The organism is Nonomuraea sp. LPB2021202275-12-8, from assembly GCF_037044575.1.
Lineage (GTDB): Bacteria > Actinomycetota > Actinomycetes > Streptosporangiales > Streptosporangiaceae > Nonomuraea.
The window spans coordinates 1-93,404 of the sequence record NZ_JBAHWD010000035.1 but is presented as its reverse complement, the minus strand read 5'-3'; the positions used below and the strand labels follow the sequence as shown (position 1 = coordinate 93,404).

Annotated in this window: 81 protein-coding genes and 1 pseudogene; 44 read left to right on the top strand and 38 right to left on the bottom strand. The window is 70.2% G+C overall.

Annotated elements, in window-relative coordinates:
• The first annotated feature begins 1 nt into the window (after position 1).
• The 14 genes from V5E28_RS40135 to V5E28_RS40070 all read left to right on the top strand — a co-directional run bounded on the left by V5E28_RS40135 (position 2) and on the right by V5E28_RS40070 (position 22,924).
• Entirely contained in the window at positions 2 to 11,110 is an 11,109-nt protein-coding gene (locus tag V5E28_RS40135) for an amino acid adenylation domain-containing protein (protein ID WP_336214998.1), read from the top strand.
• An 83-nt stretch (positions 11,111 to 11,193) separates the two neighbouring features.
• A complete protein-coding gene (locus tag V5E28_RS40130) occupies positions 11,194 to 12,162 on the top strand; it encodes a TauD/TfdA family dioxygenase (protein WP_336214997.1) in 969 nt (322 codons plus the stop codon).
• The gene (vioD, locus tag V5E28_RS40125) at positions 12,143 to 13,285 is read left to right on the top strand and encodes a capreomycidine synthase (RefSeq protein WP_336214995.1); all 1,143 of its coding nucleotides are present in this window, start codon (positions 12,143 to 12,145) and stop codon (positions 13,283 to 13,285) included. The genes V5E28_RS40130 and vioD overlap by 20 nt, the downstream gene beginning before the upstream one ends.
• A gap of 9 nt (positions 13,286 to 13,294) precedes the next feature.
• Entirely contained in the window at positions 13,295 to 14,185 is an 891-nt protein-coding gene (locus V5E28_RS40120; RefSeq protein WP_336214993.1) for a tryptophan 2,3-dioxygenase, read from the top strand.
• Positions 14,186 to 14,274: 89 nt separating this feature from the next.
• Entirely contained in the window at positions 14,275 to 14,493 is a 219-nt protein-coding gene (locus tag V5E28_RS40115) for an MbtH family protein (RefSeq protein ID WP_336214991.1), read from the top strand.
• 1 nt (position 14,494) lies between these two features.
• On the top strand, positions 14,495 to 15,247 hold the full coding sequence (locus V5E28_RS40110; protein ID WP_336214990.1) for a thioesterase II family protein: 753 nt from the start codon (positions 14,495 to 14,497) through the stop codon (positions 15,245 to 15,247).
• Positions 15,248 to 15,254: 7 nt separating this feature from the next.
• Entirely contained in the window at positions 15,255 to 16,268 is a 1,014-nt protein-coding gene (locus V5E28_RS40105) for a TauD/TfdA family dioxygenase (RefSeq protein ID WP_336214989.1), read from the top strand.
• 1 nt (position 16,269) lies between these two features.
• The gene (locus V5E28_RS40100) at positions 16,270 to 18,012 is read left to right on the top strand and encodes a non-ribosomal peptide synthetase (protein WP_336214988.1); all 1,743 of its coding nucleotides are present in this window, start codon (positions 16,270 to 16,272) and stop codon (positions 18,010 to 18,012) included.
• Positions 18,009 to 18,932: an LLM class flavin-dependent oxidoreductase gene (locus tag V5E28_RS40095; protein WP_336214986.1), complete on the top strand. Its 924-nt coding sequence runs from the start codon at positions 18,009 to 18,011 to the stop codon at positions 18,930 to 18,932. The genes V5E28_RS40100 and V5E28_RS40095 overlap by 4 nt, the downstream gene beginning before the upstream one ends.
• A gap of 1 nt (position 18,933) precedes the next feature.
• Positions 18,934 to 19,917 carry a 3-oxoacyl-ACP synthase III family protein gene (locus V5E28_RS40090; protein WP_336214984.1) on the top strand — a complete coding sequence of 328 codons (984 nt, stop codon included), beginning with the start codon at positions 18,934 to 18,936 and terminating at the stop codon, positions 19,915 to 19,917.
• 12 nt (positions 19,918 to 19,929) lie between these two features.
• Positions 19,930 to 21,267: a crotonyl-CoA carboxylase/reductase gene (gene ccrA, locus V5E28_RS40085; protein WP_336214982.1), complete on the top strand. Its 1,338-nt coding sequence runs from the start codon at positions 19,930 to 19,932 to the stop codon at positions 21,265 to 21,267.
• A 3-nt stretch (positions 21,268 to 21,270) separates the two neighbouring features.
• Positions 21,271 to 21,726: a MaoC family dehydratase N-terminal domain-containing protein gene (locus V5E28_RS40080; protein ID WP_336214980.1), complete on the top strand. Its 456-nt coding sequence runs from the start codon at positions 21,271 to 21,273 to the stop codon at positions 21,724 to 21,726.
• A complete protein-coding gene (locus V5E28_RS40075) occupies positions 21,723 to 22,130 on the top strand; it encodes a MaoC/PaaZ C-terminal domain-containing protein (RefSeq protein ID WP_336214978.1) in 408 nt (135 codons plus the stop codon). Before V5E28_RS40080 ends, V5E28_RS40075 begins: the two co-directional genes overlap by 4 nt.
• Positions 22,118 to 22,924, top strand: a complete 807-nt coding sequence (locus V5E28_RS40070; protein ID WP_336214977.1) for an SDR family NAD(P)-dependent oxidoreductase — start codon at positions 22,118 to 22,120, stop codon at positions 22,922 to 22,924. The genes V5E28_RS40075 and V5E28_RS40070 overlap by 13 nt, the downstream gene beginning before the upstream one ends.
• A gap of 12 nt (positions 22,925 to 22,936) precedes the next feature.
• Here V5E28_RS40070 and V5E28_RS40065 read toward each other — a convergent pair whose 3' ends face one another.
• Both V5E28_RS40065 and V5E28_RS40060 read right to left on the bottom strand, forming a co-directional pair.
• On the bottom strand, positions 22,937 to 24,154 hold the full coding sequence (locus V5E28_RS40065; protein ID WP_336214975.1) for a helix-turn-helix domain-containing protein: 1,218 nt from the start codon (positions 24,152 to 24,154) through the stop codon (positions 22,937 to 22,939).
• A 157-nt stretch (positions 24,155 to 24,311) separates the two neighbouring features.
• The gene (locus V5E28_RS40060) at positions 24,312 to 24,476 is read right to left on the bottom strand and encodes a hypothetical protein (RefSeq protein ID WP_336214974.1); all 165 of its coding nucleotides are present in this window, start codon (positions 24,474 to 24,476) and stop codon (positions 24,312 to 24,314) included.
• A gap of 481 nt (positions 24,477 to 24,957) precedes the next feature.
• Between V5E28_RS40060 and V5E28_RS40055 the strand changes: the two genes are divergently transcribed.
• Complete coding sequence (locus V5E28_RS40055; RefSeq protein ID WP_336214972.1) at positions 24,958 to 26,004, top strand: helix-turn-helix transcriptional regulator; 1,047 nt, start codon at positions 24,958 to 24,960, stop codon at positions 26,002 to 26,004.
• Between the two features lie 148 nt (positions 26,005 to 26,152).
• Positions 26,153 to 26,974: an alpha/beta hydrolase gene (locus V5E28_RS40050; RefSeq protein WP_336214970.1), complete on the top strand. Its 822-nt coding sequence runs from the start codon at positions 26,153 to 26,155 to the stop codon at positions 26,972 to 26,974.
• Between the two features lie 50 nt (positions 26,975 to 27,024).
• On the opposite strand, the gene V5E28_RS40045 is transcribed toward V5E28_RS40050, so the two are convergent.
• Positions 27,025 to 27,243 carry a DUF6300 family protein gene (locus V5E28_RS40045; RefSeq protein ID WP_336214969.1) on the bottom strand — a complete coding sequence of 73 codons (219 nt, stop codon included), beginning with the start codon at positions 27,241 to 27,243 and terminating at the stop codon, positions 27,025 to 27,027.
• Positions 27,244 to 27,296: 53 nt separating this feature from the next.
• On the opposite strand from V5E28_RS40045, the gene V5E28_RS40040 reads away from it, so the two are divergent.
• Positions 27,297 to 28,232 (top strand): LysR family transcriptional regulator, encoded by a 936-nt coding sequence (locus tag V5E28_RS40040; protein ID WP_336214967.1) that lies wholly within the window; start codon positions 27,297 to 27,299, stop codon positions 28,230 to 28,232.
• A gap of 31 nt (positions 28,233 to 28,263) precedes the next feature.
• Here V5E28_RS40040 and V5E28_RS40035 read toward each other — a convergent pair whose 3' ends face one another.
• From V5E28_RS40035 to V5E28_RS40020, 4 genes are read right to left on the bottom strand one after another with little or no spacing between them, the layout of a single operon-like run.
• The gene (locus V5E28_RS40035; RefSeq protein ID WP_336214966.1) at positions 28,264 to 29,289 is read right to left on the bottom strand and encodes a FecCD family ABC transporter permease; all 1,026 of its coding nucleotides are present in this window, start codon (positions 29,287 to 29,289) and stop codon (positions 28,264 to 28,266) included.
• A complete protein-coding gene (locus V5E28_RS40030; protein WP_336214964.1) occupies positions 29,286 to 30,287 on the bottom strand; it encodes a FecCD family ABC transporter permease in 1,002 nt (333 codons plus the stop codon). Before V5E28_RS40030 ends, V5E28_RS40035 begins: the two co-directional genes overlap by 4 nt.
• Complete coding sequence (locus V5E28_RS40025) at positions 30,277 to 31,092, bottom strand: siderophore-interacting protein (RefSeq protein ID WP_336214962.1); 816 nt, start codon at positions 31,090 to 31,092, stop codon at positions 30,277 to 30,279. The genes V5E28_RS40030 and V5E28_RS40025 overlap by 11 nt, the downstream gene beginning before the upstream one ends.
• Positions 31,089 to 32,087 carry an ABC transporter substrate-binding protein gene (locus V5E28_RS40020; RefSeq protein WP_336214960.1) on the bottom strand — a complete coding sequence of 333 codons (999 nt, stop codon included), beginning with the start codon at positions 32,085 to 32,087 and terminating at the stop codon, positions 31,089 to 31,091. Before V5E28_RS40020 ends, V5E28_RS40025 begins: the two co-directional genes overlap by 4 nt.
• Before the next feature lie 83 nt (positions 32,088 to 32,170).
• Here V5E28_RS40020 and V5E28_RS40015 point away from each other — a divergent pair, with 83 nt between their 5' ends.
• Both V5E28_RS40015 and V5E28_RS40010 read left to right on the top strand, forming a co-directional pair.
• A complete protein-coding gene (locus V5E28_RS40015) occupies positions 32,171 to 32,983 on the top strand; it encodes a helix-turn-helix transcriptional regulator (protein ID WP_336214959.1) in 813 nt (270 codons plus the stop codon).
• A 136-nt stretch (positions 32,984 to 33,119) separates the two neighbouring features.
• On the top strand, positions 33,120 to 36,092 hold the full coding sequence (locus V5E28_RS40010) for a hypothetical protein (RefSeq protein WP_336214957.1): 2,973 nt from the start codon (positions 33,120 to 33,122) through the stop codon (positions 36,090 to 36,092).
• A 168-nt stretch (positions 36,093 to 36,260) separates the two neighbouring features.
• On the opposite strand, the gene V5E28_RS40005 is transcribed toward V5E28_RS40010, so the two are convergent.
• The 5 genes from V5E28_RS40005 to V5E28_RS39985 are packed head-to-tail and all read right to left on the bottom strand — an operon-like array spanning position 36,261 to position 40,784.
• On the bottom strand, positions 36,261 to 37,052 hold the full coding sequence (locus V5E28_RS40005; protein WP_336214956.1) for an acyl-CoA thioesterase: 792 nt from the start codon (positions 37,050 to 37,052) through the stop codon (positions 36,261 to 36,263).
• Positions 37,053 to 37,070: 18 nt separating this feature from the next.
• On the bottom strand, positions 37,071 to 38,618 hold the full coding sequence (locus V5E28_RS40000; RefSeq protein WP_336214955.1) for an AMP-binding protein: 1,548 nt from the start codon (positions 38,616 to 38,618) through the stop codon (positions 37,071 to 37,073).
• Between the two features lie 45 nt (positions 38,619 to 38,663).
• On the bottom strand, positions 38,664 to 39,938 hold the full coding sequence (locus V5E28_RS39995) for a cytochrome P450 (RefSeq protein ID WP_336214953.1): 1,275 nt from the start codon (positions 39,936 to 39,938) through the stop codon (positions 38,664 to 38,666).
• Positions 39,935 to 40,138 (bottom strand): ferredoxin, encoded by a 204-nt coding sequence (locus tag V5E28_RS39990; RefSeq protein WP_336214951.1) that lies wholly within the window; start codon positions 40,136 to 40,138, stop codon positions 39,935 to 39,937. The genes V5E28_RS39995 and V5E28_RS39990 overlap by 4 nt, the downstream gene beginning before the upstream one ends.
• Before the next feature lie 49 nt (positions 40,139 to 40,187).
• Positions 40,188 to 40,784, bottom strand: coding sequence for a TetR/AcrR family transcriptional regulator (locus tag V5E28_RS39985; protein WP_336214950.1), 597 nt, complete (start codon positions 40,782 to 40,784; stop codon positions 40,188 to 40,190).
• A gap of 163 nt (positions 40,785 to 40,947) precedes the next feature.
• Here V5E28_RS39985 and V5E28_RS39980 point away from each other — a divergent pair, with 163 nt between their 5' ends.
• From V5E28_RS39980 to V5E28_RS39965, 4 genes are all read left to right on the top strand, one after another.
• Positions 40,948 to 41,766, top strand: a complete 819-nt coding sequence (locus V5E28_RS39980) for a class I SAM-dependent methyltransferase (protein ID WP_336214949.1) — start codon at positions 40,948 to 40,950, stop codon at positions 41,764 to 41,766.
• Between the two features lie 186 nt (positions 41,767 to 41,952).
• Positions 41,953 to 42,279 (top strand): PadR family transcriptional regulator, encoded by a 327-nt coding sequence (locus V5E28_RS39975; RefSeq protein ID WP_336214947.1) that lies wholly within the window; start codon positions 41,953 to 41,955, stop codon positions 42,277 to 42,279.
• Positions 42,276 to 42,632: a DUF1048 domain-containing protein gene (locus V5E28_RS39970; RefSeq protein WP_336214946.1), complete on the top strand. Its 357-nt coding sequence runs from the start codon at positions 42,276 to 42,278 to the stop codon at positions 42,630 to 42,632. The genes V5E28_RS39975 and V5E28_RS39970 overlap by 4 nt, the downstream gene beginning before the upstream one ends.
• Position 42,633: 1 nt before the next feature.
• Entirely contained in the window at positions 42,634 to 42,960 is a 327-nt protein-coding gene (locus V5E28_RS39965; RefSeq protein WP_336214944.1) for a DUF1048 domain-containing protein, read from the top strand.
• A gap of 715 nt (positions 42,961 to 43,675) precedes the next feature.
• On the opposite strand, the gene V5E28_RS39960 is transcribed toward V5E28_RS39965, so the two are convergent.
• Positions 43,676 to 44,362, bottom strand: a complete 687-nt coding sequence (locus V5E28_RS39960) for a TetR/AcrR family transcriptional regulator (RefSeq protein WP_336214943.1) — start codon at positions 44,360 to 44,362, stop codon at positions 43,676 to 43,678.
• Positions 44,363 to 44,446: 84 nt separating this feature from the next.
• On the opposite strand from V5E28_RS39960, the gene V5E28_RS39955 reads away from it, so the two are divergent.
• Together V5E28_RS39955 and V5E28_RS39950 are read left to right on the top strand one after the other, a co-directional pair.
• Positions 44,447 to 45,724 carry a cytochrome P450 gene (locus V5E28_RS39955; protein ID WP_336214942.1) on the top strand — a complete coding sequence of 426 codons (1,278 nt, stop codon included), beginning with the start codon at positions 44,447 to 44,449 and terminating at the stop codon, positions 45,722 to 45,724.
• Positions 45,725 to 46,003: 279 nt separating this feature from the next.
• Positions 46,004 to 49,081, top strand: coding sequence for an AfsR/SARP family transcriptional regulator (locus V5E28_RS39950; protein ID WP_336214941.1), 3,078 nt, complete (start codon positions 46,004 to 46,006; stop codon positions 49,079 to 49,081).
• Between the two features lie 127 nt (positions 49,082 to 49,208).
• On the opposite strand, the gene V5E28_RS39945 is transcribed toward V5E28_RS39950, so the two are convergent.
• A complete protein-coding gene (locus tag V5E28_RS39945) occupies positions 49,209 to 49,682 on the bottom strand; it encodes a hypothetical protein (RefSeq protein WP_336214939.1) in 474 nt (157 codons plus the stop codon).
• A 168-nt stretch (positions 49,683 to 49,850) separates the two neighbouring features.
• The gene (locus V5E28_RS39940) at positions 49,851 to 50,567 is read right to left on the bottom strand and encodes a cytochrome P450 (protein ID WP_336214938.1); all 717 of its coding nucleotides are present in this window, start codon (positions 50,565 to 50,567) and stop codon (positions 49,851 to 49,853) included.
• Between the two features lie 28 nt (positions 50,568 to 50,595).
• Between V5E28_RS39940 and V5E28_RS49775 the strand changes: the two genes are divergently transcribed.
• A complete protein-coding gene (locus V5E28_RS49775; RefSeq protein WP_442945938.1) occupies positions 50,596 to 50,745 on the top strand; it encodes a hypothetical protein in 150 nt (49 codons plus the stop codon).
• 20 nt (positions 50,746 to 50,765) lie between these two features.
• Here V5E28_RS49775 and V5E28_RS39935 read toward each other — a convergent pair whose 3' ends face one another.
• The 8 genes from V5E28_RS39935 to V5E28_RS39900 form a co-directional block, all read right to left on the bottom strand.
• Positions 50,766 to 52,520, bottom strand: coding sequence for an ABC transporter ATP-binding protein (locus V5E28_RS39935; protein WP_336214937.1), 1,755 nt, complete (start codon positions 52,518 to 52,520; stop codon positions 50,766 to 50,768).
• Positions 52,517 to 54,037 (bottom strand): ABC transporter ATP-binding protein, encoded by a 1,521-nt coding sequence (locus tag V5E28_RS39930; RefSeq protein ID WP_336214936.1) that lies wholly within the window; start codon positions 54,035 to 54,037, stop codon positions 52,517 to 52,519. The genes V5E28_RS39935 and V5E28_RS39930 overlap by 4 nt, the downstream gene beginning before the upstream one ends.
• Before the next feature lie 10 nt (positions 54,038 to 54,047).
• Positions 54,048 to 54,221 carry a hypothetical protein gene (locus tag V5E28_RS39925; protein WP_336214935.1) on the bottom strand — a complete coding sequence of 58 codons (174 nt, stop codon included), beginning with the start codon at positions 54,219 to 54,221 and terminating at the stop codon, positions 54,048 to 54,050.
• On the bottom strand, positions 54,218 to 54,835 hold the full coding sequence (locus V5E28_RS39920) for a TIGR03086 family metal-binding protein (protein ID WP_336214934.1): 618 nt from the start codon (positions 54,833 to 54,835) through the stop codon (positions 54,218 to 54,220). The genes V5E28_RS39925 and V5E28_RS39920 overlap by 4 nt, the downstream gene beginning before the upstream one ends.
• A complete protein-coding gene (locus V5E28_RS39915; RefSeq protein ID WP_336214933.1) occupies positions 54,832 to 55,293 on the bottom strand; it encodes a sigma factor in 462 nt (153 codons plus the stop codon). Before V5E28_RS39915 ends, V5E28_RS39920 begins: the two co-directional genes overlap by 4 nt.
• Before the next feature lie 324 nt (positions 55,294 to 55,617).
• Positions 55,618 to 56,514 (bottom strand): GNAT family N-acetyltransferase, encoded by an 897-nt coding sequence (locus V5E28_RS39910; RefSeq protein ID WP_336214932.1) that lies wholly within the window; start codon positions 56,512 to 56,514, stop codon positions 55,618 to 55,620.
• Positions 56,515 to 56,878: 364 nt separating this feature from the next.
• Positions 56,879 to 57,871, bottom strand: a complete 993-nt coding sequence (locus V5E28_RS39905) for an aldo/keto reductase (protein WP_336214931.1) — start codon at positions 57,869 to 57,871, stop codon at positions 56,879 to 56,881.
• A gap of 170 nt (positions 57,872 to 58,041) precedes the next feature.
• On the bottom strand, positions 58,042 to 59,004 hold the full coding sequence (locus V5E28_RS39900) for a GlxA family transcriptional regulator (protein WP_336214930.1): 963 nt from the start codon (positions 59,002 to 59,004) through the stop codon (positions 58,042 to 58,044).
• A 104-nt stretch (positions 59,005 to 59,108) separates the two neighbouring features.
• Between V5E28_RS39900 and V5E28_RS39895 the strand changes: the two genes are divergently transcribed.
• The 3 genes from V5E28_RS39895 to V5E28_RS39885 all read left to right on the top strand — a co-directional run bounded on the left by V5E28_RS39895 (position 59,109) and on the right by V5E28_RS39885 (position 62,209).
• On the top strand, positions 59,109 to 59,681 hold the full coding sequence (locus V5E28_RS39895; RefSeq protein ID WP_336214929.1) for an MBL fold metallo-hydrolase: 573 nt from the start codon (positions 59,109 to 59,111) through the stop codon (positions 59,679 to 59,681).
• 105 nt (positions 59,682 to 59,786) lie between these two features.
• Positions 59,787 to 61,193, top strand: a complete 1,407-nt coding sequence (locus V5E28_RS39890; protein WP_336214928.1) for a hypothetical protein — start codon at positions 59,787 to 59,789, stop codon at positions 61,191 to 61,193.
• Complete coding sequence (locus tag V5E28_RS39885) at positions 61,190 to 62,209, top strand: endonuclease/exonuclease/phosphatase family protein (protein ID WP_336214927.1); 1,020 nt, start codon at positions 61,190 to 61,192, stop codon at positions 62,207 to 62,209. Before V5E28_RS39890 ends, V5E28_RS39885 begins: the two co-directional genes overlap by 4 nt.
• Positions 62,210 to 62,671: 462 nt before the next feature.
• Here the strand turns inward: V5E28_RS39885 and V5E28_RS39880 are convergent, their stop codons facing one another.
• Positions 62,672 to 63,253: a hypothetical protein gene (locus V5E28_RS39880; protein WP_336214926.1), complete on the bottom strand. Its 582-nt coding sequence runs from the start codon at positions 63,251 to 63,253 to the stop codon at positions 62,672 to 62,674.
• 303 nt (positions 63,254 to 63,556) lie between these two features.
• Between V5E28_RS39880 and V5E28_RS39875 the strand changes: the two genes are divergently transcribed.
• From V5E28_RS39875 to V5E28_RS39845, 7 genes are all read left to right on the top strand, one after another.
• Positions 63,557 to 64,207: a TetR/AcrR family transcriptional regulator gene (locus V5E28_RS39875; protein ID WP_336214924.1), complete on the top strand. Its 651-nt coding sequence runs from the start codon at positions 63,557 to 63,559 to the stop codon at positions 64,205 to 64,207.
• Between the two features lie 645 nt (positions 64,208 to 64,852).
• On the top strand, positions 64,853 to 65,071 hold the full coding sequence (locus V5E28_RS39870; RefSeq protein ID WP_336214923.1) for a ferredoxin: 219 nt from the start codon (positions 64,853 to 64,855) through the stop codon (positions 65,069 to 65,071).
• Positions 65,068 to 66,471, top strand: coding sequence for an NAD(P)/FAD-dependent oxidoreductase (locus V5E28_RS39865; RefSeq protein WP_336214922.1), 1,404 nt, complete (start codon positions 65,068 to 65,070; stop codon positions 66,469 to 66,471). Before V5E28_RS39870 ends, V5E28_RS39865 begins: the two co-directional genes overlap by 4 nt.
• 38 nt (positions 66,472 to 66,509) lie before the next feature.
• Positions 66,510 to 67,769, top strand: a complete 1,260-nt coding sequence (locus V5E28_RS39860) for a cytochrome P450 (RefSeq protein ID WP_336214921.1) — start codon at positions 66,510 to 66,512, stop codon at positions 67,767 to 67,769.
• Positions 67,770 to 68,408: 639 nt separating this feature from the next.
• On the top strand, positions 68,409 to 71,627 hold the full coding sequence (locus V5E28_RS39855) for a bifunctional cytochrome P450/NADPH--P450 reductase (RefSeq protein WP_336214920.1): 3,219 nt from the start codon (positions 68,409 to 68,411) through the stop codon (positions 71,625 to 71,627).
• 311 nt (positions 71,628 to 71,938) lie between these two features.
• Positions 71,939 to 72,703 carry a sensor histidine kinase gene (locus V5E28_RS39850; RefSeq protein ID WP_336214919.1) on the top strand — a complete coding sequence of 255 codons (765 nt, stop codon included), beginning with the start codon at positions 71,939 to 71,941 and terminating at the stop codon, positions 72,701 to 72,703.
• Between the two features lie 97 nt (positions 72,704 to 72,800).
• Positions 72,801 to 73,535 carry an alpha/beta fold hydrolase gene (locus tag V5E28_RS39845; RefSeq protein WP_336214917.1) on the top strand — a complete coding sequence of 245 codons (735 nt, stop codon included), beginning with the start codon at positions 72,801 to 72,803 and terminating at the stop codon, positions 73,533 to 73,535.
• 256 nt (positions 73,536 to 73,791) lie between these two features.
• Here the strand turns inward: V5E28_RS39845 and mhpA are convergent, their stop codons facing one another.
• Genes mhpA through V5E28_RS39820 form a run of 5 tightly spaced genes read right to left on the bottom strand, consistent with a single transcriptional unit; the run spans position 73,792 to position 79,619 of the window.
• On the bottom strand, positions 73,792 to 75,321 hold the full coding sequence (mhpA, locus tag V5E28_RS39840; RefSeq protein ID WP_336214916.1) for a bifunctional 3-(3-hydroxy-phenyl)propionate/3-hydroxycinnamic acid hydroxylase MhpA: 1,530 nt from the start codon (positions 75,319 to 75,321) through the stop codon (positions 73,792 to 73,794).
• Complete coding sequence (locus V5E28_RS39835; RefSeq protein WP_336214915.1) at positions 75,318 to 75,731, bottom strand: TIGR03618 family F420-dependent PPOX class oxidoreductase; 414 nt, start codon at positions 75,729 to 75,731, stop codon at positions 75,318 to 75,320. The genes mhpA and V5E28_RS39835 overlap by 4 nt, the downstream gene beginning before the upstream one ends.
• Positions 75,728 to 77,557 carry an acyl-CoA synthetase gene (locus tag V5E28_RS39830; protein ID WP_336214913.1) on the bottom strand — a complete coding sequence of 610 codons (1,830 nt, stop codon included), beginning with the start codon at positions 77,555 to 77,557 and terminating at the stop codon, positions 75,728 to 75,730. The genes V5E28_RS39835 and V5E28_RS39830 overlap by 4 nt, the downstream gene beginning before the upstream one ends.
• Positions 77,554 to 78,492 carry a fumarylacetoacetate hydrolase family protein gene (locus V5E28_RS39825; RefSeq protein WP_336214911.1) on the bottom strand — a complete coding sequence of 313 codons (939 nt, stop codon included), beginning with the start codon at positions 78,490 to 78,492 and terminating at the stop codon, positions 77,554 to 77,556. Before V5E28_RS39825 ends, V5E28_RS39830 begins: the two co-directional genes overlap by 4 nt.
• Positions 78,489 to 79,619, bottom strand: coding sequence for a VOC family protein (locus V5E28_RS39820; RefSeq protein ID WP_336214910.1), 1,131 nt, complete (start codon positions 79,617 to 79,619; stop codon positions 78,489 to 78,491). Before V5E28_RS39820 ends, V5E28_RS39825 begins: the two co-directional genes overlap by 4 nt.
• 165 nt (positions 79,620 to 79,784) lie before the next feature.
• On the opposite strand from V5E28_RS39820, the gene V5E28_RS39815 reads away from it, so the two are divergent.
• The 3 genes and pseudogenes from V5E28_RS39815 (at position 79,785) to V5E28_RS39810 (ending at position 80,659) form a co-directional block, all read left to right on the top strand.
• Complete coding sequence (locus V5E28_RS39815; RefSeq protein ID WP_442945937.1) at positions 79,785 to 80,063, top strand: hypothetical protein; 279 nt, start codon at positions 79,785 to 79,787, stop codon at positions 80,061 to 80,063.
• Positions 79,991 to 80,206 (top strand): annotated as a pseudogene (locus V5E28_RS49770) (transposase); the annotation flags it as partial. The gene V5E28_RS39815 and the pseudogene V5E28_RS49770, both read left to right, overlap by 73 nt.
• Positions 80,207 to 80,398: 192 nt before the next feature.
• Positions 80,399 to 80,659: a hypothetical protein gene (locus tag V5E28_RS39810; RefSeq protein WP_336214909.1), complete on the top strand. Its 261-nt coding sequence runs from the start codon at positions 80,399 to 80,401 to the stop codon at positions 80,657 to 80,659.
• Between the two features lie 299 nt (positions 80,660 to 80,958).
• Here the strand turns inward: V5E28_RS39810 and V5E28_RS39805 are convergent, their stop codons facing one another.
• Positions 80,959 to 81,120, bottom strand: coding sequence for a hypothetical protein (locus tag V5E28_RS39805; protein ID WP_336214908.1), 162 nt, complete (start codon positions 81,118 to 81,120; stop codon positions 80,959 to 80,961).
• A complete protein-coding gene (locus V5E28_RS39800) occupies positions 81,084 to 81,536 on the bottom strand; it encodes a hypothetical protein (protein WP_336214906.1) in 453 nt (150 codons plus the stop codon). Before V5E28_RS39800 ends, V5E28_RS39805 begins: the two co-directional genes overlap by 37 nt.
• Positions 81,537 to 81,724: 188 nt before the next feature.
• Between V5E28_RS39800 and V5E28_RS39795 the strand changes: the two genes are divergently transcribed.
• A complete protein-coding gene (locus V5E28_RS39795) occupies positions 81,725 to 82,699 on the top strand; it encodes a helix-turn-helix domain-containing protein (protein ID WP_336214999.1) in 975 nt (324 codons plus the stop codon).
• 124 nt (positions 82,700 to 82,823) lie between these two features.
• Entirely contained in the window at positions 82,824 to 83,414 is a 591-nt protein-coding gene (locus V5E28_RS39790) for a hypothetical protein (RefSeq protein WP_336214905.1), read from the top strand.
• Between the two features lie 760 nt (positions 83,415 to 84,174).
• On the opposite strand, the gene V5E28_RS39785 is transcribed toward V5E28_RS39790, so the two are convergent.
• The 5 genes from V5E28_RS39785 to V5E28_RS39765 form a co-directional block, all read right to left on the bottom strand.
• Positions 84,175 to 84,672: a hypothetical protein gene (locus V5E28_RS39785; protein WP_336214904.1), complete on the bottom strand. Its 498-nt coding sequence runs from the start codon at positions 84,670 to 84,672 to the stop codon at positions 84,175 to 84,177.
• Positions 84,673 to 85,017: 345 nt separating this feature from the next.
• Positions 85,018 to 85,185, bottom strand: a complete 168-nt coding sequence (locus V5E28_RS39780) for a hypothetical protein (RefSeq protein WP_336214902.1) — start codon at positions 85,183 to 85,185, stop codon at positions 85,018 to 85,020.
• A 192-nt stretch (positions 85,186 to 85,377) separates the two neighbouring features.
• A complete protein-coding gene (locus tag V5E28_RS39775) occupies positions 85,378 to 85,521 on the bottom strand; it encodes a hypothetical protein (protein WP_336214901.1) in 144 nt (47 codons plus the stop codon).
• Between the two features lie 546 nt (positions 85,522 to 86,067).
• On the bottom strand, positions 86,068 to 87,087 hold the full coding sequence (locus tag V5E28_RS39770) for a DUF4331 family protein (RefSeq protein WP_336214899.1): 1,020 nt from the start codon (positions 87,085 to 87,087) through the stop codon (positions 86,068 to 86,070).
• A gap of 714 nt (positions 87,088 to 87,801) precedes the next feature.
• A complete protein-coding gene (locus tag V5E28_RS39765; protein ID WP_336214898.1) occupies positions 87,802 to 88,662 on the bottom strand; it encodes a helix-turn-helix transcriptional regulator in 861 nt (286 codons plus the stop codon).
• Positions 88,663 to 88,794: 132 nt separating this feature from the next.
• Between V5E28_RS39765 and V5E28_RS39760 the strand changes: the two genes are divergently transcribed.
• The 3 genes from V5E28_RS39760 (at position 88,795) to V5E28_RS39750 (ending at position 90,817) form a co-directional block, all read left to right on the top strand.
• Complete coding sequence (locus V5E28_RS39760) at positions 88,795 to 89,700, top strand: oxidoreductase (RefSeq protein WP_336214896.1); 906 nt, start codon at positions 88,795 to 88,797, stop codon at positions 89,698 to 89,700.
• Positions 89,701 to 90,006: 306 nt separating this feature from the next.
• Positions 90,007 to 90,642, top strand: a complete 636-nt coding sequence (locus V5E28_RS39755) for a helix-turn-helix domain-containing protein (protein ID WP_336214894.1) — start codon at positions 90,007 to 90,009, stop codon at positions 90,640 to 90,642.
• The gene (locus V5E28_RS39750; RefSeq protein WP_336214893.1) at positions 90,626 to 90,817 is read left to right on the top strand and encodes a ferredoxin; all 192 of its coding nucleotides are present in this window, start codon (positions 90,626 to 90,628) and stop codon (positions 90,815 to 90,817) included. Before V5E28_RS39755 ends, V5E28_RS39750 begins: the two co-directional genes overlap by 17 nt.
• A 53-nt stretch (positions 90,818 to 90,870) precedes the next feature.
• On the opposite strand, the gene V5E28_RS39745 is transcribed toward V5E28_RS39750, so the two are convergent.
• Positions 90,871 to 92,274 (bottom strand): MFS transporter, encoded by a 1,404-nt coding sequence (locus tag V5E28_RS39745; protein WP_336214892.1) that lies wholly within the window; start codon positions 92,272 to 92,274, stop codon positions 90,871 to 90,873.
• 292 nt (positions 92,275 to 92,566) lie between these two features.
• Entirely contained in the window at positions 92,567 to 93,175 is a 609-nt protein-coding gene (locus V5E28_RS39740) for a TetR/AcrR family transcriptional regulator (RefSeq protein WP_336214891.1), read from the bottom strand.
• Between the last annotated feature and the right edge of the window lie 229 nt (positions 93,176 to 93,404).

The following is a 93,404-nucleotide window of genomic DNA, read 5'->3' as shown; positions in this document are numbered from 1 at the left end:
TCTGCCGTTCGAGCGGCTGGTGGAGGCGCTCAACCCCTCGCGCGGCAGCCACCACCCGCTCTTCCAGACCTCCCTCGTGGTCGACAACGCCACCGTCCACGACCTCGACCTCGACCTCGCCGGACTCACGGCCGCCGAGCGGCCCGTCGACCTCCCCGTCTCGAAGTTCGACCTCACTGTCGCCGTCACCGAACACGAGGCAGGCCTCGACTGCGTCATCGGTTACGCCACCGACCTGTTCGACCGGGACACCGTCCGCTCGATCGGGCGCCGGTTCCTGAAGGTCCTCGAATCGATGGTCGCCGCCCCCGCGACCCGCATCGGGCAGGCCGACGTGCTGGAGCCCGCCGAGCACGCCTTCGCGGAAACCGGGATCTACGTGCTGAACGGCGGCCTCTCCATGGTCCCCGCGGGCGCGGTGGGAGAGCTGTACGTCTCGGGCTCCTACCTTGCGCCGGACCGCGCCGGCTGGGCCGCCGACCGGTTCGTGGCCGACCCCTTCGACCGCGCGGGCGGCTGGATGTACCGGACCGGCGACCTGGCGCGCCGGAGCCTGGACGGCCGGCTGGACTTCGTCCGGCCTCACGCCGCGCCCGAGCCCGGCGAGCCGGCCGACCGCGGCCCGCGCAGCCCCCGCGAAGAGATCCTGTGCCGCCTGTTCGCGGAGGTGCTCGGGCTGCCCTCGGTCGGCATCGACGACAACTTCTTCGCCCTCGGCGGCTACTCGCTGCTGGCCATCCGGCTGGTCTCCCGCATCCGATCGACTCTCGGCGCCGAGGTGAACGTGCGAGAGCTGTTCGTCTCGCCGACCGTGGCCACCATCGCGGCGAGCTGGAACGAGAGCGGCGACCCGCGTCCCGCCCTCGTGCCCGTGCCGCGGCCTGATGTGGTGCCGCTCTCCTACGCCCAGCAGCGGCTGTGGTTCCTGCGCGAGTGGGAGGGCCCCAGCGCGACCTACAACATCCCGATAGCCTTCCGGCTGTCCGGGCGGCTCGACGTGGAGGCGCTGACCTGCGCGCTGAACGACGTCGTCGGCAGGCACGAGAGCCTGCGGACCCTGCTCCCCGCCGCGGGCGGCATAGCGCGCCAGCAGATCGTCGACGCCGACCTCGCCAGGCCGTTCTTCTCGATTCGCGCCTGCGCGCCGGACGAGCTGGAGGCGGCCGTCGACGAGGCCGCCGGCCACCTCTTCGACCTGGCGGCCGAGCTGCCCATCCGGGCGTGGCTGTGCGCGCCCGCGCCGGACGAGCACGTCCTGGTGCTGGTCATGCACCACATCGCCGCCGACGGATGGTCGGTCGACGTGCTCAGCCGCGACCTCGCCGCCGCCTACACCGCGCGCCGCGCCGGCCAGGCCCCCGGCTGGCTCCCCCTGCCCGTGCAGTACGCGGACTACGCCCTGTGGCAGCGCGAGCTGCTCGGCGGCGACGGCGACCCGGACAGCGTCTTCTCCCGCCAGCTCGCCTACTGGTCCGCGCGGCTGGCCGGGCTGCCCGACCAGCTCGACATGCCCACCGACCGGCCCCGCCCCGCCCTGCCCAGCCACACCGGCGCGCTCGTCGAGCTGGAGGTGGGCGCCGCCCTGCACGAGCGGCTGGTCGCGCTGGCCAGGGAGAGCGACAGCACCGTCTTCATGGTCCTGCAGGCCGCCTTCGCCGCGTTGCTGACCCGCCTGGGCGCCGGGACCGACATCCCGATCGGCACCCCGGTGGCCGGGCGCACCGACGACGCGCTGGACGATCTGGTCGGGTTCTTCGTCAACACGCTGGTGCTGCGGACCGACACCTCGGGCGATCCGACGTTCCGCGAGCTGCTGGCCGGCGTCCGCGAGGCCGACCTGGACGCCTTCGCGCACCAGGACCTGCCGTTCGAGCGGCTGGTCGAGGCGCTCAACCCGGCCCGTTCGGCCGCCCACCATCCGCTCTTCCAGGTCATGCTGGTGCTGCGCAACGACGACCCGCCCCCCTTCGAGCTGCCCGGCGTGCGGGTCTCGGACTGCCCGGTCGGCTTCCGGGTCGCCAAGTTCGACCTCACGCTCGGGCTCGCCGAGCGCTACGGCGAGGACGGCCGTCCCCGCGGCCTGCGCGGCGGCCTGGAGTACAGCACCGACCTGTTCGACGAGGACACCGCGCGCTCGCTGGCCGAGCGCCTGCTCCGCCTGCTCGGCGCGGTCACGGCCGACCCGGATCGGCCCATCGGCGACATCGACGTGCTCGGCGACGAGGAGCGCCACCGGCTCCTCGTCGAGTGGAACGGCGAGCGGGCCGACCATGCCGGCGGCACGAACGTCGCCGAGCTGATCAGGCTGCGCGCCGCACAGACTCCCGATGCGACCGCGCTGAGCTGCGGGGACAGCAAGGTCAGCTACGCCGAGCTGGTCGAGCGGGCCGAGCGGCTCGCCCACCGCCTGCTCCGGCTGAGCACCTCCCCCGAGCAGGTCGTCGCCGTGATGACGGAGCAGCGGCCCGAGCTCGTGGTCGCGATGCTGGGCGTGATGCTGGCCGGCAAGGCGTTCCTCCTGCTCGACCCCGCGACCCCGGCCCTGCGGCTGGAGACGATGCTGCGCGACGCGGCAGCCGAAGCCGTGATCACCATGCCGCAGCCGGGCGCCGGGCTGGACGGCGTCGGCCTCGCCGATCTGGCCGTCCTGCACGTCGACGGCGCCCCCGTCGCCCCGCGGCCCCTTCCGGCGCTCGACCCCGCAGCCCTGGCCTGCGTCTTCTTCACCTCGGGCTCCACCGGACGGCCGAAGGGCTCCATGTTCGTCCACGGTGAGCTGGCGCGGTACGCCCTGGCGATGTCCGGCGTCCTGGGCCTCTCGGCCGATGACCGGATCCTGCAGGTAGCCGGCGTCTCGTTCGACGTGATCGTGGAGGAGGTCCTGCCGACGCTGCTCGCCGGCGCCTGCGTGGTCCTCCCGGGGGCAGCCGGGCTCACCGTCGTGGCCGACCTCGCCGGGCACCTGGAGTCGCAGCGCATCACCGGCTTCGAGGTGACCACGCCTTACTGGCACGAATGGGTCGACGCCCTCACGCGCGAGGGGCGACGGCTGCCGGAGTCGCTCCGGTTCGTCATCATCGGCGGCGAGCGGGTCTCGCCCGACCACCTCCAGAGATGGCGCCCCCTGGGCGCGGCCCGGCTGTTCAACGTGTACGGCCTGACCGAGGTGACCTGCACGTCCAGCGTCCACGAGCTCACCGCGGACGACCGCTCGCTGCCCATCGGACGGCCGCTGCCCAACGTCCGGGCCTTCGTGCTGGACTCCGGCCTGCGGCCGGTGCCGGCGGGGGTGGCGGGTGAGCTCTACCTGGGCGGTGGCGGTCTGGCCCGCGGGTACGCCGGCCGTCCCGGGCTGAGCGCGGGCCGGTTCGTGGCCTCTCCCTTCGAGCCGGGCACCCGGATGTACCGGACGGGCGATGTGGCGCGGTGGCGGGCCGACGGGGTGCTGGAGTTCGTCGGCCGGGCCGACGACCAGGTCAAGCTGCGCGGCTTCCGCATCGAGCCGGGCGAGGTCGAGGCCGTGCTGGCCGCTCATCCGCAGGTGGCGCAGGCGGTCGTCACCGTGGCCGAGGACGGCTCGGGCGAGCGGCGGCTGGTGGCGTACCTGACGGCCACGGACGCGCGGGCCGTGCCGGACAGCGCGGCGCTGCGGGCGCACGTGGCCGCGGTGCTTCCGGACTACATGGTCCCGGCGGCGTTCGTACCGCTGAAGTCGCTGCCGCTGACGCGGACCGGGAAACTCGATCGGCGGGCGCTGCCCGCGCCGGCCTTCGACGGGCTCCCCGCCGGTCGCGGGCCGCGCGATCCTCGCGAGGAGATCCTGTGCGGGCTGTTCGCCGAGGTGCTGGGCGTGAGCCGGGTGGGCGTCGACGACGACTTCTTCGAGCTGGGCGGGCACTCCCTGCTGGCCACCCGGCTGATCTCCAGGATCCGGTCCGCACTGGGCGTGGAACTGAGCGTGCGGGAGCTGTTCGCGGACCCTACCGTGGCAGGCGTCGCACGGCGCGCCATGACGGGAACGACCCGCCCGGCGCTGACGGCGGCCCCCCGCTCCGGCGTCGTGCCGCTCTCCTACGCCCAGCAGCGGCTCTGGTTCCTGCACGAGTGGGAGGGGCCCAGCCCCACCTACACCATCCCGGTCGCGGTGCGCTGGTCGGGAACCCTCGACAGGGAGGCGCTGATCGCCGCGATCGGCGACGTGACCGACCGGCACGAGAGCCTGCGCACCGTCTACCCCGCCACCGGCGGCGTGCCGTACCAGCGGGTCGTCGAGGCCCGCCCGGACGTCGAGGTCGTCGCCTGCACGGAGGACGAGCTGGCGGCGCTGATCGAGCAGGCCGCCGGCCACGCCTTCGACCTGGCCGTGGAGCCGCCGCTCCGGGCCTGGCTGTTCGCGCTGGACGAGCGGGAGCACGTCCTGCTCATCCTTCTTCACCACATCGCCGCCGACGGCTGGTCGATGACCCCGCTGGGACGCGACCTCGCCCGCGCCTACACGGCCCGCGCCGAGGGCCGGGCACCGGACTGGGCGCCGCTGCCCGTCCAGTACGCCGACTACGCGCTGTGGCAGCGCGAGCTGCTGAGCTCGGAGGACGATCCGGACAGCGTGCCGGCCCGGCAGCTCGCGTTCTGGTCGGCGGAGCTGGCCGGCCTCCCCGCCCGCCTCGCGCTGCCGGCCGACCGGCCGCGCCCGCCCCAGCCCAGCCACCGCGGGGCGACGCTGCCCTTCGCGATACCGGCCGCTCTGCACGCCCGGCTCCTGGAACTGGGCCGTGACTCGCACGCGACGCTGTTCATGGTGCTGCACGCGGCACTGGCCGCGCTGCTGACCCGTCTGGGCGCGGGGACCGACATCCCGATCGGCACCCCGGTGGCCGGGCGCGACGAGGACGCGCTGGACGACGCCATCGGCCTGTTCGTCAACACGCTGGTGCTGCGCGCCGACACCGGCGGCCGCCCCACCTTCCGCGAGCTGATCGCCCGGGTCCGCACCGCCGACCTGGCCGCCTACGAGCACCAGGACCTGCCCTTCGAGCGGATCGTCGAAGCGCTCAACCCCGACCGCGCGGGCGGCCACCACCCGCTCTTCCAGACCATGCTCAGCGTCGAGCGGAGCCTCACAGCGGGCGAGTTCGAGCTGCCCGGCGCGCGCGCCGCCTTCGTGCCCTCGCCTGCCGTCGGCGCCAAGTTCGACCTCTCCTTCGACCTGATCGAGGAGCGCGACGACGACGGCCGGGCGGCGGGCCTCCACGGAGCGATCGAGTACAGCACGGACCTGTTCGATCACGGCACCGTCGCTGCCATGGCCGGGCGCCTTCTCAGGCTGCTCGCGGCGATGGCCGGCGACCCCGGACAGCCGATCAGCCGCCCCGACCTGCTGGACCCGGCCGAGCGGCGACGCGTCCTCGTCGAATGGAACGACACGGCCACCGGCGACCGCCCCCCGCACCGGGCCGTCCACGACCTGTTCGACCAGCAGGTGCGCCGGAGCCCCGACGCGGTGGCCGTGGTGTGCGGGCCGGACGCCCTCACGTACGCGGAGCTGAACCGGCGGGCCAACCGGCTCGCCCACCACCTCACGGGCAGGGGAGTGGGCCGCGGCCACGTCGTCGGCGTCCACCTGGAGCGCGGCGTGGACCTGGTCGCCGCGGTGCTGGCCATCCTCAAGGCGGGTGCCGCGTACGTGCCGCTGGACCCCGATCAGCCGGCGGACCGGCTGGCGTTCCTGCTCGCCGACACCGGCGCGTCCCTGGTGCTGACCCGGTCCGGCCTCGCCGCCGCGCTGCCCGCCCTGCCGGCGGTCATGCTGGACGACGACCGGCGGGCCATCGCGGCGGAGCCCGCCGGGAATCCGCGGGCGGGCGTGCTTGCCGAAGACCTCGCCTACGTGATCCACACCTCCGGCACCACGGGCCGCCCCAAGGGCGTGATGGTCGAGCACGGCAACCTGCTGAGGCTCGCGCACACCTACGACCTCCAGTACGGGCTCTCCGCCCTGAAGCCGCGGTTCGTCTCGGTGTCCGGAATCTCCGTCGACCTGTTCTTCGCCGACATGATCAGGTCGATCTTCTTCGGCGGGACGCTCACGATCAGCCCGATCGAGGTCACCCTCGACCCGGCCAGGCTGCTGGAATTGCTGGACAGTTCGGCGGCGACCAGCCTGGAGATCGTCCCCTCGCTCCTGCGGACGCTGGTCCAGGAGGTCAAGCGGCAGGGCCGAACGTTCCCCCCGCTGCGCCACCTCACGGTCGGCTCGGAGGGCTGGCCCGTCACCGCCTGCGGGGAGCTGCTGGAGGTGCTCCAGCCGGGATCGCTGGCCGTCAACGCCTACGGCTCCACCGAGGTCACGGTGGACGCCACCGCCTTCACGCCCACTCCGGAACCGACCGGCGAGCGGTTCGTGCCGATCGGCAGGCCGCTGCCCGATGTCCAGGTCTATGTCCTGGACCAGGACATGAGCGTGCTCCCGCCGGGGGTGGCGGGCGAGCTCTACGTGGCGGGCGGCGGCGTGGCGCGCGGCTACATCGGCAGCCCCGGACTGACCGCCGGCCGGTTCGTCGCCGATCCGTTCGGGCCCGCGGGGTCGCGCATGTATCGCATGGGCGACGTCGTCAAGGCGCGGGCCGACGGCGAGCTGGAGTTCCTCGGCCGTGCCGACGACCAGGTCAAGATCCGTGGCTTCCGCATCGAGCTGAGCGAGGTGGAGGCGGCGATGCGGAAGGTGCCCGGCGTCCGGGACGCCGCGGCCGGCCTGCACCACGACTCCACCGGGACCGCGCGGCTCGTCGGCTACCCGGTCGGCGGCGTCGAGCCGGCCGTCCTGCGGACAGCCCTGGCCGCGGTGCTGCCCGACTACATGGTCCCGGCGGCGTTCGTGCCGTTGGAGGCGTTGCCGCTGACGCCGAACGGCAAGGTGGATCGGCGGGCGTTGCCCGCGCCTTCCTTCGACGGGCTCTCCACCGGTCGCGGGCCGCGTGATCCGCGTGAAGAGGTTCTGTGCGGTTTGTTCGCCGAGGTGCTGGGCGTGGGCCGGGTGGGCGTCGACGACGATTTCTTCGAGCTGGGCGGGCATTCGTTGCTGGCCACCCGGCTGATCTCCAGGATCCGGTCCGCGCTGGGCGTGGAGCTGAGCGTGCGGGAGCTGTTCGCGAACCCCACCGTGGCGGGCATCGCCCGGCTTCGCGCGCCAGGTTCCGTCCGGCCCGCACCGGCGCCCGCCGCCCGGCCTGAGCGGATCCCGCTCTCCTACGCCCAGCAGCGGCTGTGGTTCCTCAACCAGTGGGAAGGCTCGAACGCCACCTACAACGTGCCGATGTCCGTCCGCCTGCGCGGCGGGCTGGACGCCGCCGCGCTGACCGCCGCGATCGCCGACGTCGTGGAGCGGCACGAGGCGCTGCGGACGGTCTTCCCCGTCATCGGGGGCGTGCCGTACCAGCGGATCGTCGAGGCGGCCCAGCCGGCCGTCGAGGCGGCCGACGTCACCGAGGCGGAGCTGCGCCAGGCGCTGGCCGAGGCCGCGCACCAGCCGTTCGACCTGGCCGAGGAGCTTCCCATCAGGGCCCGGCTGTTCAGGCTGGGGCCGGAGGAGCACGTGCTGTTGCTGGTGATGCACCATATCGCCGCGGATGGCTGGTCGACGGGTGTGCTGTGTCGTGATCTGTCGGTGGCGTACGGGGCGCGGGTGCGGGGGTTGGTGCCGGTGTGGTCGTCGTTGCCGGTTCAGTACGCGGATTACGCGTTGTGGCAGCGGGAGTTGCTGGGGGAGGAGGACGATCCGGGCAGTGTGCTGGCTGGGCAGTTGGGGTTCTGGTCGGCGGAGTTGGCGGGTCTTCCGGAGGAGTTGGTGTTGCCGGTTGATCGGCCGCGTCCGGCGGAGCCGAGTTATCGGGGCGATCATGTGCGGTTCGCTGTTTCGGCGGAGTTGCATGGTGGGTTGCTGGCGTTGGCCAGGCAGAGTGGTGCGACGTTGTTCATGGTGGTGCAGTCGGCGCTGGCGGCGTTGTTGTCCCGGCTGGGTGCTGGGGGTGATGTCCCGATCGGGACTCCGGTGGCCGGGCGGTTGGATGACGCGCTGGATGATCTGGTCGGGTTCTTCGTCAACACGCTGGTGTTGCGGACCGATACTTCGGGCGATCCGACGTTCCGTGAGCTGATCGATCGGGTCCGGGCTACAGATCTGGCCGCCTACGAGCATCAGGATCTGCCGTTCGAGCGGCTGGTGGAGGCGCTCAACCCCTCGCGCGGCAGCCACCACCCGCTCTTCCAGACCCTGTTCGCGCTGCACAACGACGGCGCGTTCGACCTGCCGCTGGCCGGCCTGCGCACCTCCTACGAGGACGTGGCGCTCGACGTCGTCCAGTTCGACCTCGGGTTCGTGATGAGCGAGCGGTACGCGGACGACGGCTCGCCCGGCGGCCTGCTCGGCGTCGTCGAGTACGCCGCCGACCTGTTCGACCGCGACACCGTGGAACGGCTCGCGCTCCGCTTCGAGCGGCTGCTCGCGTCCATGGTGGCCGATCCCGGCCGTGGCATCGACGAGGTCGAGCTGCTCTCGGCGGACGAGCGGGAGACCCTGGTGACGGCGTGGAACGGCACGCCATGGCAGGTGCCGGAGGCCACGCTCACCGAGCTGGTCGAGGCGCGGGCGGCGAGCGCGCCGGACGCGGTGGCGGTCGTGTCGGAAGAGCGCGTGCTGACCTACGCCGAACTGAACGCCCGCGCGAACCGGCTCGCCCGCCACCTCGCCTCCCTGGGCGTCGGGCCCGAGTCCCTGGTCGCGGTCGCGCTGCCCAGATCCGAGCACCTCGTCGTGGCGCTGCTGGCGGTCCTCAAGGCCGGTGGGGCCTACCTGCCCGTCGACCTCGGCTACCCCGCCTCCCGCGTCGCGTACCTGCTGGAGGACGCCCGGCCCGTGCTGCTGCTGACGGTATCGGCGGGCACAGCGGGCACAGCGGTGCCGACGCTGATCCTCGACGACCCAGGAGTCGCCGCGGAGATCGGCGCGCACCCGGGCACCGATCCGCGCCGCCAGGTCTCGGCCGACCATCCCGCCTACGTCATCTACACCTCCGGCTCCACCGGACGGCCCAAGGGGGTCGTGGTCGCGCATCGCAGCGTGGTCAACCTCCTGCAGACCGCCTGCGAGCAGCTCGACCTGGGCCCCGGTGACGCATGGACGATGTTCCACTCCTACGCCTTCGACTTCTCCGTCTGGGAGCTGTGGGGCGCGCTCGCCAGTGGCGGGCGGGTGGTGGTGGTCTCCTCCGAGGTGATCCACCAGCCGGAGGCGTTCTGGCAGCTCATGCGGGAACGCCGCGTCACGGTGCTGAGCCAGACGCCGTCCAGTTTCCGGGAAATCCTCCGCGCGGCGGGAGAGCACGGCGAGCCGCTGCCCGAGCTCCGTCTGGTGGTCTTCGGCGGCGAGGCGCTCAAGCGGGACCACGTGCGCGGCTGGTACGAGTCGTTCCCCACCGCCACGACCCGGCTCGTCAACATGTACGGCATCACCGAGACCACCGTCCACGTCACCTCCCACGAACTGGAGTGGGCCGAGGTCCAGCGGCACGACAGGGTGGGCGCCGGCCGATCGCTGCCCAACTACCAGACGTACGTGCTGGGCAGCGGCCTGCGCCCCGTGCCCCTCGGCGTGACGGGCGAGCTGTACGTGGCAGGCGACGGTCAGGCCCGCGGCTATCTCGGCCGCCCTGGGCTCACCGCGAGCAGGTTCGTGGCCGGCCCGTTCGGCTCGGGCACGCGGATGTACCGGACCGGCGACCTCGCGAGATGGCGGGCCGACGGCGTCCTGGAGTTCGTCGGCCGCGGCGACGACCAGGTCAAGATCCGCGGCTTCCGCATCGAACTGGGCGAGGTCGAGGCGGCGCTGGCCGCCCATCCCCAGGTGGCGCAGGCGGCCGTGATCGCCAGGGAGGACCGGCCGGACGACCAGCGATTGGTGGCCTATCTGGTGCCGGACGCGGCCGGGGCGCTGCCGGACGGCGCGGAGCTGCGGGCGCACGTGGCCGCGCTGCTGCCCGAGTACATGGTGCCGGCGGCGTTCGTGCCGATGGAGTCGCTGCCGTTGACGCTCAACGGGAAGCTGGACCACCGGGCGCTGCCCGCGCCGGAGTTCACCGGCGCGGCCGGCGGCCGCGGCCCCCGCGACTCCCGCGAGGAACTGCTCTGCGGGCTGTTCGCCGAGGTGCTCGGGGTGAGCCCGGTCGGCATCGACGACAACTTCTTCGACCTGGGTGGCCACTCGCTGTCGGCGACCCGGGTGATCGCCAGGATCCGGTCCACGCTGGGGATCGAGGTGAGCCTGCAGGAGTTGTTCCACGCGCCGACCGTCGCGGGGATCTGCGACCTCGCCGACGGCAAGGACGCCGGCGGGGTGCGTCCGACCGGCATCCTGCTCCCGCTGCGCACCCGGGGGACCAAGCCGCCGCTGTTCTGTGTACACCCGGCCACCGGCCTGGCGTGGTGCTACACCGGGCTGCTGCAGCACCTGGATGTCGATCGGCCGATGTACGGCCTGCAGACGCGCGGCATCGGCACCGACGCCGTGCGGCACGGCTCACTCTCCGAGCTGGTCGACGACTATCTCGCCCACGTGCGCCAGGTCCAGCCGGTCGGCCCCTACCACCTGCTGGGCTGGTCGCTCGGCGGCGGCATCGCGCACGCGATCGCCTGCCGGCTGCAGGAGCAGGGCGAGGAGGTCGCCCTCCTGGCCATGATGGACTCCTATCCGCCGGACGACACCTGGCGGGAGGAAATGCCTGACGGCAACTGGGTGGCCGAGCTCATGGACCGCGAGGGCGCCGGCCGGATCGAGCTCGATCCCGTACTGATCGACGAGCTCTTCGCGGCCTCCATGCGCAACCAGGAGCTGGTGTTCGGCGAGACCCCCGGGCTGTTCCGCGGCGACCTGGTGTTCTTCACCGCGACCCTGGGCCGCGATCTCGGCGATCAATCGGCGGGCGACTGGGCGGACTTCGTCGACGGAGAGATCGTCGATCACCTCGTTCACTGCGAACACCTCGACATGACCCGCCCGGAACCGCTCGGCGAGATCGCCGCGGTGCTCATCCGCGTACTCGACCCGCCGACGGAATAGGCGGCGTCCCGGCTCTGTCGAAATCGGGCCTGCTCGAAAAGCGGCCCGGCATTCTTTGGAGGTTTCCCAAGGTGGTATCCGAAATGCTGGTCAACACACGCGTGGTAAGAATCGCGCTGGACCGCGAGGAGGCCAAACTGGCCAGAGCGCTCGCCCTGAACTGCGCCGACGAATATCTCGCCGCCGACAGTCCCGAGTTTCTCGCCGAGGTCAATGTCATCGCGCACGAACTGCCGGTCGCGCCGCGGCGCGCCGTCAATCGGGCCCGGCTCGACGACGGCAAGCACGCCGTTCTCGTCACCGGGAACATCGTGCGCGACGACCTGCTGAACGACACCCCCGCCCACTGGCGCGCACCGCAGAGCGAGGAGGCCAGGCTGTCCGGCTTCACGCTGATGCTCTGGGCCGCGCTGCTCGGGGACGCGATCGCGTGGACCACCCAGCAGGAGGGCCGCATCCTCACCGACGTGCTGCCGGTGGCCGGACACGAGCAGACGACCGTCAGCTCCAGCAGCCGCAAGGAGCTGAGCTGGCACACCGAGGACGCCTTCTCGCCGTACCGCGCCGACTACGTGGGCCTGTACTGCCTGCGCAACCCGGACCGGACACCGACGACGCTGGCCGCGGCGGACCCCCTGGCGCTGCCCGGCTGGGCGTGCGAGGCGCTGACCCAGTCCCGCTTCCTGACCCGCCCCGACGACGCCCACGACCAGGACGTGACGCGGCCCGAGACCGGGCCGGTGCTGACCGGGCCGGCCGACGCCGCGGTGCTGCGCATCGACCGCGACTGCACCGCGGCCGTCCCGGGCGACGAGGAGGCCCGGGCGGCACTGGAGCTGATCTTCGGCCAGCTCGACGCGAACCTGTACGACTTCGCGCTCGCCCCGGGCGACGTGATCTTCGTGGACAACCGGAACGTCGTGCATGGGCGGCGTCCGTTCCGGGCCCGCTACGACGGCCGCGACCGGTGGCTCAGACGGGTCAACGTCGCCGCCGACCTCAGGCGCACCAGGCCGGGCAGGAGAAGCGACGATGACCGTCGAATCGGCTGACCACCGGGCGATCGGGCAGATCTCTCCGGCGCTGCTGGAGGACTGGCTGCGTGAGCGGTACTTCACGCTGCCCGTCGACATCTCCAGCTCCGGCGTGGAGAACTACTCGCTCGGCCGGCTCAGGGAGCTGCTCGGGATCCCCCAGGACGCGCTCGACGAGATCGCCTTCCGCGACAGCCCGTCGGTCGGCTCCCGCGAGCTGCGCGAGGTGATCGCGCGGCGGTTCGGCGACGGCCGGCCGGACTCGGTGATGGTGACCCACGGCTCCACCGAGGCGCTCTTCCTCGCCCTGGCGGCGATCGTGCGGCCGGGGGACGAGATCGTGGTCCTGCACCCGGTCTACCACTCGCTGCACTCGATCGCGGAGGTGCTCGGCGCCCGGCTGCGGGTCTGGCGGCTGGATCCGGCCGACGGCTTCGCCCCCGACCTCGACCGGCTGCGCGACCTGCTCAGCGACCGCACCCGCGCGGTGCTGGTGAACTTCCCGCACAACCCGACGGGCGCCACGCTGCCGCCCGCGAGCTACGCGGAGTTCCTCCGGCTCATCGCGATGCGGGAGTGCTACCTGCTGTGGGACGGCGCGTTCAGCGAGCTCGTCTACGACGGCGACCCGCTGCCCGATCCGCGCGTCTTCCTGGACCGTGCCATCTCCGTGGGCACCCTGTCCAAGGCGTACGGCCTGCCGGGGCTGCGCGTCGGCTGGTGCCTGGCGCCGCCCGACCTGCTCGCGACGATGGTGAAGGTCAGGGACTACGTCTCGATCAGCACCTCGCCGCTGGCGGAGTTCCTGGCCACGGCGGTTCTGACGAACGGCGACAAGATCGTCGCGGAGCGGCTCGGCCAGGCCCGGCTCAACCGCGAGATCCTGCGCGGCTGGGCGGCCGGAACGCAGGACGCCATCGACCTGGCCGTGCCGCTCGGCGGGGTCTGCGCCTTCCCCGCCGTTCGCGGCGTCACCGACGTGCACGAGATCTGCGACGCGCTGGAGAGCCTGGGCGTGCTGGTCGTGCCCGGTGTCTGCTTCGGCCACCCCGACAGGATGCGCATCGGCTTCGGCGGGCCCACAGAGGTCATGTCAGCCGGGCTGCGCGCGATCACCCAGGTCATTCGTGGCCAGGTCTGAGGAGAGACGATGACGGCCGGAAGATACGAGCGTTCGGCGTACCGGGCGCAGAGCGACGACGAGCGCGCCGAGAAGGCGCGGCGCACCGGCGGCGAGCCGATCCTGGAGTTCGAGGGCCGCACCCCGTTCGCCGCGTACGTCCGCCCGGACGTGCTGCTGTCCCTCCAGGAGTTCCGTACCAAGTCGGCGAGCGAGCCCGCCTTCCTCATCGGCACCCAGCTCATGGAGCTCATGTTCAAGCTCGGCCACATCGAGGCGTCGCGGGCCCGTGACCAGCTGGACGCCGACGACGCCGACGCCGCGCTGCGCACCCTGCGGCGGCTGCGCCTGGTGCAGGGCTTGATGGTCGGCTCGTGGGAGCTGTTCGGCGCGCTCAGCCCGGCCGAGTACCGCGAGTTCCGCGATCAGCTCGCCGGCGGATCGGGATTCCAGTCCTCCGCCTACCGGCAGTGGGAGTTCGTCCTCGGCAACAAGAACGCCGCCATGATCCGGCCGTACGAAGGCGACGCCGGCGTCTACGGCGACCTGGTGCGTGACCTGATCGGGCCGAGCCTCTACGACGCGGCACTCGGGCTGCTCGCGCGGAGCGGGCTGGCGGTCCCCGCCGACTGCCTGGAGCGCGACCGGGCGGCGCCCTACCGCCCGCGCGCCGAGGTCGAGCAGGCCTGGCGCCAGGTGTACGAGGACCCCGTCCGCCACCACACGCTGCACCTGCTGGCCGAGGCGCTGGTCGACGTGGCCTACGAGTTCGGGAAGTGGCGGGCGACCCACCTGCTGGTGGTCGAGCGGGTGCTCGGCGGCAAGCCGGGCACCGGCGGCACCAGCGGCGTGGACTGGCTGCGCCGGGCGGCGGAACACCGGTTCTTCCCCGAACTCTGGTCGGTCAGAAGCGCCCTTTGAATTGCCGGTCAGCTGCCTCGAAAACTGCCGGTGAATTCAATTTCCCAATCCTACGATTCACCTGGAAATAAAAATAACCGGAGGTAACGGTGACCAATCCATTCGACGATGAGAACGGCACCTTCTATGTGCTGGTGAACGACGAGGACCAGCACTCCCTGTGGCCCTCGTTCATCGACGTGCCGGACGGCTGGACGGTCGTGCACGGACCCGAAGGCCGGCAGTCCTGCCTGGACTACATCGAGCACAACTGGGTCGACATGCGGCCGAAGAGCCTGCGGGTCCAGATGGACCAGATCAAGACCTGACGTGACCGCGCAACGAGTACAGGACACGACGGTCGTCCGGCCCGCCCCACGGCCGACGGCCACCAGGCAGCTCGTCTGCCTCGGCTTCTGCGGTGGCGGCACCGGGCCGTACCGGGCGTGGACCGCGGCCCTCGACGAGGGCACGGACCTCGCGCTCGTCTGCTATCCCGGCAGGGAGGGCAGGTTCGCCGAGGAGTTCGCCCGATCCTGGGACGAGCTCGTCGAGGACGCCACGGCGGCCGTGCTGTCCGCGGCCGACCGGCCCTACATCCTCTTCGGGCACAGCATGGGCGGCTGGATGGCCTTCGACGTGGTGACCGGGATCGAGCGGCAGGGCGGCCGGCTTCCGCTCGCGCTGGTCGTCTCCTCCTGCAACGCGCCGAACCGGGGCCTGACCGAGCGGGACCGCTTCCCCGCTCTCGGCGACTCCGACTCCGCGCTGCTGGAGTGGATGACGACGATCGGCCTGCTGCCCGCCTATGTACGGTCGGATGCCGGCCTGATGGAGATGGCCTACGAGCTCATGCGCGCCGACATACGGGTGCGCGACTCCTACCGCTACACCCCGGGCGCCACGACCGGCGTCCCCGTGCAGGTGCTCTGGGGCCGCGACGACCAGGTCATCGAGCCGGCCGTCGCCGAGCAGTGGCGCCAGGTCTGCGACGGCGACTTCCGCTGCGACTCCCTGCCCGGTGGCCATTTCTACACCCCCGACATCTGGCGCGCGCTGCCCGCGCACATCGATGCGCTGTGAGGGACCCATGGACGTGACATCCCCCGACCTCGAACTCCAGCTCGCCCCCGGCGAACCGGCGACGGCGACGGCGACGGGCCTCGCCACCGTCGAGGACGCCTGTGCCTGGCTGGCCGCGCGCCGCCCGCGCATCCGCGACCTGCTGGACGAGCACGGCGCGCTGTACCTGCGTGGCCTGCCGATCCACGACCCCGAGGGCTTCGCCGCCGTGCGGGACGTCGTCCTCGCCGTACGGGCGGCCTACCAGGAGAAGGCCACCCCACGCACCCACTTCGGCGACGACGTCTACTCCTCGACCGACCTGCCGCCTTCGCAGTCCATCAGGATGCACAACGAGAACAGTTACACGCTGACGTTCCCCGGCATGCTGCTGTTCTGCTGCCTGACCGCCCCGCACACGGGCGGCGCCACGCCGGTCGCCGACTGCCGCCAGGTGCTGCGCAACCTCCCGCCCGACCTGGTCGAGCGGTTCCGCGTCACCGGCTGGTCGCTGCGGCGCAACTACGGCGAGCGCATCTCCCTCGGCTGGCGCACCGCGTTCAACGCGGACTCGCGCGACGAGGTGGAGAAGTACTGCGCCGACAACATGATCAGCCATCGCTGGGGCGAGAACGACACGCTGCGCACCAGGCAGGTACGTCCCGCGATCATCAGGCATCCCCGGACAGGGGATGAGGTGTGGTTCAACCACGCCGCCTTCTGGAGCGAGCACTCACTGGACCCCGAGATCCGGGGCGTGCTCCTCGAGGAGTTGGGACAGGACGGCCTGCCCTTCACGACAGGGTACGGCGACGGCACGGCGCTCAGCGCGGACGACGTGCGCGCCATGAACGCCGCCTACGACGCGGCCGTCCTGCGGACGACGTGGCAAGCAGGGGATCTGCTGATCGTGGACAACCTGCTTGCCGCGCACGGCAGGGACGCCTTCCGCGGCGACCGGCGGATCGTCGTGGCGATGGGCGAGCCGGTCACGCTCCAGGAGTGCCGCCCGATCCCGTCGATGACCGTCTGCGGGGGCTGAGATGACCGCCACCCTCGCCGAGACCCTCCGTTCCGCCGGTCCCGCGCTGGCGGCCCCGCCCGTCGACGTGCTGCGGCGATTCCGGCGGGCGGTGGACGCCCATCCTGATCGTGCCGCCGTGCACGCGCCGGACGGCGAGCTGGCCTTCGCCGAGCTGGACGCGCGGGTCGACCTGGTTTCGGGGGCGCTGCGGGCGGCGGGCGTCGGGCGCGGCTCCCGCGTCGGCGTCTGCCTGCCGCGCTCGGCGGAGTTGCCCGCGGCACTGCTGGCGGTCTGGCGGCTGGGCGCGGCCTACGTCGCGCTCGATCCCGCCCATCCGGCGGAGCGGCTGGCGTTCACCGTCGCCGACGCCGGCGTGAGCGCGGTCTACACCGACCGGCCAGGGCTCGGCTGGGCGGTGCCCGCCGTGCTCGTCGCGCCGCACGGCGGGGGCGCCACCGGCGCCGCACCGCCCGCCTCCGCGGGCGAGCATGACGTCGCCTACGTGCTCTACACCTCCGGCTCGACCGGCAGGCCCAAAGGGGTCGCGGTCAGCAGGGGAGGGGTAGCGGCCCTCCTGGCCTCCCTGGAGCAGGCGGGCGTCTACCCGGCCGAGCCGGCCCGGGTCGGCTGGAACGCCAGCATGTCCTTCGACGCCTCGGTGCAACAGTGGATCCGCGTGTGCCGGGGCGACACGATCGTGCTGCTGGGCGAAGAGGTGCGCGCCGACCCGCCCGCGCTGGCGGCTTTCCTCCGCGACCACGACCTCGCCGAGCTCGACGTCACGCCCTCGCACTGGGCCGCCCTGCGCGACGATCTCCTGCCCGGGCGGCCGCCGCGGCTGCTGATGGGCGGCGAGCCGATCCCCGGTGACATGTGGCGCGAGCTGGCCGCCGCGGGTGATCCGCCGGCGGTGAACCTGTACGGCCCCAGCGAGTGCACGGTCGACGCCACCGCCGCGACCGTCGCCGGATCGCGGCCGCACATCGGCCGGCCGCTGCCCGGCGTCCGCGCCTACGTACTGGATCGGCACCTGCGCCCGGCCGAGGACGGCGAGCTGTTCATCGCCGGCGCCGGTGTGGCGCACGGCTATGTGAACCGGCCCGCCCTGACCGCCCAGCGGTTCCTGCCCGACGCGGTGGCGCGTGACGGCTCGCGCATGTACCGGACCGGCGATCACGTCCGGTGGGACGCCGACGGCAACCTGATCTTCCTGGGCAGGCTCGACCGGCAGATCAAGGTGCGCGGTCACCGGATCGAGCCGGGCGAGATCGAGGCCGTCCTCGCCGAGCGGCCCGAGGTCACGCGCGCCGTGGTCACCCGGCGCGGCGACGCGCTGGTGGCCTACTACACCGGTGTGGAGACGCCCGGCCGGGCGCTGCGCGAGCAGCTGGCCCGCCGGTTGCCCGAGTACCTGGTGCCCGCCGCGTTCGCGTGGGTGCCGGAGTTCCCGCGGACGGTCAGCGGGAAACTGGACCTGGGCGCGCTGCCCGACCCGCCGCCGGACGCCGGGGCGGGGCCGCCGGTCGAGGGCCCGGTGGAGGAGCTGATCGCGAAGGTGTGGTCGGGCGTGCTCGGCCTCGACCGCGTCCTGGCCGACGACGACTTCTTCGCCCTCGGCGGCCATTCACTGGTGGCGCTCAAGGTGGTGTCGCGGGTGCGCGACCACTTCGGCGTCGTCCTGCCGACGAAGGACGTCTACCGACACCCGCGGCTGCGCGACCTGGCAGCCCACGTGGCACGGCTGAGCGGAGAGACGTCATGACCGACGTGGGAATCATGCTGCCCGCCTCCGGTGCGGCGGACTCAGGCCGATACGACGTGATCGCCTCGGCCCGGCTGGCCGAGGACCTCGCGTTCGACTCGATCTGGACCATCGATCACCTCGCCTTCCACACCGGGATACTCGAACCCGTCACGGTCCTGGCCGCCGCGGCCGCCGTGACCGAGCGGATCGGCCTCGGATTCGGCGTGCTGCTCGGCGCGCTGCGCCACCCGGCCTGGACGGCCAAGCAGCTCGCCTCCCTCCAGGTACTGTCCGGCGATCGGATCCTGCTCGGGGTCGGCGTGGGCGGCGAGAACCCCGCCGAGTGGGAGGCCGCAGGCGTTCCCATGCGGCAGCGAGGCAGGCGGACCGACGCCCTGCTCGGCGCGCTCCCGGCGCTGCTCACCGGCGGTTCGGCGCGGCTGCCCGCCCCGTGGGAGGCCGAGGTGCCCGCGCTGTCGCCCACCGGGGCGATGCCGCCGCTCTGGATCGGCGGCCGCTCCGCGGCGGCGATCGAGCGGGCCGCGCGTCACGGCGAGGGCTGGCTCGGGCTGTGGGTCGATCCGGACCGGTTCGCCAGGCAGCGCGACGCCCTGCACGCCCGCGCCCGCGAGCTGGGCAGGCCCGAGCCGCGGGCGGGCGTCACCGTGTTCGTCCACGTGGACGACCGCGACCCCGAGCATGCCAGGGCAGAGGCGGCCCGGTTCCTCGACGTCCAGTACAGCGGGGCGGCGGCCGGGGCGCTGCGGTACCTCGTCGCCGGAACCGGTGCCGAGGTCGCCAAGGGCCTGGCCGCGCTCGTCTCCGCCGGGGCCGACCAACTGGTACTGCTGCCGGCCGCGGCCGACTACCCGCAGCAGTACCGCCGGCTGGCCGCGCTGGTCGGCGAAGAGTCGCTCGTCATGGGAAAGGGACTGTGAGATGGCTGTCGGAGTAGTGGGACTCGGCGCGTACGTGCCGGAGCGAGTGATCACCAACGCGCATGTCAGCCGCTGGACCGGAATGCCGGAGGAGTGGATCGAGGAGCGGACCGGGATCGTCGAGCGCCGGTACGTCACGGCGGGCACGGCGACCTCCGACCTGGCCCTGGTCGCGGCCAACGAGGCGCTGGACGGCGAGCCGGACTCTCGCGAGCGGCTCGGCGCGCTCGTCGTGGCCACCACGACGCCTGACGTGCCGCAACCGGCGACGGCCGCGATCCTGCAGCACAAGCTGCACCTGAAGTCGGTGCCCGCGTTCGACGTGAACGCCGCCTGCAGCGGCTTCGTGTACGCGCTGGCGATCGCCGAGGGCCTGCTCAAGGCGCACCGGTCCGGCGGTCGGGCCCTGGTCGTCGGGGCGGACATCCTCTCCTCGGTGACGAACAGGAAGGACCGCCGCACCGCCAGCCTCTTCGGCGACGGCGCCGGGGCCATGCTGCTCGGCGAGGTGCCACCCGGGTACGGCTTCCTGACCACCCGGATGATCACCGACGGCGAGTACCACCACGTGGTCGGGGTGGACGCCGGCGGCACCCGGATGGAGCTCGACGAGGAGGCCAGAGCGGGCGGCAAGCACTACGTGCACATGGACGGCAGGACGGTCAAGAACTGGGTGCTGCCGACCCTGCGCAAGCTGGTCGAGCAGGTGCTCGACGACTGCGGCCTGGAACTCGGCGACATCAGCAGGTTCGTGTTCCACCAGGCGAACGGACGGATGCTGGAGACGCTGGCGGCCGATCTCGGCGTCGGGCTGGATCGCGTGCCGCTCACCACGCGACGCTACGGCAACATCGGCGGCGCGTCGGTCCCGTTCACGCTGCACGAGTCGCACCGGCTCCGGCCTCTGGAGCGCGGCGAGCGCATCCTGCTCGCCGCGGCGGGCGCTGGCCTGTGCGCGGGGGCCACGATTCTCCACTGGTACTGATCGGAGGCGGCGATGAGGAAGATACTCGACGCGATCATGGCGGACGACCCGGCCGAGCTGGGCTCGCTGCCGGTACCGGAGAGCTACCGGGCGGTGACGGTGCACGCCGGCGACGTGGCCATGTTCGACGGTATGAGCAGCGCGGACAAGGACCCGCGCAAGTCACTGCACGTGGAGGAGGTGGCCACGCCCGAGCTGGGGCCGGGGGAGGCGCTGATCGCGGTGATGGCGAGCAGCGTCAACTACAACACGGTGTGGACGTCGATTTTCGAGCCACTGCCCACCTTCGCCTTCCTGCGGCGTTACGGCCGGTCCTCGCCGCTGGCCAAGCGCCACGACCTGCCATACCACGTGGTCGGCTCCGATCTGGCCGGCGTGGTGCTGCGCACCGGCGAAGGCGTCGGCGCCTGGAAGCGGGGTGACCAGGTGGTCGCGCACTGCTTGTCGGTCGAGCTGGAGCACCCTGACGGGCACGGCGACACGATGCTCGACCCCGAGCAGCGCATCTGGGGCTTCGAGACGAACTTCGGCGGGCTCGCCGAACTGGCGCTGGTGAAGTCCAACCAGCTCATGCCCAAGCCGGCCCACCTGAGCTGGGAGGAGGCCGCCGCCTCCGGCCTGGTGAACTCCACCGCCTACCGGCAGCTCGTCTCACCCAACGGCGCCAGGATGAAACAGGGCGACACCGTGCTCATCTGGGGCGCCTCAGGCGGGCTCGGCTCCTACGCCACGCAGCTCGCGCTCAACGGCGGCGCCACCCCGGTGTGCGTGGTCTCCAGCGCGGAGAAGGCGGAGGTCTGCCGCAGGATGGGCGCCGAGCTGATCATCGACAGGCGGGCCGAGGACTACCGGTTCTGGTCCGGCGAGCACACGCAGGACCCCCGGGAGTGGAAGCGGTTCGGCGCCCAGATCCGCGAGCTGACGGGCGGCGAAGATCCCGACATCGTCTTCGAGCATCCGGGCAGGGAGACCTTCGGCGCCAGCGTCTTCGTGGCCAGACGCGGCGGGACCATCGTCACCTGCGCCTCCACCAGCGGGTTCCACCATGCCTACGACAACCGGTACCTCTGGATGAACCTCAAGCGGATCGTCGGCACGCACTTCGCCAACTACCGCGAGGCCTGGGAGGCCAATCGGCTGATCGCGCGCGGCCGGATCCATCCCACGCTCTCCAAGGTGTATCCGCTCTCCCACACCGGCCAGGCCGTGCACGATGTGCACGGCAACCTGCACCAGGGCAAGGTGGGCGTGCTCTGCCTGGCGCCCGGGGAGGGGCTCGGTGTGCGGGACCACGAGACGCGCGCCGGGCTCGCGGGCGCGCTCGGCCGCTTCCGCCAGAGAACGGGGTGAGTCATGGCCATCGACACGTCCGTCATCGGCACCAGATCGCCAGAGCTGACCGTCGAGGTCGAGCGCGGCCGCCTGCGGGAGTTCGCCAGGACGATCGGCGAGACCGATCCCATCTACACCGAGGTGGCCGCGGCGCGCGCCGCCGGCCACCCCGACCTGCCCGTGCCGCCCACCTTCCTGTTCTGCCTGGAAATGGAGCGTCCCGACCCCTTCGACTATGTACGGACGCTCGGCGTCGACCTGGGCCACCTGCTCCACGGGGAGCAGAGCTTCACCTACCACGCGATGGCCCACGCCGGCGACCGTCTCACCTTCGACTCCCGCCTCACCGACGTCTACAGCAGGAAGAGCGGCGCCCTGGACTTCCTGGTGCGCACCACCGACGTCACCTGCCACGGCGCGCCGATCGCCCGGCTGACCACCGTCCTCGTCGTACGCAATCCGGAGGCCGCCCCGTGAACGCCCAGGCCGGCGACCGGCTGCCGCCGCTCCGGATCCCCCCGATCAGCCGCACCACGCTCGCGCTGTACGCGGGCGCGTCCGGTGACCACCATCCCCTCCATCTCGACCCAGAGGTGGCCAGAGCGGCCGGCCACGACGACGTCTTCTCCCACGGGATGCTCTCCATGGCCTATCTCGGGCGGTTGCTCACCCAGGTGGCGCCGCAGGAGCGCATCAGATCGTACGGCGTGCGCTTCACCGCCATCACCCCACTGCACGCCGAGCCCACCTGCACCGGAACCGTCACCGCGGTCGAGGGTGGAGCAGCCCGCCTGGACGTCGAGGTGACGCTGGCCGACGGGACGGTGACCCTGCGCGGCACCGCCGTCATCGACCTGGAGGAGGGCACGTGGACAGGCTGACCGGACGGACCGCGATCGTCACCGGCGCGGGCCGTGGCATCGGCCGAGCCGTCGCGCTGAAGCTGGCGGCGGAAGGCGCCTGCGTGGTCGTCAACGACCTCGACCCCGAGCCGGCCGAGGAGACCGTCGCCGCCCTCAAGTCCGCGGGCGGTGACGCGGTGGCCTGCGTGGGCGACGTGACGGAGCAGGGCTTCCCCGACCGGTTCGTGCGGACCGCGATCGACTCCTTCGGCGGCCTGGACATCATCGTCAACAACGCCGGCTACACCTGGGACACGGTCATCCACAAGATGACCGACGAGCAATGGGACGCCATCCTCGACCTCCACCTCAAAGCGCCCTTCAGAATCCTGCGAGCCGCCCTGCCGTACCTCAAGGCCCATCCGGCCGAGCACCACCGCAAGGTGGTCAACATCTCCTCGGTCGCCGGCCTGGGCGGCAACGCGGGGCAGGCCAACTACGCGGCGGCCAAGGCCGGCGTGGTCGGCCTGACCAAGACCCTGGCCAAGGAGTGGGGGCGCCATCGCGTCAACGTCAACGCGGTGGCCTTCGGCCTGATCGCCACGCGGCTGACCGAGACGCCCGCGGACGAGGGCGCCAGCATCACCATGCACGGCAGGCAGATCAAGATCGGCGTCAGCGCGCAGCTGCTGGAGGCGATCGAGAGCACCATCCCCCTGGGCCGGGCCGGCACGCCGGAGGAGGCCGCGGGCGCGGTCTACCTGCTGTGCACGCCCGAATCCGACTACATCAGCGGTCAGGTCGTCGTGTGCGGCGGTGGATTCACCCTTTAGCGGGCGCGCTCGTCAGCCCGGCAGGAGGAACGGGCGGGTGTTTCTGAGGATCTCGAAGCACACCCCGCCGGGGGTCTCCTTCCGCCGCACCAGCCCGAGCATCAGCAGGGTGTGCACCTGCCGGGCGACGTTGCTGATCGGCCGGTTCAGCGCGACGGACACGTCCTTGACGGACCAGGCGGCGGTGATGCGCGCGGCGCCCGCCAGCAACTCCCGGGTGGGCGGGTCCAGCCAGCCGATCGCCTGCGGGATGGCGTCGGCCAGGCCCTGCCCGCTGCCGGCGGGCACCGGCCAGGCGGACAGCGCGGCGGGGTCGCGCGACAGCTCGTCCCGCAGCTCCTCCAGCCGGTGCACCACGCTCCACTGGGCGACCATCTCCAGGGCCGCCGGAATGCCGTCGACCTGCCGGCAGATGTCGGCGATCACCGTCACGTTCGCGGCGTCGAGGCTGAACCCCGGATGCGCGTGCCTGAGGTGGCGAGCCAGCAGCCGCCCGGCCTCGGACTGCTCGGGGGCGGCGTCCTCCGTCTCCACGGGTACCCGCAGCGGCGCGAGCGGCAGCAGGCGCCAGCCCTGGGTGTGGTACGGCCGGCGGGTCGTCACCAGCACGCAGAGCCGACGGCACCGGTGCAGGAGGGTGTGCACGGCGTGGGCGTGCTCGCCGGGGGCGTCGTAGCCGTCGAGCACCAGCACGGTGGCCCGCTGCCCGATGGCGCCCGCCAGCGCGGAGACCTCCGCGCCGAGCAGCTCCTCCGCGGTATGCCTCGCGGCCCACAGCACCGCCCACTCGCCGCCGCCGCGCAGCTCGTTGGCCACCTCCATGGCCAGGCGTGTCTTGCCGACCCCGCCCAGCCCGACGAGCGCGACCAGACGCTCGCCGGAGCCGACGAGCTCGCGGAGCAGCTCGCGTTCCGCGATGCGTCCCACCAGCTCGCCGGTGGGCACGGGGATCCTCGTGGCGATCTCGAGCGCCCGCGGCTCACCGACGTCGTCCGGCGAGCCGGTCGCGGCCTCCAGCGCGGCGCGCCGCGATCCCTCGACGCGGAGGCCGTCGGCCAGGAGCCTCACCGTCTCCCTGCGCGGATTCTTGACCCGGCCGGATTCGAGGTCGCGGATGGCGCGGACGCTGACCGCGCTGAGGTCCGCCAGGGCCTGCTGGGACAGTCTGGCGCGACGACGGTACGAGCGAAGCAGGGAGGCCAGGTCTTCCTCGCGTGTGTTGCTGAGCAATGCATCTCCTCGCACGGAACAACGGCTCACAGGGAACCTTGTCGGGTGACGGTCGCGACAGCGGACCGCGGGCCGGATCCGGGCGGGCCGTCTCCGGCGGTGGCCTGCCGCGGCATCCCCTGCGGCAGGCCGGAGTCCTGATCACGTTCGCCCTCGGTCAGCCCCAGATGTTGCTGTCGTACACACCGGCAGGGAGAGGGAGTGGCCGGCCGTCCGCGGTGATCCGCGGGGAGCCGTCGGCCGAGGCCGAGGCGGCGGGCAACGTGGCGATCAGGATGGCGGAGGCGGCGCCCAGCATGGCGACGCGGGTCACGAGCTTCATGTCCTGCTCCTTGAGGTCAGCGGATGTCGCAGACGGTCACGTGGTGACTCTCTTAACTCCGGTACGCCCGGCGCCGAGGCTTTCCGGCTTCTGCCCGGCGGCGTTTCCCGGCGACCCCGAGTCTGCGTCGGCCTCCGCCCCAGCAGAAGGTTTCGCTCGCTTCCTGAAGCGGCCCGACCTATTTAGGCACCGCTGCGGTCCTCCGGGCAGAAGGCGCGGCCGGGACTCATCCGCCAGGCCGTCTCGGCCGAATCGACCAAGAGCCGAGCAGGCAGTCGCCTCAGACGAAGGGACCAAGCTCATGCATCGCGGGCACATGAGAAGGCACCCAAGGTGGCGGCCGGCCATCGGGGCGACCGGCACGGACGCCCGCTCGGCGGCCGCCGCCATCGCGAGGGAGCCCCACGGCCTGTCATCTGCCCAGGTGAGGGCAGCTGTGGCGGGGAGATGCCGCCTTGGTCGGAGGGACTGACGTCCGGTGATGAGAGCCGACAACTCCAGAAGGCACGGGCTGGCCATCAGCCGGGTGCGGCCGGCGCACGGGAAGCTCGAATCGCTGGGCCTGAGCAAGCTGGCCGAGGGCGTCTACCGGTTGCTGCTGACCGGGCAGGACCTGGACGTCGAGGCCATAGCCGGCCAGATGAGGGCCAATCCCGGCCAGATCCGGCAGGCGCTGGACCAGCTCGCCGACCTGGCGTTGCTGCGGCCCTCCTGGGAGGCGCCGGGCGCCATGCGCGCGGTCAACCCCGAAGCCGGGCTCCAGATGCTGTTGCAGCGCCGCCAGGCCGAGCTGCTACGCCAGCAGCAGAGCATCGTCGAAAGCCAGGCGGCGATCACCGCGCTGGTCAGCCAGTACGCGGATCTGCGCCCCGGCGACGGGCACCCCGTCGCGGAACGGCTGATCGGCCTGGACGCCATCAGATCGCGCATCGAGGCCCTGGCCGCGCGGGCCCGCATCGAGGTCGCCACCCTGATGCCCGGAGGTCCGCAGGATCCGGCCATGATCGAGGCGGCCAAGCCGCTCGACCAGCAGGTCCGCGAACGCGGCGTGGCGATCCGCACCGTGGGGCTGGACTGCATCCGGCGTGACGGGCCCACCCTGGCCTTCGCCTATTGGCTGGTCGGCATCGGCGCCCAGGTCCGCACCGTCCCCAGCCTGCCGGCCCGTATGATCATCTACGATCGCCGGACCGCCCTGGTCCCCCTTGACCCGGCCGACACCAGGGCCGGCGCCGTCCAGCTCGACGGCCCCGGCACCGTCTCGGTGGTCCTGGCGCTGTTCGAGCAGATCTGGTCCACCGCCACGCCCATCGGCTCGTCCCCGGTCCGCGACGGCGACGGCCTGTCCCCGCAGGAACGCCAGCTCCTGCGGCTGCTCGCCGAAGGCATGACCGACGAGGGCGCAGGTCGTCAACTGGGACTGGCGCCGCGCACCGTACGCCGCATCATGGCCGACGTCATGGGCCGCCTCGGCGCCCGCAGCCGCTTCGAGGCCGGCCTGCGCGCCTCCGAACGCGGCTGGCTGTGACCGTGCCGCGCAGCCTCATGCCGTCCGGCGCTTGTTCACCCGCGTGTGGTCTGCTCTCGTAGCCGGTCGGCTTCGGCCTGCGCGGCGGCTCCGCTCGCCATCGCACTAGTCTTGATCGCCGTCGGCCCCCGATCGAATGAGACGCTCCATGACTCACCCGAACGTGGCGGAACTCCGCGAGAGTTCACGTCGGCGAGCCGCCGACCGACCCAAGGGGCCGGCGCTGAGCCACGTGGAAGACCTCCACGGCCCCGACGGCATCCCACTGCGCCACTACCGGCCGGCCGAGCAGCCACGGCCGCTGGTGGTGTTCGCGCACGGCGGCGCCTTCGTCCTTGGCGACCTCGACACCCACGACCGCACCTGCCGGCGCATCGCCGACGCCTGCGACGTCGAGGTGCTGGCCGTCGACTACAGGCGCGCGCCCGAGCACCCCTGCCCCGAGGCCATCGATGACGTGGCCGCGGTGCTGCGCTGGGCGCGCCCAGTGGCGGTCGCGGGCGACAGCGCGGGCGGATACCTGGCGACCATGGCGTGCCTGCGACTGCGCGACGCCGACGATCCCCTGCCCGACCTGCAGATCCTGATCTGCCCCAACACCGACCTGACGCTCACCCAGCCCAGCGTTCTCGACAAGGGCACCGGTCACGCGCTCGACGCCGACTTCCTCGCCTGGGCCATCACGTGCTGGACGCCGGACCCCGCCGACCGCGCGGCCGCCAGCCCGCTGCTGGCACCGGACCTGCACGGCATGCCCGACGCCCTCATCGTGACCGCCGAGCACGATGCACTGCGCGACGAGGGCGACGCCTACGCCCGGCGGCTGGCGCGGACCGGCGCGCACGTGGTGCACCGCCGAGAACCCGGCCTGGAGCACGGCTTCATCCAGGGCATGGACCTGACCTCCCCGGAGGCAGCCGCCGCTCATGACCGGCTGTTCGACGACATCGCCGCTCTGATCCACAGATGAGCACGTGAGCGCTGCCGCGGCAGACCGAGCCGCGACCGGCGAGGATGACGTCACAGCTCGCCGCGGTACCAGGCCTCGGCCTCGGCGTTCAGCGCGTTCTCGTCGGGCTGCTTCGGCGCCCGCGGCTGGTGGATCCAGCGGAGCAGAAACCGTGCGAGTTGCACCAGAGCCTCCGGGGGCGCGGACCCGTGAACGGCGAAGTACGTGATGATCGGCCCGGCGAGGGGATCGGCCCGGCGAGGGGATCGTCCGCGTCGCAGCGGGCGCACAGGAGGACGTCACGGATGCCGCGGACCGGGTCGCCCGCCGCGTTCGTCCAGGTGTGCGGCAGGCGCACGACGGCCAGGACCTCGCCGTAGACGCTCATCACCTCGTCTCGGACGTTGATCCGGCCCCGGACGGAGATCACGCGGTCCTCGGCCAGCGCCTCGCCGAATCTGGAGTCCGACCTCGGCGTGAGGCTGCTCTCCCGCACCCGCACCGGGGCCGACTCACCAAGGACGCCGGGGAGTTCCTCCACCACGCGCGCGCCCTGGTCGGCATCGCCGACCAGGCGCTCCAGATGCTGCGCGGCCGGCGCCGGTCCCTGCGCGTCGACGTGCTGGACACCCGGCTGGCCTCCATCGATGTGATCCGGGCATTCCACCAGACCGTCGAGGACGTCGAGATCGACATCGTCACCTCCAACGGGCTCAGATCCGCGCGCGGCGCACTCGCCCACGGGTCCGTCGACGCCGCCTTCGCCCGGGTCAGCGGGACACTGGAGGACGATCTGGTGTCCATGCCGGCCTACCTGGAGCAGGCGCACCTGCTGGTGGGGCGCGACCACCCCCTCGCCGGGCTGCCGCAGGTGGAGACGGCACGGCTGGCAGGGATGACCGCGTGGATGCCCGGCAACGTCCCAGGCAGCGAGTGGACCGAGTTCTGGGACCTCTTCGGCGCCGCCTTCGACATCCGGATCGACACCACCGGACCCGACTTCGGCTGGGAGTACTTCGTGGAGCAGATCGGCTCAGGCGAACGCATCGGGCTCGCGGGTGAGTGGTGCCGCCTGCCCAGCCATCCGCGCACCGTCCAGATCCCGATCGTCGACCCGGCGCCCATGTACCCGTGCTCGCTGCTCCACCACCGGCAGCACCATCACCCGGTGCTGGCCCTGCTCACCCGCTTCGTCGAGAGCGACTTCCGGCCGTTCGACCCGGGACACCAGTGGCTGCCGGCCCCCGACCGTGCCGCCTTCACCATGGATCCGCGGTGACGCGATGGTGCGGCAGTGAATCACACCGCACTCACGCGTTCCGTCGCGTCCTGCGCACGAGCAGTCCGATGAGGTAGCACCCGCCGATCACCGTCGTCACGACGCCCACCGGCAGCGCGACCGGGGCCAGGAGGAGCTGCGCGACCAGGTCGGCGGCCAGCAGGAGCACCGCCCCCGACAGCGCCGCCGGTGCCAGGGCCAGGCCGGCCGCGCCCGTCAGCAGCCGCCCGATCTGGGGCGCGGCGAGGGCGATGAACACGATGGGGCCCGCCACCGCCGTCACCGTGGCGGTGCAGCCGACGCCCGCCAGGACGAGCAGCAGCCGCAGCCGGTTCAGGCGCACGCCGGACGCGACGGCCAGCTCGTCCCCGAGCGCGGCCTGGTGCATGCCGGGGGCGAGGACGGCCAGCGCCACGGCCAGCGCGGCGATGACGGCGAAGGGCAGGACCAGCTCGCCCCAGTCGACACCGTTGAGCGAGCCCGCGCTCCAGCCGGTCGCGGCCATGCCGACCTCCAGCTCGGCCCGGAGCACGATCCACGAGTTGAGCGCGGTCAGCATCGCGTTCACGGCGATCCCGATGACGACCAGGCGCAGGCCGCTCAGGCCCGACCTGAGCGACAGGACGTAGACGGCCCCGGCTGCGACCAGGCCGCCGGCGACGGAGCTGGCGGCGAGCTGCGCGGACGTGCCGCCCAGCACGGTGATCGCGAACAGCGCGCCGGTGTAGGAGCCCGCGTCGAGGCCGACGATGTCGGGGCTGCCGAGCGCGTTGCGTGTCAGGTTCTGGAAGACCGCGCCCGCCAGCCCGAGCGCCGTGCCGAACACCAGCGCGGCGGCGACCCGGGGCAACCGCCACTCCCGCACCGCCACGACCTCGTCGCCGTGCCCGGCCAGCGCCGCGAGCACCTCCTGCGGCGGCGTCCACGAACCGCCGACGCACAGGCCCAGCACGGCCAGACCCAGCGCCGCGAGCAGGAGGGCGAGCGACACCGCCAGCGTCCGGCGCGCGGCCCGGACCGAGTACGCGCCCGCGCGCAGCGTGAGGAAGCCGTTCAAGCCGGCACCGCCCCGCGCCGCCGCACTGCCCAGATGAGCACGGGTGCGCCGAGGAACGCCGTCACCACGGCCACGGGCACCTCGCCGGTGGGCAGCAGCACGCGCGCCGCGATGTCGGAGGCGACCAACAGCACCGGCCCGAGCACCATCGTGTACGCCATCAGCCACGGGATCGATCCGCCCGCCACCCGCCTGGCCAGGTGGGGCACCATGAGCCCCAGGAACGCGATCGGCCCGGCCGCGGCGGTGGCGGCCCCGGCCAGCAGGGTCACGAGCACGAGCACGGACACCCGGGTGCGCAGCACGTGCCCGCCGAGCGCCTGCGCGACCTCGTCCCCCAGCATCAGGGCGTTCAGCGGCCTGGTCACCAGGGCGGCGCACAGCAGCGCGACGGCGATCGTGCCGGCGGGCAGCGCGAGCGGGGCCTGCTCGTGCCCGGCCAGCGACCCGACGGACCAGAACCTGAAGCGGTCGAACACGTCCGGCAGCATGAGCCGCAGCCCGAGCGAGATGCCCGAGAGCACGGCGCTGAACGCCACCCCGGTGAGCACCAGCCGCAACGGCGAGGCCGAGCCGAGCGCGTACACCAGCACGGCGGCGAGCGCGGCACCGAGCGAGGCCAGCGCGAGCTGTGCCACCTGCCCGCCCGCCAGGCCCAGCACGCCGCCGACGTTGATCGCGAAGCCGGCCCCCGCGGTCACGCCCAGGATGCCCGGCTCCGCGAGCGGGTTGCGGGTCAGCGTCTGGACCAGCGTGCCGGCCACGCCGAGCGCCGCGCCCACGCAGACGCCCAGGATCGTGCGCGGCACCCGTACCTCGCGCACGATCAGGTACTCATCGCCGCTCGCGGAGCCGGCCAGGGCCCGCCAGACCTCGGCGGGCGGGAGCGCCTGCGCGCCGACGCAGACGCTCGCGCCCGCCACGGCGAGCAGCAACACCACGGACGCGGCGAGGAGTACCGGCCGGTATGTCCTCGCCCCGGATCGGTCAGTCTTCAAGCCCGGCGACTCCGCGCTTCCAGTAGCCGGTGAACAGCGCGTCGAGCCTGCCCTCGCTCCACGACCGCAGCGGCTTGATGTCCCCCGACTCCCCGGCCGCGAACAGGAACGCGGGGACGTCCGGCAGCTTCAGCCCCTGCACGGTCTCGGCCAGTGCGGACCGCCCGCCCTCGCGGACGAGCCACACGACCTCCACACCGGCGCGCTCCGCGAGCGGGTAGCCGTGCTCGACCGGGTCGTCGGTCTCGATCACCAGGTGCGCGGAGACCCCGGACGGCGACTCCTCCAGCCATCGCGCCGCCGCGGGGAGCGCCGTCGCGTCGACGGCGAACACGTAGTGCCCGTAGTCGTGCGAGAACGCCTTGGCTCCCGGCGGACCGGCGATGGTCACCTCGTCGCCCACCGCGACGGTCGCCGCCCAGGCGGCGGCGACGCCGCCCTCGTGCAGCACGATGTCCAGGTCCAGCTCGCGGGCCGCCGCGTCGTAGCGCCGGACGGTGTACTTGCGCGTCGGAGGCATGGGCTTGGGCCAGTCGAGCATCAGCCGGTCGTTGGGCACCGGGATCCGGTGGGTGCCGTCCGGGTCGGGAAAGACGATCTTGACGTGGTCGTCGGCCTGGTAGGTGTGGAAGCCGTCGAGCCCCGGCCCCGCCAGGGTGAGACGCAGCATGCGCGGAGTCAGGAGTTCGCGCGCGGCCACCGGGACGGTGCGCACGCCGATCGGGTAGGGGATCCGGGTCAGGCCGGTCCCGGAGGCGTGGTGGGCGGCGACCCGGCCGCGCGGATTGCGGCGATCCTCGCTCATGACGCCGCCAGCGGCGCGAGCGCCTGGTCGACGGCGTCCAGCGTCACGAGCGCCGAGTCGTACGTGGCCGCCTCCGTGTAGCGGATCGGGAACGCCTTGCCCGCCTTGACCGCCGGGAGGTTCTTCCACAGCGGGGAGTCGAGGACGTACTTCACGGCCTCGTTCGGCGTGCCGTCGGGCTGCACCGAGTACGTGATCGCGTCGGCCTCGCCGAGGCTCTTCGGCAGTTCCTCGATCGACGGGTACTCCGAAACGTCGCTGCTGCCTCCGCCCTTCTCCTTGACCTGGCCGTAGTAGGTGATGCCGACGTCCTGGGCGATGTTGGTGCCCCACGAGCCGGCGAACTCGCGCTGGAACGTTCCCTTGGCGACCTCCCCGTACGATCCGACGTGGCCGAACTTCACGCCTGCCAGCGCGTCCTCGTACTTGGCGGCCAGTTCGGCGGCCTTCTTCTCGTAGGCGGTCTTGGCCTGGCCGAAGTTCGCGGCCCGGCCGGCGACGTCGGTCTGACGCTGCGACAGCTCCCGCCACGCGGACGGAATGGTCGGGCCGATCGCGACGACGGGCGCGATCGACTTCAGCCGCTCCATGTCGACGTCGGCCAGCACCGGTGCCGGGACGCCGATGACGATGAGGTCCGGCTTGGCCTTGGCGATGGCCTCGTAGTTGGTCTCGGCCGCGGCTTCGCCCGCGACCTTCTCCAGGCGGTCGTACGTCGCCCGGTCCTCCTCCGACATCAGTGGCAGGCCGCGCTTCCACGTGGAGATGCCGACCAGCGCGGCGTCGGCCTCGATGAGCGCGGGCACCGCGTATCCCGTGGCGACGACCCGCTTGGGGTCGGCGGGGACGGTGACCTGGCCGCTGTCCGCGGCGAACACGCGGGTCGCGGCAGCCTCGGTGGGCTGCTCGCCCGAGGGGGCCGAACCGCAGCCGGCCACCAGGGCGAGCGCGAGGACTGAGGCTCCGGCGGTGCGCCGGAGCTGGGCATAGAGCATGGAGAGCATTCCTTCAGCAGGGACGATACGGACTTAGGCTACCCTTACCAAAGTTGCTTGTGATGCCGCTGGGAGGCCATCCGATGTCGTTGGGACGCCACTCCGTGACGGTCACCGATCCCACTGGGACGGATCCGCTCTGGTGCGAGGAGTACGGGTACGGGCTCGGCCGCCCCGGGGGCGTCCTCGTGCTCAAGTACCGCTCGGCAGCCGTCCTGGAGTTCCGCGAGAGCCGCCAGGACTTCCTGCACCAGCTCTACTGGTCACCCGACGGGATGCTGTCGACCCGGCACGGCGCCCGCACGCAGTTCGTCGGTCACCGGGAGGCGTTCTGGGCGCATCGCGCCGTCACCCACGAGGTGCGCGCGGCCGACCGGCAGACCGTCTACCGCGTCTGCCTGCGCGAGGTGCCCCCGGCGCTCGGCGGACTGCGGGCCGGCGCGGTCTCGATCGGCCAGGAGGCGGCGCGGCTCGTCCAGTCCATCGCCCGCCCCGGCCAGGACGAGCGCGAGGCGCTGGCCGCCCGCGACCGCATCATGGCGGGGCTGGGGGCGACGACGGCCGAGTTCGTCGGTCATCACGCCACCGGGGCCGGATTCGCGCTGACGGTGGCGCGCGCGCTCTCGCACGACCCCGGCGACGCCGGACGCCTCGAAGAGTGGGCCGAGCGCCTGCACGTCAGCGTCAAGACGCTGCAACGCGACTTCGAACGCGAGTTCGGGATGCCGTACTCGCGGGTGCGGACCAAGCTGCGGCTCAGCACTTCCAGGGTGCTGCTGGAGACCCAGCCGGTGGCCGAGGTGGCCCGCCGTGTCGGCTACTCCACCCCGTCGGCGTTCATCACCGCCTTCACCAAGGAGTACGGCTGCACCCCGGGCCGCTACACCGGGCCGTGACCCGCGCGCGTGCGTGGCCGTCGGCAATCGCACGATCTTTGGGGGAGCGCGAAGACCTTGTTCGCCGAGGATCGTCACGAGTCGTGAGTGGGAGTGGCGCCCGGATTTGTCGGAGTTGATCTTTAGGGTGCCGTCCATGACCGTGATCTTCGACTCCACGACGGCCTGGGCGCGGGTCCGCGACCTCGTCACCGCCCGCAGAATCCGCGACCTGGCCGACCACGTGCTCGACCTGAGCGACGAGCACCGCGCCGAGGTGGCGCGCCGGCTGCCCGAACTGCGCAAGGAACTGCGCGAGGCCGCCGGCCGCCGTGCCGCGAGGCGGTGGATGGCAGGCCTGGACGACGAGGGCGAGGACGAGGGAGATCCGGAGTCCGGCGACGGGATCGGCGGGCACGGCGAGGCGCTGCGCGTCGCGGGCGCCGGCACCCTGTCCGGCGCCGCCGCCGCGGTCGCCTGGCTGACCCGCCGCGAGTTCACCGGCCCTTGGAGCGGGACGGACGAGGTGCTCCGCGTGCTGACCGCCCGCCCCGCCGCCTGGCAGGCGGACGTGGCCGCCCGGCTGGCCAGGAGGATCCGCACGGCCGACGACCGCAACGCCCCGCTCGCGCTGGCGCTGCTGCGGGCCTGCGGCGCCCCGCCGCCCGAGCACGACCCGCTCGTGACCGCCTGGCTCAGGGCCCGGCCGAGTGCCGACGACCCGCTGATCGGTTCGCTGCTGCCGCGGATCTTCGAGGCCGAGGGAGCCGGGCGCGTGCTGCGTGAGGAGCGGCTCGAACCCCGTCCCACCCGCTGGCTGGCCCTGCTCGGGCGGCTGCAGGTGGCCGGGCGGGTCTCGCGCGCCGACCTGCTCGACGGCTGCCTGCGCCGCTTCCTGCGCGGCGGTGACGCCGCCGGCCTGCGCTTCTTCGTCCGGCTGCACCGAATGCTGGACCCGACGCCGCAGGAGGTCGCCGCGCGGACACGCGACTACCTGAGGCTGCTGCCCGCCGCGCCGGGCACGGTCGCCGAGCTGGCGCTCGCGCAGCTCCGGCGCGGCGGTCCGCACGAGAGCGCCGACGTGGCGGAGGCCATCGGCGCGCTGACCTTCCGCCAGGAGGCCAAACTGGCCCTGGCGGGCCTGCGCTGGCTGGCGGAGGAACTGCCGCCCGCGCCCGAGGCGGCGGCCGCGCTCGCCGCGGCGTTCGGGCACGCCTCGTACGAGGTTCAGGGGCGGGCCGCCCGGCTCGCGCTCCGGCATGCCGCCGCCCTCGCCCCGGCCGGGCAGATCCTCGCCGAGGCCGTGCCCCTGCTCCCGGCGTCCCTCGGGTCGCGGGTCGCCGCCGTGTTCGGCGGGGACCTGGCCGAGCCGGAGAACACCGAGGTGTTCACCCCGCCGCCGCTCAGGCCCGTCGTGTTCGAGCCGTTCCCGGAGCCCACCGTACGGCTGGGATGGAACGTGTACGGGTGGGTGGACAGCGAGCGGTGGCTGGCGGCTTTCGTGGCGCAGGCCGCCGGTGACCGCGAGGAGCTGCGGCGGACGCTGGCGGACGAGTTCGGCGGCGCCTACCCCGACCTGTTCCACTACCCCCGCTGGATGGACCCCAGCATGTGGATCGCCGGCCTGGCCATGGAGTTGATCTCGCCCGGCTCCGATCCTGGACTGCCCGAGCCCGAGCCCGTCGATCCGTGGGAGGGGGCGAGCTTCCGGGTGCGCGTCATGGTCGTGCCGGACGCCGACGAGGACGAACCACCGGCAGCCGAAGAATCCCGGAAGCCACAGGATCCGGGGGAGGAGGAGCGGGCGCCGGAGCGGGCGTTCGCGCAGCTCCCCGAGCACGTGCGCGCGGAGGTCTTCGAGCGGCTCCTGGGCATCGGCGTGTCGGAGGAACGCGTGGCCGCCATGCGCGACGGGCTGCCGGTCCCCGAGCCGGGGCCCGGCGAGCCCCGCGCGTTCCGGGTCGGCTTCACCTACTCCGGGCCGCGCCCGCTGTTCCACAGGCCCGAGCCGCCCGACCCGGCGGCCGAGTTCCGCCGCGTAAACCGGCTCCCGCAGCCCGGCCAGGTCTCGCCGCCGCACTTCTTCCTGCTGCACCGGCTCAGTGAGCTCTATCTGGCGTTGCGGGAGGGCACGCTGCCGCCCGTGCTGCTGGCCACGCCCACGGTGCTGACCGGCCACCTCGATCCGGACGCGCTGGTGGACCGGCTGGCGGTGTGCGCGGCCGCCGGCGTCGAGCCGCTGCCCGCTGATCTGCTGCAGGCGCTGCTGCGGTTGCCGAGAGGCGCGCACCCCGGCGCGGCCGCGCGGGCGGCCGGGCTCGGCTCGCGGGCCGCCGCCACCGCCGCCGGGTGGATGGCCGGGGGCGGGCTGCCGGACCCGGAGGCGGGCCTGCGGTGGGCTTACATGGAGGGCGCCACCGACTACTTCTACGACGAGCGCGAGCCCGGGTACCGCGTCTGGGAACTCCGCCTCGTGCCGGTGCTGCGGGCCGCGCCCACCGGGCACGACATCCTCGACGAGCTGCTGCGTGAGCCGCCGCGCTGGGGCTGGGACGAGCACGGCCGGGCGATGGACTGGTGGCCGGCGATCCTGCCCTCGCACCGTGAGGTCGTGGCCGTCAACTACCTGCCGCATCTGGGCCGCCGCCTCGGCGTCTACGCGCCCTGCGCGCACGGGCTGATCGACGCCGACGGGCCCGCCGGTGACGCGACGGCGGTCGTCCTGGCCCACTTCGTCGCCGAGCGGAATCCGGCGGCCATCGCGCTCCTGGTGCGGATGGCGGCCAGGGGTGGGCTGCCGGCTGAGACGGTGGGCCGCCAGCTCGCGCTGCTGATGCGCCGTACGCATGTCGAGCCGCGCCCGGTCGTGGCCGTGCTGGCCGAGGCCGCCCGGCAGGGCGCGCACGCGGAGGTGTGGCGGATGCTGACGAGCCTGCTGCCCGCCCTGCTGCCCTGCACGGGCGAGCGGCCGTCCGTCGCGCATGTCGAGGCGATGACGCTCGCGGCGGACGTCGCCGCCTGGACGGGCGCGCGCGGCCCGATCCCGGAGGTGACGGCGCTGGCGGCGAACCCGGGACGCAGCCGGTTCACGCGGGCGTGCGTATGGCTGCGCGACCAGCTCGGCGAGTAGGGGAGAGCCCAAGAACCGCACGAGACAGGGGAACGTGGAAGCGAAGGCGTCGACGGTGGCGGGCGGGGCCTGTCCGGCAGCGAGGGGAAGAGCTGGCTGGACCGCCTCCGCTTGCGGCGCGGACGCCCCGGAATCCGTTGGACACCTGGCCGCGGCCCGCGGGCGGTCTCATGACCGGAGGAGGGCTTCCTGGGCCACCGAGGCGATCAGTGTCCCGTCGGCGGTGCGTATCGACCCCTGGGCCAGCCCGCGAGTGCCGATATGGGCGACCGAGTTCATGTCGTACAGGAGCCACTCATCGACGCGGGGCCGGCGGTGGAACCAGATCGCGTGGTCGAGGCTCACCAGCAGGGTGTGGCGCGCCTGCGTGTGCGGGGATCGGGCGGCCTGGACGACGGCGATGTCCGACAGGTAGGTGAGCAGGCACGCGTTCAGGTCGGGGTCGCCGCCGACAGGCGCGGTCAGCCGAATCCAGAACGGGTGGGAGATCGGGAATCCCTCGGCGGCGGCGACGGGACGGATCTCGAACTGCCGATCGCCCTCGGACCACCAGGGGAACTGGAGGGACGGCAACTCCTCCGGCTGCGGTACCGAGGGCACGCCGGCTGCCTGCCAGCTCTCTCCCGGTTCGGGCTCGTGGAAGGAGGCGATCATTTCGAAGATCGGTTTGCCCTCCTGGACGGCGGTCACCGAGCGGGTGGAGAACGTGCGCCCGTCCCGGGTCCTGGCGACATGGAGACGCAGGGCCTCTCCCGGTCGGGCCGGCCGGATGAAGTACGAATGCAGGGAGTGCACGTCTCTGGGACCGTCGACGGTCAGACACGCGGCGCGCAGAGCCTGCGCCACCACCTGGCCACCGAAGGTCCGTTCCCAGCCGAGCCCGCCGGCTGGCGCCACGAACAGGTCGCTGTCCAGCTGTTCCAGGTCCAGCATGGCCAGGAGCGAAGATGCGTCGGTCACGACACCTCTCATCAGGGGTCAGATCTGGCGGGAGCCGTCCTGCCAGTAGGGGGCGCGGAGCAGCCGCTTGTAGAGCTTGCCGGTCGGGGTGCGGGGCAGTTCGGGGACGAAGTCGATCGAGCGGGGCACCTTGTACCCGGCCAGGGAGCCGCGGCAGTGGGCCATCAGCGCGCCGGGAAGATCGTCGGTCTCCTGGGCGTCATCCGCCAACTCGACGACGGCTTTGACCTGCTCGCCGTACTCGTCGTCGGGTACGCCGAACACCGCGACGTCCCGGACGGCCGGATGGGCGACCAGTACGTTCTCGATCTCGGCCGGGTAGATGTTCACGCCACCACTGATGATCATGTCGATGGCGCGGTCGCACAGGAACAGGTAACCGTCCTCGTCGAAGTAGCCGATGTCTCCGGTGGTGAACAGGCCGCCGGTACGGTGAATCGAGGCGGTCTTGTCCGGGTCACCCCAGTACTCGACGTCGTCGCCGTTGGTGTAACGGAACCAGATCTGGCCCTGCTCCCCACGCTTGACGGGGGTGCCCTCGGAGTTCAATATGTGGATCTCCGTCGTGGGCTGCGGGCGTCCGACGCTGCCGGGCTTGGCCAGCCACTGCTCCGCGGTGATGATCGTGTTGATGCCCGCTTCGGTCGAGCCGTAGTACTCGTGGACGACCGGCCCCATCCAGTCGATCATCTGGCGTTTGACCTGCGGCGAGCAGGGGGCGGCGCCGTGCCAAATGGCGGCGAGGCTGCTTCCGGAGAAGGCTTGCCTGGTGGCCGGATCCAGACGCAGCAGGCGGACGAACTGGGTGGGCACCAGGTGGACGTTGGTGATCGCATGCTCGTCGATCAGGTGCAGGGTCTGGGCGGGGTCGAACGCGCGCCGCATGACGACGGACCGGCCGCCCAGGAGCGCCATGAAGGAGAACATCCACTGGGCCGAGTGGTAGGCGGGGCCCGCCAGGAGCGTGCGGCCGTGATCAGGGATGGAGAAGGATCTGGCGAAGCGATCGGAGGCCAGGGCGAGGATGTCCACGGGCATTCCCACGGTGGACTGCTTGCGGCTGACGCCTTTGGGCCGGCCGGTGGTCCCGGAGGTGTAGAACATCGGGCTGCCCATGACCTGCGTCTCGGGCTCGTCCGCCGGGGGGGCGACGAATTGCGCGTACGGGGTGAACCCGGCGATGCCGGCACCGAAGGCCACCCGCGTGGGCAGATCGAGCCCTTCGACGGCCTCGCTCGCCTGCGCGACGAAGGCCGGCTCGGAGAACAGGGCCCGCACGCCGGCATCCTGCAGGACGTAGCGGAGTTCCTGGGCGGTCCAGTGCCAGTTGACCAGGACGTAGCGCAGGCCGATGTGGCTGGCGGCCACCATGACCTCGAAATACTCGCGGCGGTTGGCCGCGTGGAGGGCGATGACATCACCGGCGCCGAGCCCCGAACCGAGGAGCGCGCCAGCCAGCCGGTCGACCCGCTCGTTCAGCTCGCGCCACGTGGTGACGCCGTCCTCATCGGCCAGCGCGAGTTCGTCCGGACGGGTCTCGGCGAAGCGGCGCAGCAGTCGGGCCATCGCTGATCTCCCTTCTCTAGTCGCTTGCGGGATCGTCGCCCCTTGTCAGCAGATGCGGATGGGGAGGGCGCGGGGGCCGCGGACCTGGCTGGCGGCCCAGGTGACGGCGGTGGGGTCGTCGAGGGTGAAGTGGGGGATGCGTTCGAGCCAGACTTCGAGGGCGATCCGCAATTCCATGCGGGCCAGGTGGGATCCGACGCAGCGGTGGATGCCGAGGCCGAAGGCGGCGTGCCGGTTGATCTCGCGGTCGATGATCACTTCGCCGGCTCGGTCGAACTGGGCCGGATCGCGGTTGGCCGCAGGGAAGGGCAGCAGGACCCAGTCGTCGGCTTTCATGTCGACGCCGTTCCAGTGCATGTCCTCCTTGACCAGCCGGGCCATCGTGACCGGGGCGTAGGCGCGCAGGAATTCTTCCATCGCGGTCGGCAGCAGGGCCGGTTCGGCGATCAGGCGCTCGCGGTCGGCGGGTGTCCTGGCCAGGTGCCACAGGGAGGCGCCGATGGCGCTCCAGGTGGTGTCGATGCCGGCGATGAGCAGGAGGTTGATCGTGCCCAGGACGTGGGTGGGCTGGAGTTTTTCGCCATGGAGTTCGGCGTCGAGGAGTTGGGTGGTCAGGTCGTCGCGGGGATTGTCGATGTGGTCGCGGATCTGCGTCAGCAGGTAGTCCGACAGTTTGTTGAACCGCTCCAGACGCTCCTCGTGGGAGGCGTTGATGTTCTCCAGCGTGTTCTCGACGAACGCGCTGAACTTCTCCGAGTCCTCCTGCGGGAAGCCGAGCATGTCGGCGATGACCCGCATCGGGATGTGCTTGGCGTACTCGCGGGCCGCGTCCACTACCTCCTTCCCCTCCATCGCGTCGATGAGCGAGTGGCAGAACGCCCTGGTGCCGGCCTCCTGTTTGGCGACGGCTGCCTTGGTGAAGGCCGGCAGCAGCAGTTTGCGCGCGTCGTGGTGGAAGGGCGGGTCGGAGGAGATCGGCGGTGCGCCGCCCACGGGGGCCATCTCCTTGGGAGGCCGGAGGTGGCTCACGATGATGGCCCGGGAGCTGAAGTGCTCGGTGTCGTAGGCGATGGCCGAGACGTCTTCGTACCGTGTCGGCAGCCACGCGCCGCCGAACCGGTCGGTGTGCGCGATCGGGCAGCGTTGGCGCAGGTCGTCCTGGATCGGGTACGGGTCCGCGGCCCACTCGGGGTCCACGTGGGAGAAGTCCGTCGCCCAGTCCGAGACCGGATCGGTGACGATCTCGCTCTGATAGCCGCCGAGCAACCGTTCCCTGCGCGCTCGTTCGAGGTCATCGCCGAAGCGGTCGTCCGCGCTCATCGCAGGACTCCTTCAAGGCCGATCGCCCGTTCGGGACAGTTGGACGCCGCCAGGCGCGCGTCAGGCTCCTTGCCCGGGGCCACGGAGCCGTCGCCGAGGACCGTGCCGTAGCCTTCGCCGTCCTCACCGAACATGTCAGGGGCGAGGTCGTAGCAGCGGCCGTGGCCGTGGCAACGTTCGGGGTCGATCAGAACTTTCATGATGTCGTTCCCCATCTGTGCCCTTCCTGACTGTGGTGGTCTCTGTTCGTTAGTGGTGCTCTGTCGCGCTCAGCGCGGTCAGGACGCGGATGAGCAGCGCTGCCCACTCCTCGTCGTCGACCGGATGCAGGTCCGCGGTCAGCAGCGCGCTGCCCATGGCCAGCAGCAGACAGAAATGGGCGATCGCGTCCGGCGACAGCGCGGGGTCGAGTTCGCCGCCGGCTTGGGCCGTGCGCACCAGGTCGGCCATCGAGGCGGCTCGTTGGCCGACGTGTTCGCGCATCGGCCGGGCGACCTCCTCGTCGCGGCGAGCCGCCACCAGAGCCTCGACGATGAGATGACCGTGGGTGTCCTGACGGCGGGGCAGGCTCCGGCCGACGATGAGCAGCACGTCTCTGATCGACCGGTTGGGATCGGCGGCCAGCAGGCCGGCGAGCATCGGCTGCGCGTGCGCGTGCAAGGCGGCCACGAGCAGCTCCGCCTTCGAGTCGAAATGGGTGTACAGCGCGCCGTTGCTCATCCCCGCGGCTGCGGCGATGTCCGCCACCCGGGTGCCGTCATATCCGTGCTTCGCGAAGACCTCGGCGGCCGCGCGCAGCAGCCGCTCACGGGTCTCGGCGGGGGTTACACCGGCGATGCGTCCCATGGAGGTATCAAAAAACCGTTCATTTGATTTGTCAAGGTGCCGTACAGGGTCTCGCATGCCGTGCATCAGCGGCCTGGCTGCAAGCTCGAAAGGCGTTGATCACGCAGCAGACACCCTGCCAAACTCGGGTGCCGAGCCGGCAACGCAAGGGGGACTGTCTGACGTGACAGCCGACGAGCGGGTGCTTCGGCACTACGTGCTGAACGATGAGGCCGGCCGTCTCTGGGCCACGGCCCGTGGCGAACTCACCCGCCGGCGCACCTGGGACATCTTCGAGCGGTTCCTTCCTGAGGGCGGACGGGTCGCCGACGTCGGGGGTGGTCCGGGCACGCACGCGTCACATCTGGCCGGGCTCGGCTATGAGGTGGTGCTGGTCGATCCGGTGCCAAAGCACATCGAACAAGCTTCCACTGTCGCCACCGATGCCGGCTTCTCATGCCATCTCGGAGATGCTCGTAGTCTTCCGCTACCCGACGCGAGTTTTGACGCAGTGCTGCTGATGGGCCCGCTCTATCACCTTGGCGACGCCGCCGACCGGCAGTTGGCGCTGCAGGAAGCCTTTCGGGTGCTGCGGCCTGGAGGCCGGCTACTGGCCGAGGTCATCAGCCGCTACGCGTGGATCATCGACGCGACCGCCCAGGGCCTTCTAGGCGATCAAAAGATCTGGGACACGTTCGACCTGAATCTGCGCACAGGCGAGAGCAATACCCCGGACAGGCCTGATGAGGTCTTTTGGGCGTATTTCCACCGGATAGAGAATGTGGGACCGGAAGTGGAGCAGGCCGGCTTCATCCACGAACGTCTCTTGGCCGTGGAGGGGTTCGCGGGGCCGCTGGGCAACCTTGAGGAATTGCTGCGAGAGTCGGAGCATCTGATGCGAGCGATTCGGCTGACCGAGTCTGAGCCCTCCATGCTGGGGATCAGCGCCCACCTGATGGCAGTGGCGTCGAGACCGGTCATCAACGCTGCGGACGCCCGCTGACTGCCAGCATCGGCTGAAGTCTGGCCTCTGCCGATACGTCGGCATTTGATCCCTTCGCCGATGATTCGCATCGCTTCCGTGGTCAGTGTCCGCCGCTTGCTGGGCATTCACCGTCCACTACTCTGTGGTACCGTGTAGTGGTACTCGGTACCACAGAGTACCAGGAGGGACTGAAGAGGACCCACGATGGACGACCTGACGGAGATGCTGAAGGGCACGCTTGAGGGCTGCGTGCTTGAGATCATCGGCAGCGAGGAGACCTACGGGTACGCCATCACGCGTCGGCTGAACGAACTCGGCTTCGTCGACGTCGTCGAGGGGACGGTTTACACCATCCTGCTGCGACTGGAGAAGAACGGGCTCGTCCAGGTGACGAAACGACCGTCCGGACTTGGCCCGCCGCGTAAGTTCTATGCGCTCAACGACGCGGGGCGCGAGGAACTCGCGACGTTCTGGGCGAAATGGGAGTACATCACAGCACGGATCGACAAGCTCAAGGAGGGCGGGAGATGAACTTCTGGGAGACCATTACAGGCAGCGATCTCACCAGGGAATGGAAGGCGTTCGAAGCTCGGGCAGAGGCATTGCCGGCCGACTACCGGGCGGCGTGGGAAGAGATCAAGGGTCATCTTTTTCCCTACTCGGACTTCACAGGTCGAAACCTGATGCCGATTCTCGACGGTGCTCTGGGGCTGCTCGAAGAGACAGCGGCCGATGGGCAGAGCATTCACGATGTGCTGGGTGACGACATCCAGGGTTTCTGCGCGGCGCTGGCCGGCGGAGAAGGGGCTCGGAGCTATCGCGACCGGTGGCGCGAGCAGTTGAACAGGAACGTCGCAAGGAAACTGGGCCGGCTAGGAGGCTGACGTGGGCATCCAGGACATCATCGAGGGCAAGAAGCAGTGGCGGGCGCACATGGCGCGGGTCAAGGCGCTCCCGCCGGACTACCAGAGCGTCTACAAGGAGATTCAGAGGTACTTCTTCAAGGTTGGACCGATCGACTTGCTTGACGGGTCCCTGCTCTCAGGGATCGTCGATTTCTTCGAGGAGGGCGTCGCGGCCGGCAAGGGAGTCCTGGAACTCATCGGCAACGACGTCGCTGCCTTCTGCGACGACCTGGTCAAGGACTCGCGCACCTACGCGGACGTCTATCAGGAGTCCATCAGCGGGGAACCCGGCACGGCCGAGAAGTGACACCCGCCGACCCAAGGCACCGGCGGCGATCGTCCTCGGCGCCGGGCTTCCGCCAACAGCAGCTGGGAACCGCCGCCTATAGACAGGGTCACAACTCGACCTGTTCACCGGTCGCCGAGTGGGGCCACCGGCTTGCGCCCCACCCGCTGCTCGATGATCAACCTTGAGCCCGCAACGGTACAAGGCGGCGAACACCACAGCGGCGCGCGGTCAACGCCCCACCTTGTCGCTCTGGTCCGCGCCGGCGCGGGGTTCGAGGATGGACTCAGACATGCGGGGTGGGCCGGTAGATGAGCCGGGCGACGACGTCGACGGCGTCGCCGCTCACGAGGGTCGCGTCCGGCCAGTCGAGTGGTGCTTCCAGTGTGGTCGACACCGTCGAGGCTGGAAAAGACGTCGAAGGTGTAGATAGCGGTCATGATGCTCTCCTCGAGTGCGGTTGATCGGGGTGTGTGGATACGGGCTGGGAAACCTCGGCGAAACTCATCGCCGTTGGACCTGTGGAGCCCGGCCTCTCATCTTGGCTACGAACGCGCTCGACGCCGTTCGACACCACCGCGGAAAACTCAGGAGACGTACCCGCCCCGACCGCGTCCGAGGCGACAAGGCCTACCCGCCACGAGCGATCCGACCGCATCGGCGAACCCGCGGGCATCACCACCGTGATCCCGGCGGGCCAGGTCGCAGGCGAGGTTCAGGTCGGTGAGGCCGGAGCCTACGACGCGGACGCGGCCCCAGGCACCCCCAGCAGCGGCAGCCACACCTCGTCCACGATCTCGACGATCGACTCGTCCGACACCGTGCGCATCGTCATGAACATGTCGTGGCGCAACAGGTCCAACGGCAGGTTCACCACGCGGGTCGAACGCGGCACGTCGGGCAGCTCGCCGCGCTCGACCGCGCGCGCGACGATCGTCTCGAAGGCGGTCGCCTGGCCCGGCGTGAGCAGGGCGTCGCGGAGCTCGCTGAGGCTGGTACCGGTGTCGCGGAAGTAGTCCGCCAGCTGCACGCTCATCAACGTGATCATGCCTGCGCGGTCGGCGTCGGCGTTGCGCAGGAAGCCGATCGCGTCATCGCGGAGGCTGCCGGTGTCGGGCACCGCGATCAGCCGCCAGAACTTGGTGAGAGTGGCCAGCAGCAGGTCGTCGCGCTGTGGCCAGCGCCGGTAGAGAACAGGACGACTCGTGCCGGCGCGGGCGGCGACCGCTTCATAGGTGAAGCTGTGATATCCGTGCTCGACCAGTACGTCCCACGCGGCGTCGAGGAGCGCGTCCTCGAGTTTGGGGCCGCGCCGACGGGATGCGCCGCTGTCGCGGGTCGTGCCGCCGTCGGCAGGACGTTCCGCCGCCTGCGCCCCGATCGTCCCGCGCTCACCCGCGATCCGCTCGTGCTTGCGATTCACTTGCGTATCTTATCGCGGTGCCTTACCGTTTCCCCAATTAGGTACAGTCGCGTACCCTAAGGCCGATTCGAACAGGACGTGCTGATGGCCGACAACAGCTTGACCGAGAAGTCTCCGAGCGCGAGCCCCACGGCGATGCGGCGGATCCTGCCGGTGGACATGGTGGAGCGGGGGCGTTGCCCGTTCGATCCGCCGCCGGGTCTGCGGGGAGAGGGCGCGGTCCGGCCGTTGGGTCTGCTGAATGGCGCGCGGGCATGGCTGGTCACGGGCTTCGAGGAGGCCCGTACGGTGCTGTCGGACGCGCGTTTCAGCGCCGACAAGATGCGCCATCGGGACGCGACGTCGCTGCAGCCGGACGAGGTGGCCGAGATGGAGGCGGCGGAGCCGTCGAAGGCGGAGGTGGCGGAGCGGGAGGACGGGATCTTCGTCTTCATGGACCCGCCGGAGCACACCCGGTTGCGCCGGCTGCTGACGGGTCAGTTCACGGTGCGGCGGATGCGCGAGCTGGAGTCGCGGGTGACGGAGATCGCGGTCGAGCACATCGAGGCGATGAAGGCGGCGGGCACGCAGGCCGATCTGGTGCCGGCGTTCGCGTTGCCGCTGCCGTCGCTGGTCATCTGCGAGTTGCTGGGCGTGGACTACGCCGACCGTGGGGAGTTCCAGGAGCGTACGGCGGTCGGGCTGAACGCGAACTCGACCCCGGAGAAGGCGGCGACGGCCCGCGCCGAGCTGTATGCGTTCATGCGGCGGCTGGTGGCCGGCAAGCGCTCGAACCCCGCCGATGACCTGCTGTCCGGGCTCATCCACGACGCCGACCCGCCCCTGACGGACGCGCAGCTGGTCGATGTCGCACTCGTCCTGCTCAACGCGGGCCATGAGACCACGGCGAACATGCTGGGTCTGGGTACCTTCGCGTTGCTGGAACATCCCGACCAGCTCGCGGCGCTGCGTGCCGATCCGGGCCTGATCGACAACACGGTGGAGGAGCTGCTGCGGTTCCTGTCGATCATCCAGCTCGGGGTCAGCCGGGTCACCACGGAGCCGGTGACGCTGGGCGGTGTGGACATCCCGGCCGGCGCGACCGTCGTGATCGCCACGCCCGAGGTCAACCGGGACCCGCGGCACTGGGCCGATCCCGACGCGCTCGACCTGCACCGCTCGCGTACTCCGCACCTGGCCTTCGGGCATGGGGTTCACCAGTGCCTGGGTCAGCAGCTGGCCCGGATCGAGATGCGGATAGGGCTGGGCGAACTGATCTCCCGGCTGCCGGATTTGCGCCTGGCGGTGCCGGCCGAGCAGGTGCCGGTGCGCAACGAGATGCTCATCTTCGGCGTGCACGCGCTGCCGGTCACCTGGTCCTGAGACGGCCGGGGAAGGGCGGCCGATAGCGGCAGCAGGAGCCGGGTGAGGATGGCCGCGTCCATCGACGCGCCCCGCCAGAACCGCCCGGGGCCGTGCTGAGGGCACCACCGCGTGGCTGCTGCACGATCTGGACACCGGTGCCCGTCGCTGAGCAGGTCTCCGCCCGGATCAAGGCCGCTCGGATCGCGCCGGCGGGTGCGGCGGACGGGACCTCCGCTCCACTGATCGCCCGCGGGGAACCGGCGGCTGACGAGGATCGCGCTCGCTATCGTGATCTCCATGGGGGCTCATGACGTGCGGTTCAGCATTCTGGGGCGGCTCGAAGCGACGGTCGGCGAGCGGCTGGTCCGATTGGGCGGCCCGCGGGCGCGGGCGGTTCTGGCCATGCTGGTGGTCAGCCACGGCCAGGTGCTCAGCATCGACCGCCTGACCGGCGCGTGGGGGCAGGACCCGCCGGCGACCGTTCGCAACCAGGTCATGATCGCGGTGGCGGCGCTACGTCGGGGACTGCGCGAAGCGGGAGCCGAGCCAGAGATCCTCAGGACCGTAGGGTCCGGCTATCAGCTGAGCGGCGGCCTGGTGGACGCGCACTGCGCGGAGCAGTGCGTCGAGCGGGGCCGGCAGGCGGCGCAGGAAGGACGGACGGCCGAGGCCAGCGACCTGCTCGGCCGGGCATTGGCGCTGTGGCGCGGCCCGGTGCTCGCCGACCTGGAGCTGGAGGAGATCGCGGCCTATGTGGGACGGTGGGAGGAACTGCGGCTGGCCGTCCTCGAAGAGCGGGCCGAACTGGACCTCGCCCTCGGTCGGCACCGCAACCTGGTCGGCGAGCTGTCGGAGCTGCTCGCCGAGCATCCGCTGAGGGAACGCCTGCGGGGGCTGCTCATGGTGGCACTGCACGGCTCCGGGCGGCGGTCCGACGCGCTGGACGTGTACCGCGCGGGGGAGGCCCTGCTGGCAGACGAACTCGGCCTCGACCCCGGGCCCGAGCTGCGACGGCTGGAGGCGGCGATACTCGCTGACGATCCTGACCTGGACGCCTTCCATAGACGAGGCGACGCGAGGCTGGTGCCCGCCGAGTTGCCCGCCGACGTGACCGGCTTCGTGGGGCGCGAGCGCGACCTGACCCTGCTGCGTCAGCACGCAGTGTCCGACGGCGCGCCCGTCGTCACGACCATCACCGGCGCGGCCGGGATGGGCAAGACCGCCCTGGCCGTACGGTTCGGCCATCTCATGGCGGAGGAGTTCCCCGACGGCCAGCTTTACGTGGATCTGCGCGGACACGCGCGCCGCCCGCCGACGGCTCCGCTGGAGGCACTGGTGCGGATGCTCGGCTCGCTCGGAGTACCCCCCGAGCGGATCCCCGAAGAAGAGGAGGCGGCGGCCGGCCTGTACCGCTCGCATCTGTCGGGCCGGCGGATGCTCGTGCTGCTCGACGACGCGCGGACGGCCGAGCAGGTACGGCCCCTGTTACCTGGCGCTCCCGGTTGCCTGATCCTGATCACCAGCCGCAACGCGCTCGCCGGGCTGGCTGCTTCCCACGGCGCCCGGGGGCTGTCGCTTGGCGTGCTCGGCCATGACGAAAGCGTCCGGCTGCTGGCGTCCGTGCTCGGAGATCAGCGGCTGTTCGCGGAGCCGGAGGCGGCCGAGCAGGTCGCACGGCTGTGTGGCCGCCTCCCGCTGGCCTTACGAGTGGCCGCCGCCACGCTGGCTACGCGTCCGCGCCGGTCGCTGGCCGAGTACGCCGCGGCGCTGGCCGCCAGAGGGCTGGACGTGCTGCAGATCGACGGCGACGTGGCGGTGCGGGCGGCGTTCGATCTGTCCTACACGGGATTGCCGGATGCGGAGCGGCGCCTGTTCCGGCTGCTCGGGCTGGTCCCGGGGGCCGACATCACCGCTCCGGCCGCTGCCGCGTTGGCGGACATCGACGCCGCCGAGGCTGGACGGCTCCTGGACCGCCTCACCGCCGCCCACCTGCTCGACGAGCACCGGCCGTACCGGCACACCTGCCACGACCTGCTCCGCCAGTACGCCGGGGAACTTGTGCTCCGCGAGAACGACCCACTGGACAGCGGCCAGGCCGTCGAACGCCTCGGTGACTGGTACGTGACCGAGGCCGTCGCGGCCGCGGCGAGCGCCTATCCCTCGATCACCCGCCTCCCTCCCCGAGCCGCGCCCGAGCGCAAGCCGCGCGCCGAGGCGATGGCCTGGCTCACCGCGGAGCGGGCCAATCTCGTCGCCTTCGCCCTGCACGCCGCCGGCGCGACCGACACCGTCCCCCATCAGCCCCCCCATCAGCCCCCCATCAGTGGGTCAAGGCGGCACGCCTGGTTGATCGCCGACGCCCTGCGCGGCCACTTCGTCAACCACACCGCCGTCAGCCTTGCCGACATCGCGGTCACCGCCGACGCCGCCGTGCATGCGGCCACTGTAGAGAACGACCTGCTTGGCCTGGCGGCGGCGCACTTGTGCGTGGGTTCCGCCGCTCTGTGCCGCTCCAGCTTCGCCGCGGCCCGCACCGCCTGCGAACTGGCCGTTCAGCACAGCGAGCGCGCGGGCTGGTTCTCCGGCGCCGCCGCCGCGCACAACAACGCCGCCTCTGCCTGCCACGACCAGGGCGAGCTGCGCCAGGCCATTGACCACTTCACCGTCTCAGTGGAGCTCAACCGTAAGATCGGCGACGTCTACGGCGAGGCCAACGCCACCAGCAATCTGGGCATCGTCCGTCTCGAGTTCGGCGATGTGGAGGCGGCGGAACGACACCTGCGCGGCGCCATCGCCCTTCACCGGGGCCTGCGTGACAGTGCGGTGAGCCACTCCCTTAACGAGCTCGCGACCGTCCGGCGCATCAGCGGTGACCTTGATGAGGCGCTGACCCTCGCCACCGAGGCGCTCGGCCACGACCGCGCGAGCGGCCTGCACGTGCCCGAGTCCAAGAGCCTGACCACGCTGGCGGAGATCCGCCGCGACGCGGGCCACCTCGATCTCGCCCTCGAGTTGGCGGCGTCGGCCAGTGAGCGCGCCGAGGGAGCGCACCATGTCTATTCCATGTGCCTCGCCACGCACGTCCTCGGCACCGTTCAGACGCTGATCGGGAATCACGGGGAGGCCATCGACGCCCAGCAGCGAGCGCTCGGGCACGCGGTTGCGGCAGACATGCGGTACCTGCAGGTCAGGGCGCTGCTCGGCCTCGCCCGTGCGCACGCCGGCCTGGGCGCTCACGACCGGGCGCTCTCGTACGCCCGTCAAGCGTTGGACGGGGCGCGCTCGACGGGTTACCGCTTGCTGGAGGACATGGCGTTGACGCTCGTGGCCGATCTCGAAGGTGAGCCCCGTCCCGCGCCGTCCTCAAGGCGATGAACAACGACGGCCGCGATGTCGTCACGATGATGACGGATCTGTCATCGTCACGATGACAGATCTCGCCCCGGCTACGCAGTCCTCTTGCGCGTGCGCGCGTTGGTGCCTCGCGACAGTCCCCGGCGAGTTACAGGCCGGTCATCACCAGGCTCATGTAGTACCAGTAGTCGCCGCCGAAGACGTGCTGCGGGATGTAGGTGATCTGTCCGGTGGCGAGCGTGGCGCAGGTGGAGCCCCACGCGGTGACCGAGCCGAGCTGCTTGCCTTGGCCGACGGCGGGCGGGGTGACCTCGCGCAGGCTGAACAGTGCTGATCCGGTGGTGCCGATGGTGGTGGTCGGGTTGGCGAAGTTGCCGGAATAGGCGCGATCACCGTTATCCATGGCGACGTATTGGTTGCCGCTGGGGTACATGTACCCGGCGAGGTTGATCTTGATCTCGTCGCCGCTGTTCTCATCCGTGTCGTAGGCGTCCACGAAGTTCAGTTCCACCCGGCACGTGGCGGCCGCGGTCGTCGCGCTGGCGGGCGCCGCGGACACAGCCGCCGAGACGGCCAGGCCCGCTGTCAGCACGAGCGCCTGTATGAGCTTGTGAGATCGCATGCCGTTTCTCCCTCTGTTGGCCTGCGTCTCATGCTGAAACGCCGGCACCTCAGGGTGCGGCAGGCAGGGTGGTCAGGTCAGTGGCCAAATGCACGCTCGATGCACGCCTTTGTGCGCGGTCGCGCGGCCGGGGCGCGTGCGCAGGTCCTAGCGAAAATCATCCCGGGTTCAACGACACCCTCTCCACATACGAGCGCTGCTGAGCGTCGATGCGCACTTTCCCAGGTGGTCGCTCCGTTCGTGGGGCTCGGCCGCGAGGCGCTCCCGGTCCGCCGGGGTCTTGGCCAGGTGCCACAGGGACACTCCTATGGCGCTCCACGTCGTGTCGATACCCGCGATGAGCAGCAGCATCATCATGCCCACGACGTGCAGGGGGTCGAGCTTGCGGCCGTGGAGTTCGGCGTTGACGAGGTACGTCGCCAGGTCGTCGCGAGGGTTGGCGATGTGGTCGTGGATCTGCGTGACGAGGTAGCCGGACAGCTCGTTGAAGCGTTCGAAGCGCTCCTCGGGCGGCTGGTTGACGCTCTCCAGGACGTTCTCGACGAACTCGCGGAACCGCGGGCCGTCCTCGGGTGGGAAGCCGAGCATGCCGGCGATCACCCGCATCGGGATGTGCTGGGCGTAGTCGCGGGCGGCGTCCACGACCTTCCGCCCCTCCAGGGCGTCGATCAGTTCATGGCAGTACGCCCGCGTCGCCGCCTCCTGCTCGGCTACCGCCGCCTTGGTGAACGCCGGCAGCAGCAGCTTCCGGGCGTCGTGGTGGAAGGGCGGGTCTGAGGTGATGGGCGGGGCGTCGCCTGCCGGGGCCAGATCGAGCGGCGGCTTGTTGTTGCTGATGATGATCGGAAGTTGAGCGGGGTCATGGGAAGGCCGGCTGCTGCTCACTCAGGAACAACTCGCCGAACGGGCTCGCGTGTCCGTGCGCTGTGTCAGGGACGTGAAGTGCGATCGCCGGCTCCCTCGCGTGGATACCCTCGGCCGGATCGCCCGGGCCCTGGGCCTCGCGTCTCTCCTTCACTCCACGCTCGAGCCCGCGTCCCGATCCTCCGGCGCCGACGTCTGACCGTCTCCCGGCTTCACCGGTCAGCGCTGCGGAGAATCGTGTCCGGCGCCGAGTCTCCGCGAGCCCTGCCACGACCTCCACAGCGCCTCGTACACCCCGCCCGCCGCGACCAGCTCGTCGTGGGCTCCGACCTCCACCACCCGGCCGTTGTCCATGACCACCACCCGATCGGCGTCGCGGGCCGTGTGCAGGCGGTGGGCGATGGCGATGACGGTCCGCCCCTCCAGGACGGCGGCGAGCGAGCGTTCGGCGCGCCTGGCCGTACGGGGGGCGAGCATGGCGGTGGCCTCGTCCAGGATGACCGTGTGCGGGTCGGCCAGGATGACCCTGGCCAGGGCGAGCTGCTGGACCCGGTCCGGGCCGAGGGCGGCGCCGGACGACTGGGACCCCAGCTCGTCGTCGAGCGAGGCGACCCAGTCGGCGCCGACCGCCGCCAGCGCCTTGCCCAGGCGGTCGTCGCCGGCCGTCGGATCTGCCAGCAGCAGGTTGTCGCGGACGGTGCCGAGGAACAGGTGCTGTTCCTGGGTGACCAGGACGACGTGCTCGCGGAGCTGGGCGGGGGAGAGGTCGGCGACGGCCGCCGAGCCGACGGTGACCGTGCCCAGGCGGGGGCGGTCGATGCCGGCCAGCAGCTTGCCCAGGGTGGACTTGCCGGCTCCCGAGGGGCCGACGACGGCCAGTCGCTCGCCGGGCCGTACGGTCAGATCGACGCCGGTCACCACGTCGTCGCCGCCTTCGTAGGCGAAGTGCACGCCGCACGCCTCGATGCGGTCGCCCTGCGGCGCCCCGGCGGCGACCTCCTCCCGCGCCGGTGTCGCGAGGCCCTCGATCCTGGCGAAGGAGGCGCCGCTGCTCTGCAGCTGCTCCAGCCAGATCAGGATCGTCTCGATCGGCTGGCCGAGCTGGCGCAGGTAGAGCACGCAGGTGACGACCGCGCCCAGCGTGACCTGGCCGCGGTCCAGGAGCACCCCGCCGAGCAGCAGTACCAGCACGGGCGGCAGGAGCGAGGAGACCTCCACCGAGGGCCAGAGCACGCTGCGCAGGAAGAGGGTCCGCAGCTGGGCGGCCCGGCCGCGCTCGATCACCCGTTCCGCCGCCCGCGTGCGATTGGCCTGCAGGCCCAGGGCCTCGATGGTGCGGGCGCCCGCGGCGTTGGCGGCCAGGTGCTCGGCCAGCTCCGAGCGGGCGGCGCCTTCCTCCAGGTAGGCGGGGCGGGCGCGGCGAAGGTACCAGCGGGAGGCGGCCACGATGCCGGCCAGCGCGAGCAGGCCGCAGGCGCCCAGGACCGGGTCGACCAGGAAGACGGCGACGATCAGGAAGAGCACCTGCAGGCTCGAGACGAGGATCGCGGGGGCGGCGTCGCGCAGGGTGCGGCCGACGACGGCCACGTCGGTGGTTCCGCGGGCGGTCAGGTCGCCGGTGCGGATGTGCTCGACCGTGGCGGCGGGCAGGGCCAGCACGCGGTCCAGGAGTTCGGCGCGGATGTGTTCCTGGACGCGCTCGCTGAAGCCGGTGCCGACCTTCTCGGCGTACCTGGACAGGACCAGCTGGGCCAGCGCCGCGCCCACGGCGATCGCGGCGAGCAGGTCGACCGTGCCTCCGGCGCTGATGGAGTCGATGATGCGGCCCAGCAACCACGGGCTGACCAGCGCTGCGGCCGCTGCGAGGCTGTTGAGCAGCAGCGTCGCGGTGAAGCCCGGCACGTCGCGCCTGACCAGGCGTAGGGCGGCCCGCCGTACCTGCTGGCGGTCGGCGATGGGCAGGTCGCGGTTCACGCGAGCACCGATCGGTAGGCGGGGGTGGACTCCATCAGCTCGCGGTGGGTGCCGGAGGCGGCCACCCTCCCTTCCTCGATGAACAGCACCTGGTCGGCCTGGGCGAGCAGCAGCGGCGAGGTGGTGGCCACGACCGTCGTACGGCCGGCGCGTGCCGTACGGAGCCGCCCCGCGAGGAGGGACTCGGTGTGCGCGTCCAGCGCGGAGGTGGGCTCCACGGCCAGCAGCACCTCGGGCTCGGCCAGCAGCGCCCGGGCCACGCGCACGCGCTGACGCTGGCCGCCCGACAGGTTGCGGCCGCCGGGTTCGATCATCGAGTCGAGCCCGTGGCGCAGCCCTGCGACCACGTCCTGCGCCGCGGCGACATGCACGGCCCGGTGGATGGCCTCGTCGTCCGCCTCGCCCCGGCCCTGGAGGACCTCGCGCAGCGTGCCCGCGAACAGGGCGGCGTCGTGGTCGGCGATCAGAGAGGTGCCGTCGAACCCGCCCAGCCCTTCGAGCAGCGCCACGCTCTCCTCGGGCCGGGCGCTGACCAGCCCCACCAGGCTCCCCGGCGCGACCTCCGGCCCGGCGGGCCGGGGCCGCTCCTCGGCGCGCAGCGCGAGGAAGCGGGTGACCTGGCGGGCGGCGACCAGGCCGTGGCTGATCTGGAAGCTGCCCTCGATGAAGAAGGAGACCGGCACCACCAGTACGGCGATGTACCCGTATACCCCGACCAGCTCGCCCACCGTGATCGCCCCCTCGGCGGCCAGCCGGGCGCCCAGCCAGGTGACGGCGGCCAGGAACAGGGCGGGCAATCCGGCGCCCAGCGCGCCGATCCAGCTCGTCAGCGACGCCACCCGGTAGCCCTGCTCGCGCAGGCTCGCCGAGTCGGCGCGGTACCGCTCGGCGTAGGTGCCCTTGCCGCCGAAGGCGTTGAGCACCCGCAGCCCCTCGATCAGGTCGACCAGGCGGGTGGTCAGCCTGCCCTGGTTCTCGCGGTAGCCGTTCTGCACCTTCATCAGCCGCCCGAGCAGCGGGCCGAGCAGGATCGCCAGCAGCGGCACGCCCAGCAGCACCACCACGGCCAGCACCACGGAGACCTGCAGCAGCAGCGCCGCCACCACGCCGTAGCTGACCACCGCGCCCACGCCGGGGCCGGTCACCGTCAGCGAGGCGGCGATGGCGTTGACGTCACCGATGCCGATCGTCACCACGTCGCCCGTCGAAGCGCGCTTGGGCAGGTCGGCGCCAAGCTTGTTGATCTGCTCGACCAGGGCGCGGACGGTACGGAAGTTGGCGTCCATCCGGATCTTGGTCATCGTGCGGTGCCGTAACATCGCCAGCCAGGCGTTGACCAGGCCCGCGCCGAGCAGCGCCAGCACCCAGCCGGGCGCCAGGTTGTCGTCGATCGCCCTGGACAGCAGGTACGGCGGGAGCGTCAGGCCCACCATCCAGAGGGTTCCCAGCGTCGCGCCCAGCGCGACCCGGCCCTTCTGCGCCCAGGCCAGCCAGCACAGATACCGAGCCGCCTTCATGGGGATCACGCTAGAGCATGGCTTTGGCGTCTCTTTGCCCGCCCTGGAGCGGCCGTTCGTAGCGGCTGCCCCAGGTGATCGGTCCCTCCTTGTCACGCTGCCCGGGTGCGCCCGTGACGGCGACGTCGCCACGGTGCGCGAAGCCCCGCTCGCGGTAGTAGGCACGCAGCCGGTCTGCGTTCACGGGGCCCGTCGGAAGGCCATCCTGGGGTCACGGCCGAGATAGGCCACCAGCCGGTCGGCCGGCGTTGCCGATTCCGGCACCGGCACCGGCTCGGCGAACTGCGGGTGTCGGCTGTCGGGGCTCACCGCGATGCGGGCGAAGTCGTAGAGGTCGGTGGCCAGCGCGGTGGGGATGACGCAGTCGACGCCACACGCCGTCGCGATGTCCCAGCCGTGCACGGCGATTTCGAGCGCGCCCGTGCCGCCTAACAGCAGGCTGTGCAGCGGCGTGCCCGCGACCTCGATCATCCGGTCATCGCCGTCGTGTCCGGAACAGATCCACGACTCCAGCAACCTGTTGGTGAGCTGGCGGAACACCGCCAGCACGTCTCCGCCGCCGTCGGAGGGCACATCGGGTTCCAGGCCGAGGCGCCCGTTCTCGAGGCCCTCGCTCAACGTGGCCAGCGAGTCGTTGACATGCGACAGCAACGTCCGCAGATCCCACTGATCACAAGGTGTCGGCCGGGAGAAGTCGTCCGTGGTCACGTGGCTGACGGCGTAGCGGACGAAACCAGTCGCGCGCTCCGTGAGACTCTTGCCGCGGACCAGACCGGCCAGCGAATCCTGAGCGGTCATCGACTGCGACGTGCCGGAGCGCCGACCTCAACGGTCATCGGGAGGCCGTAAAGGACGGACATCCCGCGGTCCTCGGCCACGGTGATGCCATCAATTCCGGCGTCGGACACATCCAGTACCTCAAGGGCGTGCGCACGCAGCACGCCGTCGGCGGCGGGGCGGTAGACCGCGAACCCGGGCTTGCCGGCGACGGTGCTGGGCACCATCCGGCAGTTGCCCAAGGTCGGGCACAGTTGCAGTTGCCGCGCCACGATCTCTCGACCGGTGAGCACATCCGGCTCCGCCTGCCCGACGTCCAGCACCGACATGTCGCCAGTCTCGAACGCGGCGGCGTACTGGTCGAGCATCTGCCGCCACGCGCGTAGAAGTGTCTCCTGGACCTGGTCCTCGGCCTCGTGCACCGAGCCGAGCAGGTCGTAGCAGTGAGCCGTAAGCTCGCCGCGAAGGGAGTTCGCCATAGCCAAGAACTCCGCGTCCCCGACCCTGCCGCCGTCCGGTGCCACGGCCTGCTCAACATCCTGCGGGTATGCATTCATCCCGGTCCCCTTGCATCGCATCGCATCCGTCACAAGGTAGACCCGGCGCCTGGCCGGAATTCGTCGCGACGGCCTCGGCGAATTCCCCCAGAGCGGGTGCGGCGGTCGAGCACACGCGGTCCGGCATGGCATCACACCCTGTAGCAGCGGTGGGCGGACGCATGACCCCGAGACAGCGAACGGCAAGCTGAGCACCGGCGTTGCTTCGTCGCGGCTTGAGCACTACCTGCCTGGACTTTCGTGAGGTCATGTAGCGGGCGAGATTACAGCGGCCCGTTCTTTCCGGTAGGTGCGTGTTCGGGTGTAGGGGCGGAAACCTATGCTCTGGTAGAGGATCTGCGGCACGGGATAGGCGTCGTCGCCGCGCGGGTAGACGATGGCGTTCTTGCCGCCCTCCTTGGCCAGGGCGTGGAGGGCGGCGGTGCAGACGGCTCGGGCGAGGCCGAGACGGCGGAAGTCGGGATGGGTGCCGACGGGTTCGATGAGGCCGGTCTGGTGGAGATCGTCATGCCAGATCAAGCAGTTGGCGGCGAATCGGCCGTCGGGGGCCTCGATGACCCAGTCCAGTTCGGGCCGGTAGGGCCAGGCGGCCATCACGTTGCGGTAGGACTCGAGCGTCACGCGGGTGGAGTTCCAAGCTGCCTGGTGGACCGCGACTCGCCTGTCCAGGTCCTCCTCGCTGCGAACGGCGCGTGCGATGAATCCGTCCGGCAGCACCGGCTCGGGCAGGCCGGTGAGGTCGCGCGAGTGGTAGGCGAAGAAGGGTGCTTCGTCTTGGGGCTCGTATCCGTGCCGCAGCAAGGCGGTGCGCAGGTCGGATTGGGTGTCCAAGGGGTTGATCTCGCGGGGGCGGTCACCGGCCAGGTGGTCGAACCAGTTCAAGATCTCGGGTAGCAACGGAGAGTGCGCCGGGTCGACTTCGAGCCGTAGGCCGTCGGGCAGTTGGGCCCAGGCCCAGGCGACCACCTTGCCCTGGGACTCCCAGAGCGCGATCGGCCAGTCGGCTTGCTGTGTGGTGTGCAAGCGTTCCCAGGCCAAATCACCGACGTGGTGTGAGCTGGAGGTCGACCACATGTGCTGTGTCAGGTCCTGCATCGCCCGCAGGTCGGCGGGCCCTGTGTAGCGGCGCATGGCGATTGTCATGGTTGCCCTCACGTGCAAACTGTCGAGTTCGGTAGATGCCCCAGTCCTTTGCGATGGACTTGGCGTTCACGTTCCGGCAAGCAGATCTAGGGCATCGACGATCCGGTTGTCCACCGAATTACCCACGCGCTGGAGGCGCACAGAATCAGGCAGCCGGTGGCGAGGCGGGCCGTCGTCTGCTCTATCCCGGCGTGGCGGTCCCTCCTGGTGGGCGGCGCGTCGTCAAGGTGATCGCGGCCCAGGTCAGGTGAGCTTCGGAGCGTCGCGGCGGTCGCGCGAAGCCTCGCCACGACGCGAAGCAGGTCCGGCGGCAGGTCAGGGAGTGCCGCCGGAGCTGTCGGCCAATAGTGTCCAAAGTGGAGTGTCAGTACGCGGCGTCGAGCTTCGCCTGCTGTTCCGCCGTCAACTCCAGGTCCACTGCAGCCAGGCTCTCCTCCAGTTGCTCGACTGAGGAGGCGCCGACCAGCGGGATCATCGGGATATCGCCGCCGATGAGCCAGGCGAGCACCACCTGGTTGACGGTCGCTCCTGTCTCCTTCGCCACTTCCTGCAGTGCCGCGAGACGCTGAGCTGTGCCTGGGTGGTCGAACGCGGCATCGAGCGGCTTGTCTTCACGTACATAGCCGCCGCCCAGCAAGGGCGAGTAAGCGACCAGCGTGAGTGCGGGCTCGGCTCTCAGATAGCTGAGCAGGTTCCCGCCGACGACCCCGAGGTTTCCGTCCTTGGAGCGCAGCGTCGGCAGATCGGTGCGCGGGCGCAGGTAGGAGTGGTGGTACTGCAGGACTTCATAGCCGGGCAGCCCCGCAGCGGCCGCCAGGTTCCGCGCCCGCTCGAGTCGCCAGGCCCAGTGGTTGCTTGCCCCGAGAAGACCCACAGCGCCTTCCTGGACCAGACCCGCGAAAGCCTCGACCGTCTCCTCCAGCGGCACCTTGGAACCTTCGAGGTACGCGTGTGCGTACAGCAGGTCCAGCTTGTCCACGCCGAGCCGTTCCCGGCTTCGCTCCGAAGACTCCCGAATCACCTGGGCGGACAGGCCCTCAAGGTCGTGGCTGAGGCCGGTCGCCGGAGCGTTGGGCCGTCCTCCGAGCTTGGTGGCGATGACGATCTCGTCCGTGACGTTGCGGCTGCGTCGCCAACGGCCGAGCAGCGCTTCGCTTTCACCGCCTTGGGTGCCATTGACCCAGTAGGCGTAATTATTGGCCGTGTCGATGAAATTCCCACCGGCTTCGACGAAGCGGTCAAGGATGGCGAACGACGTCGCCTCGTCGATGGCGGTGCCGAACATCATCGCGCCGAGGCTCAGCACGCTGACATTACGGCGAGTCCTGGGATCGCTGCCAATCGTGCGGTATTTCATGTTAAATCATCTCCCTGTGAACCAAGTCGGGCGTTCGGCGGAAGTATTCACCCTAGAGTCCGCTCTAGGTCAAATGGTCACATTCGCGTGCCCGGCATGGGCCCCGTACCAGCGACAGCAAACGGGTCCGGGGCTGCGCGGTGATCTGCCACCGCGGAGCTGTGGCGCCTTTACAACTGGCTGAAGGCTCGCCGGTACGCGCGAGGCGATACGCCGCGGCGCTGAACGAACAACTCGCGCAGCACGGAGACCGACGCGAAGCCGACCTGGTGTGCGATCTGTTCGACCTGCAGGTCGGTGGTCTCGAGCAACTCTTCGGCGCGATCGAGCCGTCGAGTACGCAGCCAGGCGTACGGTGTGGTCCCGGTCGCCATCCTGAAGCGCCGGGCGAACGTGCGGGGGCTCATGAGCGCCTGAGCCGCGAGGTCGTTGACCGACAGCGGCTTGTCCAGGTTCTGCCGCGCCCAGTCCAGCACACCGGCGAGCCGCTCGTCACCACCGTCGGTCGGCACAGGGGCGGGAATGTACTGGGCCTGGCCTCCGTCACGGTGGGGTGCGACGACGATCTCGCGGGCAATGACGTTGGCGATCGCCGCGCCGTGCTCGCGGCGCAGCAAGTGGAGGCAGAGGTCGATCCCCGCAGCCGCGCCGGCGCCGGTGACGATGGCGCCCTCGTCCACATAGAGAACCTCCGGCATGACGGAGACGGCTGGGTGGCGGGCGGCCAGGTCGTCAGCCAGGCTCCAGTGGGTGGTGGCGCGGCGACCGTCGAGCAAACCCGTGGCGGCCAGGACAAAGGACCCCGTACAGAAACTCGCGACGATCGAACCCCGCTCGTGAGCGGCGCGAATCGCCTCCACCAAAGCGGATGGGGGTGCATCTGCGGAAACATGATCATCCGCGGGGATCAAGATGATCAGATCCGCTCGGGCGAGATGGTCCAGCCCGAACTCGACATTGAGCGGAAGGCCGAGGTCGGTGCGCACATCGCCGGGCCGCTCGGCGCACACGAAGAACTCGAAGGCGGGCACGCCCAGCCGAGTGCGGTCAGCGAACACCTTGCCAACCAGCCCGAGGCTGAAGGCGCTCACTCCTTGCGTCGCGTAGGCGGCGATCGAACGGAAGGGGGGCACGGCCACATCGTGGCAGAAATCCGGCGAACATGTGCAGTCTTGCCACTCCCGGCAATGGGCCGGCCGCCTCCACACTTGCCATGAGGCACAGAACAGAGGTGAACATGACGGATCTCACGGCCGGCGCGGTTCAGACCGTCCTGCATGAGGGGTACGGCAGTGCCGGAGTGGCCAGCACGGTCGGCTATGTCGAAGACGGCGATGTCCGGCTCGTGATCGATCCCGGCATGGTGCGGAGCCGATCGCTGATCCTCGATCCGCTGTCGACTCTGGGAGTGGCGCCGGATCACGTCACCGATGTGGTGTTCAGCCACCACCACCCCGACCACACTCTCAACGCGGCGCTGTTCCCCAACGCCAGGTTCCATGACCACTGGGCGATCTACTGCGACGATCAGTGGACCTGGAGGGACGCCGAGGGCTACAAGCTCAGCCCAGGGATCATGTTGATCCGCACGCCGGGACACACCTTCGAGGACATCACCACACTCGTCGGGACACTCGACGGCATCGTCGCCTACACGCACGTCTGGAATGACGCCACCTCGCACGGCGACAGGCATGCCGTCGACATGCACGCGCTCCACGCCGCACGTAAGCGGGTGTTGGCCGTCGCAGACATCATCGTGCCCGGCCACGGCCCCGCCTTCGTCCCCGGACCGGAAACGCCACGCTGACGGGCGGGCCGGCACCTGCTGAGCCGCACCTGGAGACATACCGGCGACATACCGGAGCTCACTACGCTGACTGGCTCGTACCTGATCATCCCCGAAGGAACTCTCGTGATCCGTCTCGCGCTAGTGACCGTCTTCGCCGCGCTGCTGTCGATGATCCCCGGCGTGTCCCACGCCAGGGTCCCGGGCGCGCTGGGCACGGCGGGCAACCTCATGCGTGAAGAGCAGCCGCGCGCCGACGGGATCAGGCACGTGGACACCAAGGCGATCATCGCGGGGCTGAAAGCACTCAACGCGAACACCTACGTCTATCCGATGGCCGGTGACAACGTGCACTGGACCGACCTGCGGGATGAGTTCCTGCCCGCGGCGGCCGCCGCCGGGATCGACGTCTGGGTGCTGGTGTACTCGCCGAGCCAGGAAAGCTGCTGCGTTTCCCGGCCGTTCAAGCACGACTACGTTGCCTGGTCTCGCGAGATCGCCACCCTCGCCAAGAGCCACCCGAACCTGGTCGGCTGGACGGTGGACGACTACGCCTACGACCTCAAGACGTTCACCCCCGCCTACGTCGGGCAGATGCGGTCGGTGGCCAAGGCGATCAGCCCCGCGCTCAAGTTCGTCCCGACCGTCTACTACGCCCAGTTCACCGACGCGTTCATCGCCGAGCAGATCCCGCTGGTGGACGGGGTGGTCTTGCCCTTCCGTGACGAGCCGTACCGGGACACCTCCTGGTCGTGGAGCCTGTCGTACCAGGTGCAGCAGCTCGCCAAGAGGCTGCCCGGCACGGAGGTTTACCTGATGCCCTACGCCTACCCGCTGAGCCACGCCGCCCAGAAGCCGACGGTGTCCTACGTCGAGGCGGTCACCAAGAAGGGCGTCGAGCACGTCCGCAGTGGTGAACTCGCCGGGGTCCTGCAGTACAAGCTCCCGTTCCTCTCCCGCGACCAGGCATGGACGCGCCCTACGACCGACAACCTGGCCCGCACGGGCGACGGGCGGCTGAGCTTCGTCGTCCAGAAGCAGACAGCCACCAAGGCCGGCATGTCGTGCGGCGCGACGCGGAAAACCGTCCTGATCTCGGGGGCGGCCAAGCGGGTGGTGAGCTTCTGGCACCGCGACGCCCGCGGGCCGAAGCATCCGGCTGGGTACCACATCAAGCAGCTCCTGCTCAACGGCCAGGTGGTCTGGGAGCGAGACGTCGCCGCCGACGCGGCGGACACGTGGGTGAAGGCGACGGTCGACCTCACGGCCAAGCTGAGCGGGGCGACGAGCGCGACGCTGCAATGGCGCCTGTACGAGCGCAAGGGCGTGAGCGACTACTTCATCGACGTCAGCGTGGACGACATCGCGCTCACCGGTCTGGAGATGAGCGACCCCGGCGTGGAGAACGCCGCCGTCTGGACGCCCACCCTGGCCCGCCAGGGCGGCGCGGTCTACTGCTCCGCCCAGGTCTACCACGAGAACTACGGCGCCGACCTCGGTGCGCGCATCGCCAAGCTGTACGCCGCCGGGTGAGCCCCGAGCTCGAGCCGGAGGACTACGCCGCGGTGACGGAGCACATGAGCGGCGCGGCCGCCGCGACCTGGAACCGGCACCCGTCCGCGCTGGTCTCCTTCACCCGCTGGGCCAAGCACCAGGACGTGCTGGCCACCAACCCCGCCCGGCAGAACGATCTGATGACCGCTGATCGTCCCACAGAAGCCGCATGCCCTCGACGGTATCGGAGGTCGCTGAGACGCTGTCAAAGTCGTCGATCATCGTCAAAGGGGAATCAGCGCATGCGTCGTCAGCTGTCGGTCCTCATCTCTCTCATTCTGGTCCTCGTCTCCGTGGGCGCCTTACCGGCGGGCGCCGCGCAGGAGTTCCGCGTCCTGCAGCTCAACCTGTGCCACAGCGGGGTCAACACCTCCTGCTTCAACGGGGCCGCCACCATCCAGGAGGCGAACGCCGTCATCACCGCCAGGCAACCCCACGTCCTGTCGCTCAACGAGATTTGCAAGAACGACCTGCCCGTGCTCGCCCCTGCCATGGGGAACGGCTTCAGCACGTTCGCGCCCGCCCGCCGTCCCGATGGCACGCCCGTACGCTGCACCAACGGTGACGAGTACGGCAACGGCCTGATCTTCCGCTCACCCACTCCGGGGACGGTCTTCTCCGGCCAGTACGCCATCCAAGACAGCGGCACCGAGAAGCGCGTCTACGTGTGCGCCGAATTTGCCGATCTCGTGGGGTGCAGCACACACCTGTCCACCACGGGCAGCGTCGCCATGGCGCAGTGCAAGGCGGCCATCGCTCTGCTGCACGGCCGGACCACGGCTGGCAAGCCGGTCATCCTGGCCGGGGACTTCAACCTCAAGTACGCCCCGCTGTTCGGGCCCAACGTGCAGGAGTGCAACCAGGCGCCGTTCTTCAGGAAGGGGGACGGGAGCGTGCAGCACGTGTTCGCGGCCAACCTGGGGTTCGTCAGGACCGAGGTCGCCGGCATGCGATACACCGACCATCCCGCCCTCCACGTCGTCCTCAGCCGATAGTTGTCATATGAATTATGGATTTATATGACGGCTTGACCCAGCTCAAGGTCGGAGCTTTCGGCGGGCCCAGGAAGGGAGGGCCTTGCGAAAATGCCCTCCCATTGCTTGCGCCTTGCGCGGTGGAGGTGCAGCCTCGCCGCAGTCCTGGAGGTGGGCGATGAAGGCGGCGGGGTGTCGGGCAACCCGACCTTCTCACAGAACGCGCCGGCCGCGGCTGGCGCTCCTGCCTGGGCAGCAGGTGGCCGCTCCAGTCGGCGTACTCGCTCGATATGCCTGATGGATGGTAGTGGGACAGCACCATGTTCCAGGGAAGTGCGGCCTACTGCGAGATGCTCCGGGCTTTGCCGAAACGCCGGCTACGGGCCTCGGACTGGACGCCAGGGCAGGCTTCTCGACGTGGGTTGGGGTCAGGCACCGTGACACTCGCCCTGGGCGCGGTTCTTCGCTGAGGCGGTCGTGCGATCATGCCCGCTGTACGGAACCGGCTACGTCCGCGTAGCGAATGATCTGGGTGGCCAGGACCAGAACTGTGGCCAGTGCGGCGGCCGAGCCGATCAGGACCATTGGAGTGTGCGGGCCAAGCAGCCAGAGCAGGGTCAGGGCGCCCAGCGGGGGCGCGCAGAACGCAGCCAGGTCCACCGCCAGTTGTAGCCGCTTGCGAGAGGGGCGGAGTGGATCCTCGCGGTGGTATTTCTCCCACTTGAACACGCCGATGTCACCGGAGCCGTCGTTGACGAGGGCGACCAGACGCGGCCCCAACCTGTCGCGGACGTACCGCCCGATGGCGGCGATCTTGTGATCGTTGGTGAGGTAGGCCCAGCCCAGCACCGCGGCGGCCAGCGGCAGCAGCAACAGCAACTCCAGCCGGCCCATGGTTGTGGTGACAGTGCTGATACCGGCGACTGCGGTGAGCGTGGCGTACAGCAACTGGCCGCGCGCGCCGATCCGCTGCCGCTCCTCCGCCTTCAGGGCGTCGTATTCGCTCAGCAGCGCCTTGACCGCGTGCTCTGGACTTACTGCGGTGGTGTCGGTGATTGCGGGCATGATGAAATCTGCCTCCCTGATCTGTTGGATTGGCGGGATGTGCGGGCGCGCTCTCCGCGGAGTCGCCTTGGCCGATCGACCAATGCGCGAGGCGCCCGCGGCGGCGCACATCTGGACCCTCTCGCCGCCAATCGCCCGATTCTTCTCATGTCTGATGATTCTTGTATGCTTCTGACGGTGTCGTCACTTATGGACAGTATCGTCACTTATGTAATGAGCGGTCAAAACGATAGTGAGTATCCCGTCACTTCTGACGGACCGCACTACAGTGGGCGGTGACAGCAGCGACAGGAGTGAGAACAGATGGCCGACGCCGTACCGAGCCGCTTGGATCGGCGCAAGGCGCGCACCCGCGCCGCGCTCGTCCAGGCGGCCCAGACCTTCATCGCCGACGGCAGGACCAATGTGGCGATCCTGGAGCTCACCCAGGCCGCCGACGTGGGCATGGGCTCGTTCTACAACCACTTCTCCGGCAAGGACGAACTCTTCCAGGCAGCGGTGGAAGACGCCCTGGACCGGCATGGCGCGGCGCTGGATGAGCTGACCGGCGGCATGGACGACCCGGCCGAGGTGTTCGCCTTCAGCTTCCGGCTGACCGGACGCCTGCACCGCCGCCATCCTCAGCTCAGCAAAGTCCTGCTCAACACCGGCCTGGCCATCGCCGCCTCGGAGCACGGCATTGCCCCGCGTGCCCGACGCGACATCCAAGCCGGCATCAAAGCCGGGCGCTTCACCGTGGGCGACCCGGAGCTCGCGTTGGTGATGGCCGCAGGCGCCGCACTATGCCTCGGCCAACTGCTCCACACCCAGCCCGACCGCGACGACGCCCAGGCCAGCGACCAGATCGCCGAAGACCTGCTGCGCACCTTCGGCATCCCCGCCGACGAGGCCCACCAAGTCTGCCAACGTCCCCTGCCCGAGCTGGACCTGCTTCGCCCCGACGCCATCGCGTAGCAGTGCCCGTCGACGGCACGTGAACCGGTCATGAGCATCAGAGGCTTCGGCGACCACATCTACGACCTGAACACAGCACTGGACGACGTGGAGGTCAATCTCGATCTCGGCGGGGAGACCGAGGCGGGCCCGCGCTCACACTCAGCGGGGTCACAGTGGTACAGCCCCCGAGAGGGCAGATGTCGACGATCTACCCGCGGTGTCTCCCTCTGGGCCGAGGTCGTAGGCAGGGCGTTCGCATGGGCTGCGCCGTGTGCCGGTGCTCGCCGGCCCGCTGAGGCCGCTGCCGCTATCGGAGAGCCCACCCAGGGCATGCGGGCCGCCCTTGCCGACGGGCCTCCGTCATGGCCGCTGTAGCGTTACCGCGCACGCCGCCTGTAGCGGCCGGAATGTTCGGCACGGAGCATGTTTACCTGACAGCGGTTGTGCTCATGGGAACCGGGTGGAGAATTGTCTTGTGGGGATCGGCCGAGGCGCACCTTGGTGCCGACGCCATCGGGTGTGGACCGGGGTCCCCGTGCCGTGACGCTCAAGGCATTGATGGGCCTGTCCAGCTGGGTCGCCTGGCGGAAGGCCGGATAGTCGCGTAGCCGAATGACCGATGGTCGTTGTGGGGCGGCAGGCGTGGACGGAAGGGGGCTGCCCATGCGTATCGTCGTGGACCTGAATCGGTGCCAGGGATACGCACAGTGCGTGTTTCTGGCCCACGAGGTCTTCAAGTTGAGTGGTGAGGAGGCGCTTGCCTACGAGCCGAACCCCGATGACGCGCGGCGCCTGCAGGTTCAGCGAGCCGCTGCGGCCTGCCCGGTGCAAGCGATCGTGATCGACCGTCTGAACGGCGCGGAGCGGAGCGTGACGTCATGACCGTGCCGGCAACGGTCGCGGAGCTGGTGCGCGACTTCAAGGCCAACGGCCGGATCGTCATCGTCGGCGCCTCCATGGCGGGACTGCGGGCCGCCGAAGCCCTGCGCGAGGAGGGCTTCCGCGGGTCTTTGACCATCATCGGGGACGAGCCGTATGAGCCCTACGACCGTCCCCCGCTGTCCAAACAGGTGCTCAAGGGCTGGGTGCCGGCCGACCACACTCAGCTGCCCCGCTTGCGGGACCTGGATGCGCAGTGCCGGCTCGGCGTGGCGGCCACCGGGTTGGACCGGGTCACCAGGCAGGTGCGCCTGGCCGACGGCGAGCAGGTCCCGTACGACCGGTTGCTGATCGCCACGGGCACTCGCGCGCGGCGGTGGCCCAACCCGACCGAGGCCGCCCTGGAGGGGGTGTACTCACTGCGCTCGCGTGATGATGCCGCGCGGCTGCAACAGGCGCTGGCGGCAGGGCCGTCGCGGGTGCTGGTCATCGGCGGCGGGTTCATCGGCTCGGAGGTGGCCTCCGTCTGCCGGGAGCTCGATATCCCGGTGACCGTCGCCGAGCGGGGCTCGGCGCCGCTGGTCGGCGCGCTCGGCGGGGTGATCGGCCAGATCGCCGCGGAGATGCAGCGAGACCATGGCGTGGACCTGCGCTGCGGGGTGGGCGTGTCGTCGCTGGAGGGCGACGCGGGCGGACACGTGCGGAGTGCTCGGCTCTCGGACGGGACCACCGTCGAGGCCGACGTGGTACTGGCCGCGCTGGGGTCCATCCGCAACGTGGACTGGCTGGAGGGCTCCGGGCTGGCGGCCGGCTTCTGGGGCATCGGCTGCGACGCCGGCGGTCGCGCCTTCGACATCAACGGCGTGGCGACCGACACCGTCTACGTGGCGGGGGACGTGGCGCGCGCGCCCCACGTGCTGTATGAGTACCAGTTTCTCGCGATGGAGCACTGGGACAATGCCGTCTTCGGTGCCGAGGTCGCGGCCCACAACATGGTGAACCTCGAACCGGACTACCATCCGCATCTGTTGCTGCCCGGCTTCTGGTCCGGCCAGTTCGGCGTCAACATCAAGTCCGTCGGCGTGCCGCCGTTCGGCGACGAGATCGTCATCACGCAGGGGTCCGTGAAGGAGCGCCGCTTCGCCGCCGCCTACGGTCGTCGGGGCCGCATCGTCGCCGCCGTCACCTTCGATCACGGCAAGTGGCTGGAGTACTACGCGCGGCTGATCGAGCAATCCGCCCCGTTCCCGCCCCCGCCGCCAGGCTGGGATCGGCCCGACGACATGAACCCGATGCCGGCCGAGTTCCCAGCGCCGGGCGCCCCGACGGCGTTGCCCGACGTCGTCTTGACCGGCCACGACCCGAACGAGCGGAGAGCCGAGTTCCGGCCTCGAGGTCACTGACGCGCGCCCCTCGGGACAACAGGAAGGACGGGAGCATCATGGTCGAGGAAACCCCCTGGCAGCAGTCCCTCCGCAAAGCCAACCGCGCCAATCCGTACCCGTTCTACGCCGAGCTCCGGAAGACCCCGGTGGCGCGGCAGCCGGACGGCACCTACGTCGTCAGCACCTACCGAGAGGTCGTCGCGTTGCTCCACGACCCCCGGGTCAGCTCCGATGTCACGAAGCGCCCCGGGGCGACCCCGGTCGCGGCCGAGGTGGAGGCCGGATCCTCGCCGATTACGCAGGTCGTTATCGAGCCGAACATCATCACCCAAGACCCGCCCGAACATGATCGAGATCGCAGCCTGATGATGCGCCACTTCGGCCCGCCCGAACGTCCCCACATGATCTCTGACCTGGAGCCCGAGATCTGCCGAATCGTCGCCGACCTGCTGGACAAGATGAAGGGCAAGACCCGCATCGACGTCGTCGACGAATTCGCCTTCCCCCTACCGGTGACCGTGATCTGCAACATCCTGGGCGTCCCGCTAGAGGACATACCGCGCTTCCACGCCTGGATCGAGGCAGCCCTTGACGGTGTGGACCTCGGCCCGGAGGCGACCTCGGAGGAGCAGCAGCGCCTGGCGCAGGGGAGCGTCGAGATGGTGGGCGAGTTCAGGCAGTTCCTGGCCGACCTGCTCGACCACTACGCCAAGCATCCCGGTCCGGGCATGCTCTCGGCGATGGTCCACGACGACGGACCCGAGGACCGCATGTCGCAGGAGTCGCTCATCAGCAACGCCGTGCTCCTGCTCTTCGCCGGGCATGAGACCTCGGTCAATCTGATCGCCCACAGCGTGCTCTCCCTGCTGCGGCACCCCGACCAGCTCGAGAAGCTGCGCCGCCGGCCCGAGCTGATCGTGCCGGGGGTCGAGGAACTGCTGCGCTTGGAGTCGTCGGTCCAGTTGTGGCACACCAGGACCGCTCTCGAGGACATCGAGATCGCGGGCACCACCATCCCGAAGGGCGCGCCGATCTTCCTGGTCTACGGCTCGGCGAACCGCGACCCGGAACGGTTCGCCAACCCTGACCAGCTTGACCTCGAGCGGCCGGACAACCAGCACCTCGGCTTCAGCCAGGGCATCCACTACTGCTTCGGCGCCCCGCTCGCGCGGCTGGAGGTCCAGATCGCCGTCGGCGAGTTCTTCCGCCGCGCGGAGAACCCTCGGCTCGTCGTCGACCCGCCGCCATACCGCCACAACCAGATCTTCCGCGGCCCGCGCCACGTCCTGGTCGATCTCGACGGGATCCGCGACTGACCCACTTCCCCTTGGAGTGCGTCGGCGAGGCCTACCAGCTCCTGCACGACGGCAAGATCCAAGGACGCGCGGTCGTCAACCCCCCCGAGCACCTCATCAAAGCGACCGGGCCAGCTTCCGGAGGTGCCAGGGCACCCGTTCCCGACCGGACCGCCCCTTGGGCTCTCCCTCGCCACCTCCTGGCAATGCCGTGCTCGGAGGTGGCGACGGTCAGGCCGGTGTTGAGCAGGGCTTGCTGAGCTGGGGATGGCGGCGCTGCGGGCGTGCGGTCAGCCGGCAGCTGAAGGCGAACACCTCGGCCGGGTCGTCCATGCCGCCGGTCAGCCCATCCAGCGCCGCGCCGTGCCGGTCCAGTTCCCCGATTCACTGTAGTTCAGTCCGTCAGGAGTGACGAAACACTCACTACTGTATGACGAATCATTGCATAACTGACGGTACTGTCCATTAGTGACGATATCGTCAGATATATGCAAGGGGTAGCTGATCAGCACGACGTGCCGAACACCAACACGCCCGAGCGCCGCGGCAAGGTCGGCAACGCCTTGCCGCCGTCGAAGAGGAGCTCGGCCTCGGCTGAGAGCACAAGTCCAACCGCGGCAAGCGCCTGCTGCCGCAGCTTCCCTTTCCAGGAGGAGACCCATGACCGACCAGCTCGCCACCGGCCTTCCCCCCGTTCGGTCCTCGTGCGGGATCCCGATTCTCGGCCACACGCCGCAGATCCCCGACACCAACCCGGTCGAGTACTTCGCCGAGCTGTCCAAGCAGTTCCCCGAGGGGATCTTCAGCATGGACATCGCCGGCCAGGAGAACGTCTTCGTCTACGACCCGGACCTGGTGACCGAGGTCTGCGACGAGACCCGTTTCGGCAAGCCGATCTTCCCGCCGCTGAGCCATGTCCGGGACTACGCCGGCGCCGGCCTGTTCACGGCCCACGACGATGAGGAGGTCTGGGGCATGGCGCACCGGATCCTCATGCCGGCCTTCAGCCAGCGGGCCATGAAGGGCTACTTCGGGCAGATGCTGGAGATCGCCCAGAATCTGGTGGGCAAGTGGGAGCGCAAGCAGGGGCAGCCGGTCAAGGTGACCGACGACTACACCCGGCTGACGCTGGACACCATCGCCCTGTCGGGGTTCGGCTACCGGTTCGACTCCTTCGGCAAGGAGGGGCTGCATCCCTTCCTTCAGGCGCTGCTGGAGGCGCTGGTGGAGTCGATGCGGCGCTCGCAGGAGCTGCCGATGATGACCAAGCTGCGCAAGGCCGACGACAAGAAGTACCGCGAGAACATCCAGCTGATGCGTGAGCTGGTCGAGAGCGTGATCAAGGAGCGCCGTCGAGGGCAGAGCGGCGGTGAGGATGACCTGCTGGGCCTGATGATGGAGGCTGTCGACCCGGAGACCGGCAGGCGGCTGGACGACGACAACGTTCGCGATCAGGTGCTGACATTCCTGATCGCCGGTCACGAGACCACCAGCGGTCTGCTGTCGTTCGCCACGTACTCGCTGATGCGCAACCCCCACGTGCTGGCCCAGGCCTACGCCGAGGTGGACCGGATGCTGCCCGGCGACACCGTCCCCAACTACGACACGATCATGAAGCTGGACGTCATCCCGCGGGTGTTGGAGGAGACCCTGCGGCTATGGGCTCCCATCCCGCAGATCATGAAGGCGCCGTTCGAGGACACCGTCATCGGTGGCCGCTACCACCTGCGGCAGGGCACGAAGACGAACCTGCTCATGTTCCCGACGCACACCCACCCCAAGGCGTGGGAGCGTCCGCTGGAGTTCGACATCGACCGGTGGCTGCCGCAGAACCGGGCCAAGCACCACTCGCACGCCTACAAGCCGTTCGGCAACGGCCGGCGTGCCTGCATCGGCCGCCAGTTCGCGCTCACCGAGGCCCGCCTGGCCCTCGCGCTGGTACTGCAGAAGTTCAAGTTCTCCGACACCACCGACTACCAGATGGACGTCCGGGAGGCGCTGACGCGCAAGCCCGGCGACTTCGAGCTGGTCGTGCGGACCCGTCAGGAGCACGAGCGGGCCATGTTCGGTGTCTCAGCGGCGCAGACCGACGACAGGCAGCAGGAGGCCGCGGTCAGCGGTGTCGGGGTGAGCCTCACCGTCGCCTACGCCTCCAGCCTCGGTAGCTGCGAGGACCTGGCGCGCACGATCGCCGACCGCGGCGAGCGGTCCGGGTTCGGCACCACCTTGCTGAGCCTGGACGAGCTGGGCGACGACCCGCCCACCGAGGGCCTGCTCGTCGTCGTCGCCGCCAGCTACAACGGCAAGGCGCCCGACAACGCCCAGCGCTTCGACGACCTGATCGCCGCCGGGCTGCCCGAAGGCTCGCTGTCCAACGTGCGCTTCGCGCTGCTGGGCGCCGGCAACACCCAGTGGGTGGCGACCTACCAGGCGTTTCCGAAGCGGGTCGAGGCCGCCCTGCTGGCCGCCGGGGCCACCCCGGTCATCGAGCGCGGTGTGGCCGATGCCGCCTCCGACTTCGACGGCATGGCCACCCGCTGGATGGACGCCCTGTGGACCACCCTGGCCGAGGAGTACGCCGCCGACACCTCCGACGCCGGCGGACCGCGCTACCAGGTGCGGCTGCTCACCGAGGCGGACGTGCGCCCGGCGGTCGTCTCCGAGCAGGCCCACCCACTGACCGTGGTGGCCAACGAGGAGCTCGTGGACGACCCGACCGGGCTGTGGGACTTCAGCATCGAGCCACCACGCCCGTCCGCGAAGTCCATCACCGTCGAGCTGCCCGAGGGCGTCACCTACGCCACCGGCAATCACCTGGCCGTCTTCGCCAAGAACGAGCCGGCGCTGGTCTCCCGCGCGCTGGCGCGGCTCGGCGTCGAGCACGACCAGGTGCTCCGGCTCGACCAGCCGGCCGGTGGCAGGACGCACCTGCCGGTGGGCGTGCCCGTCACAGCCGGACTGCTGTTCACCGAGTTCCTGGAGCTGCAGGAGGTGGCCACCCGCGCCCAGGTGCGCATCCTGGCCGAGCACACCCCGTGCCCCTGGACCAAGCCGCAGCTGGAGGCCTACGCGACCGACACCGAGGAGGCAGACGAGCGGTACCAGAAGGAGATCCTCGGCAAGCGGGTCTCGGTGCTGGATCTCCTGGATCGCTTCCCCGCCGTCGAACTGCCGCTGGCGGTGTTCCTCGACATGATGGGGCCCATCCGCCCCCGCTTCTACTCCATCTCCTCCTCTCCACTTGCCAGCCCGCGCCAGGTACGGCTGACCGTCGGCCTCGTCGAAGGCCCTGCACTGTCGGGCAACGGCGCGTATCGCGGCCTGTGCTCCCAGTACCTGGGACGACTTAAGCCCGGAGACGTCTTCTACGGTTACGTGCGCGTGCCCTCTCCTCCCTTCGCGCCGCCCGCCGAACCCGCCACACCGCTCATCCTCATCGGGCCCGGCACCGGCATCGCACCTCTGCGCGGCTTCCTGGAGGAGCGCGCCTGGCAGCGGGAGAACGGCACGAAGGTGGGCCCGTCCCAGGTCTTCGTCGGCTGCCGCCACCCGGAGCACGACTGGTTCTACCGGGAGGAGATGCACGCTTGGAAGGAAGCTGGGATCGCCCAGGTGTACACCGCCTTTTCCGCGGTGATCGACCACCCGGCCCGGTTCGTCCAGGACGCCCTCATCGCCGAGTCCGACACGGTGTGGCAGGCGCTCGAAGACGGCGCGTACGTCTACGTCTGCGGCGACGGCCGCCGCATGGCGCCCGCCGTACGTGAAGCACTCGCCGCCATCCACCGCAGCCACACCGGCAGCGACGACGAAACCGCCCGGCAGTGGGTCGACCGGCTCGAGGCAGACGGCCGCTACCAGCAGGACGTCTTCGCCTGATCCCCGTCCACCACGCCCGAACCGGGTCAGCCATCGGACGACCCCGACAGCGACGCCCTCGGCTGCACGCCGGGCGCACGGCACCCATCGGGTCGAAATGGTTGACGAAACTCGGCATACCTGGCCGCGAGGCGAGGGGAGCGGCACCGATCACCTGCCCCGCAGCGCCTGCAGGTGACGCACGGAATGTGAATACAACGGAAGGAGTACGTGCTGTGACGGCACACCTGACGCCCCTGCATGACTGCGAGGCTCCGCGCCGATCTGGTGAAGGCCGGACCGCACCGGCGATCCAGAAACCCTGCGACAAGATGCGCGAGTTGAAGCGCGAGCTGCAGAAGAAACAGCGGTTCGCTTCCGACGCCTCACACGAACTGCGCACGGCTGTCGCGGGGCTACGCGCCGGATTGGAGGAGGCCTGCATGTATCCCGATGAGACCGACCTCGGCGACCTGCTCGCCCGGGCGCTGCGAGACGTCGACCGGCTCGGCGCGATCATCACCGACCTGCGGGTCCTCGCCGAGATCGAGGCCGGCCCACCCATGAAGCCACAGCGCGTCGACCTCGCCGAACTGGTTCGTGACGAGATCGCCCGCAGAACCGACCGCATCGCGGTCCAGCTCCGCCTGGAACACGGGGTAACCGTCCAGGCCGTCCCGATTCGGATCGGCCGGGTGCTCACCAACCTGCTGGACAACGCCCAACGGCACGGCCGGCACCTGGTCGAGGTCCAGGTCAGCCACGACGACGACCACGCCGAGCTGACGGTCACTGACGACGGAGAAGGAGTCCCGGAAGCCGAACGGGAACGGATTTTCCAGCGCTTCACCCGGCTGAAGGCCGCACGCCGCCTCGACCACACCGGCACCGGCCTGGGCCTGGCGATCGCCCACGACATCGCCCAAGCCCACCTCGGCAGCCTGCACGCCGGGGAGTCCGAGACCGGTGGCGCCAGCTTTGTCCTGCGTCTTCCCCTCGCAGGTTCGGCTGCTCCGGCCCGCCGAAGTGTCGGCCGGAGCGTGCACGAAGCGATGATCCATGAGCCCGGCTGGGCACGTCTGGGAGGGAGAACCTGATGAGACCCGAACGTCGACTACGCCGCCCCGTTCGCGTCGAACCTCTCGTCACACTGTTCACGCCAACAGCGACGACCTCACACACGAAAGGAAACCCATGCCCGCGATCCTCATCCACGGAGTGCCTGACACCCACCGCGTCTGGGAGGACGTCCGTCGGCACCTGACGCACACCGACGTGCGAGCCTGGGGCCTGCCCGGGTTCGGCGTCCCACTACCGGACGGCTTCGGCAGCACCAAGGAGGAGTACGTCGACTGGCTGGTCGGCCGCTTGGAGGAGCTGGATGAGCCGGCCGACCTGGTCGGCCACGACTGGGGGTGCATCCTCACCGCCCGGGTTGCGTCTCTGCGTCCCGACCTGGTGCGCACCTGGGCCGGAGGCAACGGTCCCATCAGCGCTCGGTACGTGTGGCATCCGTTGGCGGAGATCTGGCAGGACCCGGTGGAAGGTAACCGTTTCATGGCCGAGCTGAAGAAGGACAGCCTCGCCGACGATCTGGCCGCCGGCTTCGAGGTCCCCACCGACCTGGCCATGCAGACGGTGCGCAACATGGATGCGCTGATGAAGGACAGCATCCTCAAGCTCTACCGCTCCGCGCTGCGGATGGGCAGCGAATGGGAACCCGATCTGGCGAAGATGACCGCACCGGGCCTGGTGTTCTGGGGCTCACGCGACGCCGCCTGCCCAGTCGAGTTCGCCGACGAGCTGGCCCGGGCCATCCGCGCGGAACGGGTGATCAAACTCGACTGTAACCACTGGACGGTGCTGCAGCGGCCTGCGCAGGTCGCCACCGCCCTCGAAGAGCACTGGCGGCGTCACGACGGCAGCTGATCCCCAGCACCCCTCTTGCCGACCATTGCACCCGGTCGTCCCGGGCGCACATGCGCCGCGCTTGCCCAGAATTCTGTGCTGGGCGACGGGTTGACGAGGGCATCCACCTCACCTGGCAGCCTCGCCGCTGTGGCGATCCTCGACGCGGCGAGGGGGCGTACCACCACACGAACGGCAGCCGTACTCTCACCCCGTTGACCATCTGCGCGACCACCCGGCCGGGCGTGGTGGCCCCGGCGACAACACCGTCAGCCTGTCAGCCGGCCGCCGAGGCCCGGGGCAGGCTCGCGCCGAGCGCCAGCGGATCACGTCCGGTGCGCAGCACTGTGCCGTCGGGGCGGACAATGACCGCGTGTGCGCGGCCTTTCCTCAGCCATCCGTGGAGTTCGCTGCCCGGCCGGGAAGTGATGAGAACTGCTCCGCGCTGCTCGATTTCGGCTCGTTGCGTGGTGGACGGCTCGGTTGACGTGACGATCGCGAACCGGCCCGCGGCCACGTCGTCGAAACGCCGGCCGTCGTCGAGGATCGCGTTCGGGCACAGCCTGCCCGCGAGGGTACGGCGCAGGCGTGGCCGCACCACCAGGTCTGACCGGTGCAGCGCAGGTGTCTGGCTGTCCGAAGCCAGTTGCTTGAGGCCGGGCACGAGGTGCAGCCGCGGAACCACGACCTGGCGGATGACGTTGCCCAGCTCGCCGCCCGCCGTCATCGCGGTGCCGAGCAGTCTCGCCAGCCTGATCAGGGTGCGGGCATGTGGCTTTCGTTCGATCTGATAGGTGTCGAGCACGGTCTCGGGCAGCGTCCCGCCGAGCACACCGGCGAGTTTCCAGGGGAGGTTCATCGCATCGCGGAGCCCGGCTCCCATCCCCTGGCCGACGAACGGCGGGGTGAGATGGGCCGCGTCGCCCAAAAGGAACACCCGGCCCTCGCGCCACCGGTCGGCGACCTGCGCGCGAGAGACGTAGCCCGCCGCGCGGACGATTTCCAGCTTCTCGATAGGAATCCCTCTGGTCCACGGCGAGATCAACGGATACAAGCGGGCCATCTCGCAGTAGTCGTCAGCGGTTTCGCCGGGCGCCAACCGGAATTCCCAGCGGTGCCGGGTCTCTCCGAGGCGCATGTAGGTCGAGGGGCGGACCGGGTCGCAGACCTGGTGTGCACCGTTCCATTGGCCGAGATCGGCCCCGGTCTCCACATCGACGACGACCCAGTGCTGCGTGAACTTCAGGTCCCGCATGACGGCGCCGATCGAGGCCCTGGTCACGCCGTTGGCGCCGTCGCAGCCCAGCACGTACGCCGCACGAAGAGATTCCCGGCTGCCCGTCGCACGATCGATGAAGTCGACCCGGACCTCGCTGCGGTTCTGGGCCAGCGCGGTGACCTCGACGCCACCGCGCAGGGTGACGGCCTCGTACTGTTTCAAATTCCGGCGGAGGATCGCCTCCAGCTCCGGCTGGTCGAACATCACCCCCTGGGGGTAGCCGTGCCTGCCGAGGCCGTCGCGTCGGAACTCCGCCAGTAGCCGCAAAGCCGCATCGACGAGTCGCAGGCCGCGGTGCGGCCAGGCGACCGCGGCGAACTCGTCCCGGACGCCGAGGCGCACCAGGATCCGGTAGACCTCGTCGTCGAGGGCGACTGCGCGGGGCCCCGGATAAACGGACTCCCATCGCTCGAGCACCAGGCATTCGACGCCGTACTGGCCGAGCAGGGTCGCGGCGGTCAGTCCGGTGGGGCCCGCGCCGATGATGACGACCGCCGGAGCGGTAGGCGACTCACGGAGTTCGCTCATGACGTGCGCTGGAGGTAGCTGGCGCCGTAGACGCGCTCGACGATGATCTCGAGGATCACGCGGTTCATCGCGGCCAGCTCCGCATCGGTCATCGGCTCGACGCTCTGGCCGCCGATGCGGGACACGACACGTGCGGTGTCCGGCCCGATGCCGGCGGTCCGGAGGGTGGCGGTGCCTTCCAGCGTCACTGACGGGTACGGCGCAGCCGCCCCGATGACGCACAGGGAGGCGTGCCCGGTGCGCTGCACGTCCCTGGCCTTGGCGCGGCCGGGTTCGGTGGAGATGAGCAGACGGTCGCCGTCCAGGGCGAAGTAGACGACCGACTGTCGCACCCCGCCGTCCGGCCGGGTGGTAGCCAGCACGCCCGCAGGATGCCGGGCGAGGAAGTCGCGGACAACAGGGTCGATCATGAGGTCACCAGCCGGTAGTGGATGGGGTAACGGTCGAGCGCGGCGGCCAGCTCCGCATCCGGGCCGATCAGGACGACCGGCCGCCCGTCTTCCAGCACGACCTCGGCCGTGCCGCGGGAGTCGAGGTCGGCGATGACGCGGCGCACGGAGTCGGCGATCAGCTCGGGTTTGTAGAGCTTGCCGACCGTCGTGGTGGGCAGCGATGCGACGATGTGCACGGCCTTGGGGGCGGCGGCCGGCTCGATGGCGTGCGCCCCGGCCCAGGCCAGCAGATCGGGCTCGGTGACGGGACCGGCAACGGTCACGTAGGCGACCGGGACCTCGCCGGAGTGCGCGTCGGGACGGCCGACCGCCGCGGCGCCGGTCACGTCGGGGTGGGCCAGCAGGGACTCTTCGATCCAGCGCGGGTCGATGTTGTGACCGCCGCGCATGATGAGGTCTTTGGCACGCCCGGTCAGATAGACGTAGCCGTCGGCGTCCACGTGGCCGAGGTCACCGGTGACCAGCCAGCCGTCGAAGATCATACCGGTGGGATCAGGGCCGTCCGGGCCGAGGTAGCCCGGGAAGACCGCCGGCCCTTTGATGGCCAGCACCCCGGCATGGCCGGGTGGGCAGTCGCTGCTCGGCCGCCCGTCGGCATCCACCGTGACGGCCTTGATCTGCTGGTACGGCAAGCGCAACCCCACCGAACCCGGACACGGCGCGAGGGCGGGAGTGCTGGCGCTGGCGCAGGTCGCCTCGGTGAGGCCATACCCCTCCAGCATCGGCACGTTGGCCGCCTCCTCGAACGCGGCGCGTACCCGCCTGGGCAGCGGCGCGGCACCGACGACTCCGGCCCGGAGGCTGGAGATGTCCACCTCCTCAGGGATCGGGGGCAGGTTCACGTATACGGTCGGCACAGCGGAGAAGGCGGTGACGCGGTAGCGCTCGACGATGCGCCAGAAGTCGGCCATGAGCGTCTTGTCGCGGTAGCCGAGCGGGCCGAGGCTGGCCACGCTCGCGCCGTGCATGAACGGCGCCAGCCCGGTGACGTGCAGGGCGTTGACGTGGAACAGCGGCAGCCCGGCCAGGGTCACGACGTCGTCGCCCGCGTACGCTCCCGAGCAGCCGAGCGCCCAGGCCATGTAGACCTCCATGGAGTGCGTGTGCGGAGCGATCTTCGGCGTGCCGGTTGTGCCGCCGGTGTGGAAGTAGGCGGCCAGATCCTGCGGCCCGGGCCGATGGTGAGCGATCAGCAGGTCGCCTGGCTGCTCGGCCGTGAGCCGTTCGAAGTCGCCGACGCCACGAGGGACGTAACCCGCGTCGATGGCGGCGTTGTCGCCCGCCACCACCAGCGCGCGCAGGTGCGGCAGTCCCCTGGCCACGCGTAGCGCCTTCTCCCACAGTTCCCGGTTCATGCCCGATCCCGCCACGACGAGGATCTCGGCCCGGGTGAGGGTGAAGATGTCGATGATGTGATGGTCGGCCAGCATCGGGTTGACCGGGTTGGCGATGCCGACGGCCTGGGCACCCAGCAGTGCGGCGTAGGTGTGACCGCTGGTCGGCAGCAGCATCCCTACCGTCCCGCCCGGCGCCAGCCCCAGGCTGGTGTAGAGGTTGGCAGCCTGGTGCACGCGGGCCAGCAGGTCGCCGTAGCTCCAGGTCACCTCCGGTCCCTCGCCCAGCAGGTGCAAGGCGGGCGCCCGCGGTGTGGCGGTGGCCGTACGGTGCAGCAGCTCGTAGGTGGAGGCCGGCAGGTCGCGCTCGGCCAGCGGCACCGCCTCCACCAGAGGGAGGTCTTGCGGCACCAGGATCAGGGGGCGCTCGCCCTGAGTGTGGTGCGTCATCGCGCGTACCTCACCACCGTGCGCTGGGTCCCCAGGTCGATCCCGAGGTCATCGGTAGCCACGGCGGCCTCGATGACATCGCCGTCCTGAAGGTACTTGGGGTTGCCGGCCTGACGGTCGAAGAAGAGTTTCCACTTGAGCGTGGGCGGCAGCAGCGAGGCCAGGACCCCGATCGGCCTGGGCGGCGCGCTGAGCGCGGTGCCGGCGGGGGTGCCGGTCAACAGCAGGTCACCGGCGTCGAGGCGCTGGAAGCGGGTCAGCGCCTGCAATGCGTGGACGGGCTGGTAGATCATGTCGGCCACCGTCATGTTCTGCCGGAGTTCGCCGTTGACCGACAGGTGCAGCCTCAGGTCGGCGAACCGCTTGAGCTCGCCGGGTTCCAGAAGCACCAGGGTGGGGCCGACCGGGGTGAAGGTGGGGTAGGACTTGGATTCGTAGAACTGGGTCTTGAGCAGCTGCAGGTCGCGGGCGGAGATGTCGTTCGTGACGACCAGGCCCGCGACGTAGTCGGTGAGGTTGTCGGCAGTGACCGTGGCGCCGACGGGCATCTGCCGGCCGATGACGAGCCCGATCTCCACCTCGTAATCCAGCAGCCGCACGTGGGCGGGCCGGATGACCTCGTCGTAGGGTCCGCTGATCGAGCCGGAGGACTTGCGGAAGAAGGTCAGCGGGACGGTGGCGGGGTTCATGCCCACGTCCTTGACATGCGAGGCGAAGTTCGTCATTTGAGCGACAACCCGGCAGGGCGCCGTGACCGGTGACAGCAGGGTGAGGCTGTCGAGGGCCACCGTGTCGGCGTTGGTGCCGGCCGCGGCGATTGCCTGCCGGTCGGCCAGCAGCTGTCCGGTGGTGGCGGCCTGGGTGTCCACCTTGGCGGCGCCGGCGGGCGTGGCAACCCACCAGGCGTCGGCGGTGCGGAGGATGGAGGTGCTCATGAGCTGGCTACTTTCAGCAGGCCGCGCAGGCGGTGCAAGTCGAATTCGTTGTCCTCGCGCAGCGCGCGGACGATCCCGCGCAGCTCGCGCAGCGGCTCCCGGCCGGGAGCCAGGCCGAGGAAGTCCTTGGTCGCCGGAGGCCCCCATTGGGCCAGCCCGGAGGCGGTCATGGGCGCCCAGCCGGGTTCGAGCGTGCAGTCGAACATGTCGCCGTCACTGAAGTGCTCGACCAGGAAGCCCTCAGGGTCGCGCCAGTAGTCGAAGATCTGGCTGCCCTGGATGTGCCGGCCGATGCCCCAGGAACGCCGGTAGCCCAGTTCGAGCAGGTGCTGGCCGCCCGCGGCCAGCGAGTCGAGATCGGCGACTTGATAGGCGGAGTGCACGTAGCGGTTGACCGGGCCGAGGGTCATCGCGAGCGTGTGATGGTCGGTGGGCGTCATGCCGCGGTCGCAGCGGATGAAGCTCATCACCGGCCCGCGTTCGCGCTGCCCCGGGTAGTAGAGGAAGTCGCTGACGATCAGGCCCAGGTGTTGCAGATACCAGTCCAGCGTCTCGATGTACCGGGTGGTCTGCAGGACAACGTGCCCGAGCCGTTGCACCTTGGCCGGGGCGCGCGGCGGCCGCTGGGTGCCGTTCGTCCGCGCTGCGGCATGCCCGAAGTTGAACGTCAGGGGCACCTGGGCGGGCAACGCGGCCAGATCGTGCGTGCCCGACACCACCCGCACCCTGTTACCGCTCGGGTCGGGCAGGTCGACGGCGAGCCCGCCCAAGCTCTCCGGCAGCGGCGCGGCCTTCCGCCCGGTGGCCTGCGCGAGCCGGAGCACGTCGCTGGGGTCGGCCGCCTGGAAAGCCGGACCGATGAATTTCGACAGGGTCCCCTTGCGGATGAGCACGCACGGGGACCCGGCGTCGGTGCCGCGCAGGTGGAGTTCATCCGCGGTGTGCAGCGCCGTGGTGAATCCGAAGGCGTGCGCGAACGATTCCGCGCGCTGCAGATCCGGCTTGCGGAACTCCAGCCAGGCCAGATCGTGCACCTTGATGATCGGGTTGGGCGCCCTGCCCAGGTGCTCGCCCTTCAAGGAACCCTGCTCACTGTGCAGGCCGGCGTGCGGGTCATGGTGATCCATTGGGCAACCTCCTTCCACAAGCTGACACTATCGTCATTTATGAGTATATCGTCAACATCTCCTGATGAATTCGTCACTACTGCCGTGGAGGGCTAAGAGGTCCTAACAGAATGATCTCTGTTGTGCTTTGATCTCTCGCTGGAGCGATGACGAGAGGGGTATCAGGTGGCGCGGGCGAAGCCGTGGGAGGTCAATGACGATCTCTGGGTGGTGATCGAGCCGTTGCTGCCCCGGCGTCAGCGGTGGTTCCGGCATCCGGGACGTGAGCGGCTCGATGATCGGCTGGCGTTGCAGGGCATCTTGTTCGTGCTGCACAACCGGGATCGCCTGGGAGCACCTGCCACAGGAGCTGGGCTTCGGCTCTGGGATGCGGCCGTCCACGCCAACGGCCGGATGTTGTCCTGGCCGATCGAGGCCATGACCACGACGAGTACCGTCGGCTGATCCGTGAGCTGCAGATCCGCCCCCTGATCGCCCGCCGCGGCACCGAACACGGCTCCGGCCTGGGCAAACAGCGCTACGTCGTCGAGCAGACCTTCGCCCTGCTGCACGCCTTCCGCCGCCTGCGCATCCAGGGAGATCCGCGTCTACATCCGCTTCCGCCCGCTGTCGGCCGGGGTGGCCGTACCGGTGTTCGCGTTCCTGTTGGCAGGGGTTCCACTGGGCGGCCTGACCGCCGCGTTCGGCGACCCGATCGTGGTAGATCTGCGGGAGCGGTAGCGGGCGGGTGAGATCGATGAGTATGTACGACGGCGCCACCAATTTGCGATCTTGCGGAGATGTGGGACGCCCTGTCGACCCAGATCGTCGATGGGACTCGGATCGCCAAGGCGGGTGCGACGTCTGAGGGCGCCATCGTCGGTGGCGCGAAGATCGCGTTCCACTCCATGGCCGAATCCGATGGAGATCCCGTACGCCTTATGACGCGCGGGATCTCCCTCTCCTGCCGAGAGCTAAAGAGGTACGTCGAAGCGGTGCGGGGCGGCCGGCTCCCGCGCCTCGGCGCGCACGACCCGGCCCGAGATACGGACCACGAGTGACGCCTTCGCCGCCATGCAGATTCACGAAAGGCGAAACCACTTGAGAAGACCCAAGAGGCAGTGAGGTTAGCTTTGCATCATCGACATCTTGACTGCGCGGCACGGCTACAGGATGCCAACACATTCAGGTGCGCGAGGGCCGGACGTTGTTCGTCATGTTCGGACTGCCGCAGATTTTACCGGGGAGATCTTGGATCACGAGCCCGTTAATGCGGTGTCATCGGGTATGCGCCTCGGCACCAGGACAGCCGTTCCGGTCGGGTGGTCGAGCGGACCCGTACCACAGCCGTAGATCGTGATCAGATGGCACCGAGCGTGGCGATGAGTTCGATAATTTGGTACGTCGTCGGGAAGTCCGGCGCCGCGTAGCGCAGGGTACAGCCGTCTTCGAGTTCCATTCCCGGCACCAGGAGCGCGCGTTCGGTCATCCGTGGGCGATGTACCTGGACTTCCAGCTGCACAGAGCCATCGAAGCGCAGCGGACGGAGATTCCCTCCATGTCCACCGAGACGAGCACCTTCATCTCGATCGCGCCTTCCCAGGTCGATTCGCAAAGGGCATACTCTGGCACTCCATAGCCCGAATCGAAGGCACCGCCATTGTCGTCGCGGTAAGGGGTGCCAAGGTCATCCTCAGTGGACAGCGTCCAATACCAGAAGAACGGTCCTTTGGTTTCCATCTCGTGTTGCCGCAGTCCGGGAACGAACTCGTAGTGCAGCACGCCGCCGGCGTCCGATATCTCCAGTCCGCGGGCAACCACGTGGTGGCCTTCCAGCAGTTCTCCAAGATCGATGTCGAAGACGATGTCGAGACGCCTCGACCCGCTCATCTTGGCGAAGTAGGCGTCGGTAGCCGTACGCGGCGGAATCCTGATCACGACCCCAGCATCGGACATGATCGAGAAGCCGGCCAATCGATATTCGCTCCTGTGACGACTCGGCGGAACGATCGGCTCTGTACTCCGGCAGAGGTACAGGCACCCGCGCCGAGCGGACGACGACGACGCGGAGCCGATTGCCGAGGATAGGCCGTGACGGCTGTTGACGCCGAGGAGGCGTTGTGGAGATGGTCAGCACTGCCGAGGTCCCGGCGAAGGAGCGATTCGTCGCCTGGCGAGAGGTGAGCGCGAAGCGGTGGGTGCCGCTCGATGCCCGCTGTGAACCGCATCTGGAGAGCGCCTTCAGGGCGCAGGCCAGTTTCAGCGAGCTCGGCCCCGTGCAGGTGGTCTTGCTGACCGCGACGCCACTGTCGATTCACCGCACGCCCAGGCTGATCCGCCAATGCGACCCCGAGACGTTCTTGGTGACCTGCACCGTACGCGGTCGCGTGTGGGGAGAGCAGGACGGCCGGCACGCGGATCTTCACATTGGTGATCTGTCCCTCCGCGACAGCTCGCATCCCTACCTGACCCGGCTGGCGCCGAGCGAGCGAGCGGCTCAGATGGTGTGCCTGCAGTTTCCGCGGTCGTTACTGCCATTCCCACAGCGGGACCTGCGGGATCTGATCGCGCTCCGCATCCCGGGCGATCAGGGCATCGGCGCGCTGTCCTCGCAGTTCCTGCTGCAACTGGCCCGGCACCTGCACGAGTTGAGCCCGGCCGACCTTGCCCGGCTGTCCACATTGACGCTGGACGTGCTGACCGCGGCGCTGGCCGGCGCGCTGGACACCCAGAGCGCGGTGCCGCCCGACATCCGGCGGCGCGCACTGATGGCCGAAATCCACGCCTTCATCCTGCGGAACCTGGGTGATGCGCACCTGACCCCGGACGCCATCGCCGCGGCGCACCACATCTCGCTGCGCTACCTGCACAAGCTGTTCCAGCAGGAAGGGCACACGGTCGCCGGCTGGATTCGCCGGCGCCGCCTGCGGCAGTGTCGGCGTGACCTGGCCGATCTCCGGCTGGCCGCCCACTCGATCACCGCGATCGCGGCCCGGTGGGGCTTCACCAGCCCAGCGCACTTCAGCCAGGCATTCCGCAGCGCCTACGGCCTGTCCCCGCGCCAGTTCCGTCAGCAGTGCGCGACAGTGCGCGCTGACTAAAAGCCTGTGCGCTCTCCCGAAAGACGGGGCCCGGCCACGACTTGCATCCTCTGTGGTGAGAGGGAAGGCCGACCGAAGCGACACGGAACGCTCGTCGGCACGCAAACGCAGAAGGGGAACTGACATGCGCACTTACCGGAAACTGTCGACGATCGCGGCCGCGGCCACGGTGGCCGGGGGTCTCGCCTTAACCGGAACCTCGGCCGCTTCGACGGGTACCGGCGGTTCAACCGCCCGGCCGAGCGGCGCGAGTGCGGGCGGCACCGTCCTCGGCGTCACGACAGGAGTCTCTGATGCGGCCCCGGTCGCCTACAACTACAAGACCCAGTATCTGACGCAGAACCCGGTCGATTCGATGGGCACCTCATGCGTGGACCGCCCGATCCAACTGGCCGCCGGCAACTACAACTGGGCGCAGTTCCTCGGCGGCGCCGTGGACATCGTGCGGCCGAACTTCTACCTGGGGGCGGGCCGGTACACCTGGACCGATTGTCTCGACCCCAAGGACGGCTACTACGTCCAGACCACTTGGTTGAATCCCGACAACCCCAACTGGCCGACGGCGTCCGCCTCCGGCCCGTGGACGCTCTACTCCTCGGGCAACTTCACCTGGGGCTCATACCTCGACCCGCTCTTCTCCTCGTCAAGCGCGGAGGAGAAGGCGCCGGACCACCCATCGGCCTCGTCTCCGCAGGCCGAGCGGCGCGGCGGGTAACAGCATGGCGGCTCGAACCGCGACGGGCAAGCGGGCGAACACTCGCCAGAACCCGGGTCCGCCGAACGCCGGCTCCGCGCTGATGATCAACTCCTGGAACCTGCTCGGTTCCTGACTCCGGACAGGTCATCCGGCTGGCCGGCTAATCGTCACGAAGCGCGGCAACGCGTCCCTCCGCACCTCGCAAAGACGGCGAAGGATCGCGCGGGTGGCCACGAGCCTGGCTCGTCGAGTACGCGGCTGGCGTGCGAACAGGGGCTTGGCCGCCATCATGGACAGCCCGTGGGCAGCGGATCTCGGCCAAGGCTTGCCCGGCTGGCTGGGCGTCGCCGCCCTGAGCCGGGACAGCGCAGACAGGGGGACGGACGAGCAGCTGCGCCGACTCGGGATCTGTGAACCGGAAAGAAGAGGCTCGAGACGCAGGTCTCGAGCCTCTGCGGCCGCTGCCGGCCAGCTGACTGGGCGTGAAGTGGATGTGACCGATCAGGGCACGGTGCGGCCCGGCCAGGCTGCGGTTGCTACCCGAGCGCCTTCTGCCACAGCGTTCACGGCTGAGGGCGCGAACGCTGTGGCGCCGCGCTGGGCATAGGCGGCCCCAGCCCTTCACAAGGACGAACGTCCTCGCTGGGGTAGCGTGCGGGCCGTTGCGGGGGCTGGCCCGGATGCCGCTCCCCCTGCTGACTTCGCCGGTTCGAACACGTCAGACAGCTAGAGACATCGGCAGCGGTACGCTGCGCCCCGTCTCGTGACGCGACCGGGTCTACCCGAGGTCCACCGGTGCCGGCGCTGGAACAACCCTGGTGAATGTCCAACCGCTCACCTCAGCGATGCGGATCCGCCACCAGCACCCTTCCCCGAACGCGAGATCCTCGCCCGCGACCACGCACCCGTCCTTGATGTGGATGTAGCGCGGCGGATCGAACGCCACCTCCGTTTCCGTCTCATCGTTGTCCCTGGTGGCGGCCCACTCTTCCGCCATCTTGTCGAAGAACACATCGATGCCCCGATGATCGGTTCCAGCGGCCTCGCGGATCCGAGCTGCCGTCTCCTGGGCGTACTCCTGTCCTGAGGCGAGCATGCCGGAGATGATCGTGCCGTTCACAGCAAGGCTGATGCTGTGGTCGGAGAAGCCTCTGTTGGCCATGTCCACGAGAAGTTCGAGGAGGCCGTCTGGTTCGCTCATGGCGGGCACGGTACCCCACGGCTGCGCGCGGATACGCCGACCGCGAGAATTTCTGATCTTGAGGAGGGTGGCCACCAGGGGTGTCGCGATGAATGATTGCTGGTGGTACGAGATGTGACACGTCTTGCCGGCTCCCTCGGCCCGCCTGGTCTCGGCCTCGTCGAGCTGAACCCTCCGGCCTTCCTCGAGGTCTGTCTGGCCTCCGTCATCTGGAACCCGGGTCAACGCACACCCGTGCACACACGAGACCCCGCTACCTCAATCCGACGGCATCCACCGCCAACACCCCACTGACACCAGCCGGCGAAACACGATGGGAGCCAGGCCAGCTGCCCATCTGCTGCACCACCGACGACGCCGAGCCGTCGAGCCGCCCCGAGGTATCGGGGCGGGCGCCCTGCTGCGGGAGTTCAGGTCAGGTCAGCTGGCGGGAAGGAAGCACTGTGCCAGGGCGACCAGCTTGGTGTCGGCGAAATTATGGGAGATTCCGGTGACGATCCAGCCCTCGGCGCCCGGGAGCGAGTCGAGAACCCCTCCCTGCTGTTCGGTGCCGTCGGACTTGGACAGGTACACGCCGCCCGAGAGCATGGTGTATCCCGATGTGCACGGAGCGTGGACGCTCCCCTCCCTGATGGGGTTGTTGGGGAGCGGGATGTTGGCCTGGGCGACGTGCGCACCGGGCAGCGGTGCGCACTGTGTGGTGATGACGAGCGTTTCACATGGCAGTGGGGCTGGAATCGCGCGTGGGCGACACCACAGCTCCTGCTGTGGTGACCACGGCTACCTGCCGCTGATGCCTGCCATGGTGGTCATCGGCGTCGGCGCGGCGCTGCTCACGCCCAGCGTGGTGGCGCTGGGCCATGGGCGCCGCCCCGCCCGGCGCACGCTGACTTCGGGTGATCTGGTCGGTGTGTCTCGCGGCATGTCGCACGCTCCCTCTCACCGGCGAGTCTGCGGCCGGTGGACAGGTGCGGACATCGGTGACGGGTACCGAGATCGGCCGCGGCGGCTACTGATGGCCACGACGCCCCTCACCGCCGGGCCCGGACGTCTCGGGGAGTCAGAGAGATTTGGCACGGAATCCGGCGTTGATGGGATTCCCCTCTGGTCAGCAGGGCGGCGGCCTCGCCGCGGCCGCCGACGCATTCCTCTCGACCGCCCGGGAGGCCAATCCCAACACCCACCGCGCCTACGCCTCGGCCGGACCCGGCCGCCGGCTGAGATCGTCGAAGAGGAGAGCATCGCCCACCCGACGGTACGTCGCGCACCCGTGGCCCGCTGTTCCTGTCCGAACGGCGTCCCGTCCCCGCCCTCCCGTGCCGGCCCGCACACTCCGTCACTCCCGGATTCATGCCAGAGCCACTGACTGGACACACCCGAGGCGACCCACGGCCGAACCGGATCGGGGAACGGCTCCGACGGCTGAGCCGGTTCGGCCGTCGGAGCCCCGGGTGCGTCCCCCGGGATCTGTCAGGAGGTGGCTGCCGGGTGCGGGTCGCCGAGGTACGGGAACCGGTCCAGGGTGTCGGTGTGCGGCGTCAGACCGGTGGGCGGCGCCTCGTTCTTGGTGAGGAACGCGACGCGGATGTCGATGACGTCTTCGGTGAATGTCCGGCCATTAGGGTACGCGGCTGGCTTGGACGGGTCGAAGTGCAGCACGTCCGGCAGGAGGTCGTGCTCGTCCAGCGCGGTGATCGCCTCCTCACGGGAGTAGCCGCCAGTGTGGCCCAACAGGTGGACGAACTGGTCCGTCCACTTGGTCCGGTCGTTGACCGGCTCGCTGGCGTTGTACTCCTCCTTCGTGTCGTCGGTGTTGAAGAAGCTGCTCATTGACGGGTGTCCGGCCCGGTCCGCGTGGACGAGTTCGCCGTCGCGCAGGACGCTGCACCGGCCCCAGATGTGCAGCTCGGGCTTGGGCGCCAGCTCCGCGGTCGGCAGTTCGATGGCCATGGAGAAGACGTTGGCCGTGGTGTTGGAGTCGACGCCGGTCCACGGGGACTTCCCGCCCAGATGCGGTGCGGTGAAATTCCGGTTGCCGCTGGTGTCGAACAGACTCTTGATTCCGTCGAAGTCGAAGAAGAAGGCGTCACTGCGGCTACCGGCGGCTATCTTGTAGTCGCCGCTGCTGACCACGTTGGCCTGGGGGCCGAAAGAGACGGCGGCGTCCGACACGATCTTGGTGCCGACCGCCTCGGGGCTGCGGGACTCCATACCGGTTGCCATGAAGACGCTGTAGGTCTGGGAGCCGTCGGATGCCGGCGGGCTGAAGACCCAGCTGAAGGCGACGTCGGTCAGGTAATCGCCGTCGTTGTCGATGTTCAGGCGGTATACGGCGTCGGGGTGCAGGGCATCTGCGTTGGGATTGGCGTTGAGAATGAGAACAGTCCTGCTCGGATCGCCGGGTGCCCCGAAGGCGTATAGGTCGCACAGATCGAGGCGCTGGTCGCCGAGTGGTGGCCCAAGGCTGAGGCCGGTGAAGTGGTTGGACATGTCAGGCCCTTCCATTGCTCGCTCGCCGAAAACCGCTGGAACGCTCGAACGGTCGTCCTGCGGCTCAGTCGTCCAGCGGAATGGTGTATGAGTTGATCTCTACGTGATCCTGTTTCTGCAGGTTAAGCGGTGAGTGTCGGCGGGATGGGGTTCTGTTGTGGTGTGTCGCCGGAGATCACTCGTGGCCGGATCTTGGCCCAGGCCCCTGTAGCTGCTGGCGGCCTGAGAATCGACTGGCACCTCCACGGTCTCACCATCTGGATCTCTGACGCATGATCAAGTTGGGTGACGCCAGACAGCTGTCTGGACGCAGCGAAGATGACAGTGGAACCTGCTCCCGACCTGGGCACTGTCATTTCGGCGAACGTCGAAATACCGGTGCTCGCGTCATCGAAGTTGGCAGTACCCGGTCGAAGATCAAGTGCCATCGGGTGGAGGTATCGGCGCACAGGCTCTGGTGTAGACCCGCGTACACGTTGACGTGAAGAAATCCGATTGTCGGATCTGCCGCTGGACGCCTTTCCGTGGAGGTCATCAAAGCTGGCAAACGTCGTGCGCGCCGCGCTACGGTCGGTTACCGACCGGCGGGCAGCCGACAAGCGGATCGCGGCAGGAGCGCTCACCTGATCGAGCGCGGGCGCCCATGGCGGTGACGTGCTCGGTCGTCACCGCTTCGGGGCAGTGGGCACTCACCAGCGGAGCGGACACTCTGGTTCAGCGGTGCGCTGAGCGGGTCGCGTGCATCGACGCCAGGAGCTGCAGCCGGTCCGCGTCGGCGCTGCCCAGCTCGGCGGTGAAGACCAGCATGACCGGGCCGGGGCTGCCCGGCAGGGGGTAGGTGTCCCAGTCCAGGACGATGTCGCCGACCTCGGGAACCCGGAAGGTCTTGGTGCCGCTGACCGACTCGCGTACGTCGTGCTGGGCCCACAGCCGCCGGAACTCGGCGCTGCGGATGCTCAGCTCGCCCACGATCGCGGTGGCACGGGGGTGAGTGGGATCGGTGGCGACGGCGGCGCGCATCATACCGATGTAGTCCAAGGCCTGCCGCTCCCAGTCCGGGCAGGTCCGCTCGCCAGTCATCGTGTCGTCGAACATCAGCAGGAGCATGTTGAGCCGGTCGGGCGGGTAGGCGTCCGGGGCACCGAGCAGCGCCTCCGCCATCAGATTCCAGTCGAGCAGGTCGAGATGCCGGCCGAGGACGACCGCCGGGGTGTCCATCACCCGCAGCAGACGCCGTGTGCTGTCCGGCACCCGTTCCGGATCGCGCTTCATTCGGGCGGGCATCGGCCGCCGGGCGGCGTGGGCCAGCGTGAACAGGTGCCGGCGTTCCTCTTCGCCGAGGCAGAGCGCGCCGGCTAGCGCGTCCAGGACGTCGTCGGACGGGCGTACCTCCCTGCCCTGCTCCATCCGCTGGTAATAGTCGGTGCTCAGCCCGGCCAGCAGGGCCAGCTCCTCGCGCCGTAGCCCGGTGACCTTGCGCCGGCCGCCCGGCTCCAGGCCGACGTCGCGCGGACGCAGCCGGCTGCGCCGGGCGCGCAGGAAATCACCGAGCTCACGAGCGTACGGATGGGTCATGCCGCAAAGTGTGCCGCCTCGCTGAGCATCCAAGGTAGGTCCCGCAGACCTAGGCAACCGAGAACGACCGAGCCGGCCCGGATCACTCCTAACGTCGACGATCCAGCGCACCGACACCTCCAGGAGCAGCAGATGACCGGATGGACCGCCGACCGCATCCCCGACCAGCGCGGCCGGGTCGCCGTCGTGACCGGCGCGAACTCAGGCCTCGGCCTGGTCACCGCCACCGAGCTGGCCCGCCACGGCGCCCATGTGGTGCTGGCCGTCCGCAACACCGCTGCCGGCGAGGAGGCCGCACGCCGGATCGGCGGCGACGTCGAGGTGCGCGAGCTGGACCTGGCCTCTCTCGATTCGGTACGCGCGTTCGCCGCGAAGCTGGCCGCCGACCACCCGGCGATCGACCTGCTGGTCAACAACGCCGGCGTGGTGCTCCTCGGCCCGCGTCGCACCTCCACCGACGGCTTCGAGCTGCAGCTCGGCACCAACATGCTGGGCCATTTCGCACTGACCGGCCTGCTGCTCGGCAAACTGGCCGAGGCGCGGGAAGCCCGGGTGGTCAGTCTCAGCTCGATCACCCACAAGAACGCGCACCTCGACTTCGACGACCTGATGTTCGAGCGTGACTACCGGGCCGTTCCCGCCTACGGCCGGTCCAAGCTCGCCACCACGATCTTCGGCGTTGAGCTGGACCGCCGCCTGCGCGCCGCCGGATCGCCGATCGTCAGTGCGCTGGCCCACCCCGGTCTCACCCGCACCAACCTGACTCCGCGTGCCTGGGAGCACCGTGGCCGGCTCGGGCAGTTGATCGCGCGGTTCGGCCTGCTGGCCACCCAGTCGGTGGAGCAGGGCGCGCTGCCGCAGTTGCGCGCCGCGACCGAGCCCGGCGTGCGGGGCGGCCAGTTCTTCGGGCCGTCCCGGCTCCGGGAGACGTGGGGCCCGGTCACCGAGGCCCGGCTCAGCCGGGAGGCGGCCGATCCGGCCGTCGGCAAGCGGCTCTGGGCGGTGGCCGAAGAACTGACCGGCATCAACTACCTCTGAACCCGGCGGTCATCGGCCGGTCGGCGGGTCAATAAGGCGTCGTTGCTCCGGTCGTCTCGCTGATCTAGCCTGCCGATGTATCCACAGGTGGCGATTCATGCTCCGTACATGCTGGCGTACTCGGCTCTGCGCTCCGCGAACGACTCGCCAGGCGCAGGAACGGTCACCAGTGCGAACCGCCGATGGCCTGCTGCCAAGTCCACTGACAGCTCGTCTGCCGTACTGACATCTGCAAGCGCCCCGGACAACAGCGATGCGCCGCCGACGCGACTTGACGAACAAAATGAACAGTCATTTAATTAACTCATGGGGCGCATCGCCGGCGTCACCCCCGCCGAGACTCGTGAACGGTTGCTGCGAGCAGCCGCGGAGGTGTTCGCCGAGCGCGGATACGACGGCACGCGGGTGGCCGACATCGCCGCGGCCGCCGGGGTCAGCAACGGGGCGCTGTACGCGCACTTCGGCTCGAAGGCGGAGCTGCTGGTGGCCGCGCTGAGCGCGTACGGCAGGCGGCGCATGGCCGACCTGTTCGCCGCCGATCCCGATCTGTCGGTCCCCGACCTGCTCCTCACGATCGGCCGCTGGCTGCCGCACCGCAACGCCACCCGCAGCCACCTCATCGTGGAGGCCCTCGTCGCGGCCCGCCGTGACGAGGGCGTGGCCAGGCCTATGCGCGGCTACGTCGGCGAGCGCGCCGACTGGTTGGCCGAGCTCGCGCGCGTTGCCCAGGACGGCGGCGAGCTGAACCCGGCGCTGTCGCCTGAAGCGTTGGCCCACTTCTGCCTCCTGCTGTCGATGGGCAGCGCGCTGATCACGCCGGACCTGCACGCTGTTGACGACGAGGAGTGGGGTGCGTTGCTCGCCCGTGTCGTGGGAGCTCTCGCCTCACCTGCGATATCACCGTACGTAGAGCGGAGTACAAGCGATGAAAGTACGGATTGATCCCGAGCGCTGCCAAGGGCATGGCCGCTGCTACGACCTGGCCCCTGAGTTGTTCAGCGAAGACGACGAGGGCTACGGACTCGTCAGGGGTGATGGCATGGTGCCGCCGGACAAGCAGCACACGGCCCGCCTCGCGGTGTCCAACTGCCCCGAACGTGCGATCGAGATTCTCTAGCTGATTCGGGGAGGTCTTCACGCGCTCGTACGGTCGGCGGACTTCTCGCCGGATCAGCCTCGCGTGAAGATCCTTTCTGTCCCTGCGCGTCTTCTGCCCAGGCAGGTGAGTACGTTCAGGGCGGCGACGGCCGTCATGCAGCCAAGCGCCCACCGGTAGCCGTCGACCAGATCCGCGACGGAGCCGGGGGCGACCTGCGACAGCGTCCCGGCGAAGACGGAGTCGTGCAGGACGGCGGGCACCGGGACGGTGATCACCGACAGGACCATGGCGGTGCCCACCACCCCGCCGGTGTTCTGGAGCATCAGGCGCATGGCGTTGACGATGCCCAGCCGGTTGGAGGAGATCCCGTCGAGCAGCACGGTGGTGTTGGAGGGCAGGAACAGGCCCGAGCCGAGACCGATGAGCACCAGGAACGCCGCCAGGGGAGCGTAGGCGACGGTCGCGGAGATCGTGCAGAGCAGCCCGGCCAGTCCGGCGGTGGTCAACGACGCCCCCACCACCGTCACGGTCCGTGGACTCAGGCGCCGCTGCAGAAACCCCGACAGCACCGAAGCGGCCAGCGCCGCGACCGACAGCGGCAGCAGCTTCAGCGCCGCCGAGACCGGCTCCTCGCCGCGCACTGCCTGGTAGAACAGCGACACCAGGAACAGCACCGAGATGCGGGCCACCGAGTTCAGGAACGACGCCGCCGTGCCGAGGGCGAACGAAGCGTCGCGGAACATCCGGATGTCGACCACCGGATGGCGTGCCGTGCCTTCGCAGAAGATGAACAGAGGCAGGGCCAGCACGAAGGCGATCAGGCCGCCGACGACCAGCGGATGGTCCCAGCCGAGCCGGGTCACCTCCGACAGCGCCAGCAGCAGCCCGCCCAGACCGGCCAGGACGAGCACGTTGCCGGGCAGGTCGAGGCCGCGCTCGGCGCCGGCGACCCGTCCCCTGGGCAGGACCAGGACCCCCCACGCCAGGCAGAGTAAGCCGATCGGCACGTTGAACCAGAACACCCACTGCCAGCCGAGATGCTCGGCGAAGAAGCCGCCGACCGTGGGGCCGAAGAGCTGGGCGATGGAGAACGAAGCGGTGTAGATGCCCATGCCCTCGCCGAGCCTGGCTCGGGGGAAGGCGTCGGTGACCAGTGCCGCGCTGTTGGTGAGCAGCATGGCGGTCCCAGCGGCCTGGAAGACCCGCAGCGCCACGATGAGCCACGCGTCCGGTGCGAAACCGGCCAGCAGGCTGGCGACGGTGTAGGTGGCCAGGCCGGCGAGGTACATCGTGCGGCGGCCGAACATGTCGGCGAGCCGGCCGAACACCACCATGAGCACGGTCGTGGTGAGCTGGAAGGCGATGAGGATCCAGCTCGCGGCGGCGGCGCCGGCGTTGGTCTGCCGTACGAGCTGGGGGAGTGCGACATTGAGCGCGTTGCCGCCGAGCGCGGTGAGCACGCTGGCCAGGCTCACCACCGAGAGAATCAGCCAGGCGCGGCGGAGACGTTCTCTCTCGTCACCTTCCGCGTGGCGTGCGTCCGCGGCGGAGGTCATCGTTCGACCGGCATGCTCGCGCTCCCGTCTTCCCGATGTCTCGACTCACCGATACTAGATCGAAATACTAGAATTTCACTCGAAATGCGGCGCGGTCAAGTGAGGCGCCGAGAGGTGAGAAGCGGCGCTCCTGGCGACGGTCGCGATGGCCCCGTGGGGCGACATCGCGGAAAGGGGTCCCGCCAAGCCCCCGAGGGCATGCGCGTGCTGGTCACTGGTCCTGCGGGTCCGCGGGTCGCGCGGCGGGAAAGACGCAGGACAGGGCGCGGCGCAGGATGGTGGCGAAGGAGTCGGTGTTGCCGGGTTCGAGCCAGTGCCGCCCCGCCACGCGGACGGCGCCGGCGACCGCGGCGGCCGTGACGGCGCAGAACAGGTCGCGTCCGGGGCCGGTGCGCGTCGCGATCGCCTCGGCGAGCGGGCCTTCCGCCATGGTGAACGCCTTCAGCGCCTCGCCCTCCAGCTCGGGCGTCGACATGATCATGCGCAGGCCGGCCTTGTCGGGCTCGGGGTTGGTGTAAAGCTCGATCACGGCCGCGACGACAGCCTCGTCCAGCGGCTCGCCGGCGGGCCGGGAGCGCAGCGCCTCTCCCACGCGCTTGGACTGGTCGGCCTGGAAGGAGCAGATCGCCTCCTCCCTGCTGGAGAAGTAGTTGTTGTAGGTGCGCGGGGAGACTCCCGCGGCCGTGGCGATGTCATGGACGCGCACCAGGGCAAGCCCGTGGGGGCCCTGCTCGATGGCCAGGCGCAGCGCGGCGTGGCTGATCGCCTCCCGGGTGGTCTGCTTGTTGCGCGCCCGGAGATCCATGGCGTCGTCGTTCATGAGGAGACTTTATCCGATGTTGCGCGGTACGCACTAGGTGCGCGGCACGCAAGTTGTGGGTAGAGTGCGACGAGACGCCTGGCACTCACCCCTGGAGAGTGCCAACCAGCTGGCGTGCGCCGGGGCGGCGAGGTCCGCCGGCAGGCTGGCCGCCCGCCGGCGGACCGTCCGTCGCGGGCGCCGTCCCGGACAGCCCCCATCGAGAGCAGGAGCAGGAATGGCTTCGAAA

What these genes read in the sequence shown, in the direction of transcription:
- vioD (WP_336214995.1), top strand. Translation starts at nt 12,143, where the DNA reads ATGACCGTCGAATCGGCTGACCACCGGGCGATCGGGCAGATCTCTCCG.
- V5E28_RS39870 (WP_336214923.1), top strand. Translation starts at nt 64,853, where the DNA reads ATGCGTATCGTCGTGGACCTGAATCGGTGCCAGGGATACGCACAGTGC.
- V5E28_RS39820 (WP_336214910.1), bottom strand. Translation starts at nt 79,619, where the DNA reads ATGGATCACCATGACCCGCACGCCGGCCTGCACAGTGAGCAGGGTTCC.
- V5E28_RS40020 (WP_336214960.1), bottom strand. Translation starts at nt 32,087, where the DNA reads ATGCTCTATGCCCAGCTCCGGCGCACCGCCGGAGCCTCAGTCCTCGCG.
- V5E28_RS40095 (WP_336214986.1), top strand. Translation starts at nt 18,009, where the DNA reads ATGACCGACGTGGGAATCATGCTGCCCGCCTCCGGTGCGGCGGACTCA.
- V5E28_RS39975 (WP_336214947.1), top strand. Translation starts at nt 41,953, where the DNA reads ATGGACGACCTGACGGAGATGCTGAAGGGCACGCTTGAGGGCTGCGTG.
- V5E28_RS39770 (WP_336214899.1), bottom strand. Translation starts at nt 87,087, where the DNA reads ATGTCCAACCACTTCACCGGCCTCAGCCTTGGGCCACCACTCGGCGAC.
- V5E28_RS39865 (WP_336214922.1), top strand. Translation starts at nt 65,068, where the DNA reads ATGACCGTGCCGGCAACGGTCGCGGAGCTGGTGCGCGACTTCAAGGCC.
- V5E28_RS39930 (WP_336214936.1), bottom strand. Translation starts at nt 54,037, where the DNA reads ATGAAGGCGGCTCGGTATCTGTGCTGGCTGGCCTGGGCGCAGAAGGGC.
- V5E28_RS39835 (WP_336214915.1), bottom strand. Translation starts at nt 75,731, where the DNA reads ATGATCGACCCTGTTGTCCGCGACTTCCTCGCCCGGCATCCTGCGGGC.
- V5E28_RS39895 (WP_336214929.1), top strand. Translation starts at nt 59,109, where the DNA reads ATGACGGATCTCACGGCCGGCGCGGTTCAGACCGTCCTGCATGAGGGG.
- V5E28_RS39970 (WP_336214946.1), top strand. Translation starts at nt 42,276, where the DNA reads ATGAACTTCTGGGAGACCATTACAGGCAGCGATCTCACCAGGGAATGG.
- mhpA (WP_336214916.1), bottom strand. Translation starts at nt 75,321, where the DNA reads ATGAGCGAACTCCGTGAGTCGCCTACCGCTCCGGCGGTCGTCATCATC.
- V5E28_RS40010 (WP_336214957.1), top strand. Translation starts at nt 33,120, where the DNA reads ATGACCGTGATCTTCGACTCCACGACGGCCTGGGCGCGGGTCCGCGAC.
- V5E28_RS40105 (WP_336214989.1), top strand. Translation starts at nt 15,255, where the DNA reads ATGGACGTGACATCCCCCGACCTCGAACTCCAGCTCGCCCCCGGCGAA.
- V5E28_RS40050 (WP_336214970.1), top strand. Translation starts at nt 26,153, where the DNA reads ATGACTCACCCGAACGTGGCGGAACTCCGCGAGAGTTCACGTCGGCGA.
- V5E28_RS39905 (WP_336214931.1), bottom strand. Translation starts at nt 57,871, where the DNA reads ATGAAATACCGCACGATTGGCAGCGATCCCAGGACTCGCCGTAATGTC.
- V5E28_RS39755 (WP_336214894.1), top strand. Translation starts at nt 90,007, where the DNA reads ATGGGGCGCATCGCCGGCGTCACCCCCGCCGAGACTCGTGAACGGTTG.
- V5E28_RS40100 (WP_336214988.1), top strand. Translation starts at nt 16,270, where the DNA reads ATGACCGCCACCCTCGCCGAGACCCTCCGTTCCGCCGGTCCCGCGCTG.
- V5E28_RS40080 (WP_336214980.1), top strand. Translation starts at nt 21,271, where the DNA reads ATGGCCATCGACACGTCCGTCATCGGCACCAGATCGCCAGAGCTGACC.
- V5E28_RS39860 (WP_336214921.1), top strand. Translation starts at nt 66,510, where the DNA reads ATGGTCGAGGAAACCCCCTGGCAGCAGTCCCTCCGCAAAGCCAACCGC.
- V5E28_RS40060 (WP_336214974.1), bottom strand. Translation starts at nt 24,476, where the DNA reads ATGAAGCTCGTGACCCGCGTCGCCATGCTGGGCGCCGCCTCCGCCATC.
- V5E28_RS39750 (WP_336214893.1), top strand. Translation starts at nt 90,626, where the DNA reads ATGAAAGTACGGATTGATCCCGAGCGCTGCCAAGGGCATGGCCGCTGC.
- V5E28_RS40090 (WP_336214984.1), top strand. Translation starts at nt 18,934, where the DNA reads ATGGCTGTCGGAGTAGTGGGACTCGGCGCGTACGTGCCGGAGCGAGTG.
- V5E28_RS39830 (WP_336214913.1), bottom strand. Translation starts at nt 77,557, where the DNA reads ATGACGCACCACACTCAGGGCGAGCGCCCCCTGATCCTGGTGCCGCAA.
- V5E28_RS39765 (WP_336214898.1), bottom strand. Translation starts at nt 88,662, where the DNA reads ATGACCCATCCGTACGCTCGTGAGCTCGGTGATTTCCTGCGCGCCCGG.
- V5E28_RS40120 (WP_336214993.1), top strand. Translation starts at nt 13,295, where the DNA reads ATGACGGCCGGAAGATACGAGCGTTCGGCGTACCGGGCGCAGAGCGAC.
- V5E28_RS39955 (WP_336214942.1), top strand. Translation starts at nt 44,447, where the DNA reads ATGGCCGACAACAGCTTGACCGAGAAGTCTCCGAGCGCGAGCCCCACG.
- V5E28_RS40000 (WP_336214955.1), bottom strand. Translation starts at nt 38,618, where the DNA reads ATGGCCCGACTGCTGCGCCGCTTCGCCGAGACCCGTCCGGACGAACTC.
- V5E28_RS40015 (WP_336214959.1), top strand. Translation starts at nt 32,171, where the DNA reads ATGTCGTTGGGACGCCACTCCGTGACGGTCACCGATCCCACTGGGACG.
- V5E28_RS39990 (WP_336214951.1), bottom strand. Translation starts at nt 40,138, where the DNA reads ATGAAAGTTCTGATCGACCCCGAACGTTGCCACGGCCACGGCCGCTGC.
- V5E28_RS39995 (WP_336214953.1), bottom strand. Translation starts at nt 39,938, where the DNA reads ATGAGCGCGGACGACCGCTTCGGCGATGACCTCGAACGAGCGCGCAGG.
- V5E28_RS39780 (WP_336214902.1), bottom strand. Translation starts at nt 85,185, where the DNA reads ATGCTCTCGGGCGGCGTGTACCTGTCCAAGTCCGACGGCACCGAACAG.
- ccrA (WP_336214982.1), top strand. Translation starts at nt 19,930, where the DNA reads ATGAGGAAGATACTCGACGCGATCATGGCGGACGACCCGGCCGAGCTG.
- V5E28_RS39985 (WP_336214950.1), bottom strand. Translation starts at nt 40,784, where the DNA reads ATGGGACGCATCGCCGGTGTAACCCCCGCCGAGACCCGTGAGCGGCTG.
- V5E28_RS39915 (WP_336214933.1), bottom strand. Translation starts at nt 55,293, where the DNA reads ATGGCGAACTCCCTTCGCGGCGAGCTTACGGCTCACTGCTACGACCTG.
- V5E28_RS39855 (WP_336214920.1), top strand. Translation starts at nt 68,409, where the DNA reads ATGACCGACCAGCTCGCCACCGGCCTTCCCCCCGTTCGGTCCTCGTGC.
- V5E28_RS39825 (WP_336214911.1), bottom strand. Translation starts at nt 78,492, where the DNA reads ATGAGCACCTCCATCCTCCGCACCGCCGACGCCTGGTGGGTTGCCACG.
- V5E28_RS39775 (WP_336214901.1), bottom strand. Translation starts at nt 85,521, where the DNA reads ATGCCGCGAGACACACCGACCAGATCACCCGAAGTCAGCGTGCGCCGG.
- V5E28_RS39945 (WP_336214939.1), bottom strand. Translation starts at nt 49,682, where the DNA reads ATGCGATCTCACAAGCTCATACAGGCGCTCGTGCTGACAGCGGGCCTG.
- V5E28_RS39880 (WP_336214926.1), bottom strand. Translation starts at nt 63,253, where the DNA reads ATGCCCGCAATCACCGACACCACCGCAGTAAGTCCAGAGCACGCGGTC.
- V5E28_RS39845 (WP_336214917.1), top strand. Translation starts at nt 72,801, where the DNA reads ATGCCCGCGATCCTCATCCACGGAGTGCCTGACACCCACCGCGTCTGG.
- V5E28_RS39760 (WP_336214896.1), top strand. Translation starts at nt 88,795, where the DNA reads ATGACCGGATGGACCGCCGACCGCATCCCCGACCAGCGCGGCCGGGTC.
- V5E28_RS40025 (WP_336214962.1), bottom strand. Translation starts at nt 31,092, where the DNA reads ATGAGCGAGGATCGCCGCAATCCGCGCGGCCGGGTCGCCGCCCACCAC.
- V5E28_RS39790 (WP_336214905.1), top strand. Translation starts at nt 82,824, where the DNA reads ATGCGCACTTACCGGAAACTGTCGACGATCGCGGCCGCGGCCACGGTG.
- V5E28_RS39810 (WP_336214909.1), top strand. Translation starts at nt 80,399, where the DNA reads ATGTGGGACGCCCTGTCGACCCAGATCGTCGATGGGACTCGGATCGCC.
- V5E28_RS39850 (WP_336214919.1), top strand. Translation starts at nt 71,939, where the DNA reads ATGCGCGAGTTGAAGCGCGAGCTGCAGAAGAAACAGCGGTTCGCTTCC.
- V5E28_RS39950 (WP_336214941.1), top strand. Translation starts at nt 46,004, where the DNA reads ATGGGGGCTCATGACGTGCGGTTCAGCATTCTGGGGCGGCTCGAAGCG.
- V5E28_RS39795 (WP_336214999.1), top strand. Translation starts at nt 81,725, where the DNA reads ATGGTCAGCACTGCCGAGGTCCCGGCGAAGGAGCGATTCGTCGCCTGG.
- V5E28_RS39875 (WP_336214924.1), top strand. Translation starts at nt 63,557, where the DNA reads ATGGCCGACGCCGTACCGAGCCGCTTGGATCGGCGCAAGGCGCGCACC.
- V5E28_RS40130 (WP_336214997.1), top strand. Translation starts at nt 11,194, where the DNA reads ATGCTGGTCAACACACGCGTGGTAAGAATCGCGCTGGACCGCGAGGAG.
- V5E28_RS39920 (WP_336214934.1), bottom strand. Translation starts at nt 54,835, where the DNA reads ATGACCGCTCAGGATTCGCTGGCCGGTCTGGTCCGCGGCAAGAGTCTC.
- V5E28_RS39910 (WP_336214932.1), bottom strand. Translation starts at nt 56,514, where the DNA reads ATGACAATCGCCATGCGCCGCTACACAGGGCCCGCCGACCTGCGGGCG.
- V5E28_RS40055 (WP_336214972.1), top strand. Translation starts at nt 24,958, where the DNA reads ATGAGAGCCGACAACTCCAGAAGGCACGGGCTGGCCATCAGCCGGGTG.
- V5E28_RS39740 (WP_336214891.1), bottom strand. Translation starts at nt 93,175, where the DNA reads ATGAACGACGACGCCATGGATCTCCGGGCGCGCAACAAGCAGACCACC.